The organism is Bacillus sp. CH140a_4T, from assembly GCF_008923725.1.
Taxonomy (GTDB): Bacteria; Bacillota; Bacilli; order Bacillales; family Bacillaceae_G; genus Bacillus_A.
In genome coordinates, this window is record NZ_WBPF01000013.1 from 230,687 (window position 1) to 346,029 (window position 115,343).

General features: G+C 35.2%; 131 protein-coding genes and 3 riboswitches (1 of these 134 cut by a window edge). Of the genes, 43 read left to right on the top strand and 88 right to left on the bottom strand.

The features are described 5' to 3' along the window. Nucleotides 1-3 precede the first annotated feature (3 nt). The 4 genes from ftsL to panE form a co-directional block, all read right to left on the bottom strand. Nucleotides 4-366 (bottom strand): cell division protein FtsL, encoded by a 363-nt coding sequence (ftsL, locus tag F8162_RS09720; RefSeq protein ID WP_000067081.1) that lies wholly within the window; start codon nt 364-366, stop codon nt 4-6. A 15-nt stretch (nt 367-381) separates the two neighbouring features. Next, nucleotides 382-1,314: a 16S rRNA (cytosine(1402)-N(4))-methyltransferase RsmH gene (gene rsmH / locus F8162_RS09725; RefSeq protein ID WP_151632735.1), complete on the bottom strand. Its 933-nt coding sequence runs from the start codon at nt 1,312-1,314 to the stop codon at nt 382-384. Nucleotides 1,315-1,682: 368 nt separating this feature from the next. Next, entirely contained in the window at nt 1,683-3,302 is a 1,620-nt protein-coding gene (bshC, locus tag F8162_RS09730; protein WP_151632737.1) for a bacillithiol biosynthesis cysteine-adding enzyme BshC, read from the bottom strand. 79 nt (nt 3,303-3,381) lie between these two features. Beyond that, nucleotides 3,382-4,272, bottom strand: coding sequence for a 2-dehydropantoate 2-reductase (gene panE / locus F8162_RS09735; RefSeq protein ID WP_151632739.1), 891 nt, complete (start codon nt 4,270-4,272; stop codon nt 3,382-3,384). A 375-nt stretch (nt 4,273-4,647) separates the two neighbouring features. Here panE and F8162_RS09740 point away from each other — a divergent pair, with 375 nt between their 5' ends. Then, nucleotides 4,648-5,121, top strand: a complete 474-nt coding sequence (locus F8162_RS09740; protein ID WP_151632741.1) for an N-acetyltransferase — start codon at nt 4,648-4,650, stop codon at nt 5,119-5,121. A 36-nt stretch (nt 5,122-5,157) separates the two neighbouring features. Here the strand turns inward: F8162_RS09740 and F8162_RS09745 are convergent, their stop codons facing one another. The 3 genes from F8162_RS09745 to F8162_RS09755 form a co-directional block, all read right to left on the bottom strand. Then, entirely contained in the window at nt 5,158-5,664 is a 507-nt protein-coding gene (locus F8162_RS09745; protein WP_151632743.1) for an RsfA family transcriptional regulator, read from the bottom strand. A gap of 128 nt (nt 5,665-5,792) precedes the next feature. Further along, a complete protein-coding gene (rpmF, locus tag F8162_RS09750) occupies nt 5,793-5,966 on the bottom strand; it encodes a 50S ribosomal protein L32 (protein ID WP_001984764.1) in 174 nt (57 codons plus the stop codon). Between the two features lie 61 nt (nt 5,967-6,027). Continuing rightward, entirely contained in the window at nt 6,028-6,528 is a 501-nt protein-coding gene (locus F8162_RS09755; RefSeq protein ID WP_000872144.1) for a YceD family protein, read from the bottom strand. A gap of 153 nt (nt 6,529-6,681) precedes the next feature. Between F8162_RS09755 and F8162_RS09760 the strand changes: the two genes are divergently transcribed. Beyond that, a complete protein-coding gene (locus tag F8162_RS09760; RefSeq protein WP_192797623.1) occupies nt 6,682-7,923 on the top strand; it encodes a nucleotidyltransferase in 1,242 nt (413 codons plus the stop codon). 25 nt (nt 7,924-7,948) lie between these two features. Here the strand turns inward: F8162_RS09760 and F8162_RS09765 are convergent, their stop codons facing one another. Together F8162_RS09765 and F8162_RS09770 are read right to left on the bottom strand one after the other, a co-directional pair. Continuing rightward, nucleotides 7,949-8,974, bottom strand: a complete 1,026-nt coding sequence (locus tag F8162_RS09765; protein ID WP_151632747.1) for a SepM family pheromone-processing serine protease — start codon at nt 8,972-8,974, stop codon at nt 7,949-7,951. Next, nucleotides 8,967-9,758: a patatin-like phospholipase family protein gene (locus tag F8162_RS09770; RefSeq protein WP_151632749.1), complete on the bottom strand. Its 792-nt coding sequence runs from the start codon at nt 9,756-9,758 to the stop codon at nt 8,967-8,969. The genes F8162_RS09765 and F8162_RS09770 overlap by 8 nt, the downstream gene beginning before the upstream one ends. A gap of 113 nt (nt 9,759-9,871) precedes the next feature. Here F8162_RS09770 and ylbJ point away from each other — a divergent pair, with 113 nt between their 5' ends. After that, nucleotides 9,872-11,101, top strand: a complete 1,230-nt coding sequence (gene ylbJ, locus F8162_RS09775; protein WP_151632751.1) for a sporulation integral membrane protein YlbJ — start codon at nt 9,872-9,874, stop codon at nt 11,099-11,101. Here ylbJ and coaD read toward each other — a convergent pair. After that, nucleotides 11,093-11,584, bottom strand: a complete 492-nt coding sequence (gene coaD, locus F8162_RS09780) for a pantetheine-phosphate adenylyltransferase (RefSeq protein WP_000200598.1) — start codon at nt 11,582-11,584, stop codon at nt 11,093-11,095. The genes ylbJ and coaD overlap by 9 nt on opposite strands. Further along, nucleotides 11,581-12,147, bottom strand: coding sequence for a 16S rRNA (guanine(966)-N(2))-methyltransferase RsmD (gene rsmD, locus F8162_RS09785; protein WP_151632753.1), 567 nt, complete (start codon nt 12,145-12,147; stop codon nt 11,581-11,583). The genes coaD and rsmD overlap by 4 nt, the downstream gene beginning before the upstream one ends. A 502-nt stretch (nt 12,148-12,649) precedes the next feature. Between rsmD and F8162_RS09790 the strand changes: the two genes are divergently transcribed. Continuing rightward, nucleotides 12,650-13,039, top strand: a complete 390-nt coding sequence (locus F8162_RS09790) for a hypothetical protein (protein ID WP_000616011.1) — start codon at nt 12,650-12,652, stop codon at nt 13,037-13,039. 54 nt (nt 13,040-13,093) lie between these two features. On the opposite strand, the gene F8162_RS09795 is transcribed toward F8162_RS09790, so the two are convergent. From F8162_RS09795 to F8162_RS09820, 6 genes are all read right to left on the bottom strand, one after another. Beyond that, on the bottom strand, nt 13,094-13,360 hold the full coding sequence (locus F8162_RS09795) for a YlbG family protein (RefSeq protein WP_002080814.1): 267 nt from the start codon (nt 13,358-13,360) through the stop codon (nt 13,094-13,096). Nucleotides 13,361-13,486: 126 nt separating this feature from the next. Further along, nucleotides 13,487-13,936 carry a YlbF family regulator gene (locus F8162_RS09800; RefSeq protein ID WP_000634355.1) on the bottom strand — a complete coding sequence of 150 codons (450 nt, stop codon included), beginning with the start codon at nt 13,934-13,936 and terminating at the stop codon, nt 13,487-13,489. Nucleotides 13,937-14,052: 116 nt separating this feature from the next. After that, the gene (locus F8162_RS09805) at nt 14,053-14,625 is read right to left on the bottom strand and encodes a histidine phosphatase family protein (RefSeq protein ID WP_120341634.1); all 573 of its coding nucleotides are present in this window, start codon (nt 14,623-14,625) and stop codon (nt 14,053-14,055) included. An 82-nt stretch (nt 14,626-14,707) separates the two neighbouring features. Continuing rightward, nucleotides 14,708-14,953, bottom strand: coding sequence for a YlbE-like family protein (locus tag F8162_RS09810; RefSeq protein WP_151632755.1), 246 nt, complete (start codon nt 14,951-14,953; stop codon nt 14,708-14,710). Between the two features lie 11 nt (nt 14,954-14,964). Further along, entirely contained in the window at nt 14,965-15,420 is a 456-nt protein-coding gene (locus F8162_RS09815) for a YlbD family protein (protein WP_001143338.1), read from the bottom strand. 174 nt (nt 15,421-15,594) lie between these two features. Next, nucleotides 15,595-16,629, bottom strand: a complete 1,035-nt coding sequence (locus F8162_RS09820) for a CAP domain-containing protein (RefSeq protein ID WP_151632757.1) — start codon at nt 16,627-16,629, stop codon at nt 15,595-15,597. A 207-nt stretch (nt 16,630-16,836) separates the two neighbouring features. On the opposite strand from F8162_RS09820, the gene F8162_RS09825 reads away from it, so the two are divergent. Next, nucleotides 16,837-17,202, top strand: coding sequence for a YugN family protein (locus F8162_RS09825; RefSeq protein WP_151632759.1), 366 nt, complete (start codon nt 16,837-16,839; stop codon nt 17,200-17,202). Nucleotides 17,203-17,239: 37 nt separating this feature from the next. Here the strand turns inward: F8162_RS09825 and ctaG are convergent, their stop codons facing one another. From ctaG to ctaB, 6 genes are all read right to left on the bottom strand, one after another. Continuing rightward, nucleotides 17,240-18,145, bottom strand: coding sequence for a cytochrome c oxidase assembly factor CtaG (gene ctaG / locus F8162_RS09830; RefSeq protein WP_151632761.1), 906 nt, complete (start codon nt 18,143-18,145; stop codon nt 17,240-17,242). An 85-nt stretch (nt 18,146-18,230) separates the two neighbouring features. Then, entirely contained in the window at nt 18,231-18,563 is a 333-nt protein-coding gene (gene ctaF / locus F8162_RS09835; protein ID WP_000985699.1) for a cytochrome c oxidase subunit IVB, read from the bottom strand. A 3-nt stretch (nt 18,564-18,566) separates the two neighbouring features. Then, entirely contained in the window at nt 18,567-19,190 is a 624-nt protein-coding gene (gene ctaE / locus F8162_RS09840; protein ID WP_000557861.1) for a cytochrome c oxidase subunit III, read from the bottom strand. Further along, entirely contained in the window at nt 19,190-21,025 is a 1,836-nt protein-coding gene (gene ctaD, locus F8162_RS09845) for a cytochrome c oxidase subunit I (protein ID WP_192797624.1), read from the bottom strand. The genes ctaE and ctaD overlap by 1 nt, the downstream gene beginning before the upstream one ends. A 60-nt stretch (nt 21,026-21,085) precedes the next feature. Then, on the bottom strand, nt 21,086-22,135 hold the full coding sequence (gene coxB / locus F8162_RS09850) for a cytochrome c oxidase subunit II (protein ID WP_098758205.1): 1,050 nt from the start codon (nt 22,133-22,135) through the stop codon (nt 21,086-21,088). Nucleotides 22,136-22,228: 93 nt separating this feature from the next. Further along, complete coding sequence (gene ctaB / locus F8162_RS09855) at nt 22,229-23,152, bottom strand: protoheme IX farnesyltransferase (protein WP_001015062.1); 924 nt, start codon at nt 23,150-23,152, stop codon at nt 22,229-22,231. 498 nt (nt 23,153-23,650) lie between these two features. Between ctaB and ctaA the strand changes: the two genes are divergently transcribed. Continuing rightward, nucleotides 23,651-24,586 (top strand): heme A synthase, encoded by a 936-nt coding sequence (gene ctaA, locus F8162_RS09860; RefSeq protein ID WP_001188735.1) that lies wholly within the window; start codon nt 23,651-23,653, stop codon nt 24,584-24,586. Nucleotides 24,587-24,822: 236 nt separating this feature from the next. On the opposite strand, the gene pyc is transcribed toward ctaA, so the two are convergent. The 3 genes from pyc to F8162_RS09880 all read right to left on the bottom strand — a co-directional run bounded on the left by pyc (nt 24,823) and on the right by F8162_RS09880 (nt 30,196). Further along, nucleotides 24,823-28,269 (bottom strand): pyruvate carboxylase, encoded by a 3,447-nt coding sequence (pyc, locus tag F8162_RS09865; RefSeq protein ID WP_151632765.1) that lies wholly within the window; start codon nt 28,267-28,269, stop codon nt 24,823-24,825. A gap of 332 nt (nt 28,270-28,601) precedes the next feature. After that, entirely contained in the window at nt 28,602-29,783 is a 1,182-nt protein-coding gene (locus tag F8162_RS09875; protein WP_151632767.1) for an FtsW/RodA/SpoVE family cell cycle protein, read from the bottom strand. Between the two features lie 125 nt (nt 29,784-29,908). Next, entirely contained in the window at nt 29,909-30,196 is a 288-nt protein-coding gene (locus tag F8162_RS09880) for a YlaN family protein (RefSeq protein WP_000135698.1), read from the bottom strand. A gap of 150 nt (nt 30,197-30,346) precedes the next feature. On the opposite strand from F8162_RS09880, the gene F8162_RS09885 reads away from it, so the two are divergent. Continuing rightward, nucleotides 30,347-30,844, top strand: coding sequence for a peptidyl-prolyl cis-trans isomerase (locus tag F8162_RS09885; RefSeq protein ID WP_151632769.1), 498 nt, complete (start codon nt 30,347-30,349; stop codon nt 30,842-30,844). A 45-nt stretch (nt 30,845-30,889) separates the two neighbouring features. On the opposite strand, the gene F8162_RS09890 is transcribed toward F8162_RS09885, so the two are convergent. Then, on the bottom strand, nt 30,890-32,218 hold the full coding sequence (locus F8162_RS09890) for a PhoH family protein (RefSeq protein ID WP_151632771.1): 1,329 nt from the start codon (nt 32,216-32,218) through the stop codon (nt 30,890-30,892). 246 nt (nt 32,219-32,464) lie between these two features. Continuing rightward, a complete protein-coding gene (locus F8162_RS09895) occupies nt 32,465-32,920 on the bottom strand; it encodes a pyridoxamine 5'-phosphate oxidase family protein (RefSeq protein WP_151632773.1) in 456 nt (151 codons plus the stop codon). A 145-nt stretch (nt 32,921-33,065) separates the two neighbouring features. Here F8162_RS09895 and F8162_RS09900 point away from each other — a divergent pair, with 145 nt between their 5' ends. Next, nucleotides 33,066-33,266, top strand: coding sequence for a YlaI family protein (locus tag F8162_RS09900; RefSeq protein ID WP_001995040.1), 201 nt, complete (start codon nt 33,066-33,068; stop codon nt 33,264-33,266). A gap of 35 nt (nt 33,267-33,301) precedes the next feature. Here F8162_RS09900 and F8162_RS09905 read toward each other — a convergent pair whose 3' ends face one another. The 3 genes from F8162_RS09905 to typA all read right to left on the bottom strand — a co-directional run bounded on the left by F8162_RS09905 (nt 33,302) and on the right by typA (nt 35,896). Beyond that, on the bottom strand, nt 33,302-33,577 hold the full coding sequence (locus tag F8162_RS09905; RefSeq protein ID WP_151632775.1) for a hypothetical protein: 276 nt from the start codon (nt 33,575-33,577) through the stop codon (nt 33,302-33,304). A 14-nt stretch (nt 33,578-33,591) separates the two neighbouring features. Beyond that, a complete protein-coding gene (locus tag F8162_RS09910) occupies nt 33,592-33,894 on the bottom strand; it encodes a YlaH-like family protein (RefSeq protein ID WP_000893656.1) in 303 nt (100 codons plus the stop codon). A gap of 157 nt (nt 33,895-34,051) precedes the next feature. Then, nucleotides 34,052-35,896, bottom strand: coding sequence for a translational GTPase TypA (gene typA / locus F8162_RS09915; RefSeq protein ID WP_000914755.1), 1,845 nt, complete (start codon nt 35,894-35,896; stop codon nt 34,052-34,054). A gap of 140 nt (nt 35,897-36,036) precedes the next feature. Between typA and F8162_RS09920 the strand changes: the two genes are divergently transcribed. After that, the gene (locus F8162_RS09920) at nt 36,037-36,216 is read left to right on the top strand and encodes a DUF5325 family protein (protein WP_000400130.1); all 180 of its coding nucleotides are present in this window, start codon (nt 36,037-36,039) and stop codon (nt 36,214-36,216) included. 44 nt (nt 36,217-36,260) lie between these two features. Here F8162_RS09920 and F8162_RS09925 read toward each other — a convergent pair whose 3' ends face one another. Together F8162_RS09925 and F8162_RS09930 are read right to left on the bottom strand one after the other, a co-directional pair. Beyond that, nucleotides 36,261-37,052, bottom strand: coding sequence for an inositol monophosphatase family protein (locus tag F8162_RS09925; RefSeq protein WP_151632777.1), 792 nt, complete (start codon nt 37,050-37,052; stop codon nt 36,261-36,263). Between the two features lie 88 nt (nt 37,053-37,140). After that, nucleotides 37,141-37,329: a hypothetical protein gene (locus F8162_RS09930; RefSeq protein ID WP_001250164.1), complete on the bottom strand. Its 189-nt coding sequence runs from the start codon at nt 37,327-37,329 to the stop codon at nt 37,141-37,143. A 206-nt stretch (nt 37,330-37,535) separates the two neighbouring features. On the opposite strand from F8162_RS09930, the gene F8162_RS09935 reads away from it, so the two are divergent. Beyond that, nucleotides 37,536-38,162, top strand: a complete 627-nt coding sequence (locus tag F8162_RS09935; RefSeq protein ID WP_151632779.1) for a YktB family protein — start codon at nt 37,536-37,538, stop codon at nt 38,160-38,162. Between the two features lie 80 nt (nt 38,163-38,242). On the opposite strand, the gene F8162_RS09940 is transcribed toward F8162_RS09935, so the two are convergent. Continuing rightward, nucleotides 38,243-38,512 carry a UPF0223 family protein gene (locus F8162_RS09940; protein WP_151632781.1) on the bottom strand — a complete coding sequence of 90 codons (270 nt, stop codon included), beginning with the start codon at nt 38,510-38,512 and terminating at the stop codon, nt 38,243-38,245. Between the two features lie 367 nt (nt 38,513-38,879). On the opposite strand from F8162_RS09940, the gene speA reads away from it, so the two are divergent. Together speA and F8162_RS09950 are read left to right on the top strand one after the other, a co-directional pair. Continuing rightward, nucleotides 38,880-40,352: an arginine decarboxylase gene (gene speA, locus F8162_RS09945; protein ID WP_151632783.1), complete on the top strand. Its 1,473-nt coding sequence runs from the start codon at nt 38,880-38,882 to the stop codon at nt 40,350-40,352. 75 nt (nt 40,353-40,427) lie between these two features. Then, the gene (locus tag F8162_RS09950) at nt 40,428-41,258 is read left to right on the top strand and encodes a protein-glutamine gamma-glutamyltransferase (protein ID WP_151632785.1); all 831 of its coding nucleotides are present in this window, start codon (nt 40,428-40,430) and stop codon (nt 41,256-41,258) included. A gap of 34 nt (nt 41,259-41,292) precedes the next feature. Here F8162_RS09950 and F8162_RS09955 read toward each other — a convergent pair whose 3' ends face one another. From F8162_RS09955 to F8162_RS09970, 4 genes are all read right to left on the bottom strand, one after another. Further along, nucleotides 41,293-41,421, bottom strand: coding sequence for a GapA-binding peptide SR1P (locus tag F8162_RS09955; RefSeq protein ID WP_151632787.1), 129 nt, complete (start codon nt 41,419-41,421; stop codon nt 41,293-41,295). 44 nt (nt 41,422-41,465) lie between these two features. Then, a complete protein-coding gene (locus tag F8162_RS09960; RefSeq protein ID WP_000536800.1) occupies nt 41,466-41,594 on the bottom strand; it encodes a GapA-binding peptide SR1P in 129 nt (42 codons plus the stop codon). Nucleotides 41,595-41,653: 59 nt separating this feature from the next. Next, complete coding sequence (locus F8162_RS09965; protein WP_000536778.1) at nt 41,654-41,782, bottom strand: GapA-binding peptide SR1P; 129 nt, start codon at nt 41,780-41,782, stop codon at nt 41,654-41,656. A gap of 194 nt (nt 41,783-41,976) precedes the next feature. Beyond that, entirely contained in the window at nt 41,977-42,273 is a 297-nt protein-coding gene (locus F8162_RS09970) for a DUF3055 domain-containing protein (protein ID WP_076541134.1), read from the bottom strand. A gap of 128 nt (nt 42,274-42,401) precedes the next feature. Here F8162_RS09970 and F8162_RS09975 point away from each other — a divergent pair, with 128 nt between their 5' ends. After that, nucleotides 42,402-42,794 (top strand): DUF1885 family protein, encoded by a 393-nt coding sequence (locus F8162_RS09975; RefSeq protein ID WP_151632789.1) that lies wholly within the window; start codon nt 42,402-42,404, stop codon nt 42,792-42,794. A 1-nt stretch (nt 42,795) separates the two neighbouring features. Here F8162_RS09975 and F8162_RS09980 read toward each other — a convergent pair whose 3' ends face one another. The 5 genes from F8162_RS09980 to pdhA form a co-directional block, all read right to left on the bottom strand. After that, entirely contained in the window at nt 42,796-43,023 is a 228-nt protein-coding gene (locus F8162_RS09980; protein WP_151632791.1) for a hypothetical protein, read from the bottom strand. A gap of 740 nt (nt 43,024-43,763) precedes the next feature. Continuing rightward, on the bottom strand, nt 43,764-45,176 hold the full coding sequence (gene lpdA / locus F8162_RS09995; RefSeq protein WP_151632793.1) for a dihydrolipoyl dehydrogenase: 1,413 nt from the start codon (nt 45,174-45,176) through the stop codon (nt 43,764-43,766). 5 nt (nt 45,177-45,181) lie between these two features. Next, the gene (gene pdhC, locus F8162_RS10000; protein ID WP_064474943.1) at nt 45,182-46,471 is read right to left on the bottom strand and encodes a pyruvate dehydrogenase complex dihydrolipoyllysine-residue acetyltransferase; all 1,290 of its coding nucleotides are present in this window, start codon (nt 46,469-46,471) and stop codon (nt 45,182-45,184) included. Between the two features lie 93 nt (nt 46,472-46,564). After that, on the bottom strand, nt 46,565-47,542 hold the full coding sequence (pdhB, locus tag F8162_RS10005) for a pyruvate dehydrogenase complex E1 component subunit beta (RefSeq protein WP_000068163.1): 978 nt from the start codon (nt 47,540-47,542) through the stop codon (nt 46,565-46,567). Between the two features lie 3 nt (nt 47,543-47,545). Further along, on the bottom strand, nt 47,546-48,661 hold the full coding sequence (gene pdhA, locus F8162_RS10010; protein WP_000536893.1) for a pyruvate dehydrogenase E1 component subunit alpha: 1,116 nt from the start codon (nt 48,659-48,661) through the stop codon (nt 47,546-47,548). Nucleotides 48,662-49,174: 513 nt separating this feature from the next. Here pdhA and F8162_RS10015 point away from each other — a divergent pair. Continuing rightward, nucleotides 49,175-49,321 carry a YjcZ family sporulation protein gene (locus tag F8162_RS10015; protein WP_000274561.1) on the top strand — a complete coding sequence of 49 codons (147 nt, stop codon included), beginning with the start codon at nt 49,175-49,177 and terminating at the stop codon, nt 49,319-49,321. A gap of 150 nt (nt 49,322-49,471) precedes the next feature. Then, the gene (gene def, locus F8162_RS10020; protein ID WP_151632795.1) at nt 49,472-50,026 is read left to right on the top strand and encodes a peptide deformylase; all 555 of its coding nucleotides are present in this window, start codon (nt 49,472-49,474) and stop codon (nt 50,024-50,026) included. Nucleotides 50,027-50,083: 57 nt separating this feature from the next. Here the strand turns inward: def and F8162_RS10025 are convergent, their stop codons facing one another. Beyond that, on the bottom strand, nt 50,084-50,857 hold the full coding sequence (locus F8162_RS10025) for a Cof-type HAD-IIB family hydrolase (RefSeq protein ID WP_151632797.1): 774 nt from the start codon (nt 50,855-50,857) through the stop codon (nt 50,084-50,086). Between the two features lie 547 nt (nt 50,858-51,404). On the opposite strand from F8162_RS10025, the gene F8162_RS10035 reads away from it, so the two are divergent. Together F8162_RS10035 and rnjA are read left to right on the top strand one after the other, a co-directional pair. Beyond that, on the top strand, nt 51,405-51,617 hold the full coding sequence (locus F8162_RS10035; RefSeq protein WP_000576434.1) for a DNA-dependent RNA polymerase subunit epsilon: 213 nt from the start codon (nt 51,405-51,407) through the stop codon (nt 51,615-51,617). 4 nt (nt 51,618-51,621) lie between these two features. Then, nucleotides 51,622-53,289: a ribonuclease J1 gene (gene rnjA / locus F8162_RS10040; protein ID WP_000670370.1), complete on the top strand. Its 1,668-nt coding sequence runs from the start codon at nt 51,622-51,624 to the stop codon at nt 53,287-53,289. 38 nt (nt 53,290-53,327) lie between these two features. Here the strand turns inward: rnjA and F8162_RS10045 are convergent, their stop codons facing one another. The 10 genes from F8162_RS10045 to F8162_RS10085 form a co-directional block, all read right to left on the bottom strand. Beyond that, on the bottom strand, nt 53,328-53,993 hold the full coding sequence (locus F8162_RS10045; RefSeq protein ID WP_000504032.1) for a potassium channel family protein: 666 nt from the start codon (nt 53,991-53,993) through the stop codon (nt 53,328-53,330). An 83-nt stretch (nt 53,994-54,076) separates the two neighbouring features. Beyond that, complete coding sequence (locus F8162_RS10050) at nt 54,077-54,943, bottom strand: cytochrome C oxidase assembly protein (protein ID WP_151632799.1); 867 nt, start codon at nt 54,941-54,943, stop codon at nt 54,077-54,079. Nucleotides 54,944-55,198: 255 nt separating this feature from the next. Continuing rightward, complete coding sequence (locus F8162_RS10055; protein ID WP_151632801.1) at nt 55,199-56,329, bottom strand: N-acetyldiaminopimelate deacetylase; 1,131 nt, start codon at nt 56,327-56,329, stop codon at nt 55,199-55,201. Between the two features lie 60 nt (nt 56,330-56,389). After that, the gene (gene dapD / locus F8162_RS10060; RefSeq protein WP_000783245.1) at nt 56,390-57,112 is read right to left on the bottom strand and encodes a 2,3,4,5-tetrahydropyridine-2,6-dicarboxylate N-acetyltransferase; all 723 of its coding nucleotides are present in this window, start codon (nt 57,110-57,112) and stop codon (nt 56,390-56,392) included. 71 nt (nt 57,113-57,183) lie between these two features. Further along, nucleotides 57,184-58,068 (bottom strand): LysR family transcriptional regulator, encoded by an 885-nt coding sequence (locus F8162_RS10065; protein WP_002008407.1) that lies wholly within the window; start codon nt 58,066-58,068, stop codon nt 57,184-57,186. Nucleotides 58,069-58,209: 141 nt separating this feature from the next. Then, complete coding sequence (gene cbpB, locus F8162_RS10070) at nt 58,210-58,653, bottom strand: cyclic-di-AMP-binding protein CbpB (RefSeq protein ID WP_000623572.1); 444 nt, start codon at nt 58,651-58,653, stop codon at nt 58,210-58,212. 171 nt (nt 58,654-58,824) lie between these two features. Continuing rightward, nucleotides 58,825-59,016, bottom strand: a complete 192-nt coding sequence (abbA, locus tag F8162_RS10075; protein WP_098758634.1) for an antirepressor AbbA — start codon at nt 59,014-59,016, stop codon at nt 58,825-58,827. Nucleotides 59,017-59,122: 106 nt separating this feature from the next. Next, complete coding sequence (locus F8162_RS10080; protein WP_151632803.1) at nt 59,123-59,641, bottom strand: ribonuclease H-like YkuK family protein; 519 nt, start codon at nt 59,639-59,641, stop codon at nt 59,123-59,125. 74 nt (nt 59,642-59,715) lie between these two features. Further along, nucleotides 59,716-59,865: a hypothetical protein gene (locus tag F8162_RS28700; RefSeq protein ID WP_192797612.1), complete on the bottom strand. Its 150-nt coding sequence runs from the start codon at nt 59,863-59,865 to the stop codon at nt 59,716-59,718. A 216-nt stretch (nt 59,866-60,081) separates the two neighbouring features. Next, nucleotides 60,082-60,318 (bottom strand): YkuJ family protein, encoded by a 237-nt coding sequence (locus tag F8162_RS10085; RefSeq protein WP_000055151.1) that lies wholly within the window; start codon nt 60,316-60,318, stop codon nt 60,082-60,084. A 233-nt stretch (nt 60,319-60,551) separates the two neighbouring features. Here F8162_RS10085 and F8162_RS10090 point away from each other — a divergent pair, with 233 nt between their 5' ends. Next, the gene (locus tag F8162_RS10090; protein WP_151632805.1) at nt 60,552-60,794 is read left to right on the top strand and encodes a glutaredoxin family protein; all 243 of its coding nucleotides are present in this window, start codon (nt 60,552-60,554) and stop codon (nt 60,792-60,794) included. Nucleotides 60,795-60,898: 104 nt separating this feature from the next. On the opposite strand, the gene F8162_RS10095 is transcribed toward F8162_RS10090, so the two are convergent. From F8162_RS10095 to fadH, 3 genes are all read right to left on the bottom strand, one after another. After that, nucleotides 60,899-61,387 carry a DUF3993 domain-containing protein gene (locus tag F8162_RS10095; protein WP_151632807.1) on the bottom strand — a complete coding sequence of 163 codons (489 nt, stop codon included), beginning with the start codon at nt 61,385-61,387 and terminating at the stop codon, nt 60,899-60,901. Between the two features lie 182 nt (nt 61,388-61,569). Beyond that, the gene (locus F8162_RS10100) at nt 61,570-62,787 is read right to left on the bottom strand and encodes an EAL-associated domain-containing protein (protein ID WP_000564300.1); all 1,218 of its coding nucleotides are present in this window, start codon (nt 62,785-62,787) and stop codon (nt 61,570-61,572) included. Nucleotides 62,788-63,041: 254 nt separating this feature from the next. Next, on the bottom strand, nt 63,042-63,806 hold the full coding sequence (fadH, locus tag F8162_RS10105) for a 2,4-dienoyl-CoA reductase (RefSeq protein WP_151632810.1): 765 nt from the start codon (nt 63,804-63,806) through the stop codon (nt 63,042-63,044). A gap of 242 nt (nt 63,807-64,048) precedes the next feature. On the opposite strand from fadH, the gene F8162_RS10110 reads away from it, so the two are divergent. After that, the gene (locus F8162_RS10110; protein WP_151632812.1) at nt 64,049-64,906 is read left to right on the top strand and encodes a metallophosphoesterase; all 858 of its coding nucleotides are present in this window, start codon (nt 64,049-64,051) and stop codon (nt 64,904-64,906) included. A gap of 97 nt (nt 64,907-65,003) precedes the next feature. Beyond that, a complete protein-coding gene (locus F8162_RS10115; protein ID WP_076539903.1) occupies nt 65,004-65,240 on the top strand; it encodes a hypothetical protein in 237 nt (78 codons plus the stop codon). A gap of 175 nt (nt 65,241-65,415) precedes the next feature. Here the strand turns inward: F8162_RS10115 and F8162_RS10125 are convergent, their stop codons facing one another. Further along, entirely contained in the window at nt 65,416-67,524 is a 2,109-nt protein-coding gene (locus F8162_RS10125) for a polyphosphate kinase (protein WP_151632814.1), read from the bottom strand. Nucleotides 67,525-67,631: 107 nt separating this feature from the next. Further along, the gene (gene ppx, locus F8162_RS10130; protein ID WP_151632815.1) at nt 67,632-69,170 is read right to left on the bottom strand and encodes an exopolyphosphatase; all 1,539 of its coding nucleotides are present in this window, start codon (nt 69,168-69,170) and stop codon (nt 67,632-67,634) included. 177 nt (nt 69,171-69,347) lie between these two features. Between ppx and F8162_RS10135 the strand changes: the two genes are divergently transcribed. Then, nucleotides 69,348-69,806 (top strand): YkyB family protein, encoded by a 459-nt coding sequence (locus F8162_RS10135; RefSeq protein WP_151632817.1) that lies wholly within the window; start codon nt 69,348-69,350, stop codon nt 69,804-69,806. 31 nt (nt 69,807-69,837) lie between these two features. Here F8162_RS10135 and F8162_RS10140 read toward each other — a convergent pair whose 3' ends face one another. After that, nucleotides 69,838-70,500, bottom strand: a complete 663-nt coding sequence (locus F8162_RS10140) for a YkyA family protein (protein WP_151632819.1) — start codon at nt 70,498-70,500, stop codon at nt 69,838-69,840. 653 nt (nt 70,501-71,153) lie between these two features. Continuing rightward, nucleotides 71,154-71,795, bottom strand: a complete 642-nt coding sequence (locus F8162_RS10145; RefSeq protein WP_151632822.1) for a diguanylate cyclase domain-containing protein — start codon at nt 71,793-71,795, stop codon at nt 71,154-71,156. 163 nt (nt 71,796-71,958) lie between these two features. On the opposite strand from F8162_RS10145, the gene F8162_RS10150 reads away from it, so the two are divergent. Next, the gene (locus F8162_RS10150; protein WP_000939452.1) at nt 71,959-72,192 is read left to right on the top strand and encodes an SPP1 phage holin family protein; all 234 of its coding nucleotides are present in this window, start codon (nt 71,959-71,961) and stop codon (nt 72,190-72,192) included. A 31-nt stretch (nt 72,193-72,223) separates the two neighbouring features. On the opposite strand, the gene F8162_RS10155 is transcribed toward F8162_RS10150, so the two are convergent. Then, nucleotides 72,224-72,724 (bottom strand): hypothetical protein, encoded by a 501-nt coding sequence (locus F8162_RS10155; protein WP_151632824.1) that lies wholly within the window; start codon nt 72,722-72,724, stop codon nt 72,224-72,226. Nucleotides 72,725-73,143: 419 nt separating this feature from the next. Between F8162_RS10155 and F8162_RS10160 the strand changes: the two genes are divergently transcribed. The 4 genes from F8162_RS10160 (at nt 73,144) to F8162_RS10180 (ending at nt 77,019) form a co-directional block, all read left to right on the top strand. Next, nucleotides 73,144-74,685 (top strand): MDR family MFS transporter, encoded by a 1,542-nt coding sequence (locus F8162_RS10160; protein WP_151632826.1) that lies wholly within the window; start codon nt 73,144-73,146, stop codon nt 74,683-74,685. Nucleotides 74,686-74,884: 199 nt separating this feature from the next. Then, complete coding sequence (locus F8162_RS10165) at nt 74,885-75,148, top strand: MerR family transcriptional regulator (protein ID WP_151632828.1); 264 nt, start codon at nt 74,885-74,887, stop codon at nt 75,146-75,148. Then, entirely contained in the window at nt 75,145-76,302 is a 1,158-nt protein-coding gene (locus tag F8162_RS10170) for an RNA-guided endonuclease InsQ/TnpB family protein (protein WP_151632830.1), read from the top strand. The genes F8162_RS10165 and F8162_RS10170 overlap by 4 nt, the downstream gene beginning before the upstream one ends. Before the next feature lie 159 nt (nt 76,303-76,461). Further along, a complete protein-coding gene (locus tag F8162_RS10180) occupies nt 76,462-77,019 on the top strand; it encodes a PadR family transcriptional regulator (RefSeq protein WP_151632832.1) in 558 nt (185 codons plus the stop codon). A gap of 181 nt (nt 77,020-77,200) precedes the next feature. Here F8162_RS10180 and F8162_RS10185 read toward each other — a convergent pair whose 3' ends face one another. Continuing rightward, nucleotides 77,201-77,632 carry an NUDIX hydrolase gene (locus F8162_RS10185; RefSeq protein WP_151632834.1) on the bottom strand — a complete coding sequence of 144 codons (432 nt, stop codon included), beginning with the start codon at nt 77,630-77,632 and terminating at the stop codon, nt 77,201-77,203. 330 nt (nt 77,633-77,962) lie between these two features. Next, nucleotides 77,963-78,151, top strand: a riboswitch (cobalamin riboswitch). A gap of 127 nt (nt 78,152-78,278) precedes the next feature. Between F8162_RS10185 and metE the strand changes: the two genes are divergently transcribed. Beyond that, complete coding sequence (gene metE, locus F8162_RS10190; RefSeq protein ID WP_151632836.1) at nt 78,279-80,567, top strand: 5-methyltetrahydropteroyltriglutamate--homocysteine S-methyltransferase; 2,289 nt, start codon at nt 78,279-78,281, stop codon at nt 80,565-80,567. A 37-nt stretch (nt 80,568-80,604) separates the two neighbouring features. Here metE and comJ read toward each other — a convergent pair whose 3' ends face one another. Together comJ and nucA are read right to left on the bottom strand one after the other, a co-directional pair. Further along, nucleotides 80,605-80,994 (bottom strand): competence protein ComJ, encoded by a 390-nt coding sequence (gene comJ / locus F8162_RS10195; RefSeq protein WP_151632838.1) that lies wholly within the window; start codon nt 80,992-80,994, stop codon nt 80,605-80,607. A 36-nt stretch (nt 80,995-81,030) separates the two neighbouring features. Next, nucleotides 81,031-81,465: a DNA-entry nuclease gene (nucA, locus tag F8162_RS10200; protein ID WP_151632840.1), complete on the bottom strand. Its 435-nt coding sequence runs from the start codon at nt 81,463-81,465 to the stop codon at nt 81,031-81,033. 236 nt (nt 81,466-81,701) lie between these two features. On the opposite strand from nucA, the gene F8162_RS10205 reads away from it, so the two are divergent. Further along, a complete protein-coding gene (locus F8162_RS10205) occupies nt 81,702-82,451 on the top strand; it encodes a DUF3967 domain-containing protein (RefSeq protein ID WP_151632842.1) in 750 nt (249 codons plus the stop codon). Nucleotides 82,452-82,489: 38 nt separating this feature from the next. Here the strand turns inward: F8162_RS10205 and kinB are convergent, their stop codons facing one another. Continuing rightward, nucleotides 82,490-83,764: a sporulation sensor histidine kinase KinB gene (gene kinB, locus F8162_RS10210; RefSeq protein WP_151632844.1), complete on the bottom strand. Its 1,275-nt coding sequence runs from the start codon at nt 83,762-83,764 to the stop codon at nt 82,490-82,492. 309 nt (nt 83,765-84,073) lie between these two features. On the opposite strand from kinB, the gene F8162_RS10215 reads away from it, so the two are divergent. Then, nucleotides 84,074-84,274, top strand: coding sequence for a hypothetical protein (locus F8162_RS10215; protein ID WP_000929281.1), 201 nt, complete (start codon nt 84,074-84,076; stop codon nt 84,272-84,274). A gap of 122 nt (nt 84,275-84,396) precedes the next feature. Further along, nucleotides 84,397-85,560, top strand: coding sequence for an aminotransferase A (locus F8162_RS10220; RefSeq protein WP_151632847.1), 1,164 nt, complete (start codon nt 84,397-84,399; stop codon nt 85,558-85,560). A gap of 15 nt (nt 85,561-85,575) precedes the next feature. On the opposite strand, the gene malR is transcribed toward F8162_RS10220, so the two are convergent. The 4 genes from malR to F8162_RS10240 all read right to left on the bottom strand — a co-directional run bounded on the left by malR (nt 85,576) and on the right by F8162_RS10240 (nt 90,349). After that, nucleotides 85,576-86,598 carry a maltose operon transcriptional repressor MalR gene (malR, locus tag F8162_RS10225; protein ID WP_151632849.1) on the bottom strand — a complete coding sequence of 341 codons (1,023 nt, stop codon included), beginning with the start codon at nt 86,596-86,598 and terminating at the stop codon, nt 85,576-85,578. 282 nt (nt 86,599-86,880) lie between these two features. Then, a complete protein-coding gene (malD, locus tag F8162_RS10230) occupies nt 86,881-87,723 on the bottom strand; it encodes a maltosaccharide ABC transporter permease MalD (protein ID WP_001022594.1) in 843 nt (280 codons plus the stop codon). Next, complete coding sequence (gene malC, locus F8162_RS10235; RefSeq protein ID WP_071713149.1) at nt 87,724-89,025, bottom strand: maltosaccharide ABC transporter permease MalC; 1,302 nt, start codon at nt 89,023-89,025, stop codon at nt 87,724-87,726. Between the two features lie 64 nt (nt 89,026-89,089). After that, nucleotides 89,090-90,349: an extracellular solute-binding protein gene (locus F8162_RS10240; RefSeq protein ID WP_151632851.1), complete on the bottom strand. Its 1,260-nt coding sequence runs from the start codon at nt 90,347-90,349 to the stop codon at nt 89,090-89,092. A gap of 324 nt (nt 90,350-90,673) precedes the next feature. Between F8162_RS10240 and F8162_RS10245 the strand changes: the two genes are divergently transcribed. Further along, nucleotides 90,674-92,434 carry an alpha-glycosidase gene (locus F8162_RS10245; RefSeq protein WP_151632853.1) on the top strand — a complete coding sequence of 587 codons (1,761 nt, stop codon included), beginning with the start codon at nt 90,674-90,676 and terminating at the stop codon, nt 92,432-92,434. Nucleotides 92,435-92,473: 39 nt separating this feature from the next. Here the strand turns inward: F8162_RS10245 and malL are convergent, their stop codons facing one another. Continuing rightward, nucleotides 92,474-94,150, bottom strand: a complete 1,677-nt coding sequence (malL, locus tag F8162_RS10250) for an oligo-1,6-glucosidase (RefSeq protein WP_151632855.1) — start codon at nt 94,148-94,150, stop codon at nt 92,474-92,476. A 260-nt stretch (nt 94,151-94,410) separates the two neighbouring features. Here malL and F8162_RS10255 point away from each other — a divergent pair, with 260 nt between their 5' ends. After that, nucleotides 94,411-95,511, top strand: a complete 1,101-nt coding sequence (locus F8162_RS10255) for an ABC transporter ATP-binding protein (RefSeq protein WP_151632857.1) — start codon at nt 94,411-94,413, stop codon at nt 95,509-95,511. Between the two features lie 65 nt (nt 95,512-95,576). Here F8162_RS10255 and F8162_RS10260 read toward each other — a convergent pair whose 3' ends face one another. From F8162_RS10260 to F8162_RS10270, 3 genes are all read right to left on the bottom strand, one after another. After that, a complete protein-coding gene (locus F8162_RS10260) occupies nt 95,577-96,086 on the bottom strand; it encodes an SDR family NAD(P)-dependent oxidoreductase (protein WP_000218416.1) in 510 nt (169 codons plus the stop codon). Nucleotides 96,087-96,150: 64 nt separating this feature from the next. After that, nucleotides 96,151-96,249 carry a hypothetical protein gene (locus tag F8162_RS10265; RefSeq protein ID WP_000145657.1) on the bottom strand — a complete coding sequence of 33 codons (99 nt, stop codon included), beginning with the start codon at nt 96,247-96,249 and terminating at the stop codon, nt 96,151-96,153. 162 nt (nt 96,250-96,411) lie between these two features. After that, nucleotides 96,412-96,867 carry an RDD family protein gene (locus F8162_RS10270; RefSeq protein ID WP_151632859.1) on the bottom strand — a complete coding sequence of 152 codons (456 nt, stop codon included), beginning with the start codon at nt 96,865-96,867 and terminating at the stop codon, nt 96,412-96,414. 132 nt (nt 96,868-96,999) lie between these two features. Here F8162_RS10270 and F8162_RS10275 point away from each other — a divergent pair, with 132 nt between their 5' ends. After that, entirely contained in the window at nt 97,000-97,431 is a 432-nt protein-coding gene (locus tag F8162_RS10275) for a DUF3997 domain-containing protein (protein WP_151632861.1), read from the top strand. Nucleotides 97,432-97,477: 46 nt separating this feature from the next. Here F8162_RS10275 and F8162_RS10280 read toward each other — a convergent pair whose 3' ends face one another. Next, nucleotides 97,478-98,242 carry a hypothetical protein gene (locus F8162_RS10280; RefSeq protein ID WP_151632863.1) on the bottom strand — a complete coding sequence of 255 codons (765 nt, stop codon included), beginning with the start codon at nt 98,240-98,242 and terminating at the stop codon, nt 97,478-97,480. Nucleotides 98,243-98,278: 36 nt separating this feature from the next. Beyond that, a complete protein-coding gene (locus F8162_RS10285) occupies nt 98,279-99,007 on the bottom strand; it encodes a DUF4184 family protein (RefSeq protein ID WP_151632865.1) in 729 nt (242 codons plus the stop codon). 148 nt (nt 99,008-99,155) lie between these two features. Here F8162_RS10285 and F8162_RS10290 point away from each other — a divergent pair, with 148 nt between their 5' ends. Together F8162_RS10290 and F8162_RS10295 are read left to right on the top strand one after the other, a co-directional pair. Next, entirely contained in the window at nt 99,156-99,425 is a 270-nt protein-coding gene (locus F8162_RS10290; protein WP_151632867.1) for a hypothetical protein, read from the top strand. Between the two features lie 10 nt (nt 99,426-99,435). After that, on the top strand, nt 99,436-100,161 hold the full coding sequence (locus F8162_RS10295) for an AAA family ATPase (RefSeq protein WP_000567982.1): 726 nt from the start codon (nt 99,436-99,438) through the stop codon (nt 100,159-100,161). Nucleotides 100,162-100,190: 29 nt separating this feature from the next. On the opposite strand, the gene F8162_RS10300 is transcribed toward F8162_RS10295, so the two are convergent. From F8162_RS10300 to F8162_RS10310, 3 genes are all read right to left on the bottom strand, one after another. Next, complete coding sequence (locus F8162_RS10300; RefSeq protein WP_097843846.1) at nt 100,191-101,366, bottom strand: acetyl-CoA C-acetyltransferase; 1,176 nt, start codon at nt 101,364-101,366, stop codon at nt 100,191-100,193. Nucleotides 101,367-101,505: 139 nt separating this feature from the next. Then, nucleotides 101,506-101,955 carry an NUDIX hydrolase gene (locus F8162_RS10305; protein ID WP_151632869.1) on the bottom strand — a complete coding sequence of 150 codons (450 nt, stop codon included), beginning with the start codon at nt 101,953-101,955 and terminating at the stop codon, nt 101,506-101,508. A gap of 109 nt (nt 101,956-102,064) precedes the next feature. After that, nucleotides 102,065-102,358: a DUF3928 family protein gene (locus F8162_RS10310; RefSeq protein ID WP_151632871.1), complete on the bottom strand. Its 294-nt coding sequence runs from the start codon at nt 102,356-102,358 to the stop codon at nt 102,065-102,067. Nucleotides 102,359-102,535: 177 nt separating this feature from the next. On the opposite strand from F8162_RS10310, the gene F8162_RS10315 reads away from it, so the two are divergent. Then, nucleotides 102,536-103,153: an ImmA/IrrE family metallo-endopeptidase gene (locus F8162_RS10315; protein WP_151632873.1), complete on the top strand. Its 618-nt coding sequence runs from the start codon at nt 102,536-102,538 to the stop codon at nt 103,151-103,153. A gap of 159 nt (nt 103,154-103,312) precedes the next feature. On the opposite strand, the gene F8162_RS10325 is transcribed toward F8162_RS10315, so the two are convergent. Genes F8162_RS10325 through F8162_RS10335 form a run of 3 tightly spaced genes read right to left on the bottom strand, consistent with a single transcriptional unit; the run spans nt 103,313 to nt 105,190 of the window. Further along, nucleotides 103,313-104,077 (bottom strand): DUF1129 domain-containing protein, encoded by a 765-nt coding sequence (locus tag F8162_RS10325; protein ID WP_151632875.1) that lies wholly within the window; start codon nt 104,075-104,077, stop codon nt 103,313-103,315. 13 nt (nt 104,078-104,090) lie between these two features. Continuing rightward, on the bottom strand, nt 104,091-104,858 hold the full coding sequence (locus tag F8162_RS10330) for a DUF1129 domain-containing protein (RefSeq protein WP_151632877.1): 768 nt from the start codon (nt 104,856-104,858) through the stop codon (nt 104,091-104,093). Continuing rightward, entirely contained in the window at nt 104,858-105,190 is a 333-nt protein-coding gene (locus tag F8162_RS10335; RefSeq protein ID WP_000107987.1) for a PadR family transcriptional regulator, read from the bottom strand. Before F8162_RS10335 ends, F8162_RS10330 begins: the two co-directional genes overlap by 1 nt. 195 nt (nt 105,191-105,385) lie before the next feature. Between F8162_RS10335 and F8162_RS10340 the strand changes: the two genes are divergently transcribed. Beyond that, the gene (locus F8162_RS10340; RefSeq protein ID WP_151632879.1) at nt 105,386-106,162 is read left to right on the top strand and encodes a 3-hydroxybutyrate dehydrogenase; all 777 of its coding nucleotides are present in this window, start codon (nt 105,386-105,388) and stop codon (nt 106,160-106,162) included. Nucleotides 106,163-106,256: 94 nt separating this feature from the next. On the opposite strand, the gene F8162_RS10345 is transcribed toward F8162_RS10340, so the two are convergent. The 4 genes from F8162_RS10345 to F8162_RS10360 form a co-directional block, all read right to left on the bottom strand. Then, entirely contained in the window at nt 106,257-106,394 is a 138-nt protein-coding gene (locus F8162_RS10345; protein WP_000393345.1) for a YvrJ family protein, read from the bottom strand. 63 nt (nt 106,395-106,457) lie between these two features. Then, nucleotides 106,458-107,522, bottom strand: coding sequence for an S-methyl-5-thioribose-1-phosphate isomerase (gene mtnA / locus F8162_RS10350; RefSeq protein WP_151632881.1), 1,065 nt, complete (start codon nt 107,520-107,522; stop codon nt 106,458-106,460). Next, nucleotides 107,519-108,700: an S-methyl-5-thioribose kinase gene (gene mtnK / locus F8162_RS10355; RefSeq protein WP_151632883.1), complete on the bottom strand. Its 1,182-nt coding sequence runs from the start codon at nt 108,698-108,700 to the stop codon at nt 107,519-107,521. The genes mtnA and mtnK overlap by 4 nt, the downstream gene beginning before the upstream one ends. A gap of 89 nt (nt 108,701-108,789) precedes the next feature. Beyond that, a riboswitch (SAM riboswitch) is annotated at nt 108,790-108,933 on the bottom strand. 72 nt (nt 108,934-109,005) lie between these two features. After that, nucleotides 109,006-109,785, bottom strand: coding sequence for a carbon-nitrogen family hydrolase (locus tag F8162_RS10360; RefSeq protein ID WP_151632885.1), 780 nt, complete (start codon nt 109,783-109,785; stop codon nt 109,006-109,008). Nucleotides 109,786-109,884: 99 nt separating this feature from the next. Here F8162_RS10360 and F8162_RS10365 point away from each other — a divergent pair, with 99 nt between their 5' ends. The 6 genes from F8162_RS10365 to F8162_RS10390 all read left to right on the top strand — a co-directional run bounded on the left by F8162_RS10365 (nt 109,885) and on the right by F8162_RS10390 (nt 114,881). Next, nucleotides 109,885-111,063, top strand: a complete 1,179-nt coding sequence (locus F8162_RS10365; protein WP_151632887.1) for a pyridoxal phosphate-dependent aminotransferase — start codon at nt 109,885-109,887, stop codon at nt 111,061-111,063. A gap of 64 nt (nt 111,064-111,127) precedes the next feature. Then, nucleotides 111,128-111,233, top strand: a riboswitch (SAM riboswitch). Nucleotides 111,234-111,297: 64 nt separating this feature from the next. Continuing rightward, complete coding sequence (gene mtnW, locus F8162_RS10370; protein ID WP_151632889.1) at nt 111,298-112,542, top strand: 2,3-diketo-5-methylthiopentyl-1-phosphate enolase; 1,245 nt, start codon at nt 111,298-111,300, stop codon at nt 112,540-112,542. Further along, nucleotides 112,539-113,198, top strand: a complete 660-nt coding sequence (gene mtnX / locus F8162_RS10375; protein ID WP_151632891.1) for a 2-hydroxy-3-keto-5-methylthiopentenyl-1-phosphate phosphatase — start codon at nt 112,539-112,541, stop codon at nt 113,196-113,198. Before mtnW ends, mtnX begins: the two co-directional genes overlap by 4 nt. Continuing rightward, entirely contained in the window at nt 113,195-113,833 is a 639-nt protein-coding gene (locus F8162_RS10380; protein ID WP_151632893.1) for a methylthioribulose 1-phosphate dehydratase, read from the top strand. Before mtnX ends, F8162_RS10380 begins: the two co-directional genes overlap by 4 nt. Next, nucleotides 113,811-114,323, top strand: a complete 513-nt coding sequence (locus tag F8162_RS10385) for a 1,2-dihydroxy-3-keto-5-methylthiopentene dioxygenase (RefSeq protein WP_151632895.1) — start codon at nt 113,811-113,813, stop codon at nt 114,321-114,323. Before F8162_RS10380 ends, F8162_RS10385 begins: the two co-directional genes overlap by 23 nt. Nucleotides 114,324-114,605: 282 nt before the next feature. Continuing rightward, nucleotides 114,606-114,881 (top strand): hypothetical protein, encoded by a 276-nt coding sequence (locus F8162_RS10390; RefSeq protein WP_151632897.1) that lies wholly within the window; start codon nt 114,606-114,608, stop codon nt 114,879-114,881. A gap of 110 nt (nt 114,882-114,991) precedes the next feature. On the opposite strand, the gene F8162_RS10395 is transcribed toward F8162_RS10390, so the two are convergent. Both F8162_RS10395 and F8162_RS10400 read right to left on the bottom strand, forming a co-directional pair. Beyond that, complete coding sequence (locus F8162_RS10395) at nt 114,992-115,324, bottom strand: DUF3909 family protein (protein WP_151632899.1); 333 nt, start codon at nt 115,322-115,324, stop codon at nt 114,992-114,994. Between the two features lie 5 nt (nt 115,325-115,329). Further along, nucleotides 115,330-115,343 carry the end of an NAD(P)-dependent oxidoreductase gene (locus F8162_RS10400; RefSeq protein ID WP_151632901.1) on the bottom strand. It continues 865 nt past the right edge of the window, so the window shows 14 of its 879 coding nt (coding positions 866-879); its start codon lies off the right edge, out of view — the gene reads right to left on this strand; the stop codon is at nt 115,330-115,332.

Here is a 115,343-nt window from a genome sequence, read left to right on the forward strand (position 1 = left end):
GCCTTATTTTAGGCCCTTCACATTATTCGCATTAATTTCTAGCCCGTGTTTTTTTGCAACTTCAGCAATTCGTTCATAACGACTCAACTTCTCTACTTCAGCCTGTAACTCTTGATTTTCTTTTTGCTGCTGTACAATTTTTTGTTCTATCGTCGCTGCTTCTACATTAACTTGATAAAGGCCTGCTTTATTTCCAATAAACGCTACACAGGCATACAATAAAAAGCCAATAAATGCTACATACAACAGTTTTTCGATTCTTGTAATCTTCGCTTTAGCTTTTGGTTGAACCATCTGCTGTGGGGGCGTTTGAATCTGTACCTCTTCTTGCGCTTGTTGTTTGTACTTTACAGCTAAGTTACTCATACCTCTCTCCCCTTTTTATCGTTTTTCAGCGATTCTCAATTTCGCAGAACGCGCTCGATTATTTTCTTCTAACTCTATATCAGAAGGTAAAATCGGTTTTCTTGTAATAAGCTTTAATTTCGGCTTAAATTCATCAGGAATAATTGGTAATCCTGGTGGCAATTGTGGCGTTGTACTATTTCGCTTAAACGTCGTTTTACAAATACGGTCTTCTAAAGAATGGAATGTTATAACACTAACTCTTCCGCCTGGTTTGACCATCTCAATTGCAGATTCCAACGCTTCTTCAAATACTTTCAATTCATCATTTACGGCAATACGGATTGCTTGGAACACTCGCTTTGCAGGATGTCCACCCGTTCTACGAGCAGGAGCTGGAATACCCTCTTTAATTAGTTCTACTAATTCTGCTGTCGTTTCAATAGCTTTATTCTCACGATACGCTTCAATTTTCCTAGCTATTTGTTTTGAAAATTTCTCTTCACCATACTGGAAGAAAATCCTTACAAGTTGTTCATATGACCAACTATTTACAACATCATATGCTGTTAATGGAGCATCTTGATCCATCCGCATATCTAACGGTGCATCATGATGATAACTAAAGCCACGCTCTGGTGTATCTAATTGTGGGGATGAAACACCTAAATCAAATAAAATACCGTCTACTTCTGTTATACCTAATTCCTGTAGTTTTTCAGATAAATAACGGAAATTACTCTTTACTGTTATGAACTGCTCACCGTATGAAGAGAATCTTTCTTTCGCATTTTGAATCGCTATCTCATCTTGATCAAAAGCGATTAATCTTCCGCCTTCAGTTAATTGGGATAATAAATAAGAACTATGTCCTCCTCCCCCCAGTGTACAATCTACATATGTACCACCTGGCTTTATATCTAAGCCGTCTACTGTTTCCTTCAAAAGCACTGTTACGTGTTTAAACATTGTTGCACCTACTCTTTTTCCAATTAATTATGTTGAATGCATCTCCCCCTCCAAACGCATATTTCACGATTAGAGAACGAAATACTATGAAAGAACGACTCATTTAACTTGCCTACAAAGGCAGCATACTATACAAATCGCTATTTTCTTTTATTATATACTAAATTTTATCATCTTTTGCGGGAATTTAAATAAAAAACTGTCGAAAAAGATGATAATACGTTTACATTTTGTGCTATTTTGTCATATATTTAAGTATCCTGCATAATTACGATATTCACTGTTTTTAAATTAATAATTCAGAAAAATTTCACTTCACAGTAAATTCAACAGGACAAAAATAAAATCCTGCTCCTAAGAGCAAGATTCTATAGTTTTATAACATGATGTTTTCCGTCCCAAGAAAACTTGTTTTCCATTACACGATCAACGAAATCCAAACCGAACTGATTTAAATAGTAACATACATTCCACACACGCTCTTGCGGCGCCCCTAATGGACGAAGTGCAAATTGTATGCGACGGAATTTATTTAACTGCACCTCATGCTTTTTCTCAACATTTCTTTTCAACATTCTTTCCAACAGTTCAATTTGTTCATTAATTTTGAATTCATTTTTCCCTGCAAACGCACTTAATCCAGGATCTATTTTCTTCACAAACTGTTGTAACGACGTATGAATATCAATTATTTCTTTTTTCGCCTCTACAAATCGATCATCTATCGGTTCCTCTATTTGATTAGATAACCAGTTTTCACGCAGCGTATCTACGTTATTTAAAAACGGATCACTGTCTTGCAATTGTAAATCGTGTAAATCTGTCGCTATATCCCTCTCTATATAAGTGATTGTAATACGCGGAACGACAGGTGGCATTCGGAAACCGATAGTATGAAAGACTTGTTGCAATTCACTCCAGTAAGCTAATTCCCCTGGACCTCCAATAAACGCTAGTGTAGGAAATACATACTCTTGCATAAGAGGGCGCGTTACAACATTATTACTAAAGCGCTCTGGGCTTCTTTCCATCTCTTCCATCAATTCCTCATATGAAAAGGAATACGTCCCATCCTTCCCAACAAACTTGCCTTGATTGTCTTCAAGCAACACTCGCTCATTATCAATTTCCATGAATATATGTACTGCATTAGACTTTGTTTCAATAATTGGTTTATATCCTAATTCTTTAATTACTTCCTGTTGGTTATGAAGCCCCTCTTGCACTTCTTTATACTTACTTACAATTTGTTTAAAAAACGGCACTTCTAATTTTCTTAATTCAGGATGATGCGAATCGACAAGAATTAAACCAGAATTCACGAACATTTTCATAATAAGATGACCAAAGAAATCTACATACGTATTTGATTTCTCCAGAGAATCATCAATAAACTGCAGTACATCCTTTGTAAAATTCGTTTCAGGGTATGTTTTAAAAATTTCTTCAATCCACTTTCTACAGTCTCCCAAAGAAAGTTCGGACTCTGAAGCACTCGCCTTTTTCGGATTACGATCATGAAAAATAGTCTTTTTTATTTTTTTATTCTTCGTTACAAAAGTATGATTAATTTCATCCATATCATGGTCTTCACCAGCAATCCAGAAAACAGGAACGACTTTAACACCTAAACTTTCTTCCTTTTCCCTCGCAAGCTGTAAAACTGAAATGATTTTATGAATTGTATAAAGTGGTCCCGTTAATAACCCAGCTTGTTGACCAGCTATCACAACATATGTATTTTCATCTCCAAGCGCTTTTACATTTTGAATCGTAGCTTCTCCCGCTTGTAATTTTGTATTATATTCTAATAAATGCGCTACTAAATCTTGGCGGAAAAACTCCCTCTCACGCAAATCTTGTACACGCTGTTTAAAAGCATCTTCTTCTGTTAACATATAGTCAAAACACGACTGTATCTCTTTTTTATCGTTCATATAGTCCGCTACAACGCCTTGTTGCGGAACAGAGATTTCTTTTATCTCCATATAATTCTTCCTTTCGTATCCTGTTCTCTCACCAATCCACATTGTAGTCAATGTTGCACGTAAAAGCAAAGAATTACACTTATACTTTTACTTCTAATCCTTTTATTGCATTGAACAAAAATTGAAGTGTCGGAACGGATCGTTGCTGTTTCTTAGCTTCTTCTAATACATATCCAACAATCGCACCAATTTCCGTTTGTCTATTCGCCCTTACATCTGCCAGCATAGATGATGTATTACGAGATGTTCTTTCACATACGTGACGTACCATTTCCCATACCATTTCTTTTTCTTCTTCAACAAGAAAAACGACTTCCTGAAATACTTGTTCCACCATCCGATAAAAAAACGGGTTCGTAATCAACTCTCCGTTCTGGACTTGTAATAATGCTGTCAATGGATTGATACATACATTAACTACTAACTTTTTGTGCATGACATCCTTCCAGTCATCTTCTATTTGAATCGGAAAATGAGGAAAAGGAAAGCAATTAAATATTTTTTCAAAATGCATAGGCTGGCCGTGCACAATTCCAAACTTTGTTACACCTATCCCTGTATGATAAACGATATGTTTTTCTTCTTTTTTTGCACCGTGCTCTACAATCCCAACCGCAATATTTTCATTCCCTATTCGCTGCATAGCATGAAGGTGCGACATTCCGTTTTGCAAAAAGATTAATGAGGATTCCGCTCGTACAAAAGGTAGTATATCAGTTATATGATATTGCTTAACAGCAATAAATATATAGTCTAGCTGCTGGCCTAGCATACTTTCTATTGGCAAAACAGGTGGGAATACCGTTTCGCTTTTTCCCTCCCTCATACAAGTTACACCCGTTATATTCAATTCCCTAGCCTGTTTAGCTGTTCTTGTAAACAACGTAACATCTTGCTTACTTTTTTGTAAATAAAATGCATACAATAGACCAATAGCTCCTGGTCCAACAACTCCAATTTTCATTTTCACACAAGGAACTCATATAATCACGATACATAAGTCCCTTTTTCCTCCCCCTTTTTCTCCCGCAAACGCCTGATTGTTGCGGAATCATAATTAACTAAAGGTGAACAAATCCCACCGATTACAGTTTCACTTTATCTTTCTCCATTCCATTAACACAGTTTACAGTTTCATTGCTCTTTAACAAACAAATGCAACCTCTTCTTTCAATATGTATATACTACCTATTAATATGCTTCTACTCTTAGTTTAGCAAATCCTAAAAAAAATAATAAAAGAAATATACTATCATCTTCATAAAAATAACAAAATGAGTTATAATATTATTATAAATATTTTAACTTTTCTGCATTCAAGAAGACAAGAAAAGGATGTGATGTTATGGGATTCCCAAAAGTTGAGCGCTTGCTCATCAATTATAAAACATTAGATGAATTTAAAAAATTTAAAGGTTGCGGAGCTCAAGAACTATCCATGTTAGAAGAATTACAGGCAAACATTATTGAAAACGATAGTGAATCTCCATTTTACGGTATTTATTATGGCGGATCACTAATTGCACGTATGAGTCTATATATGAAAAGAAACGGCGGAGAACCATTCGAAATTACAGGTACTTACCTAGAACTCTATAAACTTGAAGTGTTACCAAATTTCCAAAAACAAGGATTCGGAGAAATGCTTGTAAATTATGCGAAGGCGCTAAAGTTCCCAATTAAAACGATTGCACGTATCCATTCAGCTGGTTTTTGGGATAAATTAAATTTCCATCCTGTATCAGTACCTGATGGTGATTTTTATGTTTGGAACCCAAAAACAAATTTGAATGCGATTACAAATGAAGAATCTGCATAAGAAATAAAAAAAAACAGCTACATAGCAGCTGTTTTTTTATTTCTTTAATTTTTCTAATTTCCCATTCGAACGAGCGCTATTTCTTTCTGCTACCATTACACTTCTTTTTTGATCGATATAATCAAGCAATGTTCTATATTCTTCCTCATATACTGATAATCGCTCCAAAAGACTCTCTTTCTCTGTTTGTAACGATTCAATTTGCTGTTGCAACACCATTAAAGAGTTTTCATCTTTATAATTTTGCAAGAAATCAATAACATCATTCAATGTAATTGACGTAGGCTCTAATACCTTTGTCTCTTTTACTTCATAATTTTCTACTTTACGTAGTTGCTTCGCTTCTTCAATACGTTCTTTGTATTGCTTTCTAACGCAAGAATTCCATCTAAAGCCACATGCTGCTGGTGTACGAGATAAATGTCTTCCCACTTCTTTAAAGGCAGATAATTGCGTTCCACCTTCTCGAATATGCCGGAGTACTACTTCTGCCAGAAGCAAATCTTCATCATCAGTCCAAGCATCTTGTCTTGTTGTCGCCATCTCTCTAGTCCTCCCTATGCATTTTTTATTAAGCATATGCAGTTACTAGAAAAGATAGAATACAACAAATAAAGAATAAGACAAAAAAATAAACGTAGAAGATATCTTCTACGTTTATTTTCCCGCAATTACTTGCTGATTACTTCTTTACCTTTGTAAGTACCGCATGCTTTACATACACGGTGAGCTAATTTCGCTTCACCACAGCTTGGGCACTCTACCATACCAGGTACTGATAATTTGAAATGCGTACGACGCTTTCTTTTTACTGTTTTAGAAGTTCTTCTAAAAGGTACAGCCATTCTTCCCACCTCCTTAAAAGAAATAGTTATTTTCATATGAAGGCCTAAACCAGTCTTCCGATTATTTGTCAAAAAACTTTGCAAGTCCTGCTAATCGTGGATCAACAGTCTTTTCTTTGTTTTCTTCCGAAATCACTTGCCAGTCTTGACCTTGCATCGGTGCTCCACCAGAAACATCATCACTGAAAATTTGCATTGGAATCTCCAAAAGTATATTTTCCTTGATTACGGGCAGTAAGTCAAGTACTTCTCCTTCTAAACAATGAATTTCAGCTTCAGTTTCAAATTCTTCTTGTGAAGTTTGGAACACCTCAGTTGTTTTAATGTCAAATGGTAATGTCACATCTACTAAAGAGCGAGAACATGGTAAAACCATGCTTCCAGTTATATGTAGATGGAACGTAAACTTACCGGAGCCAAAATCAACTCTCCCTGTTACATGAACAGGATTAATTTCACGAATATCTTTCTCGACCTCTTTTAGTTCACTTACATCTACCATCTCATCCAATGTCAATCCTTTATTTCTCAATTTATTCAATTGATGGATGGACCATTTCATATCATATCACCTCAAGGCAACAAACAAAATTATAGCTAGCCATTTTATATTTGTCAATGTTTTTTCTTTACACTATAATGAAGTCATCATAGTAAATAATATATAGAGTATCACGTTTTTGAAAAAGATGCTACATCGAAAGGAGAGATTACCATAAAAGCCAGTGGTATTGTTGTTGAATATAACCCTTTTCATAACGGTCATGATTATCATGTGCAACAAACAAAAAAGTTAACACACTCGGATATTACAATCGCTGTTATGAGTGGCCCTTTTTTACAACGTGGTGAGCCGGCACTCGTATCCAAATGGTATCGCACAAAAATGGCCTTAGCATGCGGTGTAGACCTCGTTGTAGAGCTTCCATATGCCTTCTCAACACAAAAGGCTGAAACCTTTGCAAATGGCGCTATTTCTATTTTAAACGCCCTTCACGTTTCTGAAATTTGTTTCGGTAGTGAAGATGGACAAGTCGAAAATTTTTATAACACCATCTCTGTGCAAAAAAATGAAGAAGAGACTTATAATCGTCTTGTAAAGCAATTTATGAACGCAGGTAATAGTTACGCAAAAGCTACATCTGAAGCTTTCCTACACATTTTACCTTCTGAAAAAAACATAGACATGTCACAACCAAATAACATTTTAGGCTTCCAATACATGAAATCAATTTTGACACAAAATAGTTCTATGCAAGCACAAACGATAAAAAGATTTGCATCTCATTATCATGATGAAACTTTTAACGACCAACATATAGCAAGCGCAACAAGTATTCGCAAACAACTTTTTAGCGAAAATAGTTCCTTTACAGAAATTGAGCCTTTTATCCCAAAAGCGACTGCTTCTCTTTTAGCAAGTTACAAACAAAACTACGGGACATTACACAATTGGGAACAATACTTTTCATTTTTTAAATACAAACTTATGACTATGTCTCCAGACGACTTACGACATATATATGAAATTGAAGAAGGTTTAGAGCATCGTATTTTATCAAAAATACAAACCAGTACCTCCTTCTATTCATTCATGGAAGCATTAAAAACGAAGCGTTATACGTGGACTAGATTACAAAGAGCTTGTACACACATTTTAACGAATACAACAAAGAAAGAAATACATAACGCAAATATAGAGCAGCATGCACCGTACATCCGTCTACTAGGCATGTCACGAAAAGGACAAACTTACCTTTCAAAAAACAAGAAAAAAATAGAGCTTCCAATCCTTACCCATACAAAAACATTTGACCATCCTACTTTACACATAGAGCGAAAAGCTAATTCTGTATATTACTCCATCATGCAAGAAGCGTTACGAACACAACTACTAAAACAAGATGCAACACATCATCCAATTCGTTATGATGAAATAACTGCAAAATTCCTATAAAAAAACCTCTCTTTTTCAGAGAGGTTTATTTTTTCTCTCCCATTTTTTCCAAATACAGTAATGCATCTTCCAGCGTATCAACTGGTACAACTTTCATTTTTGTTTTAATATCTTTCGCAGCCTCAAGTGCATCTTTATAATTCGATTTCTCCGCACCTTTTTCATTTGGCGCAAAGAACACTTCAGCACCAGCATCACTTGCAGCGACCACTTTTTGCTGAATACCACCAATCGGGCCAATTTCTCCCTTTTCATTAATCGTCCCTGTTCCAGCTATTTCATGCCCTCTTGTTAAATCATCTTCCACAAGTTGATTATATATTTCTAATGTAAACATTAGTCCTGCCGATGGTCCGCCTATTTCATGGGAATCAATTTTCACTTTCGGATCTACCACTAATTCTCTTTCCGTAACGATAGAAACTCCTATACCAACACGCCCATTTCCATTCGGAATGGTCTTTACATTTAGATTTTCTTTTAACTGTTTCCCATTCCTCTTGTACTCAATATTTACTGCATCCCCTTCTTTTTTCCCTGTCATATATTCAATAAATTGCTCCGTCTTTTCAAATGTTTTTCCGTCGACAGCTATAATGACATCCCCAAGTTTAAGCTTTCCTTCTGACGGCATCCCTTTCGCTACACCAGCAACCAATACACCTTTATTTTCAAAAGAAACAGTACGATTTGCACGTTTATAAGCATTATAGATCGCTGCATTTTGCGAATCTTTCATCGCATAATTTTGGCGAAATTGATATTCTTCATCACTTTCACCTCTTTGCAATATTTCTTCCGCTTTTGAAATATGTGTATATTTATTAAACTGTGCCGCTATTAAATTGACCACATTTGCCGGTCCCATCGAAACCGTAACAAGCATAAAATCACCAGATTCTTTTGTTCCCCCTTCAACTTGAACGTAAGGCTCTAATTTGGCAGCCATTCCTGGTTTTGTTATATAATACGGTAAACGTACGTAAACAAGTAACATCGCCAATATAACCCCTATTAAAATTGCATATATAAACCGAAAACGCTTAAACATTATGTTTCTCCTTCCACTGCTCAATTAATAAATGAATATTTGCAACATGTTTTTCCGCTTCTACTTCTCCAACTCGAATAATGTCTTCAATATTTGTAAAAGCACGTGAACTAAATTGCTCTACAGCTGGTCGCATCATTAAATCAGATGCAATTTGTCGATTCATCACAAGCTCATGTTGCATAATTTCAATACTCTGCATAATTACATCATAAATAGACGTAACCTCTCCATTCACTTTAATCGGGGATACATCAACAGCAATAACAATATCAGCACCTAACTCTTTCACAACCGATACTGGAATACGATCAATCACTCCGCCATCCACCAATAATCGTCCATCTATTTTTTCTGGTACAAACACTCCAGGTACAGATATGCTAGCTCTCACCGCCTCTGCAACAGGACCACTTGTAAAAACTACTTTTTCCCCCTTCAAGATGTCAGTAGCCACAACAGCCGTCGGGATATCTAACTCTTCTAAATTTTTATTATATGTAAACATTTTAATCATATCTTTGACACGTTTTCCAGCAATAAATCCCATTTTCGGAACCGTAAAATCTAAATAATATTTTCTCTTAAAAACATTTGCCAGTTTATACAGCCTTTCAACGTTTGAGCTAGCTGCATAAAATGTACCTACTAAAGCCCCCATACTACTTCCTGCAATCATATGAATCGGAATACCATTTTCCCTTAAAACTTTTATAACACCAATATGAGCAAAACCTTTTGCGCCCCCAGATCCAAGAGCTAAACCAATTTTCGGTTCTTTCATTTTTCTCACCCTTTAATTTTTTTCATTCCTTTTTCATACTTATGGTCTAAATTCACCACGTATCCACGTATACTGAAATGAACGTTTTTTGGGACAAAGGGGGATTTACTTACATGTATGAAAAATGGAAAACGGCTTTCCTTACCATATCAACACTGTTTTTAACCTTTTCTCTTGTACTCCACCCCCAAGCTGCTTTGCAAGCTTCCATTCGAGGGTTAAATATATGGTGGGAAGTTGTATTCCCTTCACTTTTACCGTTTTTTATCATTGCGGAACTTCTAATTAGTATTGGTGTTGTAAAATTTATAGGCATTATATTAGAACCATTCATGCGACCACTTTTTCGCGTTCCAGGGATAGGCGGATTTGTTTGGGCAATGGGAATGGCTTCAGGATTCCCTGCTGGCGCCAAATTAAGCGCTAGACTGCGTAAAAGTAATCAGCTAACACAAATCGAAGCAGAGCGCCTCGTATCTTTTACAAACTCATCTAATCCACTTTTTATTTTTGGAGCTGTTTCTATCGGTTTTTTCAATAATCCGAAATTAGGAATCGTATTAGCTGCTGCACATTATTTAAGTAACTTTGCCGTCGGGTTATTGATGCGTTTTTACGGCAATAACAACCTTTCCACGAAGGATAAACATCCTACTAAAAAACGTCCTTTTCAAAACCCTTTTTCAATCCTACACGAGACACGCATGCAAGAAAAAAGACCAATAGGAAAATTACTTGGGGACGCTATCGTTTCTTCTATTCAAACGTTACTTATGATTGGTGGATTTATTATTTTATTCTCTGTTTTAAATAAAATGATTACTGTATTTCATATTACAGCAGCACTTTCTTTTATTATGCAACATATTTTATCATTCTTCCAACTAACTACGGAATTTAGTATTCCAATCTTATCAGGCATTTTTGAAATGACACTCGGTAGCCAAATGATTAGTCAAATAAATGAAACACCCCTCCTGCAGCAAGCTATGGTAACAAGCTTTATTTTAGCGTTTAGCGGCCTTTCTATTCAGGCACAAGTTGCTAGCATATTAGCTGAAACAGACATCCGATTTAAGCCCTATTTTTTCGCACGAATTATCCAAAGTATTCTTGCTCCTATTTTTACTTTTATATTTTGGAAACCATTTTATGAAAAAGTAAGCTCTTTTTCACCTATGCAAAAAGATATCCCTGTATTTTTATCGAATCATTCTTCTATACTGCATGAAATTTGGACATCTTTTGTACACTATGGACCGATATTTACTTTATTTTGTTTATATGTATATGTTATCTTATTATTTTTTCGTAGCAACAAAGAAAAACCCCGTTCACTTTAACGGGGTTTGAAACTTTTCTTTTAATGCACGTTCTACAACAGGAGGTACAAGATCTACTACGCTTCCTCCATATCTCGCAACTTCTTTTACAATGCTCGAGCTTAAAAATGAATATTGGTTGTTTGTCATAATAAAAAAGGTTTCAATATTTTCATCTAATTTTCGATTCATAGAAGTAATTTGCATCTCATATTCAAAATCAGAAACCGCTCGTAACCCACGCAAAATCGCGTTTGCATTACGCATTTTCGCATACTCCACTAATAGTCCACTATGTGAATCTACTTTTACATTCGGGATATCCTTTGTTGCTTCTCGAATTAAATCTAAGCGCTCTTCAACTGAAAAGAAAGGTTTTTTTGAAGAGTTGTTTAAAACTACTACATATACCTCATCAAATACTTTTGCTCCCCTTTTAATAATATCCAGATGCCCAAGGGTAATTGGATCAAAACTTCCCGAAGAAATAGCTATACTAGTCATTCCGTCCCCTCACCTTCATACTTATAGATCGATATTGCTGTAATGCCATAATTCTCAGCTCGCACTTTTACAAGTCTTCCTATAGACTCAGGTAAAACTACATCATTACCATGCTCTGACATAATTAATCCATCTCTATGTAGCAATTCATGTTGATCCATCACACTAATTAAAGATACAATTTTTTGATCTTTATATGGAGGATCAATTAATATAAGATCGAATGATATTTCACGTTTTATAAGAGCCTTTACCGCACGTTCTGCATCATTTCGATATACTTCAGCTTGTTCCTGTATTCTACAACTTTCTAAATTTTGATGGATTACCTTTATCGCTTTATTATCTCGATCAACAAAGATTGCTTTATCAATCCCTCTACTTATAGCCTCGATTCCAAGACCACCACTACCGCCAAATAAATCAAGCGCGATACCGCCATCAAAATAAGGGCCTATCATATTAAAAATCGATTCTTTTACTTTATCTGTCGTTGGACGTGTTGTATTACCTGGCACCGCTTTAAGTGGGTGTCCTTTACATTTTCCTGAAACTACTCTCATCTGTTGTCACTACCTTTATTTCAATCTATCGAGCAATTATAGAAACCCTTCTCCATTCAGTAACCGCTACCAAACCATACGATTCCATTCATCTTTCAACGAACACTAGAAGAACTTAGTTTAAAATAACCGCTCTGCATTTTTATGTATTCATCTCACCATTCGCTAACACGAACTATTCGTTTCACTTTATCTTTTTTATCCTATCATAAAATAAAAAAAAGAAAAATAAAAAGCCCAACATAAAATTTAATTTCATGATGTATATCTTCATTTAGATTGGACATAAATAATTATAACAACATCACCTTCGATGTTGTTGCCAACCGCGGAGAAGACTTACGTTTCCCCATAAGTTCTTCCTCCGGTTTCTCCTCTCCCTTTGCCTTCTTACTAGTACATGCTAGTATAAGAAGGGCCCTGCTTTGCAGGGTTTTTTTTCGTTGTCTACTTTTCATTTAAAAAGTGAGATGGTACAGTAAAAGAAAGAGGAGGAAAAAATATGATTCAACGCTTTATAGAACTCGGAGAAGGCTACTCTGATTTATATGAATTACTTGAAATTGCCAAAGCAAATCAAGAACGTATAACACATATGTTACAATTTGAAACGATTAAAAATGAAAAAAAAGTGTGCTCACTTGTTGTAATATTAAAACCAACTACTACTGGTGACTTCCAACCATTATACATATGTCGTGAAGGCATTCCTGTACTTGAAAATAAAAAAAGTAAACGTGTCATATTATTTGAAGAAACGGCAGAACAACTAGGGAAAAAAGTGACTACCTTTACAGTAAAACCATCCACAACTTTCCCAGAAAAAGAACTGTTTTTCAATCATTTAATTGGTATTTTACGAATGAATAATTTCATTCCTCCAATGAAATAAAATGTTATTTCAACTGAAAAATCCCCCGCTAAAATTAGCAGGGGATTTTTTCTATTAGCTATAATCGTATTCTTTTGCCCGATCAGGACGTGAATTTTCAAATTCCGTTTTTAAATACGGGCGGTACGACTGTTCTATCTTTTTCACAAAAGGAAGTTTGTTCAACTTTTGCATCATATGCTCAATTTGTTCCATATCACAATATACTACTGCGTATTTTAAGCGTTTTGATATGTAATGTATGTTACCATATTTCCTTAAAATCTTGGCATGTTTCAATGAATGTAAATAAACAATCATACTTTGTCGTTGCCCGAACATAATCTTCTCCATCTTCTCCTTTTAAAAACATATATTTTATATTTTATGAAAACCAATCAGAAATTTATGACATTACAGGACAAACTCTGTATACGTTTTCTTCTATCTTCTAAAAAACGGGGTAATTTACCCCGTTTTACAGCCACAACCTCCACCGGTACCACAACCTCCACCACAGCCACCAGCATCGAAAAATGGATTTCCTGTTGGAACTTTGATGGAAGAAGACACCTCAGAACCGATTGCTACACTAACTTCATCTAACAACTTTTGCAAAGCCGTTTCTACTCGTTTAAAAGCTGCAACCTTATCATGTAAGTCTACAGAACGCTTTAACTCCCTCATTTTCGTCGAGACGAAAGTATAATCAGGATGGTATTTACCGAAACGTTGCACTTCTTCATATCGTTCTTTCATCGCTGTAAATTGCTGAATTAACGTCTGAACTTCCATATCTTCATGCAATTCTTTATAACACTTACGATAGTCTTCTGCTATATCTGAACAGATAATCGCTTTTGCAAGCTGCTCTGCCTTATCTAATATCAATACGCTTTCCAGCGTCGCTACAATCATGAGAGACACCTCCGAATATTCATCATACCACATTTAGATTAGAACTACTAATTGAAGTGTCTCACTAAACAGAAAGATATTACCCTAACTATTTTCCATGTAATTCCAGTTCATACTTATACATTAATATGTTCCGCAATATTATATTTCAGAACATCCCATTTCCCACTATTTTCTTTCACATAACTAATACATGCATTTTTTAATGGCGTCTTAAACGAAATATCTTCCGGTGCAATTGCATGTAAAATTGCTTTTATCGCATGTGAATGCGCTACAATGATAATACGTTTGCCAGAATGAGTTTCTGCAACATCTTTTACAGCAGCAAAACAACGAGTTACAATCTCTTCATCTTGCTCCATACCTTCTACTTTACCTTCTGCAATTAACTCCCTAACAGTCGCAACTGGCTTCCCAGAAGCTTCACCAAAATTACGTTCAACAAATCGCTCATCTAATAAAATTGATTGTAATCCAGTAGCACCTGCAATTTCCTTAGCCGTTTCTTTCGCTCTAATTAACGGGCTACTTATTATTATATCCCATGCTTCTGCTTGCAAAGCTGCTGCACTTTGACTCGCTTGCTTCTTCCCCACTTCATTAAGTGGAATATCTTCACGTCCTTGAATAATCTCTTGAAAATTCCAATCAGTTTGTCCATGTCGTACTAAACAAATTTCCGTCATGCTCATGCTGCAACTCCTTTTTAAATAATCCGCTTCTATTGTATCAAAAGTTCTGCATGACGGACATAGTTTTCCTTTCCAATTATGTTGTATTTTGCTGCTTCATATACTGAAACATATCGATCATAATGGAAGCAACTGCCAATTGATTTTGGAATTTCTCAACTTTATCTGGTATCGTTTTTTTGAAATGCTGCATAGCCGCTAACTCAAAAGCCTCTTTTTCTTTAGGGTTTCGCGTTAGTTTTCTATACCAGTACGGTTGCTCCCTAATATAGCGAGATAAATCCTCATCAGCCTTTATAAACTCCATAATTTCTGCTCTCATCCGCTTTCCCCCTAATCCTTCTGAAAGAAAAATGGATTATTTTCGGAAGTACTCTCTTCTTGCCGCGCAGGCTTCCCTTGAAATTGTTGAAAAACTTGTTGTACACTACCAATGGCACTCGTCACATTGGCTAAATGGTGTTGCATTTGTTCCACATCTAGCTTTTTAAAGAAAGAAAGCATTTGTCCCATCACATCTGCTGTTTTTTCCTCTTCAGTTCGATTATCTTTTTCTTTTTCTTTTTCTTTTTCTTGTTTATTTTCTTTTACCGAAGAAAAAGCAGGCGCTCCATCAGGTCTAAAAGTTGCCCATATCGGATCTTCTTCACCAAGTAAATACCATTCTTCATAAAACTGTTGCCAAGTTTTGTGACCACTTCTAACCTCATGAACCATTTTAGGGTGATGGTTTACAAACTCTTTAAACTGTTGAACCGATGGATGTAACGGTCCTTTTGTGGTTGGCATAATCCTCACCTCTTCATATCTATCTACTATATAGTAAGAAAAAAAAGGCGCATGGTTCGCCTATTTTTAGACGATTCATGCACCTTTTTATCCTGCTATTTGCATACGGTAAGATTCCCACCTACAATTCAGTGAATACGAAGTAATTAACCGGGAGGTGTCCCCCACAAAACTTTATTTTCGAATAAAGTTTTGTGTATAAAACTTATCGTATACCCCAACACCTAATCCTGTAAATTGTTCATTTAATAAATTCTTTCTATGCCCTTCACTATTTAACCAACCTTGCACCGCCGCAATTCCATCACTATGTTGCGCCGCTATGTTCTCACCAGCAAGTTGAAATCCTACTTTCCCGCGCTGCAAACGATCTCCTAACGTACCTAATGTAGGTGAATCATGTGAAAAGTAATTATTATCCTTCATATCTTTACTATGACCTATAGCCACATCTGCTGTTTGTTGATCCCAAGCTAATAACGGTAACTTATGACGACTTCGAATAATATTTGTTAAATCAAAAATTTGTTGCATATTCCCATTCTCTATTTGTTTCATTTTATCTGGAGTCAATGGTTGTTCTGCTAGTAATTCACCTGAATAAACAAGCTGATATGGTCTTTGGCGTAATAACGTTTCGTCATCCATATAACGAACACCAACAAGCTCATGTGTAAAATGATCAAAATATAATTGTGCCCAGCCATCTTCTACAGGTATTAATGGTTGTTCCATCACTTCCGTGTCAGATAACTCAAATTGATAACTATTCTTCCCTCTTTTTAACGAAATCTCATGAGAGAGTGGATTCTTTTTATACACTTCTTCATACTTTTCATTTATATAATAAGGCGGCACCTTAACTTGCTCACCAGCAACATACGCCGTTACAACTTTACGTTCTGCAACCCCAAATTGAACATACTGCGCTAAATCTTGATTGTATACCCACCATTCATATCCGTAAGCAGATGGCTCTATTCGAGATGGTTCGCCCCATTTTGCTAATAAATTTTCAGAGTCCACACCAATCATATTTAAAACCGTATTTGAAGAGTCTTCATTTACTTGTTTTTTCTTTTTCACAATTTTATTTTCTTGCTTTGATTGAGATGGGGTTAATATATATTGTGAAACGAGTAATTTCCCGTATAAATCAACAGCTAAAATTAAAAATGTAATCATTACGATACGCAATAATTTCTTCAATCGATATACCTCCTGCACAAAACATAAAATTGAGATATACACAAATCCTTTTCTTTCCTTTTTTGTGTGTACCGTACTCTTTTCACTATATCATATTTTCGCAAAAAAAGTCTGGATTATCCCTTTTCTCTCAATATGAATTGCGCTTTCTTACTATTCATACTATTATAAAAATAATAACGTAACATTAAACAAGGAGGTATTATAATGCAATTTACAAATACGAAATTTAATGGGGCAGTTGTTGATTTAACACTACTAACAGAGATTATGGAGAAAAACCATTTTGTACTTGCTGGACAATGGGATTATGAACGAGTTACATACGATTATAAATTCGAAATATTAAACGATGTTTATTATTTACGCGTACAAGGTTTAGCTGTTGAAGGTGACGTTGGTAGTAGACACGCTGAAATAAAACTACTTCCTCCCTTATTAGGTAAACATTATTATCCTCACGGTGTTGAATATGGTGATGGTGAAACTTTCCCAACGAATGTACTTCAAAAAAGCGAACAACTCCTACAAAATGTCGAAAAAGAGTTAAAAGAATTCCATATCATTGAATAAAATAAAAACGAGTGCATCATACTTGATGCACTCGTTTTTATTTCGTCTGTAAATACGGCGGTAATTGTTGCAACTGTTCTTTATCCTTTTCACGCTCTCTACGTGCCCACCTAAAAAATACATAGCCAATAATCGTACCGTACACTATTTCCTGGACAATTTTCATAATGATGCCACCTGTTTGTTGATCTTGTACGACCGGCATCCAGTGTAAAAATTCTGGTCCAGTTATATTTAAATCGGATAAAGTTCCCGCCGGTACACAAAGTTCCATCGCCTTCATCCAAGCAGCCGGATCCGTATAGGTTGCAAATAACGGTGCAGTTGCAAAAATTATTAACGCGCAAGCTGGCGTTAATAATATACCGTTAGCAAACATATAACCAAGTTTCTTTATATCACTTAACGTTTGATATTCTGGTAATGGATTCAGCATCGGCCACCACATCATGATTGCTGTAAAGAACAATATAGCGAGACAAATAGGATGAGCAATTTGACTTTGTTTTACTGTATCAAAAACAACTGGTAAATGATAAAAAGAAAACAGGCCATTAAATACAAGCAATGCAATAAGTGGCTTAGCAAATACCTTTAATATAATTTGAACGAACTTAAAAGAAGTAATATAACGATATAACCAAACTGGTATACCAAGCAACAATAGCGGTGGAACAGCAATATACATGACTGCCATTTCAAACATATGTGCACTAAATATAATATGACCAATTAAATCAATAGGCCCTCCCTTTACAAAATACAAAAGAACAATCCCGGTCGTAAAATAAAAAACTTGCTTCTTACTTACCTTTGTCGCATGTTCAAATCGCATTCTATATGGCCCAATAATTAAAAAGTACCCGATAAGGATCGAAAGCATAAATAGTAAAAAGATTGGACTCCATAGAGCTTGAAAACCAAATATCCACAAGTTACTCATTGTTACACCTACCTTCTTAAGGTTACCCTTTCACATAACATGAAGAGGGAGCTGTGACGACACAAGCTCCCTTATTCTTCACTTTTCAAATCCACACAATTGTCATAAAAGCTAAAATTGTAATTAACCCGATTAACAGACCAGAATAAAGAAAGAAACTCGCTGCTTCATGTCCTTTATGACTCATATGCATAAAATAATACAATTGAAAAATTACTTGTACCACCGCTAATAGTAAAATAAATGGTACTGAGAAAGTCGGACTAAAAGTTTTCGGATATGCTACTGCTGCAAATGCAACTAATGTTAAAAAAATCATTAATGCAAATGTAATAACTTGATGCTTCATTTCCTCCGCACTTTTTCTCTTCCGATAAACAAGATCAACTTTAGGATTATTCGTTTGCTTTATCGCCATTGTTTATCCCACCATTCCCATCAAATATACTACAGTGAAAATAAACACCCAAACTACGTCAATAAAGTGCCAATAAATCGATGCAACATAAAACTTCGGTGCATTGTATAAATTTAGACCTCTCTTCGCATTTCTAAAAATTAATGTTAAAATCCAACATAATCCAAACAATACGTGAAGTCCATGTGTACCAACAAGAGCATAAAACGCGGAACCAAATGCACTACTTCTCATAGTATGCTTAAATTCATGCGTATAATGATAAAACTCATATATCTCAAATCCTAAAAAACCTAAACCTAACAGCACTGTTACGAGTAGCCAAAGTTGCATTTTTTTAAAGTTAAAGTTTTTCATATGATACATCGCATATACGCTCGTTAAACTACTCGTTAATAAAAGCATCGTCATAATGAAAACGAGTGGCATTTGGAACATCTCTTGAGATGTTGGTCCACCATTTGTAGAGTTCTTTAACGCCAAATATGTGCCAAATAAGGAAGCGAATAATACTGTTTCGCCTCCAAGAAATAACCAAAAACCGACAAACTTATTTTTTCCCTCAAGGGTTGCTTTTTCAGGCTCTGCTGGAAATGTTTCATTCGTTAATTTTTCATCTACATGCATTATGCCTTGCCCCCCTTATCTTCTAAATCTTCCTTATGAATATGATATCCATGATCATCGATTACTGAACGTAGGAACATTGCACCAAATGTAATGATTAAACCGATAATTGCTACTAATAACCAAAACTTATCTTTTCCACCCTGCATATACATTGCACCGAATGCCGCTATAAACAATCCTAAAGAAATGACAAATGGTGAAAATGATGGATTTGGCATATGAATATCACCAACTGGTTCCGCCGCTGTCATCTCTTTATTTCCTTCACGTTTTTCAATCCAAAACGGATCTAACCCGCGAACAAATGGCAATTGTTTAAAGTTATATTCCGGTGTAGGTGCTGGCATTGTCCATTCTAATGTACGTGCATCCCATGGATCACGACCAGCCTTTTCTTTTGATACTGTTGTTTTGATTACATTGAATAGAAGAACAATCGTTCCAAGAGCCATAAATACCGCTCCAATAGAACTAATCATATTCCCCATTTCCAACCCTTGACCTTCAAGATATGTGTAGTAACGACGCGGCATACCAATCAATCCAAGGAAATGCTGAATGAAGAACGTTAAATGGAAACCGATAAAGAATAACCAAAATGTTATCTTTCCTAACGTTTCATTCAATACTTTATTAAACATCAGCGGCCAATAATAATGAGCTCCTGCAAGTAAACCAAATACAACACCGCCGACGATTACATAATGAAAGTGCGCTACTACAAAATAGTTATCGTGAAATTGATAATCAGCTGGTGCAGATGCTAGCATAACACCTGTAACTCCTCCCATTACGAATGATGGAATGAAAGCTACTGCCCACATCATTGGTGTCGTAAAACGAATACTTCCGCCCCACATCGTAAAGAGCCAGTTGAATATTTTAATACCGGTCGGAACCGCAATTGCCATTGTTGCAACTGAGAAAATAGCATTTGCAACTGGACCAAGCCCAACAGTAAACATATGATGCGCCCATACCATAAATCCTAAGAATCCAATTAATACTGTCGCAAACACCATCGATGAATAACCAAATAATCTCTTTTTCGAAAATGTCGCGAAGATTTCTGAGAATATTCCGAAAGCTGGGAGTATAAGAATGTATACTTCTGGATGACCGAAAATCCAGAATAAATGCTCCCATATAATTGTATTCCCGCCCAATGCTGGATTAAAGAAACTTGTTCCAAATAAACGATCTAACATTAAAAGTCCTAATCCTACAGTTAACGGCGGAAAAGCGAATAATATTAGCGAAGATGTTACAAATGTCGTCCATGTAAACATCGGCATACGCATATACGTCATTCCTGGCGCACGCATATTAATAATGGTTACAAGGAAGTTAATACCTCCAATTAATGTACCAATACCGGAGATTTGCAAGCCGAGTACATAAAAATCAACACCATGGCCTTTAGAAACTAAAGCTAAAGATGCATAAGATGTCCATCCTGCATCAGGTGCTCCACCTAAAAACCAACTTAAATTTAAAAATACTCCACCAAAGAAAAATAACCAAAATCCAAGTGAATTCAAAAACGGGAACGCTACATCACGTGCACCAATTTGAAGTGGTACAGCGGCGTTCATAAATGCAAACACGAGTGGCATAGCTGCGAGGAAAATCATTGTTGTACCGTGCATCGTTAATACTTGATTATAAGCATCCCCAACAAGAAAAGCATTGTTAGGAATCGCTAATTGAAGGCGAATAAATAGAGCTTCTATTCCGCCTATTACAAAAAACAATCCACCTGCAATTAAATAGAGAATGGCAATCTTTTTATGGTCTACTGTCGTTAAATAATCCCATATGACAGCACCCATCCCCTGTTTTTTTGCTACAGAACTCACGTTTTCAACCTCCCCTTCGCGAATAATCCCTCTTTACTTTTCAACTTTTAACGTTTGTAAGTATGCGTTTAATGCATCAATTTGATCATCCGTTAAGTTGCCATATTTACCAGTCATTTTATTTCCTGGTTTCATATTTTCAGGATCTTTCAGCCATTTTTTTAAGTTTTCTTCATTATTTTCGGCAATACCGGCAACCATATCGCGATCCGCAAAGTTTGCTAAATTTGGTGCGATACGAGCGGAAGGTGGTCTACTATCATTAGATCCAACTGCGTGACAACCAATACAGCTTTTATTAAATATTTCTTGGCCCTCTTGCGCCTTCGTTGAAGCTACTTCTTTCTTCCCATCAATCTTCTTCATATCAGCAAGCCACTGTTTGTACTCGCTTTCATCTAAAGCTTTCACTTTGAATTGCATTAAAGAATGTGATGGGCCGCAAAATTCTGTACAAAAACCATTATAAGTGCCCGATTTATCTGCCTTTAACCACATTTTGTTCACATTATCTGTATTTGTATCCATTTTCCCAGCTAAAGATGGAACCCAAAACGAATGTTTAATATCGGCACCCTTCAAATTCAAATACACTTTCTTACCTGTGGGGATGACTAAATCTTGAGAAGTTACTATTTTTTCTGATTTATAAGAAAATTCCCACCAATAAAGATTCGCTGTTACATCAACAACGATAGTATCTTTATCAATATTCTTTTTCTCCATCGCACTTACATCAGCAAGTTTGAATGTATATGTAACCGTCGGAACAGCTAAGATTAACAAAAGAATAATCGGAATAACTGTCCATATAATTTCTAGTTTGTGATTCCCTTCAACTTGCTCCGGAATATAATCTTCCTGACCTTTCTTTTGTCGGAAACGCACAATTACATATAAGAAAATAATAGTAACTACTAGTACTACTCCTACCATGATCGCACTTGCTAGTAAGAGCAGATCATATTGCATTTTTGCTACTTCTCCTTGCGGAATTAAAGTAGATTGAAAGGCTTTACCGCATCCCCCTAACAGTAAAGCCAGCAGTGAAACGAACGAAAGCAGTCGCCACTGTTTCTTCATACAAACAACCCCCACTTTCCTTGTGAATTAGATTGTACTTTATAGTTAAGTAAAGTAAATCTCAACGTAAAGAAATCCAATTATGTCGTTGTCTTAGAAGAATGTAACTACAATCATTGAAACAAATAAGATTGTTAAATAGTTTAGGGAATAAACAAACATTTGTACGGACCATTTGATGTCATCTTGCTTACGGAAGCCATAAAATCCTAAAACGATCCATCCGATGTTAAGCAGTGTTGCAATTACCATAAATGTTATCCCTAGTCCACTCATATAAAATGGTAGTGGTAATAAACATACTGTCCAAATCATAATTTGGCGTTTCGTAATTTCAAATCCATGAACTACAGGAAGCATTGGAATTCCTGCATTTCGATATTCATCAACACGTTTCATCGCTAATGCGAGGAAATGTGGGATTTGCCAAATAAACATAATTAAAAATAACATCCAAGCAATTGGATGGCCTAAAGATGGATCAATTGCTGCCCATCCAATTAAAGGTGGAACTGCTCCAGATATACTACCTACAACAGTATTTAGTGTATACTTTCTCTTTGTCCATAACGTATATAAGACAACATATGTGAAAGCACCAATAAATCCCATTAATACTGCCATTGGTGTTGTTAATAATAAAAATACGAATCCAAGAAGTAATATAACTAGTCCAAATGTAAGTGCAAATCCCGGTTTATACTTTCCAGTAACTGTTGGACGGGTTTTTGTTCTTTCCATTAACGGGTCGATGTCTCGATCAATGTAGTTATTTAAACAACATACCCCTGCCATAATTAATCCAGAACCAACGATTGTAAAGAATAGCTTATCCAGATTGTCCATCACACTTAATCCATTAAAATGTAATGCCAACCAAAATCCTGTAAATACAGTAAGTGTATTTGAATTTACAATCCCCATTTTAACGAGCGCTGATAAATCTTGTAGCCGAGTTGTTTCCGGTACACTTGTAACAGCTGACTCATCATGCAGCTCACTTGTTGCATGGTTCATCACTTTAACCCCCTCTTAAAACTTTCATCTTTCTTTTTGCGCCTATTTCGAATGAAATATTTCGCTTCTATATAGCAATATTATTACAGTAGAAATATTGTTAATCCATTCTACTACTAATCTACGCCCATACTCCAATATATTAAATCATATTTCCCGAACATTTTGTGAAGAAAACATGAACTTTTTGTGTCGAATATAAAAAACTTAATTCTTACTTGTCCTTATCATAACATGATGTTACCTTCTATAATAAACTTTTTTTGTCATATTTAACACGTATTCTCCCCATTTCTTTTCAAAATAGCCTGTTTTTCACCTAAAAATTCCCTTATATATCCTTTTTCCACACCCATTTTCTCTCTCCTGTCTGCCCCCGCCATTTCTTTGCTATTTTATTATTTTTTATATATCATAGGAACTAGCGCTTTTTATTCTATACATAATGGAATGAAAATATTTCGCAATAACTTCATAGCAGAAAGATGGTGAAATAGATTGCAACGCTTTATTAAATGGTTAGCAGTCATTACGAGTCTTGATTTATTAATAGTTTTACTAGGAGGCGCCTTAGTTACAAAAACAGGTTCTGGCCAAGGGTGCGGTAAATCCTGGCCACTTTGTAACGGTGAATTTGTTCCATCTAATTTATCAATGGAAACTATTATCGAACTAAGTCACCGCCTTACATCAGGATCAGCAGGAATCCTTGTCACTCTCCTTTGTATTTTATCCTGGAAATATTATAAACATGTGCGCGAAACAAAAACGTTAGCAATTTTATCCTTCGTATTTTTAGTTGCACAAGCATTAATGGGAGCTGCAGCAGTTGTTTGGGGACAAATGCCAGCTGTACTTGCTATCCATTTCGGTATTTCCTTAATTTCATTTGCTTCTGTCATTTTACTAACGTGTCTTATCTTTGAAATCGACCAGAAATTTGATGCACGTTCACTTATTATGGACAAAAAAATGAAATTTCATATTTATGGTGTAACAATTTACAGTTATATTGTCGTCTACACAGGTGCTTTAGTACGTCACGAACGAGCTAGCTTAGCCTGCCCAGACTTTCCTTTATGTAGCAAAAATAGACCTATGCCAACTCAACTACATGAATGGGTTCAAATGGGACATAGAGTTGCAGCGATGTTAATTTTCGCTTGGATACTATACGCAATGATTCTCGCTATTCGCCATTACAAGCAGCAGCCTGTCGTATACTGGGGATGGATCATTTCCTTTATCCTTGTTACACTTCAAGCTATCGTGGGAATTTTAGTCGTATTTACAAATGCTAATTTAGTAATGGCATTATTACATTCACTATTCATTTCTTGCTTGTTTGCTGTACTATGCTATTTAGTTATGTTAGGTACAAGAAGTAAAGTGAATGCAAAAGAAGCTGAATCAACTTCTAAACAAACAAAATAAATTTAAATTAAAATACCTTGCCGAATTGGCAAGGTATTTTTTGCAATAAAGTGAAACTTTAATCAGTGGGTTTTTCTTCATCCCCCACTGATTATTAGCCCGCACCAATCAGGCTTTTATGGGCACCCCCCCCACCTAACTTCTTTGCTTTCGCTGAATTTTGAGGTGGAGGTCTTACTGCCCGGCGAATAGCGGGCTAAAGAAAAAGAGCTGCATTTACACAGCTCTTTTCTATTTTAGTGATCTAATTCAATGAGTAAGTCACCCGTTTGAATTGCATCTCCATCGTTAACGTATACTTTTTTCACTTTACCATTGAACGGCGCTTGAACTGTCGTTTCCATTTTCATCGCTTCTGTAATTGCCATAGAATCGCCTTTTTTCACTTCATCGCCTTCTTTTACAACTACTTTAATAACCGTTCCTGGCATTGTTGCACTAATGTGGTTTGGATTTTCACGGTTTCCTTTCACACGTTGTGCCACTGTTGCTTTCACACTTTCGTCTTTCACAACAATCTCACGTGGTTGTCCGTTAAACTCCAAGTAAAGAACACGATTTCCATCTGGCTGAGGCTCCCCTATTGATACTAGTTTAACCATCAATGTTTTACCTTGTTCGATTTCCACATTGATTTCTTCACCAAGTCTCATACCATAGAAGAATGTCGGTGTATCAAGCACAGATACACTTCCATAAAGCTCAGCAACTTTTTCGTAATCCATAAATACTTTTGGATATAATGCATATGCAACAACATCAAAAATCGTCACTTCACGTCCAAGTTTATGGAATAGCTCTTCTTTTAACGCGTCGAAATCTACTGGCTCTAATAATTCACCCGGTCTTACTGTTAATGGCTCTTTCCCTTTTAAAATAATTTCTTGTAATTGTTTCGGGAAACCACCATATGGTTGTCCTAAATCTCCTGAGAACATTTCAACAACAGATCCTGGGAAGTCCATAGAATGCCCACGCTCTAAAACATCTTGTTCTGTTAAGTGATTTTGAACCATAAATAATGCCATATCACCGACAACTTTAGATGATGGTGTTACTTTAACAATATCGCCAAACATGTCATTCACACGGCGGTACATTACTTTCACTTCATCGAAGCGATCTCCTAAACCAACCGCTTTCGCTTGTTGTTGTAGATTACTATACTGTCCGCCTGGCATTTCGTGCATATATACCTCTGTATGAGGTGCATTCATACCACTTTCAAACGGTGCGTAGTATTTACGTACATCTTCCCAATAATGAGATAGTTTTTCTAATGAATCTATATTAACGTCTGGCTGTCTTTCGTTTCCACCTAATGCATAGTATAGCGTGTTCGCACTTGGTTGTGACGTTTGACCCGCCATAGAACTTACTGCTACATCGACAATGTCAACACCTGCTTCAATTGCCTTCGTATACGTTAATATACCATTTCCACTCGTATCGTGTGTATGCAAGTGAATCGGAATCGATACCGTCTCTTTTAATGCTGAAACTAGATCATACGCTGCGTTTGGTTTTAATAAGCCTGCCATATCTTTAATTCCTAATATATGCGCTCCTGATGCTTCTAACTCTTTTGCTAAGTTTTTATAGTAATTTAAATCATATTTACTACGTAATGGATCATGAATATCTCCTGTGTAGCACATTGTTGCTTCTGCAATTTTACCAGTATCTCGTACAGCATCAATCGCAACTCTCATACCTTCTACCCAGTTTAAGCTATCAAAAATACGGAACACATCAATTCCAGCTTGAGCAGAACATTCCACAAACTTTTGAATTAGATTATCTGGATAGTTTTTGTAACCAACTGCGTTTGAAGAACGAAGTAACATTTGGAATAAAACGTTTGGCATTTTTTCACGAAGATCTAGTAATCGTTCCCATGGATCTTCTTTTAAGAAACGATATGCAACATCAAATGTTGCACCGCCCCACATTTCCGCTGAGAATAGGTTCGGTAACATTCTCGCTGTCGGCTCTGCAATTTGATGTAAATCTTTTGTACGAATACGTGTCGCAAGTAATGACTGATGCGCATCACGGAATGTTGTATCCGTTAAAAGTACACGCTTTTGATCTTGTACCCATTTTACTAATCCGTCCGCTCCACGCTCATCCAAAATTTGTTTCGTTCCATTTTGAACCGGTTCTGAGTGTAATACATTCGGTATACGAGCATCCGGGAAAATTGGTTTCTCTTTTTTCCCTACTCCTGGGAAGCCATTTACTGTTACTGTCCCAATGTAATTTAACATTTTTGTTCCGCGGTCTTTACGTTTCGGGAACAGGAATAGTTCAGGTGACGCATCAATAAATGAAGTGTCATATTCTCCTGATAAGAAGTTTCTATGTTTTACTACATTCTCTAGGAATGGAATATTTGTTTTAATACCACGAATACGGAATTCTTTTAAGTTACGTTCCATTTTCGCAGCAGCTTGTTCAAAAGTAAGTGCCCATGTTGTAACTTTTACAAGTAAAGAATCATAGTACGGTGTAATAACAGCACCTTGGAAACTATTACCTGTATCAAGACGAACACCGAAACCACCACCTGATCGGTATGCCATAATTTTCCCTGTATCTGGCATGAAATTATTTAGTGGGTCCTCAGTCGTTACACGAGATTGAATCGCAAATCCATGTACAACTACTTCCTCTTGCTTCGGAACACCTACCATTTTACTATGTAATGCATGTCCATCAGCTATTAATATTTGCGATTGAACGATATCTACCCCTGTGATCATTTCTGTAATCGTATGCTCAACTTGAACACGCGGATTTACTTCTATGAAGTAAAACTCATCACCTTTTACAAGAAATTCTACTGTTCCGGCGTTTAAATAATTTACATTTTTCGTTAATTTCACAGCAGCATCACAAATACGCTGACGCAAATCATCTGAAAGCGACACACTAGGTGCAATTTCTACCACTTTTTGGTGACGACGTTGTACAGAACAGTCACGCTCGTATAAATGAACAACATTGCCCTCTTCATCTGCTAAAATTTGAACTTCTATATGTTTAGGTTTTTCAACGAATTTTTCAACGTACACTTCATCATTACCAAAGGCTGCTTTCGCTTCTGACTTCGCTCGATTATACGATTCTCTTAATTCTTCACTAGTACGTACAATACGCATACCACGACCGCCACCGCCAAGGGAAGCTTTAATAATAATCGGGTAATCATACTTTTCAGCAAATTCTCCAACTTCTTCTATTGAATTTACTGGCCCATCACTACCAGGAATAACTGGAATTTGTGCTAGCTGCGCTTGTGTTCTTGCTTTCACTTTATCTCCAAACATATCTAAATGCTTACTCTTTGGACCGATAAATATAATCCCTTCTTCTTCACAACGTTTTGCAAATTGAATATTTTCTGACAAGAAACCATATCCAGGGTGGATTGCATCTACATGATTACTTTTCGCAATCTCAATAATGCCCTCAATATCTAGATAAGCATCAATTGGCTTTTTCCCTTCCCCAACTAAATAGGACTCATCGGCTTTATAACGATGATAAGAACCACTATCCTCTTTAGAATAGATTGCAACTGTTTTTAATCCAAGTTCCGAACAAGCTCGAAACACACGAATTGCAATCTCTCCACGGTTAGCTACCAATACTTTTTGAATACGTTGCAGCTTTGTCATGATTTTCCCCCTCTACTTTCCTACCACTCTAGAGATAAAATATATACACACCATAAAGAGCGTGAAGTTCTTCACTTTCTACATTATATTATACTTAGAAAGCTTCACTTTATTTTTATCCATCATACCTTATTTTTTAACAAATGATAAGTTTTCTGATCAATTTGTTTCACAAAAATAGTATAGCATACCTCTTCCTTTTCTAACAACTTAATTGTATATCACATTTAATTAAATGTGATATATCTTTTAGTTTATACAACAATTAATGTATCATATTTAATATTTCTAAAAAAAAAAAACACATCGCGCTCTAAAGCACAATGTGTTTTTTATTTCACAACTACAAGACGTGGTCCATCTTGCTCTCTTTCTTTCATTATCTCATTTTGTTGTTTCTCTTGTCGTTTTACATGACTAGCAATATTTAATAATATACCCATCGAAATTAGATTAGCCAATAAAGAACTACCACCATAACTAATAAACGGTAAAGGTACTCCTGTAAGTGGTATTAAGCCAGACATACCCCCAACATTAACAAAAGTTTGTATCCCAATTAAACTTGCAATTCCGATTGCAATTAAGCTTCCAAATGGATCTTTACATTTTTGTGCCACCCTAAACGAACGAATAATAATAAGTAGTAAACAGATTAAAATGATAGCTACACCTATAAAACCTAGTTCTTCAGATATAATCGCCATTATAAAATCCGTTTGCGGTTCTGGTAAGTAGCCATATTTTTGTATACTATTTCCTAATCCTCTACCATTTAACCCACCTGAGGCAATTCCAATAAAAGAATTAACTAATTGGAATCCATCATTTTGAGGATCGTTAAATGGATCAAGAAAAACTGAAAATCGAGCTTTTTGGTAGTTATTTAATTTATAATTTCCGATAAAATACAACGCCGGAATCCAGACGATAGATGTTAATAAAAATCTTTTTATCCACAGGTTAACATTAACTCCTGAACAGAAGAACATAATTAACACTGTTCCACCTATTAATATGTCAGTCCCTAAGTCATTTTGTAATAAAATTAATACCATCGATCCACCGACAATAAATATAGGAGGTATTATCCCTTGTAAAAAAGGGGTTTGCCTCTCTTGTTTCTTAGCAAAAAAACTTGCTAGCGTAATAATAACTACTATTTTTACAAACTCAGCTGGTTGTATACCTAGTATCCATCCTTTTGCACCATTGATTACCTTACCGAAAAGGAAAGCTGCTGTTAGTAACCCAATACTCCCTAACCCCATCGCTGTAAGAACTATTTTTTTTCTCCAAAATTTGTAAGGGATTATAACGACAATTACAAGCATTACCGTTCCAATTGCAAGAGCAACTAATTGTTTTTTAAAAAAGTAATTTGCTGGCCAGTTATATTTCGATGAAATCGCGACAATGGAACTAGAACTATATACCATTATAACTCCCAACACACATAAGATAACAAGAGGAAGTAACAATGAGTAATCCATTGATTTCCATACTCTTTTCATTTCATTTCCTCTCTCTGTTTCAATTTAATTACTGTTGTATTCCATATGTACATTGATTCTTCCTGCTTTATTATACAAATAAAAAGCCCAAACTTTTTCAGTTTGAGCCCCCCTATTTGAACCCGTTATTGTTGTTTGTTTGTAAATGCTTCATGAAGTGCAGATAACTCACGTTCAAGCTCTCCTAACATTGCTTTCCCTTGTTCTTCTGCAATAAGACCAAGGCGAACTGCAAAATCGACCTCGCGGGATAGTCCAAACATTTGTGTGTCTAACACTTCTTCATATAATGGACATTGCGGCATTGTAAGATTGTCCATTTGCACCTTAATAAGTCTTAAAATCTTCTCCGCATCCGCTTGTAGAAGGGCTAGTGCCTTTTCCTGATGATTTGATACTGTCTCAGACGCCAAATTGATTCCCTCCGTTTCCGTCCTACTCTCTCCTATCTATTAATATTAGCGATAGTTTTAGTAAATTGCAATAGAAACATTTTTTGTGACAACCGTGTCTAATGCTATTATACTGAAAAGTGGGAGTATAACACAAATGGGGGAACAACAATGAGCGAAATTTTATTTATTAATGGAAAAGTTCGTTTTCCAATCACTATCGATCCAACTGTTTGGATCTTTGATGATCGCAAAGTAGATTTGACAACTTACTTTGATGAAACAAGAGAAAACACATCAGAACTAGAAGCTTATTTGAAAAACACTTCAGAACATTGGGATCGCGAAATCCGTGATGGTGCTGCGTTTCCACCGATACAACAAAGTGTAAAGAAATATAAAAAAGAACAGCTAATTACTGGAACGTTCGGTATACCATTTCATCCATTTCTTGCTAACGCCGAAATTTCAGATGACGCTACGCAAGTCGAAATTGAAACAGTAAATCAAACAATAATACTTCCATTAGAAACTGTAGAAAATGCTATACTTGGTTTTTCAAAAGAAGGAAAGCCATTAAAAGAGGATGGACCTGTTCATCTATATTACAATGATGGATCTAATAGACAAAATCCAATCCGTAACATCCGTAAATTTACAATTATTTAAAATGTATACTTGGAAGAAAAAGGAGTGAGCCTCAGCTCACTCCTTTTATAATAAATCTGCTGCTAGTTGAGCTAAATTCGATCGCTCCCCTTTAACAAACTTTACATGACCACTAATACGTTGCTCTTTAAACTTCTCTACAACATATGTTAAGCCGTTATTATATTCATCCAAATACGGATGATCAATTTGCTGAGGGTCTCCCATTAATACGATTTTACTTTTTTCTCCTACTCTTGTTAGTATCGTTTTCACTTCATGTTTCGTTAAATTTTGTGCTTCGTCAATTATAATGAACTGATCCGGAATACTTCTCCCACGTATATAGGTAAGAGCTTCTACTTCAATCGAACCCATTCCAGCTAAAATAGCATCTAACTCTCCTGGCTTTTTCGTATTAAATAAATACTCTAGATTATCAAAAATCGGTTGCATCCACGGTCTTAACTTTTCTTCTTTTTCTCCTGGTAAATAACCGATATCTTTTCCGACTGGAACAATTGGCCTTGCAACGAGTAGTTTTTTATATAACCCTAAATCTTCAGTTTGCATAAGCCCCGAAGCTAAAGCTAGTAATGTTTTTCCTGTACCAGCTTTCCCTGTTAACGTTACTAGCGGAATATCTTCACGAAGCAACAATTCTAATCCCATAATTTGCTGTACATTTCGTGGTCGTATCCCCCATACTTGTTCATTGTGAAAAATAAGTTTCTTTACCTTCTTACCTAAGTGATCTACAATACCAAGTGCTGAACTTGATCCCCCTAATGCATCTTTCATTACTACAAATTGATTTGGATAAAAAGGATGATTTGCAATTTCGGATAAAGGCAATTCACCTTTTTCATAAAAATAATCCAATTGCTCTTTTGATATATACCCTTCTAAAAATCCTGAATATATATTATCTACTTCAATTACACGATCACTTAAATAATCTTCCGCCTTCAAACCAATTGCATCAGCCTTCACCCTTACGAGCACGTCTTTACTTACTAAAATAACAGACTTCCCGTCCTCTTTTTCTTGTTCTTCTAAAGATAGATTTTTTGCTACAGCTAAAATTCGATTATCATTTGTTTTTTCTACAAAAATATCTTGTAGTTGAACAAATGAACGATGATTTAATTCAATACGAAATGTACCGCCGTTTTCTAGCGAAATACTTTCATGCAGCTTTCCTATTTCACGAAATTTGTCTATTAACTTAGATACATAACGAGCGTTTCGTCCTACTTCATCCATATAACGTTTTTTCGAATCGACCTCTTCTAATACAACTGCTGGAATCACTACTTCATTGGTTTCAAATGAAAAAATAGATAAAGGATCCTGCAAAAGTACATTCGTATCTAACACATAAATTTTATCCAACCTGTTACCCCCTGACTCCACTTTTAAATTTGTAGAACAAGGGTTTCATCCATAAAATATGGACGAACCATTGTTATAATTATATGTACCGTATAAACGAGGTAGAATCGAAATTCATAGCCATTAAACCTTTTATTTATTTTTTATTCATTTCTATTCAATATATTACTTTAAATTATAATTATTAACATAAAATCACAATAACTGATTACAAAAGTTAATAACTGAATTTCTTATTTATCACATTTATAATTCTTTTATTCCTACTAACACTTGGTGATCAAGCTTATTCGCTGCGCGAATGTCATATGTTTTTTCATACGTTGGTTCAGTTGCAAGTTTCGCTCCATAAAACATAACATCACGTACTTCTTGTACATTTACTTCTATTACAGTTAATTTTAGAGGAATGCCTTCCATTCTATCAGTCAAAATTTCACCTGCACCACTTATGGAAAATACGGATTCATTCGCCATTATAGTCAATACCACCCCAGTACTATGCCGTATATTTTCCACAATACGTGAACGTTGATCTACTGCAAATCGAATACTAGTTTTACTAACTGCATACACCCAAGAAATAGCACTTACGTTAGGAACTTGTTTTTCGAAGTCTGTTGTTGCTACCATAACAATACATTCTTTACGTAACGTTTGTACTAAATCACCTGTTAATGTAGGCTCTACTACATTCGCCATATTTCCACCTCCATATATACTTACTATATCCTTATCATAACTTATTTTTCGAATTGCGAAAATATTTTTTTTTCCCGCTATTATTCAAAAATATTACACTTCCATGATATACTTATACTGATAGAATTCGTATTGAGGTGACGAAATGAGAGTCAAATGTATGATTTGTGATAAAAAAGATATGTTAGATGATGAAAATCCTATGGCAAAAAAACTGCGTAACCGCCCTATTCATACATATATGTGCATGGAATGTTCGGAACGAATTGCAGAACGTACGATGGAACGTCATGCAAGTGGTAATTTCCGATTATATCGTGATAAAAAAGTCGAAGACGATTGGTAAAATGTAAATAAGTCCTTAATCATACAGATAAGGACTTATTTATATTTTTCAGGTTCACGATTCATTTGATCCAAAAAACAATCAATAGCTTCTAATGGAAACCTTGCAGATTTTTTTTCTCCATTCATTTCATATGTAATCAAATACATTTCTTCATTCTTTTTAACTTCCACATTCTTTAATTTATGTTCTTCATATATCATATTTTGAAATAACAAATACGTTTCTGTTGCAGCACGATCATCTGGACGTGCTTCGGCAACTGTTTTAATTGTTAACCAATTATATAATGCATCTTGTACTGAACGCATAAAACTCCGCCCCCTCACCCTGCTTTTTGTTGTCTTGCTTGACGCAAACGCAACCTATAAATTCCAAGTACAATTGCCGCTACAACAAGCCCCTCTCCAACAGGTAAAAAAACTGCAAAGAAAGTTAAAACTGTACACCCAATCGCTAACGATATATATATCACTATATTTTTTATTATTGATAGTTTTCTTGCAAAACCTAAATTATACACAAGTGCACTTAATATAATAATGATGCCATACAGCAACCACATCCCTAGTTCTGGATTTTCATCAACTTTACATAATTTCGCAAAAAACGACATTCTTTCTAACATCACTCATCCCCCTTTCTCACAAGAAACAAATTTTATTTATGTACTTAATACAAGAGTAACTCGCAACAAAAATACTGTCCACAAAAAAAGAGTAAATATTCTAAAAAATAAACATAAAAAAACAGCTACCTTAATTAAAGGTAGCCATTCTAATATTTTACGCTTCTACAGATTTCTTCTTCTTAGCAGCTCTTTCGCGCTCGCTCTTATCAAGAATCTTTTTACGTAGACGAATTGATTCTGGAGTTACTTCACAGAACTCGTCATCATTTAAGTACTCTAATGACTCTTCTAAAGTCATTAAGCGTGGTTTTTTCATTGTTGAAGTTTGATCTTTCGTCGCAGAACGAATGTTAGTTTGTTGTTTCATTTTTACAACGTTAACTGTTAAGTCATTCTCACGAGTGTGTTCTCCGACAATCATACCAGCGTATACTTCTGTACCTGGTTCAACGAAGATTACACCACGGTCTTCAACTTGCATAATACCGTATTGTGATGCTTTTCCTGTTTCAAGTGAAACTAGAACACCTTGGCGACGTCCACCAACTTGTCCAGCGTGTACTGGTTGGTAGCAATCGAATGTATGGTTTAAAATACCATAACCACGAGTTAATGTTAAGAATTCTGTTGTGTAACCAATTAAACCACGTGCTGGAACCATGAAAGTAAGGCGAACTTGACCGTTTCCGTTATTCACCATATCTAACATTTCACCTTTACGTGCACCCATAGACTCCATAATAGAACCAGTGTATTCTTCAGGTACATCGATTTGCACGCGCTCTACAGGCTCACATCTTACGCCATCAACTTCTTTAATAATTACTTCAGGCTTAGATACTTGTAGTTCATAACCTTCACGACGCATGTTTTCAATTAGGATAGATAAATGTAATTCCCCGCGTCCAGATACGATCCACGCATCAGGAGAATCTGTATTATCTACACGTAAACTTACATCTGTTTCTAATTGTGAACGAAGGCGCTCTTCAATTTTACGAGATGTAATGAATTTACCTTCACGACCTGCAAATGGGCTGTTATTTACAAGGAATGTCATTTGTAGTGTTGGCTCATCAATACGTAATAATGGTAAAGCTTCTTCATGCTCAACCGGACATACCGTTTCACCTACGTTAATGTCTTCCATACCTGAAACAGCTACTAAATCTCCAGCTTTTGCTTCTTCAATTTCTTGACGTTTTAATCCAATGTAACCGAATAATTTCGTTACACGGAATTGTTTTACAGTTCCGTCAACTTTCATTAATGCAACTTGTTGTCCTACTTTCATTGTACCGCGGAATACGCGTCCAACCCCGATACGACCAACATAGTCATTGTAATCAAGAAGTGCTACTTGGAATTGAAGTGGCTCTTCGCTGTTATCAACTGGTGCTGGAATATGTTCAATAATTGTGTCAAACAATGATTTCATATTCTCTTCTTGATTTGCTGGATTTGAATCTAAGCTTGCTGTTCCGTTCATTGCTGATGCAAATACAACTGGGAACTCTAATTGATCTTCGTTTGCACCAAGTTCAATGAATAAGTCAACTACTTCATCAACTACTTCATCAGGGCGAGCGAAGTCACGGTCAATTTTGTTTACAACAACGATTGGAGTTAAGTTTTGCTCAAGAGCTTTCTTTAAAACAAATCGTGTTTGTGGCATACAACCTTCATATGCATCAACAACAAGTAGAACACCATCAACCATTTTCATGATACGTTCTACTTCTCCACCGAAGTCAGCGTGACCAGGTGTATCTAAAATGTTAATTCGTTTATCTTCATAGTGAATCGCAGTATTCTTCGCTAAAATTGTAATACCACGTTCTCTTTCTAGATCGTTTGAGTCCATTGCGCGTTCTTCAATATGTTCATTCGCACGGAACGTCCCCGCTTGACGTAATAACTGGTCAACAAGTGTTGTTTTACCATGGTCAACGTGGGCAATAATTGCTATATTTCGTAAATCTTGTCGTTTTTTCAACATGTCCAACTCCTAATGTCTTTTTAATCCTTCTCTATTATAAGAGCGAAGGGGATACAATGGCAATCAAAATAAAATCTAGAATGAAAATATAGTTGTATTCTTACTTTTGTGAAAGTAAAATGAGATTGGAGGGTGAAGAAATGGAACACATTCAATATCGCTTTTTATTAACAGCAATTATCGGCGTTATCTTCTTAATCGGTATCGGCATTATGGTTGCTGAAAATAGTCCCATCGGTGTTATTATTTGCATTATCGGCACATTTGTTACAGTTGGATACGGTTTTGTAACAAAAAGAAAAATGCGTAAATCGCAATAACGTCAAAAAGTAAGAAGCGCTTATACAGCCTCTTACTTTTTTTGTTACTCCGCTATAAATCGTAGCACCTCTTCATACACCCCTGGTTTTGCAACTAATACGCTGCTCTTCTCCACGATAGAAAGCGTGGCTCCAGAGAACGTTGTCACCTTACCTCCAACTTCCTCCACTATTATCTGTCCCCCGCCAAAATCCCATGGTGATAACCTCGGTGTTACATATGCATCTATTCTCCCTGTTGCAACGTATACCATCTCTAATGCGGCACAGCCATATGATCTTGTGCCCCTTGCTTTCTTAACAAGTGCCATCATACTTTCCATATTAAGCAATGGGTTGTCGGTAAGCCATATCGCATTTAAAGCTACAATACCTTGCTCTACAGTCCCTTTTTCTAATAAAGGTATTGGTACTTCATTGCAAAATGCTCCAGTTCCTTTTAGCGCATGATATAATTCATCATGAACTGGATCATAAATAAGTCCAATTTTTCCGATACCGTTCTCATAAATTCCAATTGAAATTGCAAAATTTCTCTTTTGATGAACAAAGTTCATCGTGCCATCAATTGGATCAATTAACCAAACAACCCCATCAGAAGAAGTTACCTCATCTCCATAACCTTCTTCTCCTAAAATATTATGATTCGGGAATGTCTCTTTAATTTTCCCAATTAAAAACTGTTCTATTTCTCGGTCCATATTTGTTACTAAATCAGCTGCATTGGATTTCGTTTCTATAATAAGTGCTTTTTTCATTGATGCCATTAAACGCTCTCCCGCATCTCGAATCCACTGTTTGGCGTGTGCATCGATGTCTTTCCATACTTCTTGCATGTTTAAACACTCCGATCTATACTGTTCACAGAAAAAACGAACCCTTTATAAGGTTCGCACCAACTAATTTTTTATACATATACTATTATTACGCTTCTAAACGAATCATTTCAAGTCTTAACACTTCTAACTTTTGTACACACTCTTCTTTTTTCTGTTTATCATCTTCCATCATCGCATCATATAAAGTTGCTAATTCATAATCTAGCTCCAAACGTAGCACCGGAATTCTCTTTTCAGCATCTGTTCTCTTTAACGCATTAATCACCTGTCTCATATTATTTGCCTCCTCCCAATATTCGTCTGCCCTCGGACTAGAATTGATTCAATTTTCTGATTTTTTGTTTTATACTATACTATGTTGGATAAATCATCTATGCAACAAAATTATATTTTTTTATTTAAATTTTTTTGTGCTGTTTTTTTTATGAATAGTACAAGCTATGCTAAAATAAAAGCAAAATAGGAGTTGGAGGAACAATCATGACACTACAAACATTCAAATCAACTGATTTTGAGGTCTTTACAGTTGATGGTCTTGAAGAACGAATGAGTGCAATTAAAACGAACATTCATCCTAAGCTAGAAGCTTTAGGGGAACAGTTTGCAGCATATTTATCAAAACAAACTGATGAGAACTTTTTTTATCATGTCGCAAAACATGCACGCCGTAAAGTCAATCCACCAAACGATACTTGGGTTGCTTTTTCAACAAATAAACGAGGATATAAAATGCTGCCACATTTCCAAATTGGATTATGGGGTACTCATGCCTTCATATACTTTGGTTTAATCTATGAGTGTCCACAAAAAGTGGAGACGGCTCACGCCTTCTTAGAACATTTAAATGATTTAAAAACAAATATTCCAAATGACTTCGTTTGGTCCATTGACCATACTAAACCAAGTGTAAAATTACATAAAACACTTGAAACAGAAGATTTACAACAGATGATTGAACGTCTAGCTACTGTGAAAAAAGCAGAATTATTAGTTGGTATCCATATATCACCAGAGGAGTTTTCAGCAATGACCAACGAACAATTCCTTGCTAAGATTGAATCTACGATGCAATCACTCCTTCCTTTATATGCACTTTGTAATCGATAGTAGAAAACGGACAATTTATATTGTCCGTTTTTAGTTGTTATCACATTATATCACTTCAGTTTTTATTTTTCAAAATATTTTTACATTTTTACAAACTTTTGTTCTTCAGTTTCTTTCGCCCTTTGAATCGCACGGTATATAGAATACCCACTCACTTCTTGAAACTCTTTATCAATTTTCTTTTCTTCTGCTTTCGATGGAACAATCTCTTTAAAACGACGATATAATCCCATTAATTCTTCTCTTATAATTCCTTTTTCGTATGCTTTCTCAATTGCTTCATAAAACTTCACAATTGCAACCATTTCCTCATTTGACCAATCATAATCTAACGGATATTGATATTCCATTTCGCACCTCATTTATCATTTCTTCATATTTGAATATGCTATCTTAAAGGGATTTTTTTCTTCTTCACTATAGCCACTATGCATTATACACTATTTATTCATTGTGATGGAATTGTCTTCCTCTATAAGTTAATTGGAAATAACTATTTAACATACTCACTGTAATAATATTTTTTTCTATACATCTATAATTATTGGTGATATAATGCTTTTGTTTTATAGAAAATAAAGTGAACCTACCATCTCAAAAACGCTTTTGTGATTGGCAGAAAAACAAGTCTCATTCTAAAAAGCACTTAACTTTTTTAGAACAAGATTATATAAAACAAACTCTAATAAATATTATGAAAAAGAAGGGGTGTATAGATTGTCCCAATACGAAACACCATTGTTTACCGCTTTAGTTGAGCACAGTAAGCGAAATCCAATTCAATTCCATATTCCTGGTCACAAAAAAGGACAGGGCATGGATCCTACATTTCGCGAATTTATTGGGCATAACGCATTAGCAATTGATTTAATTAATATTGCGCCGCTCGATGATTTACATCATCCAAAAGGTATGATTAAAGAAGCACAAGATTTAGCAGCCGCTGCATTTGGTGCAGATCATACTTTCTTTTCTATTCAAGGTACAAGTGGTGCAATAATGACAATGGTGATGAGCGTTTGCGGTCCTGGTGACAAAATCCTAGTGCCACGAAACGTGCATAAATCAGTAATGTCAGCTATTATTTTCTCAGGTGCAAAACCGATTTTCATGCATCCTGAAATCGATCCAAAACTTGGTATTTCACATGGAATCACAATTCAATCTGTCAAAAAGGCACTTGAAGAGCATTCAGATGCGAAAGGCTTACTTGTTATTAACCCAACATACTTTGGCTTTGCTGCGGACTTAGAACAGATTGTCCAATTAGCTCATTCTTACGATATCCCTGTACTAGTTGATGAGGCTCATGGTGTTCATATTCATTTTCACAATGAATTGCCGATGTCAGCGATGCAAGCCGGTGCAGATATGGCAGCAACAAGTGTCCACAAATTAGGAGGATCTTTAACGCAAAGTTCTATTCTTAACGTGAAGGAAGGCCTTGTGAACGTAAAACATGTTCAATCTATTATTAGCATGCTTACGACGACATCAACTTCTTACATCTTGTTAGCATCCCTAGATGTTGCTAGAAAACGTCTTGCTACAGAAGGAACAGCACTCATAGAACAAACAATACAATTAGCGGAACAAGTTCGTGATGCTATTAATGCTATTGAGGATCTTTACTGTCCTGGGAAAGAAATGCTAGGTACGGATGCTACTTTTAACTATGATCCTACAAAGATAATTGTATCTGTAAAAGATTTAGGTATTACAGGCCATCAGGCTGAAGTATGGCTTAGAGAGCAATATAACATTGAAGTAGAACTCTCAGATTTATACAACATATTATGTCTTGTCACTTTTGGGGATACAGAAAGTGAGACAAATACACTTATTTCAGCATTACAAGATTTAGCAGCAACATTTAGAAATCAAGCCGATAAAGGTGTACAAATACAAGTAGAAATTCCAGAAATACCAGTACTAGCACTTTCTCCTCGAGATGCTTTTTATTCGGAAACAGAAGTCATTCCGTTTGAAAATGCAGCAGGTCGTATTATAGCTGATTTCGTTATGGTTTATCCGCCAGGGATTCCAATCTTTACTCCGGGGGAAATTATTACACAAGATAACTTAGAGTATATTCGTAAAAACTTAGAAGCGGGTTTACCTGTACAAGGTCCTGAAGATATGACATTACAAACATTACGTGTGATTAAAGAGTACAAGCCTATCAGTTGATAGGCTTTTCTTTCACCCTTTTTCCCTTTTCTCATACGATATTAAGTAATGTAACGTATAGGTGGGGATACTATTATGATTGTAATAGGCCGTTCTATTGTACATCCTTATATCACAAATGAATATGAGCCATTTGCAGCTGAGAAACAACAAATTTTATCGATAATGGCAGGAAATCAAGAAATTTATTCCTTCCGAACCTCTGATGAACTCAGCTTTGATTTAAATTTGCGAGTGAATATTATTACTTCTGCATTAGAACTTTTTCAAAGTGGATTTCAGTTTCGCACATTTCAACAATCCTTTTGCAACCCCCAGTATTGGAAAAGAACGTCACTTGGGGGATTCGAGCTCCTTCCAAACATCCCCCCTTCCATTGCCATACAAGATATTTTCAAAAATGGAAAACTATATGGAACTGAATGTGCCACTGCTATGATTATTATTTTTTACAAAGCTTTACTATCCTTGTATGAGGAAGAAACTTTCAACCGTCTCTTTGCAAACCTTTTACTTTATACGTGGGACTACGATCAAGATTTAAAGCTCATAACCAAAACGGGTGGTGATCTTGTTCCAGGTGATCTCGTTTATTTTAAAAATCCACAAGTGAACCCAGCTACAATTGAGTGGCAAGGAGAAAATACAATCTATCTAGGAAATTTCTTTTTTTACGGACATGGCGTAGGTGTAAAAACAAAAGAGGAAATTATATACTCGTTAAATGAACGACGAGTCCCTTACGCTTTTATTTCAGCTTTTTTGACCGATACTATTACCCGTATTGATAGCCGTCTCATGAGCCACTACGCTTCTCCTAAAACTCCACAAACATCCATAGGATTTATTCCAATTAGAGATGATGCAATCGTTGCAACAGTTGGCAATACAACTACAATTTATTAAAAAAAGCGCCTACATATGTAGGCGCTTTTTTTATTTAAGCTTTTGCATGTTCTTTATGGTCACACTCGCAATGAGTTCCACATTTTCCGTAAAGTACTGTTGATTTTTCATCTTCAAAATGTCCGATTGTTCCTTCACATACTTGGCATACGATTGTTCCCATTTTTATTTCCCCCTGAGTTTTAATAATCATTTACTTATTTATAATTAAGCTTTCGCCTTATCTTTATTAGCACAGTCACAATTTGTACCACATTTCCCGTAAAGCACTGTCGTTTTTTCATCTTCAAAATGTCCGATTGTTCCTTCACATACTTGGCATACGATTGTTCCCATTTTTCATTTCCCCCTAAGTTTATGGTCCTAAAAACTTTTAGCTGGCCATTTCCTATCAATTATTGGGCTTTTGTATGCTCTGTGTGATCACATCCGCAAGATCCACATTTCCCGTAAAGTACCGTTACTTTTTCATCCTCGAAGTGTGCAATTGTACCTTCACAATCTTGACATACGATCGTTCCCATTTTTCATTTCCCCCTAAGTTTATAATCCCAAAAACTTTTGTAACCGCTTAACTTTCTGTCTTTATTTTAATATGTTATACTTTTTACGTCAATAGGTTTTTAGTATAACACATTAAATATTTTCAATTTAAATTAGTATGCGATATTCAAACAAAAAAACAGCCATATTTATACGTACGACTGTTTTACATTAATTATTCTTCATATTCGGCATGTAAAGAAGTAGATGGGACTAAAAATTTGAAGAACTGAGCTAACTCTGTCGCTTCCTCTTCAGATCCTAATTTGAAAATTTCCTGTATATGTTGAACATTCTCTACATCATCTCGCCCAAGCAAAGTAGACCTTCCTGTTTGCATGCAAACAATGAGTGGCTTTCCAAAAAACATATTTGTATAAATAACACCAAAATCATAACGAGTATCATGTGTCATAAACCCCAAAAATCGTACCTTCACACTTTCATGCTCATCATACAATTTTTCAAACATCGATTTCCACCTTTCTCCATCACCTTTCATTTAGTATATTAAACAAAAAAAGTAATACTCCTTTTAATTGTCAAAAAATTCAGTAGGATGTAGAATGATACTATTCTACTAAGTTAGGGGGAACTTATATGCAACATGCCTTTATTACGCTTGTACCTAAATCCAATCAACAATCTGTTTCAATAGATGATATAAAACAACTTTTTCTTTACTATCAAACAGTTACTTCCAAAACCGGTGTTCAAATTAATTACGCTTATACAAATACCGCTTTTCCTTATGAAATTTTAGATACATCAGCAACAACATTAAAACTACAATCTACTCACGATCGATATGACTCCATTTATGTTGGTGTCGGTATAGAAAAGGAACAATCTTTTATTCAGATTTCTTTACCACCTAATGCAACATTTGGTGATAAAGGAAAAGCAAATGAATTTTGCCGTTTTCTAGCAAAGAAATTAGAAGGAGAATTACAATTATTTAATGGAAGAACAATGTATTTCTATAAACGTTAATTTAAAAAATAGAAAATACGATTAAGAAAAGTATGCAATTTGAACACGTAAGGAATAATGACTGCTTTCTAGTTTGCAATACAAAATATGCAATCACATACGCTAAATAAAGAAATACAAAAAATAGAATGACTTTGTAATGCAACTTATCACCATTTGACAATGCTAATACAACAGAAAAACCACTCCATAATAATAAATGATAAAATATAACATGCAATATTCTCATGGAACCTTCTCCTTTGACATGCTCTATTTTATTAATATATGGGATCAAGTTTGAATCAATTACATATTATACGAAAGCATATATAGCTTTTGGATTAATATATGCTCTAACGATTCAATTAAAGTATTACATATTCATTCGACAATTACATGTCAACTATCCCACTGAGATAAAGCGTTTCAGTGGGGGCTTGAGTTCGAACGCTAGGTCTTTTCGTCTATCGCTAGACAGTTTGACACTCTAGCATTCATGCCACCTAATGGTAACACCCCAAGTATGTTTTTGGTTGGTACTAGAAACGAACAATCGTTTCCCCACTTGCACCACCCTTTCGAAAAAGAGCAATTCTTCCTTGTGGAAGAAGCCAACATTTCGCAACGCTTTTGACAAATCAATATTTGGAACTGAACGGAGCAAAATGTGAACATGGTCTCCATCGTAATTCCTTTTGGCCCAAGTAACCGAATGATTATTATTATCCAATTTCGTTGTCTTACAATATATTCCCTCCTTATCTAAGGGCAGATTATATCGTAAGACAAAAAGAAACAAATATTCGTCCCGGAAAAATTGTTATGAATGAAACAAAAGTGTTTGGTCTACCTTCTGGCGGCAATTCATCTCCACCTGAATTTATTGGACTTCACCCGTAACACAAATCAGATGGTGTCTTCTTGCCGAAAAGGATAAAAAATAGCCCATCTCTTTAAATAAGAGATGGGCTATTTTCATTACTTAAATTATTTTACAATGTGAATTGGCATTCCAAGAGCAACTTCAGCTGCTTCCATTGTGATTTCACCTAATGTTGGGTGAGCGTGGATTGTTTGAGCGATATCTTCCGCTGTCATTCCAGCTTCGATAGCTAAACCAATCTCAGAGATAATATCAGAAGCGCCTGCACCTGCAACTTGAGCACCTACAAGAAGACCGTCTTCTTTACGTGTTACAAGTTGTAGGAAACCGTCAGTGCTGTTTAATGATAACGCACGACCGTTTGCAGCGAATGGGAACTTAGATACAGCTACTGTCATTCCTGCTTCTTCTGCTTGTTTCTTCGTGTAACCAACAGATGCTAATTCTGGATCAGTGAAGCATACTGCAGGAATTCCGATGTAATCGATTGCTGATGCATGACCACTAATTGCTTCAACAGCTACTTTACCTTCGTAAGAAGCTTTGTGAGCTAATGGTGGTCCAGGAACGATATCACCGATTGCATAGATGTTTGGTACGTTTGTACGACATTGCTCATCGATTTCGATGATGCCGCGGTCAGTCATTTTAACTCCAACTTGCTCAAGACCGATTTCTTGAGTGTTTGGACGACGACCTACAGTTACTAATACGTAATCTGCTTCTACAGTTTGGATTTCACCGTTAACTTCAAAGCTAACTTTTACGCCAGTTTCTGTTTCTTCAACGCCTTTAGCCATAGCTTTTGTATGGATATTAACGTTACCTTTCTTTTGAAGAGCACGTTTAACAACAGAGCTCATAGCTTTTTCGAAACCAGCTAAGATTTCGTCGCCAGCTTCTACTACAGTAACTTCTGTACCGAAGTTAGCATATGCAGTACCTAATTCCATACCGATGTAACCGCCGCCGATTACAACAAGTTTTTTAGGAATTTCAGGTAAGCTTAAAGCACCTGTAGAGTTGATAACACGTTTAGAGTATTTGAATCCAGGAATTTCGATTGGTGTAGAACCAGTTGCAAGAACAGCATTTTTAAACGTATACGTTTGAGCTGCATCTTCAGTCATTACGCGTAATGTGTTAGCATCTACGAAGTAAGCTTCACCGCGAATGATTTCAACTTTGTTACCTTTAAGAAGGCCTTCAACACCGCCAGTTAATTTCTTAACTACGCCGTTTTTCCATTCTTGAACTTTTGAAAAGTCAACTTTTACGTTCTCTGCAGTGATACCCATGTCATCAGAATGCATTGCATTCTCATAACGATGACCTGCATTGATTAACGCTTTTGAAGGAATACATCCAACGTTTAAGCATACGCCACCAAGGTTAGCTTTTTCAATAATTGCTACCTTTTGACCTAATTGTGCTGCACGAATTGCCGCAACGTATCCACCAGGACCTGCACCAACAACGACTGTATCTAATTCAATTGGGAAATCTCCTACTACCATTGTTATTACGCCTCCATTACTAATAATTGTGGGTCATTCAATAGACGTTTAATTTGGTTTAATGCTTTTTGAGCAGTTGCGCCGTCAATTAAACGATGGTCAAAGCTTAGAGATAATGCTAATACTGGAGCTGCAACGATTTCACCGTTTTTCACAACTGGCTTCTCAGCGATACGGCCGATACCAAGAATTGCTACTTCTGGGTGGTTGATAACTGGAGTGAACCATTGTCCACCTGCAGAACCAATGTTTGTAATTGTGCAAGAAGCACCTTTCATTTCAGCCGGAGCTAAACGACCTTCACGTGCTTTACCAGCAAGATCATTGATCTCGTTAGAAATAGTGAAGATTGATTTACGATCTGTATCTTTAACCACTGGTACTAATAGACCTTTGTCTGTATCAGCTGCGATACCGATGTTGAAGTAATGTTTATGAACGATTTCTTGAGAAGCATCGTCTAAAGCAGTATTCAACATTGGGAATTCACGTAATGCAGATGTTAAAGCTTTAACAACGTATGGAAGGTAAGTTAATTTAATACCTTTGTCAGCTGCAACAGCTTTGAACTTCTTACGGTGAGCAACAAGTTCTGTTACATCTACTTCATCCATTAATGTTACGTGAGGAGCTGTATGCTTAGAGTTAACCATTGCTTTTGCAATCGCTTTACGGATACCACTCATTTTCTCACGAGTTTCTGGATATTCACCAGCTGGGATTGGTTGTGCTTTTGGTGCTTCTTCTTTCGCTGCTGCTGGAGTAGCTTCTACTGCTGCTGGAGCCTCAGTTGCTGCTACTGCTTGTCCACCATTTGCAAATGCATCGATGTCAGCTTTTACGATACGACCGTTCTTACCAGAACCAGCTACTTTATGAATGTCTACGCCGTTTTCACGAGCATATTTACGAACAGATGGCATAGCGATTACGCGCTCATTTACTACTTCTGCAGTTGCTGCTGGAGTAGCTTCCGCTGCTGGAGCTTCTACTGCTGCTTCTTCAGCTTTTGGAGCTTCATCATGATCGTCACCTTTAAATTTAAGGTTTTCGTATCCAGGAGCATCAAATTTAATTAATGTATCTCCTACAATTGCAACTGTTCCTTCTTCTACAAGTACTTCAAGTACTTTACCTTTAACAGGAGAAGGGATTTCTACTACTGCTTTATCATTTTGTACTTCAAGAAGTACATCGTCTTCGTTTACTTCATCGCCTGGTTTAATAAACCATTTTACGATTTCACCTTCGTGGATACCTTCACCGATATCTGGTAGTTTAAATTCAAATGCCACGGAATTCAGCCCCCTGATTCATTTCATTATTATGGAATATGTACAAAAGAAACCAGCATGTGCTGATTTCTTTTGCACATGAAAAGCTAAAAATTAGAAGTTCATTACTTTGTTAACAGCTTCAACAATATCTTTATGGTTTGGTAACCATACGCTCTCAGCTTGAGAGAATGGGAATACTGTATCAGCAGCTGCAACACGTACAACTGGAGCTTCTAAGTTTAAGATTGCACGGTCGTTAATTTCCGCTACAACGTTAGCTGCAATACCAGCTTGTTTTTGTGCTTCTTGAACTACAACTACGCGGCCTGTTTTTTCAACAGAAGCGATGATTGTTTCGATATCTAATGGTTGAACTGTACGTAAGTCAACAACCTCTAAAGAGATACCTTCTTTTTCAAGTTCTTCAGCAGCTTTTAATGCAGCGTGAACCATAGCACCGTAAGCGATAACAGATACATCTGTACCTTCACGTTTGATATCAGCTTTACCTAAATCAATTGTGTATTCGCCTTCTGGTACATCTTGACGGAATGAACGGTACAATTTCATATGCTCTAAGTAAATAACTGGATCGTTGTCACGAATCGCAGAGATTAAAAGACCTTTTGCATCGTATGGAGTAGATGGAATAACAACTTTTAGACCAGGTTGTTGAGCCACTAATCCTTCTAAGCTATCAGCATGTAGTTCAGGAGTATGAACACCGCCACCGAATGGAGAACGAACTGTTACTGGAGCAGTCCAACGTCCACCAGAACGGTAACGCATACGAGCTAATTGACCAGAAATTGAATCCATTACTTCAAAAACGAAACCGAAGAATTGGATTTCTGGAACTGGACGGAAACCTTCTAATGCAAGTCCAACTGCAAGTCCACCAATACCAGACTCTGCAAGTGGAGTATCCATTACACGATCTTCACCGAATTCAGCTTGTAAACCTTCAGTAGCACGGAATACACCGCCGTTTACACCAACGTCTTCACCAAACACAAGTACGTTAGGGTCATTTTTCATTTCAACGCGTAAAGCATCAGTGATTGCTTGAATCATTGTCATTTGAGCCATGGCTTACTTCGACTCCTTTTCTTTGTAAATTTCATATTGTTCAGCTAAGTTGTAAGGCATTTTTTCGTACATGATTTCCATTAAATCAGTAACTTTTTGTTTTGGAGCTTGGTCAGCCTTAGCAATTGCTTGTTTAATATCTTCTTTTGCTTCTTCGATTACTTTCTCTTCAACTTCTTGAGACCATAGGCCTTTGTTTTCTAAGAATGCACGGAAGCGTACGATTGGATCTTTTTGTTCCCATTCGTTCTCGATATCTTTTGTACGGTAACGAGTTGGGTCATCACCAGCCATTGTATGTGGACCGTAACGGAATGTTAGAGTCTCGATTAAAGTAGGGCCTTCGCCGTTTACTGCACGCTCACGAGCGAAAGCAGTTGCTGCGTATACAGCTAATGGATCCATACCGTCTACTTGAATTCCGTAAATACCTGCTGCTACTGCTTTTTGTGCTACAGTTTTAGCTGCAGATTGCTTTTCTACTGGAGTAGAGATTGCATAACGGTTGTTTTGTACAACGAAGATTGCTGGAGCTTTGAATGCACCCGCAAAGTTCATACCTTCGTAGAAGTCACCTTGTGAAGCACCACCGTCACCAGTGTAAGTAATTGCAACAGATTTTTTACCACGTAGTTTCATACCTAACGCAACACCAGCAGTTTGGATGATTTGCGCACCGATGATGATTTGTGGAGCAAGTGCATTTACATTCTCAGGCATTTGGTTACCCATGAAATGTCCACGAGAGAATAAGAATGCTTGGTATAATGGTAAACCGTGCCATACTAATTGTGGCACATCACGATATCCTGGTAAGATGAAATCTTCTGCTTCAAGTGCGAAATGACTTGCTAATTGAGAAGCCTCTTGTCCAGCTGTTGGTGCGTAGAAACCTAAACGTCCTTGACGGTTTAAAGAAATAGAACGTTGATCTAGTACGCGAGTATACACCATACGGCGCATTAATTCTTTTAATTGATCATCAGATAATTCAGGCATAGCTGCTTCATTCACAACTTCGCCTTTTTCATTTAAAATTTGTAATGTCTCAAATTGAGCTGCGATAGCTTTCATTTGCTCATCAACATTAAATAGGGTCTTTTTTGTTTTAGTACCCATTCCGTTCACCTCTTCCTCTCTTGAACCATATTCTGAAACGCTTTCACTATCTATTAGCTAGACTGAAAACGCAACAATGTAAACCAACAAATTTATTTGTCGGTTGAGAATAATTTTGTGTACCTAACAATCTGTACTAATGTTTTTTCAGAAACATATTAATACAATCTTGATCACGTTTTTTAGTTTACAACTATTCTAATTACGATGTCAATTACTTTGGATACGTTTTTTTATAAATAATCTGCAGGTTTCTTCTACACAAACGTGTTTTTATTTTTCACATCTGTATTAGTAAGCATTTACCTACTGTTATATTATTCCCTTTTCAACTTATTTTTTCTCTTAGAATAATATGTAAACGATTTAATTCTCTTTAGTTTTTCTCTCTTTTTAACAAAAATATACAAACTCTTCTTCCTTTTATAGGTAATTACCCATACATTTCTACTCTTCGCTCCATACATTATAGTAACCGCAGTATTAGCGGGAAATGATAAAGGAGGTCATCTCATGTACGGATACTCATATTGCTATCCAACTTGTTCAAATCCTTCCTACGGTTATGGCGGTTCTTGTGGCGGATCTGGACGCGGCTTTGCCTTAATCGTTGTGTTGTTTATTCTTTTAATTATCGTTGGTGCTGCTTGCATTCGCTAATGTAAAATGAAACAACTATGGAAAGAAACAGACGGCTTTGCCGTCTTTTCTTTTTATTACATACATATTCTATAGTAGAACGCTTGCCCTACTTGTCGATGACTTTTTTCATCTCCTTTGGTAGACTAAAGGGGAAAGGAGAGATTACATATGCTTACAATGAAAGATGTCATTCGCGAAGGAGATCCTATTTTGCGAAACGTTGCAGAAGAGGTAATAATACCAACGAGCGAAGAAGATACAACTACACTTAAAGAGATGATTGAATTTGTAATGAATAGCCAAGATCCTGAAATGGCTGAAAAATATAGTTTACGCCCTGGAATCGGATTAGCAGCTCCGCAAATCGGTATTTCAAAGAAAATGATTGCGGTTCATGTAACCGATACGGACGGCACGTTATATAGTCATGCATTATTCAACCCAAAAATCATTAGTCATTCTGTTGAACGTACATATTTACAAAGCGGGGAAGGCTGTCTATCAGTAGACCGCGAAGTACCTGGATATGTCCCTCGTTACACAAGAATTACAGTGAAAGCAACATCAATCAACGGCGAAGAAGTAAAATTACGTTTAAAAGGTTTACCAGCAATCGTATTTCAGCATGAAATTGACCATTTAAATGGTGTTATGTTCTATGACCACATTAATAAAGAAAATCCATTTGCTGCTCCTGACGACTCAAAACCTCTAGAGCGATAATAAAAAAGGCGGGAGTTATCTTCCGCCTTTTTTATATGAAATGGGTTCCATATTTACTTATAGCAATCCAGCCCATTTTAAGCCATGATATATGCCGTCTTCACTAACATCCTTTGTCACATGATTTGCAAGTTTTTTCAAATCTTCATGACCGTTCCCCATCACAATACCTGTCCCAACTGCTTCGATCATTTCTAAATCATTTAAGCCATCTCCAAATGCATACACTTGTTCACGGTTAAATCCTAATTTTCCAATGAATTTCTCAATTCCTTTTGCCTTCGAACCACCATTTGGAATAATATCCATTGAATATGCATGCCAGCGAATGAAATGAAAGTCTGGATACTGATTAATAAACTTTTCCTCTTCATTCACTTCACAGAAAAGAAGTGTTTGATAAATATTACGTTCCTCATAAAAATTAGGTTCATATGCCGGATGCTCAAAATTTAAGCTTCCAAAACCTTCTTTCACATAATCATGATATTCTACTGATGCCCTCATATCTTGATGATCAAGATATACAAGTGGATACCCTTCTTGATTTGCAAACTGAGTAAATTTATGCAAGGCAGCTGGATGTAATGGGTTATTAAATACTACCTCGTCTTCAAATACAACGTACTGTCCATTAAAGCTAACATAATTGTGTATATTAAGTTCCTTACGAATATCTTCAAACATAAATGGCGCACGCCCTGTCGCAATTGCTACATGCACACCTTTTTCTTGTAACTGTCTTACTGCATCTCTTGTAGATTGAGGTATCTTCTTATCATGATCTAATAATGTTCCATCAATATCAAAAAAGACAATTTTATCATTCATTTGTCAAAATCCTTTCTGTTACTCAATATTTCTATTTTGATTATCGCTTTTCAAATTCTAAAAAAAAGTATAACATATTAAACATCTGTGAAGAAAGCGTTCACTTTCTGACCTTATTTATGAAACCTGCATATATATATTAGTAAAAAATGTGGATACTTGTTCGTATGAATTTTCTTTTCTATTCTTTCTCATACTATAGCTATAACTAACGGCTACTAATCGTTACTATAGAATAACTTTCCCTGTATGAGAAAGGACAAGATTCAACATTCACTTTTGTCTTCTTTCTTATATCAGAGACGGAGTTTTCACTAGTAATATGCATGTTTAAAATAAGGAAAGGAAGGAGTAATCATGCTGAAGAAGCTGAAGAAAAAGCTCAAGCGTTATTTAAAAGATCTAGTCCGTAAAAAGACAATCGCTTAAATTGTGCCCATTTCGGGCTTTTTCTTCATTCTCATTCGAAAAAACATGAAAATCGTGACTGTTTGCTTTATAATAAGTAACAGATAATGCAAAACATAGACAAGGAGAGGTTTTCCAAATGATTTTTAAAGTATTTTATCAAGACAAAATGACTGAGGTTCCAGTACGTGAAAATACAAAAGTTTTATATTTAGAGGCTACGTCTGAAAAGGATGTTCGTAAGAAATTAAATAAGTTCGCATATAATATCGAGTTCGTTCAGTCTGTTACTGGTGCTCATCTTGAATATGAAAAAGAAAACGCTGATTTAACATTAGCGGAAATCGTATAGTCATATGAAATTTCTAAAGAATGATCAGGCTGCCGTTTTTGCTTTAGGGGGACTTGGTGAAATCGGTAAAAATACATATGCTGTTCAATTTCAAGATGAAATTATTATTATTGATGCTGGAATTAAATTCCCAGAAGACGAACTCCTCGGAATCGATTATGTAATACCAGATTACACTTATTTTGTGCGAAACGAAGATAAAATTAAAGGATTATTCATTACACATGGTCACGAAGATCATATCGGTGGAATTCCTTACTTATTACGTCAAGTAAACATCCCGATTTATGGCGGGAAATTAGCAATTGCACTAATCAAAAACAAATTAGAAGAGCACGGATTACTTCGTAAAGCAAAACTTTATGAAATTCAAGAAGATGATGTTATTAAATTTAAAAAGACATCGGTTTCCTTCTTCCGTACAACTCACAGTATCCCAGATTCATACGGAGTTGTTGTGAAAACACCTCAAGGACAAGTTGTTCATACTGGCGATTTCAAATTTGATTTCACACCAGTCGGTGAACCAGCGGACTTAACAAAAATGGCTGAAATCGGAAAAGACGGTGTACTTTGTCTCTTATCTGACAGTACAAACAGTGAAGTTCCAAACTTTACAATGTCTGAGCGCCGTGTTGGTGATAGTATTCAAGATATTTTCCGCAAAGTAGAAGGTCGTATTATATTTGCAACCTTTGCATCAAATATCCATCGTCTACAACAAGTTGTTGAAGCGGCTGTTGAAAACAATCGTAAAGTGGCTGTGTTTGGCCGAAGTATGGAAGCGGCGATTGAAATTGGACAAAACCTCGGTTATATTCGCTGTCCGAAGGATACATTCATAGATACAGCTCAACTAAACCGCCTACCGGCTAATAAAGTTGTTATTTTATGTACAGGTAGTCAAGGTGAGCCAATGGCAGCACTTTCACGTATTGCTAACGGTACTCATCGTCAAATTCAAATCATTCCTGGCGACACAGTTGTGTTCTCTTCTTCACCAATCCCTGGTAATACAATTAGTGTAAGCCGTACAATTAACATGTTGTATCGTGCTGGTGCTGATGTAATCCATGGAAAACTGTCAAACATTCATACGAGTGGACACGGTGGACAAGAAGAACAAAAACTAATGCTTCGTCTAATTAAACCGAAGTATTTCATGCCAATTCATGGTGAATACCGCATGCAACGTATGCATATGAAGTTAGCAAACGATTGTGGTATTCCAGAAGAAAACTGTTTCATCATGGATAATGGAGATGTTCTTGCTCTTCGCTCTGATGAAGCAAGCGTAGCTGGTAAAATCCCATCTGGATCTGTCTATATTGACGGAAATGGTATTGGAGATATCGGTAATATCGTATTACGCGATCGTCGTATTCTTTCTGAAGAAGGACTTGTTATTGTAGTTGTAAGCATTGATATGAAAGAGTTTAAAGTTGCAGCAGGACCTGATATTATCTCACGTGGTTTCGTGTATATGCGCGAAAGTAGTGATTTAATTAATGATGCTCAAACATTAATTACAACTCATTTAGAAAAAGTGATGGAGCGTAAAACAACACAATGGTCTGAAATTAAAAATGAAATTACAGACACATTAGCACCATTCCTATATGAGAAAACGAAACGTCGTCCAATGATTTTACCAATCATTATGGAAATATAAGAAAAAGGACAATACCTTCATGGTATTGTCCTTTTCTCTTATCTTAAAAAGTGTTTAAAACGATCTACTTCATCGTCATGACCAATTACAATTAATATATCTCCCGCTTGAATATTTTCCGTAGCTCGAGGAGATACAATCACTTCTTTACCACGTTTAATCGCTACAATATTCAATCCAAACTTCGCACGAATATCTAATTCGATTAAAGAATGACCATCAATTTTTTTATTTGCAATAATCTCTACAATACTATGCTCATCTGAAAGCTCAAGATAGTCTAATACATTACTTGATGCAATATTATTAGCAATCCTTTTTCCCATATCACGCTCTGGGTGCACAATGTGATCTGCCCCTATTTTACTTAACACTTTTTCATGGTAATCATTTTGAGCTTTTACAGTAATATTTTTTACACCTAACTCTTTCAGAATTAATGTTGTTAAAATACTTGAATTTAAATTATCTCCAATAGCAACGACTACATGATCAAAATTACGAATACCAAGACTTTTTAATACCATCTCATCTGTTGAATCTGCAATTACAGCATGTGAAGCTATATTTGCAAACTCATTAATTTTATCCTCATCCGAATCAATTGCCATTACTTCCATACCTAATTGAGCGAGTTCTCGGCAAATACTTCCACCAAAACGTCCAAGCCCGATGACAGCAAATTCTTTCTCTTTTTCACCCACAGGAATTCCTCCAATAACATCGAATACTATGTATTTTTATTGTAACACACTTTAGATTTGCTACAAAAACCTGTATATCATTCTTATTTTTGTTTTTGCATATAAAAATACTGTTGTAAATAAAATGCGATACTGAAAATTAACATGCCAAATACAAATATGTTTCCAAATGAACTAAATGTTTCAAAAACGAATAATAACGTTTCTTGTCCGAAGAAAGCAAATAATAGTTGTATAAATGCGAATAACAATGCGAATATGTAATGATGTTGATGGAATAAATAATGCGTTGCACCTAAAAAAGCGATAAACGAAATGATGAAAATCCACCAATTTTCTAAAAACGGTTGCCAACTAGTAAATTGATATCCATTTACTAATATCGCAATAATTCCTATAACCGCCATCGTTGGCACACTCCAAAATAGTGCCCGCCCTCTAAAGAAGCGAGTTCCTTTAACATCACCTTTTTCATGTGCAATGTATGTGAGTACTACCGTGCTTATGTATAAAACCGAAAGAATTGTTAAAACGATAATGAGCCAAAAATGTAATTGATAATATTCATGCTCTATATTTGTCACAATAGCCGCTAACATACACGGAATTAACATTCCAGTCCAACCATCTACTTTTCTTTCATTCCAAAACACCGTGTTACCAATCCGTATACCTAACAACATAAAAATAATGATACCTAGTACAAATAATGTTGTTTTATTCCCTACTAAACTCGTTGAGAAAGCAATTAACCCAATAAATAAAAAGAGCACAAATCCATTCATAATTTCTAATACAGGTGATAAATATCTCTTCACCCATTTATATGTTTCGTCATATTCATGATTATCTACTAAACGGTAGGCATAAAAACTTATCCCAAAATACACCGCCGCAATAATAACATACGCATATAAGACGAAACACAACATTGCACTGCTAATTTGCACGTAATTCCCCACCCTTTTTTTCTATGTTTCACCTTGATTTTACACATTTTCTACACGAAATGTAAACACATATAAGCTAGTTAACTAATCATCTTCTCAATAAGCGATAATGAATAATGAGCAGCGGCTCAAAACCACTGCTCATTATTTTATCCATTTGTATGCCGATGTGTATCTAAAACAAATGTGAACGTTGTTTTCCTCTTGGAATTAACGAGTACCCTCTTTAAATTGTTGCAAAGTTGGGAAGCAAGTTCACTTTCTAGTTCCCTTCCACTTCACATATTGATCTAAAAATACAATTGCTTTCTCAATAGCCTCTTCATCTGGTTTTAATTTTGCATGGTGTAAACCAAATTCTGAATTTACCCCAAGCCAAAACATAAATCCAGGAATCTCTTGAAGCATATAACCAAAATCTTCACCTGTCATTGCCTCAGTACATGTAATGACATTCATATCAGTTTGTTTACTTACGAACTGCATAAACTCTCTCGTTAATGCTTCATGGTTATATACTTGATGATACATCGCTCCGTAGTCAATCACGGCTTCACATTGGAAGGAAGCTTCTATACCTGCAATAATTGCCTCAATCCTACTTTTAACACGACTCATTGATTCTACTGATAACGTTCGAATCGTTCCTTCTAACCGAGACTTTTCTGCTATGATATTTTGAACTGTACCACCTGTTATTTTTCCGATTGTAATTACTGCACTATCAAGAGGATTCACATTACGACTAATAACGGATTGAAGTTGTGTAACAAGATGACTTGCTGCAACAATCATATCATTTGCAGTATGAGGATAGGCTGCATGTCCACCTTTCCCTTTTAAATCAACATATAACTCTGATGTATTCGCAAATAATAGCCCCTCTTTTGTGGCGATTGTTCCTACAGGGTATTCAGGTGCAATATGAAGGCCGAGAATTACATTTGGCTTCCATTCTTTTAACTCTTCGCTTTCTAACATAGGAAGAGCCCCTCCTGGCCCTTCTTCAGCTGGCTGGAATAGAAACACAAGGTCATCATCTATTCTTTCTATTACAGCTGCTGTTAGAAGGCCTAAACCAATTGTTGTATGTACATCGTGTCCACATGCATGCATCATTCCTTCATGAATAGAAGCAAATTCATATCCAGTTTCTTCTGTAATGGGTAAACCATCTATATCTGCGCGATAACCTATAATTTTTTCTGGGTTTTTTCCATTTACTTTAACAATGACACCCGTTTTCCATACTTTCACTTCCACATGTTCATTCGAAATCGTTCCTATGTAATCTAAAATATACTGTTGTGTTTTCCACTCTTGAAATCCAATTTCCGGTATTTTGTGTAAGTCTCTACGAATTTGAACGAATTTGCTTACTGCCATTTTTGCACCTCTATCTATAAAAAGCGTAAGAGCCCGTTTATGCTCTTACGCTTTTTTTGTTTATTTCTCTGGGTTTAATTGACGAAGCTCTTGTTTAATTTCAGTTTTTGCTTTTGTCTTCTCATCAATCTCTTTAATTACACGTGCTGGAGTACCGGCAACAACTGTATATGGAGGTACATCTTCTGTTACAACCGCTCCTGCTGCTACAACTGCACCTTTCCCTACTGTAACTCCCTCTAACACAACTACGTTTGCACCAATTACAACATCATCTTCAACGATAACTGGTTTTGCTGAAGGCGGCTCAATAACACCTGCAAGTACTGCACCTGCACCTACGTGACAGTTCTTACCAACAGTTGCACGTCCACCAAGTACCGCGTTCATGTCAATCATAGTACCTTCACCAATTACAGCACCGATATTAATTGTTGCATTCATCATAATAACAGCGTTGTCGCCGATTTCAACGTGATCACGAATAATCGCGCCTGGCTCAATACGAGCTTTAATACCTTTTAAATCAAGCATTGGAATTGCAGAATTACGACGGTCATTTTCAACAACGTAATCAACAATGTGCTTGCTATTTTCATCAAGAATTGTCTTAATTTCAGACCATTCTCCAAATAATACACCAGATTTTTTATTTACAAATGCTTGTACCGTTTCAGGGAATGTTACTTCTTTTAAATCCCCTTTTATGTATACCTTTACAGGAGTTTTCTTTTCACTTTTTTGAATAAACGAAATAATTTCGTTAGCGTCCATCATTTTCATTCTTGTTGCCTCCTAAATCCATTTATAATGTTACTCTACCAAACGATAGAGCGAGTAGCAAGATAATAATCCTATTTTTCCATTTGAATTTCTTCTATAATTTCTAAAAATGCCCTTACTTGCTTCAATTGTCTAGCCGATTCACTCGTCAATAACCATGTTTCTCTCGTTAATTGAACAGGTGTTTTATACATATTTTCCTGTACTTCTTTTAAAACAGTAGAAGGTAAAAGAGCATAACCTATGCCATTTAAAACGAGTTGTTTGCAAGTTTCAATTTGATCAACCACAATTGTTCTCTTAGGTGGATTAGAAAATAAACCATACCACCAATTTTGTATTTGTCCATAATAAGTCGAATCACTTTTAAATTGAATAAATGGTCTATTTGTTTCTTTTAACATCGTAATATCTTTTATTTCTTTATCCACTAAATAAAGTTCATCTTCAAATAATTGCTGCTTCTGACCTTTATATTCTTGTGTCCCTCTCAATATAGCAACATGAACGTCTCCTTCATAAAATTGCTTTTGCACTTCACTACTCCAGCCAGTAAACAGCGATATTTTCACAGAAGGGTATTTATGTACAAACTTCTTCAAAACAGGAGGAAGCCAATATTGACCAATAACTGATGCAACAGCTATTTTTAACGTTCCGTGAGTTTCTGTTCTAAAAACAGCTAGCTCACTTTTAATATCCTCTTCCTTTTGTAGCATTTCTTTTGCATAATTTGCGACTTTTTCCCCTTCAGGTGTAATTGTCAATCCTTTTTGTGAGCGAATAAAAAACTTCATTCCCCATTGTTTCTCCATAGATTGTAATCGTTGACTAAGCGCAGGTTGTGAAACAAATAAACGTTCCGCCGCTTTTCTCATATTTGATTCCTGAGCTAACACAACCATCATTTGAAAATCATCAATTTGCAACTTTCTCCCTCTTTCCTTAGCTTCCATACACCTTATCTCAATAAGCTTTTCATCCTTAATTTAACTATATACTCTTATATTTTTTATCTTTTTAAATATAATACATACACAACTGATATGCACGAAAAAAAGTGACTTCTCCGCTTCTATGAAGTCACTTTTCTCACATTATCGGTTATGTTGCCTTACTTTTTTATTCAACAATTTTAAAATAGCCCGACGTGTTAAAATCCCCTCAAAATACCCATCTTCATTGACAGCGCAAATAAAAGGATGATCAATTGTCATTTCTAAAGCTTTTGCAAACGAATCTTCTAACTTAAGAACTGGAATGTCTTCCTTCATCACCTGTTCTACTTTCATTTCGTCAAGTCTTTCAAACTCAATACGTTCTAGCCCTAACATACCGTCTAAAATCATAGCAGTACTAATTAACCCATGCAATTTATACATCGGGTCCAAAACAGGTATCGCCGAATATCCAGATTTCACAAGAACGAGTAAAGCATGCTCTAAACCATTCCCCATTTGGACATGTGCTACTTTTTCTGATGAAATCATTAAATCTTTCACAAAAATTTGTTGAAACTCGTCTTTCGGAATACTAATCATGTTACATCCCCCCATCTTCCCTTTTGCCTACTTTTATTCACCGACTCTATTCACATTTTATGACAGCGTTTTCATATTATTATTTTGTCCTTACATTATTTCAGTAAAAAACAAAATTACACAGCTATTTTAGCATACAACGCAAAAAAAAGACTACCATTCCGGTAGCGCTTAATACCCTTTATTTTTTAATCTGTAAAATAACCTTGTGATTTTTTTATATTGCATCACATCTGTCTTTTTTAAACCATTCTCAATATCTGTAAGTTCCACAGCTAAAATTTCACTCGCATAATTTTGCTGAAATAAAATATCTAACAACAAACTTTCCTCTTCTTCTGTTAAAACAAGTTCCCTTTTCATATACCCCTCTCCTTATACTCGCATCGTTACCCTTATTATATAAAATTTTCAGCCTATTTAATAGATGTAATATTCAGTTTTTGGTGAGAGTATATAAAAATTGTTTTTATTTCGTATATCGATTTGCATAACTAAAAGCTGCATAAGCATCTGGCTTAATTTTTGCAGTTAATCCCATCGCTTGAATTTTCGCTGTCATATCTAGAATAAATTCTTTTGTTAAACCATCATTTCCGATATCTAAGTGAATTTCCATTATAAATCCAGCCCCATCTTGAGCATATGGATGCAATAAATCCCATATTGTTTGTATATGATTTGGAGTAAATAAGCAGGCGATTTCTTGACTAAACTGCGTTTCTAAATATATCTTATCACGTAAAGTTGCTGGCTTATCTTTTACTGATTGATGGTGTAAACATCCCCAGGCTCCTTTTCCAACGCGATGAATATGAATTGCCGTAATAAATCTCATATCCTTTTGATGCGCTTGTGAGTCTGTCCCAATGGATAAGCGATATAAATTTCGTGGATCCTTTTCAATGAAATTACAAATACGGGTAAAGACCATATCAAAATTTAAATGCCTCTCTGAAACATTATAAAATGTATGTTCACCGGCCACATAGTCACGTCCTTTCAATTAGACAGACTTTTCGTATTCTCATTGTATGGGACAAAAATAAAAATTATAACTTCCTATCCTTTATTCGTTTCAATATTCCGTATTACATACTGGCAAACTTGGCACGTATAAATTACATTTTGATTTGATTGAGCCGTTAATACATGAATAATCTCAGCAGCATTGTGACAATTAGGACAAATGATAACCGGTAAACGTTCCATACAACACACCTCCTCATTATGTTTATCCCCCTATTTACTATCCGTAAACACCAAATTGGTGATAGCTACTAATCAGTATAGAAAGAAGGATCTCCACTGATTACAATTTCACTTTATTACCATTGTAGGAAAAATGAAAAATCCCTATACATATATGCTAAAAAGTAATAGAACTAAAAAAGGTGCTGCCGTATGGCAACACCTTTTTTATATGTATCAAGAAATGATATCGTAAATCTCAATTGCAACCATGTCGATATTATCGAATTGATACACTTGAGGTTTTTCACCTTGTTGATACACTTCTAACTCATACATTTCACTTTTATCGAAAAATTTCACGCTACATTTGCGTTCACCGTTCACTTCAAAATAGCGTTGTGCTACTTCACCGCTTTCAGCTTGTTCTTGTAGACTAACAAGTCGAGTTAAAATTCCTTGGAGTAGAGACATGAAATCTCTCCTTTCTCTGATCTTCCTACCAATAGGTTTTACAGCTATACTCATTCTATCCGTCATAACAGAAAAAATGTTCCACACTCTAGGATAAAGGTTATTGGCCAGAAACTCAACTAAAAATTTGTCGAAATACGAAGGAAAAAACAGAAAGAACATCTTTTCCCTTCTTTATTGCGATTTTTATACTGGAAGAATATAATAAAAAACAGTAAAAAGGAGGAATTACAATGAAAAAAATTGAGGTTTACACACAACCTGATTGTCCGCCATGTGTCATTGTGAAAGAATTTTTAAAACATAATAACGTCGTATATGAAGAATTTGACGTAAAAAAAGACGCCGCTGCACGCAATCGTCTTTTATATGACTATGATTCTTATTCAACTCCAACGGTTGTAATTGACGGAGAAGTTGTTGCTGGGTTTCAAATTGAAAAATTACAACAACTTCTCAATCTAGAAGAGGGATAGGTAAAGACCTATTCCTATTCTTATCCCGCTATTTTCTGGAAATAAACATCCGATTGTGGCGGGTTAATACTCAGCAGGATATGTCCCCTAATTAAAGTTTCACTTTATAATTGTTGTAACCTTTTTATTTCAGTTAAAAGTTCTTGGCTTTCATGATATCCGGCCAGTTTCCATTTCCCTTGATCTCTTTGCAATGTTACAATTTGATATTGTCCACTTTTCGCCCGTTCATATACATATAAAATTTTATGCTCTTCATCATATGACATTTTCGTTTCTGAATGAAAAGAAAATGGCGCTTCTTTTGCTGGAAGTAAATATTCACCACTTTGTTTATCACTTCTACTATTTTCATCTGTAAATACTTGAAGGAAATTCTCTGTAAAATACGGTGATAACGTTTCTATCATCTTATTCATCGGCAAATGCTTCCCACGAAGTGAAAATTGGGTTTCATAGCCCTTTTGTATCGTTGTAAACACTTCTTCCCGATCGACTTTCACTTCCTCTTTTCCTAAAACAGTTGTGACACTATAACCAACTAGAAAGGCAACGCATACAAATAGAACTAACCATATTCCATATTTCCTCATTTTTTCACCTTCCTTTTAAGAAAACTTGTCTTTGTAGTATTCATTGTAACAATGATTATGCAAAGACAGGGGTGGTTTCGTTCGTAAAATCTTTACAATGATAGACAGCATTTTCATCACCATTTTCACTATTACCAATTTATGATAAAAACAAACAAAAAATGCACGAATCTCTTCGTGCATTAAAATAAAACATCTTCTTCATATAAATATTCATACGATAAATCTATAAATAAAAAGTTTTCATCATCAATTGGGAAGGAAAATGTTCGTACCATCTCACCGGTTTCAATATCAGCATATAAATCTGAAAGTCTTGCCTTATTCTCAAAACGCATTTTCATAATATTTTCTAGAAAATACGGACGCCAACTCCAGTTCTTCATATAATACTCAGGCATCACAATCCATTCCCCATCTTTTTTCATAACGTTTCCTGATTGTTGGAAACCATCTTCGTTACAAATAAATATGCGAAAACTACACTGTGATACACTTTGGCTAAATTGTAATAACCAATCATTTATATCTTCATTCTTTTTCTGTTTGGCTAGAACATCACCAATTCGATCACGTAACATTTCTGTTAAATTATAAATTTTTTGTAATTTCTTCTTCTCATGTTGAATAAATTGATGACACTCATTACCAAGTCGTTCTTTCAAAACGTTCGTTTCAATAAAATCAGGTAAGCACTCTTTCAAATAATTACCTTGATAATATCTACCACCGTTTTTCCAAGCATATTGTAGTTGATAAAAAGCATCTATTTCTTCATATAACAATGTCGCACCAATTCTTCTAGCAAGTAATGATAAAGAATATAAAATATCTTGATAAGATTGTAAAAGTGCAGTTTGCCTTAAGTTTGTTAAATCTACTTTTAAAATATCCGGTGCTAACACGCTAATACGTTCTAAATTACTTGTACCCGTTCCGACTTTATTAATCGAAATTTGAATACCGTATGTACGATAATACATAAGCAAATGATTAAATTGCTCTATATCTTCTTTACATTCATGTTCTGTAATTTCTAAAACAATGTGTTTCAAATTTAAACCTTGTTCTTCATACATCAATAAAAGTTGAAGTAAACTTTCATCATCATCGTTCATTAATACGTTCGCATTCCGATGTATAAATAATAATAGTTTTTGATCACTTTCTAAATAGCGATTTAAAGCTTTTTCTACTATAATGTTATCCGCTTCCAGTTGAAACTCACTTGGAATAGAATCATCATGAAAGAAAGAAGCTAAACTTTGTATGCCCTCTTCTGTTTGAATACGTCCTACTACTTCATATCCAATTACAGTATGCTCATCAGCACTAAAAATAGCTTGATAATAAGGAAGGACTTTATCCAAGTTACTCATTACATCTAATGCATCTATCAACGTGCTTCCCTCCCTTTACTTTTCAAAATTATAACATGATATTTACGGAAAAATAATAAAAAATCCCTTCAGTTTTCCTGAAGGGATTAGAGGGGTAAAATGCTAAGGGGAATTAGCAATTCTACTATGAAGAAAAAAGAGGTCTTAAATATAACGTATATATGACCTCTTGTAAACACTTTTCTTTCATATGTCACAATTCCGTCACATTTAACCGTAAAAAAATGAATCAAACATTCATTTTCTCATTCCTTTTAAAATGGATATTGATGTAAATGTTGTCCTCCATCCATTGTCATGCAAGTTCCATTTATGTACGCAGCTTCATCTGAACATAAATAATAAGCTAGACCTGCAATTTCTTCTGGCGTACCCAGTCTTCCAAGCGGAACACTTTGTATCGTACGTTTAGCCATTTCTTCTGAAATCCATAATTTATCAGCACCGCCCGTACGTTCAATAGGTCCTGGCGCGATAGCGTTAACTCGTATTCCATATTTACGTCCCCACTCAACAGCGAGTGTCTTCGTCATTGCTAATACTCCAGCCTTCGCTGCAGCCGAATGAATAACGCCCGGACCTGCATCCCATGCATATGTTGCTACCATGTTAATGATGTTCCCCTTTATACCTTTTTCAATCCAATATTTCCCGACAGCATGGCTACAGTAAAATGTACCGTTTAACACTATATTAATGACTGAATTCCAGCCATTCACGGATAAATCTTCTGCTGGACAAATAAAGTTTCCAGCTGCATTGTTTATTAAAACATCAATTCGTCCAAAATTCTCATCAATCTGTTCAATCATTTTCTGAATGTCATCCGTATTTCTTACATCCATTTGCACAGGTAATATTTGCCCTGGAAATTGTTCAATTTCCAACTTTGTTTCCTCTAGCTTTGCCTTTGTACGTCCTGTAATAACAACTCGTGCCCCTTCTTTTGCAAAACGAGTTGCCATTCCTTTCCCCATTCCGCTCGATCCACCTGTTATAATAACTACCTTTTCTTTCACATACATCCCCTCCCAAAAATGAATACACATTCATTTTATCATTTTATTTAATAGAAATCTTTATATTTTTAAACTTTTCTGATATTTTAACGTAAAGAGGTTTCTTTTCATTCGTTTTTTTCGTAATCTATACTACTTTTGTATTATTTAAAATATATTTTAAATAAACTGGAAGGAGATTTGAGTAACCTGTATATAACGAACACATGTAATACAAGTCAAATAGGTATACTCATATTTTTATGCAGAAAATTACAAGAAGAGATTTTTTAAAAACTGGCATGCGCACTTGTCTATATTCATTTATAACCACTAGCATCGGATACTATTACGCTAAGTATATTGAGCCTCATCTACTTTCTTTTACAGAACGTACACTTACATCACAACTCATACCGAAAAGTTTCAATGGTATGAAGATTCTTCAATTTAGCGATTTACATCTCGGATACTATTTCTCTCTTCAACATTTATCTCAAATCGTTTCTAAAATTAATGCTGTAAAACCTGATATTGTTCTTTTTACTGGCGATCTCATTGATAATTATCAAACGTATACTGACACGCCTTTCGTTGCATCTATTTTAAAAAATATACAAGCACCCTTCGGCAAATTTTCTATTTATGGTAACCATGATCACGGCGGATATGGAACAGAGTACTACGAACACATCATGCGCGAATCGGGATTTGAACTGTTACTAAATAGTGAAAAGAAAATTCGTCTACTGGATAATAGTGAAATTTCAATTTTCGGTCTTGATGATATACTACTAGGCAAACCAAAAATAGAGGAGACATTACATCACGCGAAGCAAAACACTTATAACATTGTTCTTGTTCACGAGCCAGATATTGCACCCAAAATTGCTCAATATCCAGTTAACTTACAGCTTTCTGGTCATAGCCATGGTGGACAAGTACAAATTCCCTTTTTAGGCGCAATTATTACCCCATCACTCGCTAAAAACTATGTAGAAGGTTTCTATACGATTCAAGATTTAGCTCTCTATGTCAATCGAGGCCTTGGAAGAACACGTGTCCCATTCCGATTTATGTCAAAACCTGAAATTACGATTTTCACGCTCCAACATTCGTAATAATTCGCCTATTTTCTTACATAACCTTTCTTGTACGCGCTCATCCATGTTTCATTTACCATATGATAAAAGTGAGTCCAATAAAGGAGGTTTTTTCATGTATCCATATTATCAACCAATCCCAGTCCGTTCAGCACCTATTGGTCCAGTAGGCGACTCACGCTTTTTGCCGTTTTTTGGCGTCCCATTTCTAGCTGGTATTGCCGGTGGACTGCTCGGCGGAGCATTAGCTTTCGGTCCTAGACCGTATTACCCACCATATCCACCACCTTTCCCACCGCCAACACCTTATCCTTGTTATGGTGGACCTTGTCAACAACCATACTATTATTAATGTACCGCAACAATTCTACCAATGTTATTTCCTTTCTTAACCGATTCATGATCCATTAACATGCTTACAATAAAAACTATTCTCTCTACGCATCCTTCTATTTAGAGAACGTATAATAAGTAGAGAACAAAGTAAAAAAAACCTTTTTTAAGAGGTTTTTTTTACTTTGTTCTCATTATTCAGCATCCGTGTTTTGATACGCCATCTTAAACAACTTCACTTGGCTATCAATTTCTTCTGTACTACTATTAATAACATAGTAGTAGTCACCAGATTTATTTTGTTCACGTGTTTTCACATTATCAGCTAATGTAAGTTGTAAAATCGCCTTAATTCTCGCCTTCATTTCAATATCTAATATTGGGAAAGATATTTCTACTCGCTTCTCCATATTTCGTGTCATCCAGTCAGCTGAAGATAAGTATATTTTCTCTTCTCCATTATGATGGAAATAATAAATTCTACTATGTTCTAAATATCTCCCGACAACGCTAACTACACGAATATTTTCACTTACATTTGGAATACCAGGCCTTAAACAACATGTTCCTCGAACGATAAGCTCTACCTTTACTCCAGCTTGTGATGCTTCATACATTTTTTTTATTAATGGTTTGTCTGTTAATGAATTCATCTTGGCGATAATATATCCATTTCCATATTGCCTATGATAACGAATTTCTTCATCTATTAAATCGATAAATTGCTCTCTTATATCAAATGGCGCAACCGATAAGTGATGAAAATGTGGCTTTGTTGTATAACCACTCAAATAGTTAAAGAAATTTGTTGCATCAACCCCAAAGTCTTTTCGTGATGTAATATACCCGAAATCAGTATATAACTTTGCTGTTGCATCATTATAATTTCCAGTCCCTAGATGTACGAATCTTTCGATTTTTCCATTTTTTCTTCTTACAACTAGCGTAATTTTACTATGTGTTTTCAAATGACTTACACCGTAAATAACGTGACAGCCTGCCTGTTCCAATTCTTTAGCCCAATTCACATTATTTTCTTCGTCAAATCTTGCCTTTAATTCAACTAATACCGTCACTTGTTTTCCTTTTTCAGCGGCTACCTTTAATGCCTGAATAATCGGTGAATCTCCACTTACTCGGTATAACGTTTGTTTGATTGCAAGTACATTCGGATCGTCTGCCGCATCACGTACAAAATCAACTACTGGCTGAAACGATTCAAATGGATGGTGTAATAAAATATCATGCTCAATTACTTTTTCAAAAACATCTTCCGCATCCCCTAAGTCTTGAGGGCGTTGCGGAATAAGAGCCGGATATACTAGATGTTCATATAAAGGAGCTAGTTTTTTATATAAGGAAAATAGACATGTTAAATCTAACGGTCCATCCATTATATATACATCTTCATCTTTTACTTCCAACACCTCATATAATAATGCTAATACTCTTTCATCAATATGCTCTTTGCCAACTTCTAAACGTACAGCAGCTCCCCACTTACGCTTCTTTAATTCCTTTTCAATTACCTTTAATAAATCCCTCGCACCTTCTTCATGAATCGTTAAATCCGCATTACGTGTAATACGGAAACGAGTAACAGACGACACTTTATATCCTGTAAATAATTTATGAGTAAAACCACTAATTATATCTTCTAATAAAATAAATTTATGCTTTTGCCCTTCACTTGGCAAAAATATGAAACGTTCAAGTAATGAAGGAACTTGTACAATCCCTAACTTCGTACGGTTTTCTTCCTCCACTTGTTTCTCATCATATAAAAGAGTAGCTAAATTCAAACTTTTATTTAATAACATCGGAAATGGACGATATGCATCGATAGCTACAGGTGTTAAGACTGGGAAAATTTGCTCATCAAAGTACTCTTCTATGAATTCTCTCTGTTCTTTCGTCAAATCATGGAACGTTAAACGCTCAATCCCCTCTAGCTCCAGTACTGGCAATACATAATTTTTAAACGTATCATATTGTACAGTCATTAGTTCATGAGCCTTTATCGCAATTTTATTTAATTGCTTTTTTGGTGTTAATCCAGCCTTATTTTCTGGTTGGTTAAACCCCGCACTCACTTGATCCTTCAATCCTGCCACGCGTACCATAAAGAATTCATCCAAATTCGAGCTGAAAATGCTAATAAACTTTAATCTTTCCAAGAGCGGATTCGTTTCATCCTGTGCTTCTTGTAGTACACGTTCATTAAATGCTAACCAACTTAGTTCTCTATTGTTGTAATAAGCTGTATCATTTAAATTAACTATATTCCCCTTCAACATTTCCATCCCCTTCACACTTCCCTTGAAACTTTTTTACTATAATTTAGTTACTTTCATTTTAGCAAATTACAATATTCCAAAGTGTTAATTTTTCGTAAAGACATCCGTACAACTTAACATTTTGATTCAAAGGATAAATGAATAGGCGTTTTCAATACTCTTTCCAGCTGCTTTTTTTGTTTTTCAGCTTGCACTTTTTCCGCTAATGCCGATTGCTCACATACAATTTTACATGTTAATCCTTCTTTACTTTCTGTTATAGATATCGATTCAACAAGCGATCTTTGTCTTATATTTAGAGCTGCTGAAAATTGTAAAACAGCGCCTAATAGGCGAATTTTTTTTTGTTCGTTTTTATCAAACCATCCTTCAAATGGAGACAAATGTTGTTTGAATAACATTTTTGATTTATAAGACGCAATAAGCGCTAATCTAACTCGCTCTTTATGCATCATACCATCAATTGTTTTATTCGCTAATAAATAAAACGTATGTAGGCGGCTCGCTTCTTCGTCTATATATTTGCCTATATTAAATACTTTCGCTGCTTGATGGAATATTGCCCAGTCTTTTACTGACATAGTAATTAGCCCTGTTTCTTCAAGCTGTTGACAAATCAATCTTCCATGTTTAATAAGCTGCATTACAAATTCCATATCCATTTCATATTCATGTGATAATAAATACAAACTTTCTTCCACTACGTTCGGATAATATGAAATCCCCAAATCTTTTGTCAACTCTTCATAGAAAACGCCTTCTCGTAACCCTTTTCTACTTAATACAAATGATGATGCCTCTATAACATTAACAAGCGTATGAAAAACTTCGACAGCTGGAATAATTGTATCTGCTCGATCTTTTGCCAATCCTTCCAATTTTTGAAGTTCTATGAACGACAATGCTTCCAATTCTTCTTTCACATTTTTAATATCTTCTTCTTTCATCTTATATAAATGTACCCCTGCTATAGGATAACAAATTAAATTTTGATGGATTTTCACTAAGTTCCTCGCACTACCACCAATTGCAATAAGAGGCAATTTCTTATCAATTAACCATGGTAATGTTTGAAATTGATATTCTAAGTACGTTTGAATCTTTTCCAACTCGTCTTCAGTAGGTATATCCTCTTTAATAAATTGTTGCTTTAAAGAAAGTGCTCCAAAAGGAAAGCTATGGTACTCTAGAATCTCTCTATTTCGAAAGTATGTAACTTCTGTACTTCCTCCACCAATATCTACTGTAATTCCTTCAGAGAACGAAGTTGAATTCATAACTGCTAAATAGCCGTAACGTGCTTCCTCATATTCTGATAATACTCTAAGAGTAAAGTCTGTTTGTCCTTCAACCAGTTTTTTAATTGCCTCTTGATTCTCAGCCTGTCTAATTGTTGCTGTTGCAACACAAAGTACATGATGCAACTGGTGGAATCGCGTACTTTCTTGAAATTGAAATAATGTTTGTAACAATACCTCTATTCCTTCTTCAATCAACACACCATCAATTAAGTAATTCCTTAACCGAGCAACCACTTTCGTATTTTCAATCTCCTTATAAAAACCTCCATTTTGCTTTTCATAAATAACTAAACGCATTGTATTAGATCCAATATCTATAATGGCATATTGCTGTTTTAATATTTCTTTCAAACTTCTCACTCTTTCATTATCAAATTTCTAAAACACATTCTATTACTATTATACAAAATAGTTGTTTTTTGTAACAATATTGCTTTAATATTGAAAATATATACAATCACTTTTTGCATATAATAAAAACCTCTTTTATTTATGTTATAATAATGAAAAATTGAAAGGAGATTCAATATGAAACCTTCACAACCACAATCTCAATTACAAAACCAACATTCTATTAATCGACTAGCTCAATCTATTTTCGTTGTGAATCGTCATGCTAAAGCTGCAACTAATCCGAAGTATTTATACTGGTTAAAAAAGACGGCTTTAGAACGCTTAATTGCTGAAAAAAAAGCTATTAAAGAAGGATTACATTTTTCTAGAAATCCACGTTTTAGCCAACAACAATCTGATGTTCTTATACGTTTAGGTGATTATTTTTTCCATATTCCTCCTGCCAAAGAAGATTTTCGAATCCTACCACATCTTGGTCATCTTGAATCCTCCTATCGAAATCCGAAAACAACCTTATCTTTAACAGTAGCAAAAAAAACACTTCAAGATTATATTGGTCCTGAAGCACTGAAACAAGAAAAAAAATTAAGTGAACCTGTCCCATGGTATAGTCGTACTTATACAAAAAAATAAAACAGTTTGGCCAATTGTAGGCCAAACTGTTTTATTTTTTCTCTTCTTTAATTTTAATATTTGCTTGTTTATAAAAAGCTATTTTTTCTGTATTATAAGATTTTGTAAATTCATTAAACTTGTCTTTTTCTGATTCAATATCCTTATAAGATTGATTCACTACTTTTACTTTTTCACTAATATCTTTTAATTTTGTACCTTTATCTTGTAACATTGTATATAATTCTTTTTCTTGTTTTAACGATTTATTATAGCTATCATACATCTTGTTAAATGAATCTTGTCGTTTCTCATATGTGCTTTTCACTTTATCCGCTTGATCTTTCAATTTCTTATCTTCAATTTTCTTCACATATTTATCTGCTGATTTTACTTCTTCTTGTGCCTTACTTAAAGATTCTTTTTCTTTTTTAAGCACTTTGTCTCGTTCATCTGTATTTTTCACTGCTTGGTTCAATTTTTCCTTAACAACTTGATTATTATCTTTTCCTTCTTGAACAATCTGATTATATAATTCTTGTCCCTCTTTTTCTAAAGTTTCAAGTTTCTTTGCATCTTCAAACATTGTTTTTTCTTGCTTTGCAGCATTTTCAAATGCAACATATAATTCCTCTTCTGGTTTCGGTCCGAAACAACCGGCTAATAAAGTCATTGATAATGCAGTTACAATTGCTAATTTACTATATTTCAACATCTTCTTCCTCCTACTTATATACGATCATCGTGTAAAAAGCTATGAAAATTATATATCCTTCTATAAACTCCATACTCGCACCTTTTCTACGAAAATCATTGATATTGTTTATAATGCTTGTACAAATTGTATTACTTAAAATTACATTTTACTTTTTTGAACCAATTAGCAGTTTCATATCCATCTTTTACTTAGCACTTTCTAAAGCCTGTTCATACTATGTATTACATAAAAGTACAACGGAATTCATCACAGCCATAATAATTTGAAGAACAACAGTAATAATAATTCACCTGATAAAAGATGATCGTTGTTCTCTCACGTCTATCATTCTATCATTCCCTTTCCGGCTTTCTATCAAATAATCTATTTGTTCATTTTACACAGTATAAATGCTATCTTGCAACAACTTACAATTATTCTTGTCATTCCCTAAAAAGGAAAAGTGTAGAGCATGCTTTCCTCTACACTTTTAAAATGAAACACATTGTGCAAAATGCATTGACACATCCATCATAATTATATGCTTATTCCATATATTTTTAAAGACTTTTATTACAATAAAAGTTCTTTTTGTAATAAAAGTCAAAAAAATGTTACATTCAAAACTTCTTCATATCATATTTCTTCAAATCAAAGTTTCACTCATTTTCTTAGAAATCCCTATGCTGGTACAATTGATTTTGTGCCTTTCTTAACAATTCTTCAAAAGTTTTTCCTTCTATTGGATAACTAGCAGCTCCAAATAATAGCGTCATACTTAACAAACCATTTTCTATTTCACTTTCAATATTTTTCATTAATCGATTTGTTATTGTCGACTTTTCATGTCCCTTATCAATCGCCACAATAACATACTTATTTTCATCCCACCTAGTAACGACATCTCCTTTACGAATTGTCTTTACAATCGTACTCTCCAATTTTTGTACTAACACCTCCAATTTTTTTTCTTGCACTGTTTCTTTTAGTTCTTTCCATTCTTTCACAGAAAGAATGTACACTGTAATATTATGAGAATCCCGTTCTGATAAAGCAGCTACTTTCTCAAAGAAATCAACTACAAAATCATTACTTGCCATTCCCCCTACTTCCGTATCCATACGCCCACTCGCTCTTTTATCATACCAATGTCCAAAATAATAGCTGAGTATCATTTGCAATATATAAATAATAAAGACGGTATAAAATGATCGCGAATCCAGTTTTGTAATTACATCCTGAAGCGCAATCCATTCTGTAACTGCCACTGTATTCCCAAGTAATAACCCACTAATTTTCCCTTTATGTTTCATACTTCTCCTCCTTTCTATACCAATATATGTTTCTATAACAATTATGTTTTTCTACAAAATAAAAAATGTACATATTGAGTGTACATTTCCGCTTAAGCTTGTCTACCATTTCTATTCTATTTCATATATATACTATATATCGTTTTAGAAAGAGGTGACTTATATGCTACAAAAAGAGAATCTATCAGATATTATACGTTTACTAGCAGGTTTTCTATTATCATTAAAATTACTGTTTAATTCTTTCGGAGTGAACTTTATTACAAACGATCAAATTGATGCTATTGTAAATGTTGCTTCCTTTCTTTTCATTTTATATTTTGGTTATAAAAATAATTATGTAGGAAAAAAAGGAATCGAGCAAAAAAAAGTACTCAAAAAACACAACCTTCATTAAAAAAGGAACCTTTCATACAGGTTCCTTTTTATCATTGCCGCACAACAACTTCATTTGTTTGCAGTGGACCATATGATACTCCGTTATATTGGAATGTATATGTAGCCTGAAATAATGCGTTTTTAAGTGCTTTATCTTTATTTGCTTTTATTTTACAAATTAATTCTACCTTTTCATTCGGTAATAAATTATCGATTCGCCACCTTACAAGCTGGAATAGAAACTCACTTATCCCCTTATCTGCCTTTAATGAATTTGGGATGTATGCAAAATAATCTCGAATCATATGACTTACTACAACTCGTGAAATCATTTCTATTCCTTTATTTTCAACTTCAATTCGAATAATAAGTATGTCGTTTGCATCATAGGTCAGTTCATATGAAAATTTTTCTTTATACATACTACGGATTTGCAATGTAACTGCTACATTAGGACATTCGTTTTCCTTTTTTGAGCCATCAATCCATAATACCGGTTGTAGCGGTATTGAACGCCTTCCTTGATCCGAAATTCTTTTCCATATTTTCACAATAATATTCACCCCATTTCAGATGCATCATTCATACGACCTTATTCTGCCTCTCTACACAATATTAATAAAGCTTGCTACAAACGATATATAGTTATTACTCTTCCTTTTATCCTATTCGACAATATAAAGAAAAAACCATTTTTCCTCTGTTAACTGAAAGTATTCTTGCTGAAATATTTTTTTACAATTTCCTTCATTGACTTTATACCAACATTAAGTATTACTCACTCTTTCGCAGCCCATACAACAGAATATTTTGACGGATGAAAAAGTTTGCCTTTTAGTCAAATTTGACTATAATATTCTTTATGGCTTGTGCACTTGTGTAAATTGATTTGAAAGAACTATCCTTTACATTTTTATGCGCTGCACTCAAAACTTAATATAGTTTACTTATTTTTAAAGGAGGGTTATATTTGGAATCTCAATTATCAAAAAAAGACTCCAACAAGACAAAATTTGTTGTTGCTGGTTTACTACTTGGTATTTTAATGGCGGCAATGGATAATACAATCGTTGCAACAGCAATGGCAACGATCGTTGGAGACCTAGGAGGATTTGACAAGTTCGTTTGGGTCACGTCTGCATATATGGTAGCAACAATGGCAGGCATGCCTATCTTCGGAAAACTTTCCGATATGTACGGACGGAAACGTTTTTATATCGGTGGTCTCATTCTTTTCTTATTCGGTTCCGCACTTTGCGGAACAGCATCTAGTATTGAGCAGCTAAGTATTTATAGAGCAATTCAAGGAATCGGGGGCGGTGCTCTTATGCCTATTGCCTTCACAATTATGTACGATATATTCCCACCAGAAAAGCGCGGAAAAATGACAGGGCTATTCGGTGCGGTTTTCGGGACATCTAGTGTATTCGGTCCTTTATTAGGTGCTTATATTACAGACTATATAAGTTGGCATTGGGTCTTCTATATTAATATTCCATTAGGGCTTATCTCCTTCTTCTTCATTACTAAATACTACAGTGAATCTCTAGAATTTAGAAAACAAAAAATTGATTGGGCTGGCGCTATTACACTTGTTATTAGTATCATTTGCTTAATGTTCGCCTTAGAACTTGGTGGTAAAGAATATGCATGGAATTCCACTGTAATTATCGGTTTATTTACAACAGTTGTTATTATGCTCATTATTTTCTTCTTCGTAGAACGAAAAGCAACGGAGCCTATCATTTCTTTCCATCTCTTTAAAAAACCTTTATTCGCAGCTAGCCAAGGCGTTGCCTTTTTCTATGGTGCCGCTTTTATTATCTGTACAGTTTATATTCCAATCTTCGTTCAAGGTGTTCTCGGCGGTTCAGCCTCCAATGCTGGATTAATTTTAACACCTATGATGGTTGGCTCTGTAATTGGAAGTCAAACAGGTGGACAATTAGCTTCACGCACAAGTTATCGTAACATCATGATCGTATCTGGCGTTTTCTTTGTAATTGGTATTTATTTACTAAGCACTTTAACGATGGATACACCTCGTCTACTTGTAACACTATTTATGGTTCTCACTGGACTTGGAGTTGGTTTCTCGTTCTCAGTTTTAAGTATGTCTTCTATCCACAAGTTAGAAATGCGTGACCGTGGTTCTGCTACATCAACAAACTCATTCTTCCGTTCACTCGGTATGACTCTTGGTGTAACAATTTTCGGTACCATTCAAAATCATATTTTTACTAATAAATTAAGCACGGTGTTCCCTCCTGAACTAGCTAAATTAGCTCCACAGGGCGGAGACACAAGTTTCTTATTATCACAAGGTGCTACCGAGAAGATGCCACCTGAAATATTAACTGGTATTAAAGAGGCTCTCGCTACATCTATTGCCAGCACATTCTTCTGGGCACTTATCCCTGCTGTACTAAGTATTATTTGTATTTTACTTATGGGAAATGAACGACTATTTACAGGTCCAAAAACGAAACAAAAACAAAAGCAAGTAAGTTAGTATAGAAAAAAGAAACGGCATACCCTTTATGAAAAAGGGTATGCCGTTTATAATATATAAAGTAAATCTTTGATCAGTAAGGAACCATTCCCACTGGTTATTATCCCTCACCAATCGGGATAAAGTTTCTATATACAGGAGAAAGAAACAGTAAACAAAAACATAGACAAAAGTGTGCATATATAGCAAAAAAGTAATTATGAAACAATATAAACCAAAAGAATTTTCAGAAATGCTTAATGTCTCTGTTAAGACATTACAAAGGTGGGACAATCAAGGTGTTTTAACTGCTTACCGAAACCAAAAAGGAAGAAGATATTCTACAGAAGAACAGTATAAGGAATATATGGGTATTCAAGAAGAACTTGTTCAGGATTTAATATCTATCATTCATGTATTTAGCTGTAGAATATATGGGTTGAGAAAATACAAAAAGAAAATGTCGGAGGATGAAGACTTATGAAAAGAGCATATTTAATAGAAATCAAACCGACAACTGAACAAGTTAGTAAAATCCGTCAAACTATTGGGGTGTGTCGATATGTATATAACCTGTATATCTCTAAAAATAAAGAGGCATATGAGTCGGAGGGGAAATTTCTTAGTGGCTATGACTTTTCCAAATGGCTGAACAATATTCATACAAAAGAGTGTGACCAGTGGATTAAAGAAGTGTCGAGCAAAGCGGTAAAACAAGCGATTATGAATGGAGATAAAGCTTTTAAGCGATTTTTTAAAGGGTTATCCAAATTTCCACGATATAAGAAAAAGAAGAAGCAAGATGTGAAGTGTTATTTCCCTAAAAACAATAAAACAGATTGGACAGTAGAAAGACATAGAGTAAAAATCCCCACAATTGGTTGGACAAGGTTAAAAGAATATGGGTATATCCCTAAAAATGCAACTGTAAAAAGTGGCACAGTATATCAAAGAGCAGGAAGATATTTTGTATCTGTACTTTGCGAATTGGAAGAAATGGCAACAAAGTTAGCACTCAATAAAATAGGTCTAGGGATTGATTTAGGAGTGAAGGATTTTGCTACACGTAGCGATGGTATCGTTCATGAGAACATCAACAAAACAATAAAAGTAAAAAAGATAGAAAAACGGTTAAAACGTGAACAACGCTCTTTAGCACGTAAATTTGAAAATCTAAAAAAGAGAGGTGAAAAATCTGTTACTAATAAAAGAGTGAATATAGATAAAAATGTTCTTAGAGTGCAAAAGTTGCATGCTCGATTAGCGAATATTCGAATAGAGTATGTAAAGTCTATTGTAACGAATGTGGTGAAAACCAAGCCAACGTTTATTACAGTGGAAGATTTGAATGTGAAAGGTATGATGAAGAATAAACATTTATCTAAAACAATTGCCAAGCAGTCTTTTTTTGCTTTTAAAACATGGCTTTTGACGAAATGTGAGGAATATGGAATTGAATTACGTCAAGTAGACCGGTTTTATCCATCGTCAAAGTTATGCTCATGTTGCAGTCAAAAGAAAGCGGATTTAAAGCTATCTGACCGAGTATATACATGTGAATGTGGCAATGTAATGGATAGAGATTTGAACGCAGCAATCAACCTTTTACAAGCAAAAGAATATACAATACTAACGTAAATAGATTGTATATATGTACGGTGGGCTACATCGGAATTTACGCCTGTGGAGTGTCACAGCAAACTGTAGTAGCAAGTGATTAGCGAGGCAGGGCACGTAGAAGCAGGAATACTCTAAGAATATACATTTGTCTATATTTTTAGTAGCAGTTGAGACAGAATGAGCATGAAATTAGTCATTCTCGGTTTGCTACTCGAAGGGGATAAACATCCATATGAAGTGCAACACATCATGAAAGAAAGACAAATGGATTGTTATATTAAATATGCAAAAGGATCACTTTACTACGCCTTCGAGCAATTAGAAAAGCAAGGTGCAATTCGTATTACCACGATTGTTCGAGATACGAATAGACCAGATAAAACAATCTTTCATATAACAGAAGATGGTAAACAATTATTTCACAAGTTACTATTAAAACAATTCGAGGCAAAAAATCAAATCTATAAACCAATTTATTCGGCACTCTCTTTCGCTCAGTTTGGTGACGATCAAGAGTTAGTTCCTATTTTAGAAAAAAAGAAAAATGATACCGTTCAATATTTACATAAAATGCAAGCTATTTATGATTGTAGCAAAGGACAAATTCCACGTGCACAACTATATATTTTACAAAGTGTTATTGAACATATCTCAGTTGAATTACAATGGTTAAACACCCTCCTTACAGATGCAATTGCAGGGCGACTTTCAGAAATTGATATAGATGCCGAGTGAACTTATAAAGAAGAAACGGTAAAAAGACGATAAAGTTATTTCATTTTAAAACCTAAAACAAGCACCCCCATTCTAATTTAGGACGGGGTTATGCTTGTTTAAGTTTCGCTATAAGATACTGCACTCAAAAATTTAACAAATATCTATTCATCACCAGCATCCCATAACGGAAGATTATTTCTTAAAATTCTATATAAAAAGGTTGTTGATTTTCATCCAAACTGTATTCAATTCTTTGTCTGAAATTCATAAAACTCACCATTTCTAACGCCTGCTCAATAGGATAGAAACCCACTTCCAAACTTTCTGGTGTAGTCGTTAATTTACCTCCAACTGGCCTAGCTAAAAACAACGTATTACATATTGAATGGTTCACATTTTGAAATACTCCACAAAATTTTAAAACCTCAATATCAATACCCGTTTCCTCTTTCGTTTCCCTTATTGCAGCTTCTTTCAAAGACTCCCCTTCTTCAACTTGTCCACCTGGCATTTCCCATCCTCTTCTAGGTCCTTTAATTAATAGGATTTCATTTTGTTCATTCATTACAATTGTCGCTGCTGAAACTATATGTTTTGACGGTGAATATATAGTTTGTGTACTTTGTTCCAATTGAAATTCCCCATTTCTATAAACTTAGTTTATGTATCTTTATACAGAAACCTTGTTCTTTCTTGTAATAACTTACTATTTCAAAATGAACCATCCAATTCCCTTCCTTATTCCAAAATATGGACGGATTTTCAAATATCATAACTAGCATCTTATCTCTGTACAAGTACATTCTTCTTTGTATATTTAATTGCGATTCACCTCTAAAAAATCTGAAGAATATGAATAATTAAAATAAAAAAACTTTAGAATTTTCTTATTTTAAAACAGTAGACAAAATTCCGAAAATTGTGTTAGAATTTGTTTCAATATCATATCGCTTGTTAACTTCCTTTCAAAAGGAAAATAGGTACACGAAAATTTCGTTTCGTGTTTAAAAGGGAAGCTTGGTGAAACTCCAACACGGTCCCGCCACTGTAAATGCTGAGATTTCTTTGTAGTGCCACTGTGAAAACGGGAAGGTGAAAGAAATTATATGAAGCATAAGTCAGGAGACCTGCCTGTTTTAACAACACTGATAGATTCACGGATGATGATGAGGTGTTAAAACAAAAAGGAAGGCTTATTCTCTATGCCTTTATACTTTTTGTTATAGGTATTTCCTAGTAAACGGAAATGCTTACTTTCAATTAGGGAGGAATTTGAAATGGCAATTCAAACAAGTAATTTAGGTTATCCACGTATCGGGCTACAAAGAGAGTGGAAAAAAACATTGGAAGCTTTTTGGTCCAATAAAATTGATGAAGAACAATTTTTAACTACGATGAAAAAAATTCGCCTTCAACACGTTAAAGTACAGCAAGAAAAAGGGATTGAACTCATCCCCGTTGGCGACTTTACATATTATGATCACGTTTTGGATACTGCTTATATGCTAGGATTTATCCCATCACGTTTTTCTGAGTTTACATCTTACCTTGATGTATATTTTGCCATGGCGCGTGGCTCTAAAGATCACGTAGCTTCCGAAATGACAAAATGGTTTAACACAAACTATCATTATATCGTTCCTGAATATGAAGAGGGATTACAAATCTCATTAAAAGATAATCGTCCACTTCGCTTATATGAAGAGGCGAAACAAGAATTAAGAGTAGATGGAAAACCTGTTATTTTAGGACCATATACTTTCTTGAAATTAGCTAAAGGCTATACAAAAGAGCAATTTACTACTATTTTAAAACAGTTAGTTGCACCTTACGTACAACTGCTTTCAGAACTACATGCAGCTGGTGCACAAGTCATTCAAGTCGATGAACCGATTTTCGCTTCTCTAACAAACGAAGAAATTCAACAAGCAAAAGAAATTTATGAAGCTATTCGTAAAGAAGTTCCAAATGCGAATCTTCTTTTACAAACATATTTTGATAGTGTAGAAGAAAACTATGAAGAAATTATTACATTCCCTGTATCCGGTATTGGCTTAGATTTCGTTCATGGTAAAGAAGGTAATCTACATGCTATTTCAAAATATGGATTCCCAGCTGATAAAATTTTAGCTATCGGTTGTATAGATGGCCGTAACATTTGGAGAGCTGACCTTGATGAAGTTCTTACGTTATTTACAACGTTACAAAAACAAGTCCAAACGAAAGATTTCATCGTTCAGCCTTCTTGTAGCTTATTGCATACACCAATCGATAAAACAGAAGAAACTCACTTATCGACTGAGCTATTTGATGCGTTAGCATTTGCAAATCAAAAACTAGAAGAGTTAGTTCTTATTCATTCCGCTCTGACTCAAGGTACAGAAAGCATTAGTAATGAGCTGGAAACATACCGAAATGTACATCATACAATTCGTTCATCTGCTGCACGTAACCGAGAAGATGTTAAAGCAACACGAACAGCACTAAAAGAAGAAGATTTTTCACGCCCTCTTCCATTTGAAAAACGATACGAATTACAACAAGTTGCCCTGGAGTTACCATTATTACCAACAACAACAATCGGTAGCTTCCCGCAAACAACTGAAGTTCGTCAAACGCGAAAAGAATGGCGTAACGGTGTTATTTCAAATGAACAATATGAACAATTTATTGAAAAAGAGACAGAAAAATGGATTCGTTACCAAGAAGAAATTGGTCTTGATGTCCTTGTACATGGTGAATTTGAAAGAACTGACATGGTCGAATATTTTGGTGAGCGCCTTGCTGGTTTCTCATTCACTAAAAACGGTTGGGTTCAATCATACGGTTCCCGCTGCGTAAAACCACCTGTTATTTATGGAGATGTAGCCTTTATTAGCGGAATGACTATTAAGGAAACTGTTTATGCACAAAGTTTAACAGAGAAAGTTGTAAAAGGAATGTTAACTGGACCTGTTACGATTTTAAATTGGTCCTTCGTTCGAAATGACATTCCAAGAAAAGAAGTTTCATATCAAATTGCATTAGCTCTTCGTCACGAAATTGAACTACTTGAATCTTCCGGAATTCGAGTAATCCAAGTCGATGAGCCAGCACTTCGTGAAGGAATGCCACTAAAAGAAAAAGATTGGGATGCTTATATTACATGGGCAGTACAATCCTTCCTTTTAGCAACTTCTTCTGTAGCAAATGAAACACAAATTCATACGCATATGTGTTACAGTAACTTCGAAGATATTGTTGACGCGATTCGCGCATTAGATGCAGATGTGATTTCTATTGAAACATCAAGAAGTCACGGAGAATTTATTGACACATTAAAACATACAACATATGAAAAAGGCATCGGTCTAGGTGTATATGATATTCATAGCCCACGTGTACCGAGTAAAGATGAAATGTATAAAATCGTAGAACAATCTTTAGAAGTATGCGATCCTAAATATTTCTGGATTAATCCTGATTGTGGTTTAAAAACGAGAAGAACGGAAGAAGTTATCCCGGCTTTAGAACACATGGTGCAAGCAGCAAAGGATGCTCGTTCCCTGCTAAAAACAAACGCATAACAAAAATGGGTTATCCTTTTTGAGGATAACCCATTTTTTATTCTTTACTTTCAAAAAAGAATTCGTATTGTATTTTATATAATTCATCATCCGTTGGTTCTTCAAGAGGAGTTGCCTGTAATACAACTGTATACTCACCATTCGGAATAGAGATTTGAAATTTATTTGAAAGAATACTTGTTACAACGATACATTCATTTTCAACTGTAAAAGGAACTGTAACCGTTCTAATCACTTCTTCTTTCTCAATATGTTTCCCGCAAGTCACTTTTACTTCACAAGTATAATCAGAGAGTGCTTCAAAAATAACAGTTCCATCCGCCTTCGCATAACCTCTTTCAAAATCTTCATCCGTCCAGTCTACGTAAGGCTGCTCACCATCATAGTTCATCAACATTAATTGCGAATAAGAAATTGTTAACTCCATCGTTCCCCTTCTCCTTCATTATGAAATATGCAACTACTACTTCACGTCAAATTTCACACGCGTACCATCTGGGTATTTATCTAACTTATTTCCTACCCAAGATCCTGCTCCGCGGTTATCTGCTGGACTTATATATTCAATATGTGCTCCTTTTCCGCCTTCTTTACACATCGCCATTGGCCATTCATCACGATCATACCCTTTTTTTGATGGATATGGAGCTAACGATAATTTTCTTCTATCCGCAGCACCACCACGGTCGATTGTACAAACTTCTGAATGTCCTTCTTTTATAGCATCCGTAATATGTTTCCCTGTCTCCGGATATCGCTCTTTCGGAAATTCTAGAACTTGATCATACGCATTTGTTTTTTTGATACTTGTTTCCTCTGGAACAAGTACTTCATAAACCGCTACTACAATAGAAAGAATTGCAATAATTGAAATGATAACACCTTTTAATTGCTTCATGTATACCTCCATGATTCTACCAGTTTCTTTTCCTCAGTTATTATAACAAACTTCTCCTGTATATGTTTTCAGACATTATTTTAGCTCCTCTTCGCCATTCCGCCAAAAACTCTCATTTTTCTTCATCTTTTCACTAATGCTGTAGAAAACTAATAACCTTCCGACATTCTTTTTCAAAGGAAGTCCTTATAAAAGATTGAAATGATATATACGATACTTTTTGGGGAGGAAATAACATGGAAGCTATCTATAAAACGAAAGATGTCACGAATAAAACAGGCATCCCAAAACATATAGTCCGTAAATATAGTCAACTGTTAGAGGAACATGGTTATATGATTTCCAAAACAGCTGATGCTCGTATTTATAAACTGGATGATTTAAAACTATTGAAATCTATACATGAAAGAGCTGCTACATTACAAGAAGATATTTCAGAAACGATACCTATTATTTTAAAAGAAAAAGAGGCCCCACCTGTACCCGCTATACAAGATAAGCAAGAAATACAACCGAAAGAAAAAGAAGATGGACGTAACTTTGAGGAGTTCATGTTAAAACTTGAAATGCTCGCTCAATTAAATGAAGCAATCATTCATCAAAATTCGACCCTTATTACCCAAAATCGTTTAAAAGATGAAAAGCTAGATGAATTGATGCAACAAGTTTATGTAAAAGAAGGCTCTCAAGAAAAAATGCTACAAGAGTTAGTGGATCATGCCGCTCAAACAGATGCCCTGCAAAAAGAAAAGATGGACTTATTAATGAATCATATGTATAAACGAGAATCTAAGCAAGAAGAAAAAATGAATAAACTCGTAAATCAAATTTATAATAAAGACAGTAATCGTGATACACAACTTATGCAAGTAATTCGTGAAATTCAAGAAACAAAAAGAATGGTTGCTGCCTCAAAAGAGCAAGGATTCTTGCAATCATTTAAAAGTTTATTTAGCCGAACAAAACAAGAAAAAACAAATGAATAAACAATATAAAATAAAAAGTTACCTTCCATCGGTAACTTTTATTCCTTATTTCTTACAGCTGGCAATATAATAATCGCTTCAGTCCCTTTCCCACTTTCACTTTTATATTCCAGTGTACCATTATGCGCTTGTAAAATACTAAATGTTACCATAAGCCCTAATCCTGTCCCTTTTTCTTTTAAAGAATAATACGGTTGTCCTAGCCTTGCTAACTGTTCTTTCGTCATTCCAACACCACTATCTTTAACTCTTATTACAATCGTTTCATCTTTTTGCATAGCCGTTACTTTTAAATATCCTTTATTCCCTTGAATTGCTTCAATACCATTTTTAACAACATTCATAATCGCTTGCTTCAATTTCGTCTTATCACCGATCGTATAAAGACTTTCAGAAATCTCAACTTGCAAATATACACCTTGCATCGCTGCAAATGATGACATAAGAGTTGTCATTTCTATTAATTGAGCCGATAGGCAAATATGTTCTTTCTTCTCAATTTGTGGCCTTGCTAAATTCAAATAATCTGAAATAATTTGTTCTGCCCGGTCCAATTCGGCTAATACGAGACGCATATAATCCTTATTCTTCACATCTTCCGTACTTTCTAGCAATTGAATAAAGCCACGAACAACAGTGAGCGGATTTCGAACCTCATGTGCAACACTTGCTGCTAACTCACTTACAATATTAAGCTTTTCGGACTTTTGCATCTCTGTACGCAGTATTGCATTTTCATTTAAATATTCTGTTAAGTACACCTGAAATACCATTGTCATAACCATAATAAGCGAAGCAAATATATATCCGCTATATAGGTGGGAAACATACGGTGTAAACCCCGTTTCTAACAGAACGTTAATCATCCCGATCACTAAAGTAACAAGTACGTACAATGATGAAATCATAAATGCCAAAATTAGCTTCTTATCCCTTGAAAATAGAGACCATTTCTTTGATAAAAATAATGGAACTATTAATAGAAATATTACTTCTATGACTGGAAAGAGGTTTATTCCCTTTAGCGCCCATTCATATGCAACAAAAATAACGGCCGGGATTAAACCAACAATTCCACCATATAGGAAACCACTAACAATCGGGATTGGGTGAAAATTATACCCACAAACGTCACCAAAACAAATAGAGTATGTCATGGAGAGAATGAGTGTAATGCTAGATAAGAACATAATAAAGTAGCGGTTCGGCTTCGGAGGCATTTCTTGATAACGATTTAAACGAATCGCTTCATATAAAAATAGTGGCAAAATTATGATGGCAATTTGGATCATTAAATCACGGATAAGCTCCATAGCCTCTCATCCCCTATATGTATTTTGATATGATTATATCATTTTACAGACGTATTTGTTGCAAGATTTTGATTTTTCTTAACATATTTATTAATTCTTTGTTAACAACTCATAATAATTGTTACAGATTTTCGAAATGAATGTAAACCCTGTACCAAATTTCTGCCGGGCAGTATACAATGAATACGGATTACAAAGAAAATAAAAAATACTTCATGAGACGGACAACTATAGCAAAATACAGCATATAATCCATACTATCTATGTTTACAAATAAGTGATCATCATTTTAGTAGGAGGAAGATAAATATGGCGGGTACTACACTTGTTTTAAAAGAAGAAAATTTGGTCGTTCTAGAGAATGTTGAAAAATCAGTATATGAAGAGTTGCAGCATAAAACAGGAGATGAAAATTGCACATGTGCTGTGAATGAATCAGTTGTTCACCTTGGCAAAGTATCCTCTGTACTTTGGAATGAAGATGAAATAGATTGGGAATACGGATATTAAAAGTCGCATACAGCGGCTTTTTTTCTATTATCTCTCCCTTTCTACATAACATATACGCAAGCGAAATCATAGAAAATATGTTAAAATGAACTTAATTTTCAAACGGAAGAAAGGGAGATACAATGGAACAATTCATTAATCCTAGAGTAAAGGACATCCAAATTTCTGGAATCCGTCAATTCTCTAACATGATTCAAAACTATGATAATCTTATCTCTTTAACAATTGGACAACCTGATTTTCCTACACCTTCTCTCGTAAAAGAAGCGGCAAAACGGGCTATTACAGAAAATTATACAAGCTATACACATAACGCTGGTTTACTAGAATTACGCAAGGCAGCTTGTAACTTTGTAAAAGATAACTACGATTTACATTATTCACCTGAAAACGAAACCATCGTTACAATCGGTGCCAGTGAAGCAATTGATGTTGCATTCCGAACGATTTTAGAGCCAGGAACAGAAGTCATTTTACCTGCCCCTATTTATCCAGGATACGAGCCGATTATTCGATTATGCGGCGCAACACCTATTTTTATTGATGTTCGTGAAACTGGCTTCCGTTTAACAGCCGAAGCACTAGAAAATGCCATTACTGAAAAAACAAGATGCGTCGTACTGCCGTATCCTTCTAATCCAACTGGTGTAACTTTATCAAAAGAAGAACTACAGAATATTGTAGATGTTTTAAAAGATAAAAACATTTTCGTCCTTTCTGATGAAATTTATAGCGAACTTGTCTATGAGCAAACGCATACATCGATCGCTCATTTCCCAGAAATGCGTGAAAAGACAATCGTCATTAACGGTTTATCAAAATCTCATTCTATGACTGGCTGGCGTATCGGTCTATTGTTCGCACCGAGCTATTTAGCAGGACATATATTAAAAGTTCATCAATATAACGTAACTTGCGCTACTTCAATCGCTCAATACGCTGCAATTGAAGCATTAACAGCTGCTAAAGATGCACCAAAAATGATGCGTCATCAATACAAAAAACGCCGTGATTACGTATATAATAGGCTCATTCAAATGGGCTTAACAGTTGAGAAGCCCACAGGTGCATTTTACTTATTCCCATATGTTGGCCATTTAACATCGTCATCATTTGATTTTGCACTTAATCTTGTGAAAGAAGCTGGACTTGCCGTCGTTCCTGGAACAGCATTTTCTGAATATGGTGAAGGCTACCTTCGCTTATCCTATGCATATAGCATCGAAACTTTAAAAGAAGGCTGTGACCGTTTAGAAGCCTTTCTACAACAAAAAGCTAAGAGTTAAACTCTTAGCTTTTTGTTATGCATAATGGTCGCAAGTTTGACGCTTTAGTAATTTATGAGGAATAATGATACACTTTGCAGTAGATTCCGCATTCTCTACTTTATCAACTAAAGCTTTTGCAGCTTCATATCCTAGCTGATATATATTCACATCAACTGTTGAAAGTGGCGGACTCGCAATTTCTGATAATAAAGCATTATTAAAGCTTACAATAGAAACATCCTTCGGTACAACAAATCCTTTTTTAGAAAGAGCACTTAACACACCAAGTCCAATTAAATCATCCGTTGCCACAATTGCTGTCGGTGGTTGCTGTAGTCCCATTAACTCCTCAACGGCTTGTTGACCACTTTCCCTCGAAAAATCAAAATGTAAAATATACTCTTTCGGTAATACAATGTCTGCTAATTTTAAAGCATCACTCATACCAGCCAAACGATCTCTCGTTACAAGTAAATCTGATCCACCGCCGATAAACGCGATTTGTTTATGACCTAATGAAATTAAATATTCTGCTACTTCTCTTGCAGCTGTATAATTGTCATTATCTACATATGTAATTTCATCTTTTCGATCATATGGTTTCCCAATTAAAACAAACGGGAAATTTTGTTTATGCAAATATTGAATAATCCGATCATTCTCTCTTGAATATAAAAGAATAATGCCACCAATTTGGCGCCCCTGTACCATCTTTACAACACCATTAAAAATTTCATCTTCCGTCTCACCTGTCGACATATAAAGTGCATACCCTTCCACATGTGCAAATGAACTAATCCCTCTTATAACTTCTGGGAAAAACGGATTTTGAAAAGCTTTACTTGCAGAACTTGGCATAACAAGACCAAGTGTTTTGGTTGTTTGGTTAGCTAGGTTTCTTGCGTTTAAATTGGGATGATACCCTAGTTCACTCATTACTTTCCGAACACGGCGCTTTGTTTTTTCACTTATACTTGGATTATCAGCAATTACACGAGAAACGGTAGATGGTGCTACATTCGCCTTCTTCGCCACATCTTTAATTGTAACTGTCATAAAAATCCCCCTCCTCTCACTTCTCTGCCATTTTATATATATTTTTATCTTGCACCCGTTGCAAGTAATAGGAGAAGTTATAAACTTTCATTGATTCTGTCTTGTAAAACCTATCATATTCTCCCTCTCCATGTATTGTAAGGGATATAGCTCTTTTTTCCTATACTATAATATACTATTTATTTCACTTCTTTTCATATGTGATGTCAAATCTCTTTTCATCTCCCTATAAAGCTTTTTATAGGGAGATGAAAAGAAAAATGGGACGTAATGTCCCATTTTTCATCCTTTCGTACCTCCCGCAGTTAAACCAGAGATAAAGTATTTTTGTAGTGATAGGAATAAAATTGAAATTGGGATTGCAATCAATACTGAACCCGCTGCAAACGTTGTGAATTCATTACCAAATTTCTTCGCTACCATTTCATATAACCCAACTGCTAAAGTATAATTTTCTGGTGTGCGCAAAATAACACTCGCTAAAATGAAATCTGTAAATGGACCAATGAAAGTGAATAACGCCACAACCGCTACGATTGGCTTTGCAAGTGGCATAATGATTTGCCAAAAAATACGGAAATGTCCTGCCCCATCCATACGAGCTGACTCATCCAATTCTTTCGGAATCGTATCAAAATATCCTTTCATAAGCCATGTATTCATTGGAATTGCCCCGCCTACATAAATTAAAATTAATGCAAGGTGCGTATCGATTAACCCTGTTAACTGTGCTAATACGTATAGAGCGATTAGTGCTGCAAAGTTCGGAATCATTTGCAGAATTAAAAATGTTAATAAACCATTTTTTCTTCCAACAAAACGGTATCTTGAAAATGCATAAGCAGTAAAACTAATTGCTAACACTGAGAAAATCATCGTTATAACACTTACTTTTAACGTGTTTTTATACCATAGTAAATAATTACTATTCTCTAAATCTAATAACTTACGATAATGATCTAACGTTGCATTTTGTGGAATAATACTGGATCCAGATAAACTATCACCCGGATTAAACGATGAGCCAATAATCCATAATAATGGATAGAAAATGATGGCACACATTACGAAAATAACGAAATAACTTAATGAGAGACGTAACATCTTTTGTCTTTTAATATTCATTTACATCATATCCTCTTCTTGGAATGATTTTGTTCTCTTAAATTGCCATAACGCAACTGTAATAACGATTAACGATAATATCATTGTAAGAGCTGCTGCTTTCCCGTACTGCGCTGAAGTCATCGTTAACTTATAAATCCATGAAATTAAAATATCTGTTCCACCTGCGTCTTGTCCAGCTACAGCAGGACCTCCGCCGTTAAATAGATAGATGATACTAAAGTTATTAAAGTTAAACGTATATTGCGTAATTAATATTGGTGCTGTTGCATATAGAACAAGTGGCAATGTAATTTTACGAAACTGTTGCCAAGCTGTAGCTCCATCTACTGTAGCAGCTTCATATAACTCCCCTGGAATCGATTGCAGTATACCTGTTGTCATTGCAAAGACGAATGGGAATCCAAGCCACGTTTGAATCATAATTAAAGCGATTTTTGCCCAAAACGGATCTGTCATCCAAGCAATCTTTTCGATTCCGAATAAAGCCAACACTTGATTGTTAATTGCTCCAAATGTTTCATTAAACATACCTGAGAAAACAAGAATAGATACGAATGCTGGGACCGCCCACGGTAAAATGAAGATTGTTCGAATAATTGCCTTCCCTTTAATACCAGGCTGATTTACGATAATCGCTAAGAAAATACCAAGCGCAACTTGTAATGTCGTTGCAACGAATGTCCAAATGACAGTCCAAGAGAATACGCTTAAAAATGTTTCTCTCCACATCGGTAATGTAAAGATATCAATAAAGTTTTTGAAGCCCACCCAATCTACTAATTTAGCTGGAGGAGAGTGGTATAAATCATAATTCGTAAATCCAATTAAAATTACGAAGATGATTGGAAATACAACTACAAAGATAAGTAATAGAAAACCTGGTGAAACCATTAAATATGGAAAACCTTGATCTAGTAAATTACGGTATTGCTCTTTTACAGAGTTTAATGGGGTTCCTATATCACGTTTCTTCCCGTTTTGGTATGCATCATATAAATTAAATGCATATATTCCGAGTCCAAACACGATGACAATGAGTGCCAAGATTCCTTCTACTAATAGAAAGACAGAATGGTCACGTGGAACTTCTGTACCAAGCGTTACAATTCCCCATAATCCCATATTTAATAAATCAGCAAATGCTACAATAAATGAACCTGTTAATACTAGAAAAATAAGACCTTTTACAAATTGTTTATTATACATTTGGCCCATGCCTGGAATGATTGATAACATGGTTGCCATTTTCCTATGTTTTGAACCGTTTAAGCCGTTTGCTGGTTCCATAGATGTTTGCATGTTCCTTCCCCCTTTTTTCTGGGAGAGAATTCATGCCACTCATATGAGAGGCACGAATTTCACCTTATTTTTTCTTACTATGATTTGCCTCAATATTACCTTTAATTTGCTTCACTGCATTATCAAGTGCTGCCTTTGGTGCCTCTTTTTCCGTAACAACTAATTGAAGTGCATCTCCAGCTGGTTTCCATACTTCTTGCATTTCTGGAATGTTCGGCATTGGAATCCCATTTTCAGATTGTGTTGCAACTGCTTTTGCAGCTTCATTAGCTTTAATGATTGGATCTTCCATCACTGCTTTTACTGGAGGAATTTCTTTTGTTTTCTCAAATCGGATTTTTGCGTTCTCTTCATTTGTTACCCATTCAGTGAACTTTGTAGCTAAATCATTTTGTTTAGAGAAACTTGTTACATGCCATCCTTTAACCCCAACAAATGTTTTCATCGGTTGACCGTTTGGTAATTTTGGCATTGGAGCAACGCCATAATCAATTCCGTTCTTTTCCATTGCTTGGAACGCCCATGGACCATTCATGATAGATGCTGCTTTTCCTTCGTTAAATAGTCCATCAGCAGCAGGTCCACCAGATTCACCGATAATACCTTTCGGGAATAACTTTTCTTTGTACCATTTTTGAAGATATTCCGCACCTTGTACTGCTCCGCTATTATTTAATCCAACATCACTTGCATTTGGCTTTCCGTCTTTTTCACCAAACACATAACCACCCATACCTGCCATGAATGCATTAGCAAAGTAGAAGTTATCTCCTAATGTTAAAAATCCGTACTTGCCATCCTTCGTAAATTCTTTTGAGAAGTTAAACAGCTCGTCCATCGTTTCTGGTGCTTTTGGCATTAATTTTTTATTGTAAATAAAGATCGGTGTCTCAATTGCTTTTGGTAAACCATATAATTTTCCGTTATATGTCTGTGCCGCTATTGATGAGTCAGTAAATTTACTCTTTACAGCATCATCAGCTTTCACTTCAGAAAGTAAACCTTCTGTTACTGCGTTTCCGATTTGATCATGTGGCAATGTTACAACGTCTGGTCCAGTCCCCGCTGGTCCATCAAGGCGTAACTTCTTCACTTGATCTGTCATTTGCATTTCAACAACTTTTACTTTTACTTTATATTTTTCCTCAAAGCTTTTCACTGCTGGTTCTAAACCAACACCTTTTTTATCATCTTCCCAAACGAGAAGATCGTAATCTTTCTTTGCTTTACTTTCTTCTTTTTTCCCTGAATCTTTCGGTCCACATGCAGATAACATACCAATTGATAATGCTGAAACCGTTAATAATGATAATGCTTTCTTCATCCCAAAAACCTCCCTAAGTTGTATATGTACCTTACTATTTGAAAACGTTTGCATTAAATGGTTTAATAGAAGCGCAAACAATATCTCAATCTATGAAAACGTTTGCGCTATTTGTCTATCATTATACATTCTTTTATTCATTTTGCAAATATTAATTTTAAAATATTATTACTACACTCCTTATACATTGACTTTATATGAAATGAATACTACTCTTATAAGCAATATTAAAGATATGAAAAAAGCAATCGTTTGCAACATATACTTTATTATTATACTTAAGGGAACAATATGTATGGAGATATTAAAGGGGGGATTGTCTATATGCTTAAAGAAGCCATTTACCATAGGCCAAAAGATAATTATGCATACGCTTACGATGAAAAAACGATTCACATCCGAATACGTACGAAAAGAGACGATGTTCAAAGCGCCACTCTTATTTATGGTGATCCTTATGATTGGACAGACGGGAAATGGATTACATCAAGTACACCGATGATAAAAACTGGTTCTACTGCATTGTTTGATTTTTGGTCCATTTCCATTGAACCAAAATTTAAGCGCTTACGTTACGGATTTGAATTAAAAAATGATACAGAAACGCTTATTTATGCAGAGCGAGGATTTTTTTCCAGCATCCCAAATGATGACGTTGGTAACTTTTTCTGTTTCCCATTTATTCATGCACATGATGTATTCAAGGCACCTTCCTGGATTAAAGATACTGTCTGGTATCAAATTTTCCCGGAACGGTTCGCTAATGGAGATCGTGCACTAAATCCAGAAAACACCCTTCCTTGGGGCAGCGCTGAGCCAACTCCGACTAATTTTTTCGGGGGGGATTTTGCTGGTATTATTCAAAACCTCGATTACCTTGTGAAGCTTGGAATTTCGGGAATATATTTCACCCCTATTTTCAAAGCACATTCCAATCATAAATATGACACAATTGACTACATGGAAATCGATCCGCAATTTGGCACAAAAGAAACGTTCAAAGAACTCGTTCAGGCATGTCATACACACGGTATAAAAGTAATGCTCGATGCCGTATTTAATCATAGCGGATACTTTTTCGATAAATTTCAAGATGTACTAGAAAATGGTGAGCAGTCAGCATATAAAGAATGGTTCCATATTCATGAGTTCCCAATTCAAACTGAGCCATTTCCAAATTATGATACTTTCGCGTTTACGCCGTATATGCCTAAATTAAATACAGCACATCCTGATGTAAAAGAGTATTTACTTGAAGTAGGGCGTTATTGGGTAAGAGAATTCAACATAGACGGTTGGCGCCTTGATGTAGCAAATGAAGTCGATCATAGCTTTTGGAGAGAATTCCGAAGCGAGATAAAAGCATTAAATCCTGAAGTATATATTTTAGGAGAAATTTGGCACGATGCACTACCATGGTTACAAGGAGATCAATTTGATGCTGTAATGAGCTATCCTGTTACAAACGCTCTACTGTCTTACTTTGCTAACGATTCCATTAAGGCAAATGAATTTATGAAACAAATTACAGAATCTCTACATTCCTACTCTATGAATGTAAATGAAGCAGCATTTCATTTATTAGACAGCCATGATACACCAAGAATATTGACAACATGCAACGGGGATAAAAATAAATTAAAGTTACTTTATGTATTCCACCTTTCTTTCATCGGCTCCCCTTGTATTTATTACGGAGACGAAATTGGTATGGACGGTGGTATGGACCCAGCTTGCCGCAAATGTATGATTTGGGATACGAAAGAACAAGATCATACATTATTTACACATGTACAAACATTAATTTCATTACGAAAGCAGTATAAAGCATTTGGAGGACATGGTACTTTCCAATTCATTGAAGCAAATGATGAACATAATTATATTTCTTATACGAAAACGTATGAAGATGAAACGATCTTTTTCGTTTTAAATCCGACTAATAGTGACATTACAGCTTCACTCCCTCCCCATGTTACTGGAAAGAAAATCATTAATATTTATACAAACGAAGAATTTTCAGCGGAAGCAAGTGTATTACAAGTTACACTTCCTCCATATGGATTCTCCATATTAAAATGGTAATCAAAAAATCCTTATACCGAAGTGGTATAAGGATTTTTCTTATTTCAATTTTAATACCATCGCTTCATACGGACGCAATGTAATGTTATCTACCGATTCACTCTCTACGTCGTAATTGTGTATTAATAACTCTGATTCACTATAACTAATATCCTCAGGCATTTCAAATACACGATCATCCGCCGTAAAGTTTGCAATAATAAGAAGTTTTTCTTCTCCATATGTTCTTACGTATGCAAAAATAGAAGGATTATTCTCTAATATTAAATCATATGATCCATACACAATGATCTCATTATTTTTACGTAACTCAATTAATTTTTTATAGTAATAAAAAATTGAATCTTTATTTTGGATTGCTTGTTTCACATTAATTTCTTTATAGTTAGGGTTTACCGTAATCCAAGGCTCACCCGTTGTGAATCCAGCATGGTCTTCATCATCCCACTGCATCGGTGTTCTAGCATTATCTCGTCCTTTTATATAGATAGACTGCATCACTTTCTCTATATCTTCACCGCGATCTATAACTTTTTCCTTATACATATTTAATGTTTCAATATCTCGATATTCATCAATTGATTCGAATCGAACATTCGTCATTCCAATTTCTTCTCCTTGATAAATATACGGTGTTCCTTTCATCATATGAAGCACTGTTGCTAACATTTTCGCAGATTCAATGCGGTACGTTTCATCATTACCAAAACGAGATACAACGCGCGGCTGATCATGGTTATTCCAATACAGACTATTCCATCCCGTATGCTCCAATGCTTTTTGCCACTTCGTTAAATTCTCTTTTAAAGTAAGGAGTGAACATGGTTTTACATCCCATTTTCCACCTTCTCCTGAATCTAAATCCATATGTTCAAATTGGAATACCATCTGCAGTTCTTTTCGTTCTTCCCCAGTATACATTTTTGCTTCTTCTGTCGTTACACCAGGCATTTCACCGACCGTCATAATATCATAATGAGACAATACTTCTTCATTCATTTCATGTAAATATTTATGAATGTTTGGACCGTTCATAAAATGTTTATGACCTGAAACATACCCCTCTTCTTCTGTTTCAACAGCTGGTAATCCCTCTTCTTTAGAAATAAAATTAATAACATCCATACGGAAGCCATCAATTCCTTTTTCTAACCAAAACTTCATCATTTCATAAACATCTTGTCTTACCTTTTCATTATCCCAATTTAAATCTGGCTGTTTTTTAGAAAACAGATGTAAATAATATTCATCTGTCATTTCATCATACTGCCATGCTGATCCACTAAAAGCAGCTCCCCAGTTATTCGGCTCTTTGCCTTCTTTTCCAGGACGCCATATATAGTAATCTCTATATTTATTATCTTTTGATTTACGTGATTCAATAAACCAATTATGTTCATCAGAAGTATGGTTAACAACTAAGTCCATCATAAGTTTCATATTACGTTCATGCATTTCATGTAATAGCTCATCCCAATCTTCCATTGTTCCGAACTCATTCATTATTTTACAATAATCACTTATATCATAACCATTATCGTCATTTGGAGATTCATAGACTGGCGATAACCAAATGACATCAATCCCTAATTCTTTTAAGTAATCTAACTTAGAAATAATACCACGAAGATCCCCAATACCATCACCGTTACTATCCATAAAGCTACGAGGATAAATTTGATATACTACACTTTCTTTCCACCACTGTTTTTTCATTATGCTACCCCATTTCATTAATAATTCGATTTTCTTTTTTAAGGCGCAAACGTTTTCATTAATGAATGATAACAGATTCTATCTTAATTTAAAATAGCGCTTACAACTTTTATTCTTATTTTCCCAAGAAAACATACGAAAATTACTAATATTCCTCTCATGTATGAAAACGTTTTATTTTTTTGTTTATTTTTTGAATCTATTAGTTTATAATGAACTCAAAGAAAACGTTTGCATAATTATTTCTAGGAGGAAATACCATGGCAGAACTGAAATTAGAAAACATTTATAAAATATATGATAATAACGTAACAGCTGTAACAGACTTCAATTTACACATTCAAGATAAAGAGTTTATCGTATTTGTCGGTCCTTCTGGATGCGGAAAGTCTACAACATTACGAATGGTTGCTGGACTTGAAGATATTTCAAAAGGAGAGTTTTCAATTGATGGTAAGCTAATGAACGATGTCCCTCCAAAAGATCGCGATATCGCAATGGTCTTCCAAAACTATGCTCTATATCCACATATGAGTGTGTATGATAATATGGCATTTGGATTAAAACTTAGAAAAATACCAAAAGATGAAATCGATCGTCGTGTGAAAGATGCAGCAAAAATTTTAGGACTGGAACAATATTTAGATAGAAAGCCGAAAGCATTATCCGGTGGACAACGTCAACGTGTTGCGTTAGGTAGAGCAATCGTTCGAGACGCGAAAGTGTTCTTAATGGATGAGCCTTTATCTAACTTAGACGCTAAATTACGTGTTGCAATGCGCTCAGAAATTTCTAAATTACACCACCGTCTTGGAACAACAACAATTTACGTAACACATGATCAAACAGAAGCAATGACAATGGCTTCACGTCTCGTTGTTATGAAAGACGGAAAGATTCAACAAATCGGAACTCCAAAAGAAGTATATGAAACACCTGAAAACATTTTCGTTGGTGGATTTATTGGCTCTCCAGCGATGAATTTCTTCCGTGGTAAATTAACTGAAACCGATTTCGTTATAGACAATGCAATAAAAATTAAAGTAACTGAAGGAAAAATGAAGATGTTACGTGAACAAGGCTATGTAAATAAGGAAATTGTTTTAGGCATTCGCCCTGAGGACATGCATGATGAACTATTATTTTTAGAAGCTTCACAATCTACTGCCTTCACAACAAAAATCGAAGTTGCTGAATTACTAGGTGCTGAATCTATTTTATATATGAAACTTGGAGATCAAGATTTTGCAGCACGTGTTGATGCAAGACATACATTTTCACCTGGAGATCAAATTAAACTAGCATTTGATATGAATAAAGCGCATTTCTTTGATAGTCAAACTGAACAACGTATTCGTTAAAAAATAATTTTTCCTATATCACATACAAAAAAACCGTCCACATATTTTGAGGGCGGTTTTCATTATTATACGAGGGCTTCTACTGTATGAAATGATTGTCCTTTCGTGCCAATAATACCGAAAATCGGTAAGTCACTCAGCACCACTTCTTCTTGCTGTTTCATAAAAGATGACGTTAATTGTTTTATCTCTATCCAAACGTCATTAATACAAAGCACATTGGAATCGTTCTCTTGTTGGCGTGAAAAAATAGAATCTATTTTATATAAACCAGCATTTTGAAAAAGCATATCAATGCGACTGAATGCATTCAAAGTAATGCTGATTACGCGTTGCCAATCACCTTGCTTTTCCATATCATAGGATACAAAAAGTGCTTCTCCGCCTAGATTCGTAATTTCCTCCACTGTTGCTTGTCCACTTTCTTGATCAATGTCCGTCACAATTACTTTTGCGCCTTGTTTAGCCAACAAAAGAGCTGTATTACGTCCAATACCGATGCCACCGCCAGTTACGATAGCAACTTTTCCTGCAAGCTTCATTTTCATTACCCCTTCTATAAGTCTTACCGTCATTCAGTATACTCCTTTATGAGATTAGTCTGCAAGCAAGAAAAGTTGCTTATTCATTTGTAAACGGTTACTTTTTCACTCCTTCTTTTTTCTTACTATTACGCTGATCAAAAACTAAACCGATGAAAATTAAAATCCCCCAAAAGATTACACTACCTCCAGTCATTTCAATTTCCCCCTTATTATATAAAGATATTATTTTAATTATTATAACATTTTCTTAATTTTCAATCTATTAAAACCAAAAATGATATTATTATATAAATGTATTTGTATAACAAAAAAAGACCTTCTTATTTTATGTATAAAATAGGAAGGTCTTTTTTCATTATACAAGACTTATTACTTTCGTTTTTGTAATTAAATCCTGAAAACCACAATTATCTTTGCGGAATAACATCATATATACGTTACATAATATCGGAATTCCAAGTAGTAATATGTTCGGTAATAACAATACAAAAAATCGTATCGTTAATGTTTGTAATGTTAACTTTTCACTCTTCAATGAAATTAATTTTATTCTTGTTACCTTTTTACCAAGTGTTACACCGTTCCAAATAAAGGGTACCAAAATAAAATATATCGCCATTAATATAAAAACTACTGCGAGATCATATCTATAATCACCAAAACTAATATTAAAGCGATCAAAAATAGCACTATAATTTCCAGTCATAACAGCTACTACTGCACCATACATAACCGAGATTAAAAACATGTCAATTAGGGAAGCACCTATGCGATTCATTACAAGCGCTGGACGATGCATCTTTAACTTCATTTTTATGTCGACTCCTTCATATCCTTCTTTACCCGTCTCATCGTACCACTTCTAAAAAACATTGTAAACTAGCGTTTCTCTTACTTTTCTTGTACAATGTGTTACAACAGCATTGTAAAGGAGGTTCCCATATTGAAAAAATGGATAATCCTATTCGTCGCATTCCTATTAGCCGGTTGTGCTGGAAATACAAATCATATAACGTATACGATTAACGATGAATACGAACTCATACGTACTTCTGGAAATGCATTTGAGCTTTTTCCTTCGCAAGATGCTGTATATGCCACACAATACATCCCTGCAAAAATTACAGACATTGGTTGGGATGATAAATACATTATCGCAAAACAAACTGAGGAAAAGTCAGATCCGAATAACCCTGACGCAGCAATTGCAAATAAAAAAAGTGAGCATTATTGGATTATTGACGTAAAGCATAATAAACGTTTTGGCCCCTATAATGAAAAGCAATTTAATGAACAAAAAGATGCGTTTAAAATTAAGGTGCCTTTTCAAAGTGTAGATTCATACATAGAAGAACAGAAAAAACAGTCAGCATAGTATTTTAAGTGCTGACTGTTTTTTCTTGCATACATTTAAAAACAACTTACTCAGAAAGTGAGATATTAAAAGTTTGTGGCTCTTTTACAATATCTTGCGTTTCTGTATCTGCTGCGATTACATTATCTGTTGTAAACTTAATATTCTTTACTTTTTCTTTTCCATCATCAAGTATTAAGCCGATAATACCATCTCTTGTTTCACCTGGCTTGTAGTCTTCCCTTGATACATTTTTTGTACCAACAAGCGTATCTTCATCATATAAAAAGTTTTGAGTTGCTACTTTAAAATGTTGCTTATCATTAATCGCAACATCATTCATAGAGAAAAATTGCATATTTTTATTCCCGCTATTTTCCACCTTATATGTAATTTCAACGTAACGAATTGTATCACTAATCTCTGTTCCACTTAGCGATGCATATAACTCCGCATCTTCTTGACTTACTTTATCTCCTAATCTACGCTTTACTTCTTCAGTAGTTAATGCCGTATATACTTTTAATGTATTTTTTGCATCTTTACTCATCTGTGATAAAGAGATTACTTTCACATCTTGTACGTGAATTTTCATTGGTGCTGCTTCAAATGTTTGATTCACAGAATGAATCTGTTCTAATTTAAAAGTACCCCACCCTGTTTCTTTCACTTTTTGTCCTACTTTTTTCAGCTCACGCCCGCCATATTCTTTCGTTTCAGGAATAGATTCTTTCTTCTTTGGTTCAACTTTCTTTTCTTCTTGATGGAAGCAACCACTTAACATAAGAAGAAAACTACATAAAACAAAAATACTTTTCCATGCTTTCATCATTAAATTTCTCCTAACACTATCATTCATTAATATAAATTAGTCCCTTGCTTTGTAAACTATAGAAACAATGAGAAGTCCACAAAACGAACTTGTCAGTCCAGATACTATTATACCCCCTATTTGGAAAATATGAAAATAGGGATCTACGAACGCGTGAACGATAAATATAAGAGCTGCCACAATGATTGCCGAAATCCAATACTTCCTTTTTTCTGAAGCTATCATAATATCTTTTCCTGTTTCATCTTTACACTTCCATAGTACGTATAATAGTAATAAGAAACCAACACATGTACTCCCGTGTTGCATATATTTATACACTGGAATACTATATAATTCTCTTTGTAAAAATGGTATTTTCATAACGAAATAGCCTGTATGATGAGTAAACGCATCCCAAACGACATGCGTTAGCATACCAAATAAAGCAGAGTAGCAAAATACAAAGAAATCCTTCCATGTATGAAGCCCCCACCTCTCATCTACTGCATATGTATAGTAGCCTGCAAATGGTTTAGGTAAATTTGTTATAAACGGATTTTTTAAAATGTAATGATACATATATGCTAACAGAAATACAAGTGGTAAATTTAAATATAAGAACCCCAACCATGTATGCCCAATAACACCATACGGTCTAAAGTGTAAAAAATATTCTAAATCAGGCGCCATACTCCCTAATATAAGAGCCGTTACTGAATTATATTGAGAACGCTTCTTCACAAAAGGGAGAACTGCTGCTGGATGTGCAAATGTAAACGGCATATGTTAACTCCTTTTCATCTTTTCAATAGAATACCATCTATCATAACGAGAGAATTGATCTTGATGCAACATTTATTTTCACATTGGAATATGGTAGTTTACATGTTATAATCCACATGAAATATTCAGAAAATAAGGAGGGGTTCACGTGTCATTAACACTTGCCTTTTTTCACATTCTGCTTATCTTCTTTATACTTACATACATCGGCTTTTTTATGTGGAAGCTCTTAAAAATTATAAAATATATGCCTGCTATCGTTGGTTTCATAAGCGTTCTTTTTATTTTCATATGGAAGAGAATGGCTTTCGGCTGGAAAGGTCTTGACTTTGGCGCACTCCAATATACAATACTATTTGCAAGTTGGCTTACCCTTGTATTTGCTGCTTTTTTAGAATCAAAATCCGTTATGAATTGAGGTTTATATATTGATTGACGTACCCTTTTTAAAAAATGTCACATTAAAAAAAGAAAATATCCCTAGTTTTTCCGCATATCCTTACTGTCTACCCGCTATCCGAACATTACAATCACTAGCTTTTCATCCAAATGTAACATTCATTATTGGAGAAAACGGAACGGGAAAATCAACATTACTCGAAGGAATTGCAATCGCTTTAGGATTTAATGCAGAAGGTGGAACGAAGAATTTCCGCTTTAGCACAAACGATTCACATTCATCTTTACATGAATACCTTCGAATTTCTAAAAGTTTCAATACACCAAACGACGGTTTCTTTCTTCGCGCTGAATCATTTTATAACGTTGCTTCTTATATCGATGAAATAGATGCTATAAAATCTTATGGCGGTGTTTCACTTCACGAACAATCACACGGTGAATCATTCTTTTCCTTATTTATGAATCGTTTTTCAGGACAAGGTTTATACATTTTAGATGAGCCTGAGGCAGCTCTATCACCAATGAGGCAACTTTCCATGCTCATTCGAATGCACGAACTAGCGGAACAAGGTTCACAATTTGTTATCGCGACGCATTCCCCTATTTTAATGGCTTACCCTGAATCCACAATATACTCTTTAACACAAGAAGGGATTCACGAATCTACATTAGAAGAAACCGAGCATTACCAAACAACGAAACTTTTCTTTGAAAATCGTGATCGATTATTTCATCATTTATTTGATTCTTAAAAAAAGAAGCAGCGATTGCTGCTTCTTTTTTATAGTGCTTCTATAAATAATGCTACCCCAATACCGCCACCGACGCATAGAGAGGCAATTCCTTTTTCTAAACCGCGTCTCTTCAATTCGTGAATTAAACTTACCGTAATACGAGCTCCTGTACAACCTATTGGATGTCCAAGTCCTACACCACTACCGTTTACATTCACTTTTTCACGGTCTAAACCTAATTCTTTCTCTACAGCTAGGTATTGAGCCGCGAAAGCTTCATTAATTTCCAGTAAATCAGCATCTTCTAATGACCAATCTACTTTTTCTAACCCTTTACGAATTGCTGGTGCTGGTCCAATACCCATAATTTTCGGATCTACTCCAGCTACTGAATATCCAACAATTCTAGCTAACGGTTGTAAGCCTTTTTCTTTCGCTTTTTCTTCGCTCATTAATACTAGAACCGCACTTCCATCATTAAGGCCAGATGCATTCCCTGCCGTTACAGATCCATCTTTACGGAAAGCTGGTTTTAATCCTGCTAATTTTTCCGCTGTAATATCTGCACGTGGATGTTCATCCTTCGAAAATACTATTTCTTTTCTACGTTCTTTTATCTTAATAGGAACAATTTGCTCGTCAAAATATCCAGACTCGATTGCTTGCAGCGCCAATGTATGACTGCGAAGCGCAACTTCATCTTGTTCCTCTCTTGTAATTTCATATTGGTCAACTAGATTTTCAGCTGTTTCACCCATCATAATATGGTGGATTGGATCCTCTAGTACTTCCCACACCGTATCACGAATTTCTCCGTGCTGTAGACGTTGTCCCCAGCGGTGCTGTTTTAATGCATAAGGGCTTGAACTCATTGCTTCTACTCCACCTGCAATAACAACATCACTTACACCTAATTGAATTTGCATTGCAGCTGACATAATTGCTTGCATACCTGAAGAACATTGGCGTTGGATTGTATAACCCGTAACTGTGTCAGGGAATCCTGCCGCTAATGCAGCTGTTCTTGCCGTATTTGCTTCATCAGTTCTTTGAATACAATGACCTAAAATTACTTCATCTACTTCGTGTGGTTCTACCCCGCCTCGTTTTACAGCTTCCTGAAGTACAGGAACAGCTAATTCTACTGGCGTTACATTTTTTAGCGCTCCCCCAAAAGTTCCAATTGGTGAACGAACTGCAGCTGTAATAACAACATTATGCATTTTTTACTTGCCCCTCTCTTATGTACCCTAGTCAGTTTTTAGGTGAAATTCCATAAGATGTATGTCTACCTCTATCATACTATAAACATACTAAAAAATCAAAATATTTAATATAATAAAAATAGAAGGAATTAACCTTCTATTCTGTTAATGCATATAAAAATTTTTGTAAAATTTTCTCTGTCGTTTCATTCAATTTCGGTAATTTATCTACCGGAAAATATTGAAGCTGTAATCCTTCATGATCGAGTTTTAATTCTCCACTCACATGATGTCCCTGATACAGATGAATAACATTAAAAATTTCATCTCCATTTGGATAACGGAAATATACTTCCTTTCCTGAAAGAACACCAAGAAATTGCATGATTTTTGCACTTAACCCCGTTTCCTCGAACAATTCTCTACGAGCAGTTTCTTCTGTCGTTTCTCCTAGTTCCATCGCACCGCCAGGCACACCCCAATCATATGTATCTGAACGATACTGAAGCAATACTTCTTGATTTTCATTTAATATAATAATTGCTGATCCTACTAAAATAAGTGGTCTCGTACCAACGACTTTGCGTAACTCTTCAATATACCCCAATATGTAAACTCTCCTTTCCTCACCCTCCCTTATCATAACAAAATTTTTCTCCTTTTGTTGATGTAATTTCCAAGAAAAAAAGGAAGCTTTCGCTTCCTTTTTTTCATTTCTATTTCTTAAAACTTTCATATTTTACAGATTCAAAAGCTTCTTCAATTTCATCATTACGATAATGGACGTATGTAAAACGCCCTAATTCTACTAATCTTGCTATTTCTTGTAACGCTTTATGTTGCTCATATGTTTCTTGCAGCTTAATATGTACATAAAATTTCATTAATGGATGTTCGTATAAAGGTTCTCCCACCTCTACATATACATCTTCAACCCCTTGCACAACTCTTACATAACTTGCAAATTGATAAAGAGCTTCTCTGTCTGAAACGATTTTTAATGTATACATATATTCTCCCCCTTTTCTTTACTATATCAAAAAGATGACCACACCATGTTATCGAACTATGAAATTTTTTCGACTTGTCATCTATATATTCATGTAATAAAGAAGGCATTTATCCATACATAGCACCTTTTCCCAACATATATTATAGGAAGAATTTTTTCAGTTGAGGTGTTCCTTATGGATCCATACGTCAATATATGCATTTGCATTACTCCAGGCGCCGATATTTCTAATGACCGTATCGCAAAAGATATAGCAGTTGCAGAGTCAATTTGGCACCCGATTACATTTCAAATTAAAGAAGTAATTATTTTAAATGAACTTTTCCGTTTTTCTGACCGTGAAATTAGTTATAAAAACTCTATTCAAAGTCAGGAAAAATTATCATCCTTTTTCCAAACATGCGTAAATGAAGCTCCTGAATGCGACCTTTATATTTGTTATATTGGCAGTGATTATTTCAAAGAAACAGCCGTAATTGCCTGCGCTTACTCTTTAGCAAAACAACAGCAACTTACTGGTTATATCGTGTTAACAAATTCAGCTGCTCCTATGAAAAATATATATACGCTCGCTCACGAAATCGGTCATATTTTATTTACAAGACGTGTTCACGGAAAACTTACCCACGCAGATCCTCATTCCCCAACCGGCTCAGAGCACCATCCTTCTCCATCAAATCTTATGTATCCTATCGTACCTCGTCCTGAAAACGTCCATATTCATTCCTTATTAACAAACGAACAAAAAGAGCTCTCTTTACAAAGCTCTTTATTACAAAGAAAAAAACAGTAACTGTCATGTTACTGTTTAAAACAACTTATTTAATCAACAAACCAATTCCCGGCTGCAAAGGATACACTATACACCTAATCGTAATCTCTCTTAAAATCAAAATATAGTATTTCTTTGGAAATATTTTTTGGTATATCCAGAGCAGCCACTTTTCTTGAACTACTCGTTTACACTTTTTCTCTCTTCAATTTTTAAAGACCATCTCATTAATCCATATATACTTCCATACATAAGTAATATCTTTGCAATTCCCCAAAACACATTTTTTTCTTCTAATCCTTTAAATATAAACATAATCGCTAAAGGAACAATTAGCACCAAAACACCCATCCAACCAAGGACATACACTTCTCCAACGAAAAGTAATAAAAAGATACTTGCTGCTAATATATATGTTTGCATTGACGACAATTGCAAAATAGGTGTCCCGTACCATTTATCAACAAAAATCAATAATACTAATAATAAAATGGGAACCATTACTATTATGTAAATAATCCCGAACTCTACAAATTTATGTTTAAAAGAAGACATTCTAAACGCAACAATGGTTCCAATAATCGTAATGATTAAGACGATAGGATAGCCAATTAACTGTATATTCGTTAGTGTAAATTGCTGATTTGGATTATTAAATAAAATATGAGTTAATATCCAATACCCGCCAATACCAATTATCATCGCAAGAATACTCTTTATACTCCCACCTTTATCCTTCTCCATCTCTTTCGCTAATTCTTCCGCATATTCTTTTGGTGAATCACCGAATATATCGCTTACCGTCTTTCCCTCTTTCTCGCCTTCTATTAAATGAAGTTCTGCATCCTCTATAAAAGCGTCCGCATCTTCTTCTTTCATTCCTTTTGTTATTAAATACACTTTCGTATCAATTAAAAACTTTTCTCCTTCTTTAGAAATCTGCATGATAACCCCTCCCTTATTTAACCGTTTCTCTTCTATTCGTCTTCAGCATAATTTCAAGGAAAATTAAAATAAACAAACTTCCGTATAAACATATAATTTGAAATAACATTGGTACAAGATCTTCTGATGTAAATGTTTTAAACACTAACATAATAGAAAGCGGAATGATTAAATATAAGTTTTTAAACCATCCTTCAAAATACATATTTATCGCTACTGTGATAATAAAAATAGCTCCAGCTAATATATAACTTTGCGTTTGGGTGAATGTAAACATTTTTGTAGGATATATTACATCTAATATCGTAACAACTCCTATTAAAAACATTGGAGCAATCATAACTAAAAACCACATAGAAAACCACGTTTTTGTAAAGCTTGTTACGAAGGTCATTTTGCGAAGTAGAAAATTTGGACCCATAACAACTAAAATCAATGACAAACTATATCCAACACATTGAATAAGTGACATCTGTAATAATCCGTTATTTACTATTAGGATAGAAGCAATAATCCAAAACGATACGATATTCATTACTGTAAAACCAATTTGCTTCCACGTTTCCTGTCTATCTCTTTCCATTACTTTTACAAGTTCATTTGCATATTCTTTCGGTGAGCTTCCGAAAATATCTTCTACACTTTTCCCATCACTCTCACCCTCGATTAAATGGAGTTCTGCATCTTCTATAAAATTTTCAATATCTCTTTCTTTCACACCCTTTGCCGCTAAAAATAATCTCATTTCTAATAAAAACTTTCGTGCTTCACTTGATAGCATTATTTTTTTCTCCCCTTCCCCTCAAGTAGACGCTCTACACTACTTTGCATCGCTTCCCAGCGATCCATAAATTCATTAAGCGCTTCCTCGCCTTTTTCTGTTAATGTATAATATTTTCGCTTTGGGCCAGATGGAGATTCCTTCATTACACTTGTTATTAATCCTTCCTTTTGCATTCGTATTAATAACGGATAAATACTTCCCTCACTCGCCATTGTAAAGCCATACTTCGCTAGCTTTTCACTCATTTCATAACCGTATATTTCACCTTCAGAAATAATAGCAAGTAAGCATCCTTCTAAAATCCCTTTCAGCATTTGACTTGTCGACATAATTCAAATCCTCCCACTACCTTGTTTTACAAGATAGATAAGCGTAAGTATCTTGCTTTACAAAATAGTATAGCAGAGACTATTTTGTAAAACAAGATAGCTAACAATATTTTTCCAAATCTTTGCAGGATTTTTATTATCCCCCCTCTAAATAGAGCAATATGAGAATTTTATTACGAAAGGATGTTTTTCACCATGGTTACAAATCGAGTTGTCTTTTTAACAGGTGCTGCAAGTGGCATTGGTTATGAGATGGGAAACGCTTTTGCAAAAGAAGGTGCAAAAGTTGTTATTAGCGATCGTCTTGAAGAACGTGCAAAAGAAGCTGCTGAACAACTACAAAAAGAAGGCTATCAAGCTATCGGTTTAAAATGTGATGTTACATCTGAAGAAGAAATTACAGGAGCAATTTCTCAAACAGTTAATCATTTCGGTTCATTACATATATTAATTAACAACGCAGGAATGCAACATGTTTCACCAATTGAAGATTTTCCAACCGAAAAGTTCGAACTGCTTATTAAAATTATGCAAATCGCTCCTTTTATCGCAATTAAGCATGCTTTCCCAATCATGAAAAAACAAAAGTATGGCCGAATTATTAATGTCGCTTCCATTAATGGCCTCGTTGGATTTGCTGGAAAATCTGCCTATAATAGCGCCAAACATGGCGTAATTGGATTAACAAAAGTTGCCGCTTTAGAAGGCGCTACTCACGGAATTACCGTTAATGCGCTTTGTCCTGGTTATGTCGATACCCCTCTTGTACGTAATCAACTACAAGATTTAGCTACTACACGAAATGTACCACTTGAAAATGTTTTAGAGGATGTCATTTATCCACTTGTACCTCAAAAACGCTTATTACAAGTACAAGAAATCTCTGATTATGCTATGTTTTTAGGGAGCGAAAAAGCAAAAGGTATAACTGGTCAAGCAGTTGTTATCGATGGGGGTTATACTACTCAATAAAGTGAAGGCTTTTACTGTCCGTTAATGCGGAATAAAAAATAAAGTTTGCTCACGAAGAGCAAACTTTATTTTACTTTCTATCGCGAGGACCTTCCTACTTTAGTAATTGTTTAGGGAGTTTCTCGATCGCAACAATTACCCCATCTAATTTACTTTCAATACGATGGAGTAAATATAATGTTACAACAATCGGAAACCCTACATTACCTACCATTCTGATCCACTCTTCCATCTTTTTTGCCCCCTTTCATTCTATAAATAAGAGAAAAGAAAACATTTAGGCATAAAAGACAAGCTATTTTATATTAGCTTGTCTTTCAAATAATGATGCAATTTCCAATTTATAATCCCCGCGTATAATCCCTTTTTCAGTAATAATACCTGTAATTAATTCATTCGGTGTTACGTCAAATGCAGGATTATAAACAGTAGTTCCAATTGGCGCCACTTGTTTTCCAAAAATTTTCGTAACTTCTGTTTCATCTCTTTCTTCAATAACAATTTCTGCACCTGTTTGTTTCGTAATATCAAACGTAGATAACGGAGCTGCAACATAGAACGGGATATCGAAATACTTTGCTAATATAGCTAAATTCATTGTTCCGATTTTATTTGCAGTATCTCCATTTGCGACAATTCGGTCCGCTCCTACAATAATCGCGTTTATTTCTTTCGTTTGAATAGCATGAGCTGCCGTATTATCTGTAATAAGTGTTACATTAATATTTGCCTGTTTTAATTCCCAGGTCGTTAAACGCCCGCCTTGTAAAACCGGTCTCGTTTCACACGCATACGCATGTAAACGTACACCTTTTTCTTTCCCCATATAAAACGGTGCTAATGCAGTACCATATCTAGCAGTTGCAATACTTCCAGCGTTACAAATTGTTAAAATATTATCACCGTCTTTAAAACATGATAATGCATGTTCTCCAATACTTCGGCATACCGTTTCATCTTCTTGTTGAATGCGAAGCGCTTCTTCTTCTAATATTTTGTGTGCTTCTTTTATTGTAGTGATTTCTCGAATCGATTCTCTCATACGATCAATTGCCCAAAATAAATTAACTGCTGTCGGGCGTGACGTTCCTAAATAATTGCAATCTCTATTAAATTTCTTTTGAAATTCTTCAATATGTGCTGTGTTATATTTTTTTGATGCAAGCGCCAAACCAAATGCAGCTACAATTCCAATTGCAGGTGCTCCTCGTACTTCTAGCATGACAATACTTTTCCATACCTCTTCAATCGTCGTTAACGTTTTGTATTCTGTGCTATGCGGCAACTTTGTTTGATTTAATACTGCAATGGCATCACCTTTCCAACTGACAGACCTCGGGACAGTAACAATTGTACTCATGCTTTTACCCCTCCAGAAACTGTCTGTTGAAATAACGTTCGGAACAGTTGAATATCAGCGCTCTTAGATTCATATTTTATTAGTTCTTTACCTAAGGATAGCGCTTGTTTCTTAGCTTGAATTCTCGTTTCTTTATTTGCTATTTCATCTAAATCAGCTACATTCGCTAAGCCAATTGTTCTTCGGATAAGCTCACATCCGACGAATCCAACGGCATCCGTAAAAATATTTTGCAAAATAATTGGCAACCATTGTTTCTCTTTCGTATATGCTTCTACACCTTCTCCAATCCATAACTTCGTAAAAGCTTCTACAAAATAACTCCACGTCTTCTCAATATGGAAAAATAGCACACTTCTCTGTTCTTCTTCCCTAGATAGAGCATTTAATAATAGATTTGCAATAAATTGACCCAGGTCAAATCCAAATGGGCCATATGTTGCAAATTCCGGATCAATCACTTTCGTTTCAGAAGGCGATGAAAAAATACTACCAGTATGTAAATCACCGTGAATAAGCGCTTCTTTTCTCGTTAAAAATTTATATTTATATTGTGCGACTTTTAACTTTAAATTTTTGTCACTCCACAATTCATCAACCGCTAGTTGTAACTCTGGCTCATAATCATTCGTATCGTAATGACCAAATGGATCTGTAAACACTAAATCTTCTGTAATCTTACAAAGGTCTGGGTTTACAAATGCACCTTCTAGTACCCTTTTCTCTTCTGATTCTAACCCGAAATCTGAAGTATAAAACAAAACATGCGCTAGAAAACGACCAATATGTTGGGATAAAAGTGGGTACTCCTCTCCATCTATTAATCCTTTTCTTGTAATTGTTAGCCTTGATAAGTCCTCGATGACTGTTACTGCTAACTCTTCATCATGACTGTACACTAACGGCACATATTCCGGTACATACTTCGCAAAAATTTGTAATGCTTTACTTTCAATCGTCGCTCTTTTTATAGACAATGGCCAGCTCTCACCAACTACTTTCGCATACGGCAGTGCTTGTTTTATTATAATAGACTTCTCTCCATCATCTAATTTGAATACGTAATTTAAATTTCCATCTCCAATTTCATGACAAACTACATTTGCTTTCTTTTCAAAATAACCATGTTCTTTCGCATATTGTATAGCTGTCGTTTCAGTTAATGAATAATATCCCATCGTCTTCTCCCCCTTTTAAATTCAGAGGTTTTTCTAACACAGAAAAACCTCTTTCCACTAAGAAAGAGGTTTGAAGTTTACCTTCTCCCCTCTTATCTGCCAGAAAGTTTTACTTTCTGCTGGAATTAGCACCGTGCCTTTTGGCGTCTCATAAACGCCCCATTTCACAATGGTATTACGGTCGGTTGCTGGGCTTCATCGGGCCAAATCCCTCCACCTGCTCTTGATAAGAGTTGTATAATTTTTTAGAATTTTTAACTTTATGTTGAAGACTATACCAAGAATAAAAATCGCTTGTCAACATTTTATTTGTATAATTCTGGACGACGATCTGCAAAAACTGGAATTCCTTTGCGTACTTCTTTAATTTTCTCAAAAGTAAGCTCTCCAAATAAAATGGATTCTTCTTTATTCGCTTCTACAATAACTTCGCCCCAAGGATCGACAATTAAAGAATGACCGGCAAACTCATTATTCGGATCCTTTCCTGCCCTATTACATGCAACAACATAACATTGATTTTCAACTGCTCTTGCTTGCAATAGCAAACGCCAATGTGCTAACCGAACTAATGGCCATTCTGCTACAACAAATAAAACTTTTGCACCTTTAGCGGTATGGACGCGCATCCACTCCGGAAAACGAATGTCATAACAAATTGTGCCGGCGCACTCTACATTATCTAGCTTAAATTCACCTGTACTATTTCCAGCGATTAAATATTTATGTTCATCCATAAGCTGAAATAAGTGCACTTTACTATATTCATTAATTAGTTCTCCTTTATTAGTTACAACATACATTGTATTTGTAACACCTTGCTCTGTTTGCTTCGCTATAGACCCACCGACAATATGTACACCATATTGCTTCGACCATTCTTTCAGCTTTTCTTTCGTTTGCAATCCATCCCTATCTGCAATTTCAGTAAGCCTCGTTAAATCATATCCCGTTGTCCATAGTTCTGGTAAGACAATAACATCTGGTCTTTCCTTCATCGCTTCGCTTATTTTATTTTTAGCATTCTCAATATTTTTTTCTACATCTCCAAAGACAATATCCATTTGAATACATGCGACTTTCATTTTGTCAGCCCCATTCTTAATTTTTTTCTTTACAAAATACTGGAAAGATTATATCATTTGTCACTAGAATTGTAACAACTTTCAAAAGAGGTGGAAAGTATGAAATTATTTCAACCTTCTGAGATAGTAACATCATTGCCTACACAATTTTTCGCTTCACTTGTTGCAAAAGTTAACAAAGTCGTTGCAGCTGGTCACGATGTTATTAATCTAGGTCAAGGTAATCCAGATCAACCAACACCGCAGCATATCGTAAAAGCTTTACAAGATGCTGCAGAAAAGACCATTCATCATAAATATCCGCCATTTCGCGGACATGAAAGTTTAAAAGAAGCCGTTGCAACATTCTATCAACGTGAATATGATGTAGTAGTAAATCCCAAAACAGAAGTTGCTATTTTGTTTGGTGGAAAAGCTGGATTAGTAGAATTACCACTTTGTTTTACAAACCCTGGTGATACGATTCTCGTTCCAGATCCAGGCTATCCAGATTATTTATCAGGAGTTGCTTTAGCAAAAGCACAATTTGAAACAATGCCGCTACTTGCAGAAAATAATTTTTTACCAGATTATACGAAAATTGATGACTCTATTGCCGATCGTGCAAAGTTGATGTTTTTAAACTATCCAAATAATCCTACTGGTGCTACTGCATCAAAAGATTTCTTTGATGAAACCATTCATTTTGCTAATGAACATAATATATTAGTCGTTCATGATTTTGCTTACGGTGCTATTGGATTTGATGGTCAAAAACCTGTTAGTTTCTTGCAAGCAGACGGTGCTAAAGATACAGGTATTGAAATTTACACTCTATCGAAAACTTTCAATATGGCTGGATGGCGCATCGCTTTTGCTGTGGGAAATGAAAGTGTGATTGAAACAATTAACTTATTACAAGATCATATGTATGTTAGTATTTTTGGTGCAGTTCAAGATGCTGCCCGCGAAGCACTATTAAGTTCACAGTCTTGCGTAATAGACCTTGTAAATAGTTACGAATCTCGCAGAAATGCTCTTGTTTCAGCTTGTCACTCAATTGGTTGGAATGTAGACATTCCAACAGGCTCATTCTTTGCATGGCTTCCTGTTCCGAAAGGATATACATCTGAGCAATTTTCTAATATTTTACTAGAAAAAGCACACGTTGCAGTTGCTCCTGGTGTTGGATTTGGTGAACATGGCGAAGGATATGTCCGTGTTGGTCTCTTACATACAGAAGATAGATTACGAGAAGCCATTAATCGAATTGATAAATTAAATTTTTTCAAAAAGTAATTGACAACATGAAAAATATCTGACAAAATTCAGTTATCTTAAAAATTTAAACATTTCTAAATACTTCTTATCAAGAGCAGGTGGAGGGACGAGCCCGACGAAACCCGGCAACCGATCTACAATTGTAGACACGGTGCTAATTCTCGCAGCATTACGCTGACAGATAAGGAGCTGGTTGTAAAAAAACCTCTCCTTAGCTGAGAGGTTTTTTTATTTAACTAGGAGGTTATAACAATGAGCGGAATTATAGCGACATATTTAATCCATGATGATTCACATAACTTAGAAAAAAAAGCTGAGCAAATTGCACTCGGTTTAACAATTGGCTCTTGGACTCATTTGCCACACTTATTGCAAGAACAATTAAAACAGCATAAAGGCAACGTCATTCATGTTGAGGAATTAGCTGAACAAGAACATACCAATTCGTATTTACGTAAAAAAGTTAAACGTGGGATTATTAAAATCGAATATCCGTTATTAAACTTCAGTCCAGACTTACCAGCAATTTTAACAACTACATTCGGAAAGCTATCACTTGATGGCGAAGTGAAATTAATCGACTTAACTTTTTCAGACGAGTTAAAAGAGTATTTTCCTGGTCCAAAGTTCGGGATAGATGGTATTCGAAACCTTTTACAAGTGCATGAGCGTCCCCTTTTAATGAGCATTTTCAAAGGAATGATTGGACGAAATATTGGATATTTAAAAACGCAATTACGCGATCAAGCGATTGGTGGTGTAGATATAGTAAAAGATGATGAAATATTATTTGAGAATGCATTAACACCGCTTACGAAACGCATTGTATCTGGAAAAGAAGTTTTAGAATCCGTATATGAAACATACGGACATAAAACGTTATATGCCGTAAATTTAACAGGACGGACTTTTGATTTAAAAGAAAATGCGAAACGTGCAGTACAAGCTGGGGCAGATATTCTATTATTTAACGTATTTGCTTACGGACTAGATGTACTACAATCACTTGCAGAAGATGATGAAATCCCAGTTCCTATTATGGCACACCCTGCTGTAAGTGGTGCTTACTCAGCATCCAAGTTATATGGAGTTTCCTCTCCATTATTACTCGGAAAGCTACTACGTTATGCTGGCGCGGACTTTTCATTATTCCCATCTCCATACGGAAGTGTTGCACTAGAAAAAGAGGAGGCTCTTGCTATCTCAAAATATTTAACTGAAGACGATGCATTTTTCAAGAAGAGTTTTTCTGTTCCGTCTGCTGGTATTCACCCTGGTTTCGTTCCCTTTATTGTACGAGATTTTGGTAAAGATGTTGTTATTAATGCTGGCGGCGGGATACACGGACATCCGAACGGGGCGCAGGGCGGCGGTAAAGCTTTCCGTACTGCAATTGATGCTACGTTGCAAAATAAACCTCTCCATGAAGTAGATGACATAAATTTACATAGCGCACTACAAATATGGGGAAATCCCTCTCATGAGGTGAAATTATGAGTATTCAAGTATTTTGTGATTTCGATGGCACGATTACAAATAATGATAACATTATGTCCATTATGGAAAAATTCGCACCACCAGAAGCTGAAGAAGTAAAGAATAGAATATTATCACAAGAGCTATCTATTCAAGAAGGTGTTTCTCAATTATTTCAATTAATACCTACTAATCTACATGATGATATGATTCAATTTTTAATAGAGACTGCTGAAATCCGTAGTGGTTTTCATGAATTTATACAATTTGTAAATGAAAATAATATTTCATTTTACGTTATATCAGGTGGAATGGACTTCTTCGTCTATCCACTCTTACAAGGACTCATTCCAAAAGAGCAAATTTACTGTAATGAAACAGATTTTTCAAGTGAATACATTACCGTTAAGTGGCCTCATCCTTGTGATCATCATTGTCAAAATCATTGCGGATTATGCAAATCATCACTAATCCGTAAATTAAGTGATACGAATGACTTCCATATTGTGATTGGAGATTCCATTACTGATTTACAAGCTGCGAAACAAGCGGATAAAGTATTTGCACGCGACTACCTTATTACAAAGTGTGAAGAGAATCATATTGCTTATACACCCTTTGAGACATTTCACGATGTTCAAGCTGCATTAAAACATTTGTTGGAGGTAAAATTATGAAACAACTTTTTCGTCAATGGTATGACTTAAGCGAGATAAAAAAAGAATTAACAATACGAAATTGGTTTCCTGCAACGAGTGGTAATATTTCTATAAAGGTTAGTCATGAGCCACTTACTTTTCTTATTACAGCAAGTGGTAAAGATAAAACAAAAACTACTCCAGATGACTTTCTATTAGTAGATCATCTAGGTGTTCCCGTATTAGAGAGTGAATTACGCCCTTCAGCAGAAACAATATTACATACACATATTTATAACAATACGAATGCCGGGTGCGTACTTCACGTTCATACAACTGATAACAATGTCATCACAAATTTATATAGTGATGCAGTCACCCTTCAAAATCAAGAAATTATTAAAGCTCTCGATATTTGGGAAGAAGGTGCAACAATTCACATTCCTATTATCGAAAACCACGGCCATATCCCAACGCTTGGTGAAAACTTCCGAAAGCATATACAAGGCGATTCGGGAGCAGTATTAATCCGTAATCACGGTATTACCGTATGGGGCCGAGATAGCTTTGATGCAAAGAAAAGATTAGAAGCTTATGAGTTTTTATTCCAATTTCATATAAAACTATTATCAATTCAAGGAGGCGTTTCTAATGGCGCAAATTCGTATTCATGAAGTAAATACTCGCATTGAAAATGAGGTGGAAGTATCTAAATTTCTACAAGAGGAAGGCGTTTTATATGAGAAATGGAACATCTCTAAGCTTCCTACTCATTTAAATGAAAATTATTCGTTAACAGATGAAAACAAGACTGAAATATTAGCTGTGTTTTCAAAAGAAATCGCTGATGTTTCAGCGCGCCGAGGTTATAAAGCACATGATGTCATTTCACTTTCTGATAGCATACCTAACCTCGAGGAATTGTTAATTAATTTCCAAAAAGAACACCATCATACTGATGATGAAGTTCGCTTTATTGTTAGTGGGCATGGCATCTTTGCCATTGAAGGAAAAGATGGAAAATTCTTTGACGTTGAACTTGAGCCAGGCGATCTTATATCTGTACCTGAAAATGCAAGACATTATTTTACCTTACAAGATGATCGTCAAGTTGTAGCTATTCGTATTTTTGTTACAACTGAAGGCTGGGTTCCAATCTATTAAGGTAGTTAGTTGAATAAAAGGACTTGGATCCCCTTTTCCAACCTTTTATTCACTCTACATATATACATCCTCCTATAGAACAGGCTTATTTCAAAAATGAAATAAGCCTGATTTTTTATTTTTTCAAATGTATGATCCCTTCCGTTTTTCAAGTGTATTTATTAACACTTCTTGAACATTTCTTGAACTTTTTTTGAATTTTTTCTGAAAATTCTGTTTTATATATGATATACTACAATTAACTAAGAAGGAAACGAATATCGCAAACAGAGGGGGATAATCATGAGTTTACTTATCGCACTTATACTAGGGGTTACATGTGGAGCATTTCCTGTTATTTTAGGAGCTATTATGGAAGAGTTAGAAGTTGGTGTTTTAGGATTTGTTGCATCTTGTGTAAGCGCTTTATTTTTTGGTTTATTCGGTGCTATTCCTGTTTCAATTCTGTGTGCCTTTTATATAATTCGCCATGCACGTACAAAACAATTTGGTCATAATCACATCGCTCAAGTTATTCCATTCCCAATTGAACGATGTCGCCGAGCTTCTAGCTTATAATTATAAAATTGAATATACCTTAATAAATAAAAGTCCTCAAATGAGGACTTTTATTTATTTATTTATTTATTTATTTATTTATTTATTTATTTATTTATTTATTTATTTATTTATTTATTTTCTTCTAGAAATTGAAACAATTCTTGTAGATGTAAGACGTCTTCACTATAGCTAACAGATACGTGACATATACCGTCAATCTCTGCTTGCATATAAAGGTCAACTCCATCTCGATCATATTTCAATGCTAAATAAAACTCCATTTCTTCTAGCATCTTTTTTGAAGTTCGAATAACGTAATGCCCTTGCTCATCTCTTCCATATTCGAATTCCGGTTCAAAATCATATTTTTGTTTAAAAGCTTCTCTTTGTTTGTCATTAATTTGTATACAAGTTGCTCGTTGCACAGCATCAACCATCTCATCAAATTTTTGAAGATCCATTTTATTTACCCCCTTATGT

Bases quoted from the DNA above. Each gene is read 5' to 3' on its own strand.
- F8162_RS09940 (WP_151632781.1), bottom strand. From the start codon at position 38,512: ATGGAATATCAATATCCGTTAGATTATGATTGGTCAAATGAGGAAATG.
- F8162_RS10360 (WP_151632885.1), bottom strand. From the start codon at position 109,785: ATGAAAGTCGCATGTATTCAAATGGATATTGTCTTTGGAGATGTAGAA.
- F8162_RS09740 (WP_151632741.1), top strand. From the start codon at position 4,648: ATGGGATTCCCAAAAGTTGAGCGCTTGCTCATCAATTATAAAACATTA.
- F8162_RS10180 (WP_151632832.1), top strand. From the start codon at position 76,462: ATGAGCATGAAATTAGTCATTCTCGGTTTGCTACTCGAAGGGGATAAA.
- F8162_RS10055 (WP_151632801.1), bottom strand. From the start codon at position 56,329: ATGGCAGTAAGCAAATTCGTTCAAATTCGTAGAGACTTACACAAAATA.
- F8162_RS09925 (WP_151632777.1), bottom strand. From the start codon at position 37,052: ATGCAAGAAGTATGGAAAGACATCGATGCACACGCCAAACAGTGGATT.
- F8162_RS09975 (WP_151632789.1), top strand. From the start codon at position 42,402: ATGCAACATGCCTTTATTACGCTTGTACCTAAATCCAATCAACAATCT.
- F8162_RS10315 (WP_151632873.1), top strand. From the start codon at position 102,536: ATGGATCCATACGTCAATATATGCATTTGCATTACTCCAGGCGCCGAT.
- mtnX (WP_151632891.1), top strand. From the start codon at position 112,539: ATGAGTATTCAAGTATTTTGTGATTTCGATGGCACGATTACAAATAAT.
- typA (WP_000914755.1), bottom strand. From the start codon at position 35,896: ATGTTGAAAAAACGACAAGATTTACGAAATATAGCAATTATTGCCCAC.
- ctaF (WP_000985699.1), bottom strand. From the start codon at position 18,563: ATGGCGATAAAGCAAACGAATAATCCTAAAGTTGATCTTGTTTATCGG.
- F8162_RS09825 (WP_151632759.1), top strand. From the start codon at position 16,837: ATGCAATTTACAAATACGAAATTTAATGGGGCAGTTGTTGATTTAACA.
- F8162_RS10220 (WP_151632847.1), top strand. From the start codon at position 84,397: ATGGAACAATTCATTAATCCTAGAGTAAAGGACATCCAAATTTCTGGA.
- F8162_RS09950 (WP_151632785.1), top strand. From the start codon at position 40,428: ATGATTGTAATAGGCCGTTCTATTGTACATCCTTATATCACAAATGAA.
- F8162_RS09800 (WP_000634355.1), bottom strand. From the start codon at position 13,936: ATGATTGTAGCGACGCTGGAAAGCGTATTGATATTAGATAAGGCAGAG.
- F8162_RS10245 (WP_151632853.1), top strand. From the start codon at position 90,674: ATGCTTAAAGAAGCCATTTACCATAGGCCAAAAGATAATTATGCATAC.
- F8162_RS10170 (WP_151632830.1), top strand. From the start codon at position 75,145: ATGAAAAGAGCATATTTAATAGAAATCAAACCGACAACTGAACAAGTT.
- F8162_RS09960 (WP_000536800.1), bottom strand. From the start codon at position 41,594: ATGGGAACAATCGTATGCCAAGTATGTGAAGGAACAATCGGACATTTT.
- F8162_RS10385 (WP_151632895.1), top strand. From the start codon at position 113,811: ATGGCGCAAATTCGTATTCATGAAGTAAATACTCGCATTGAAAATGAG.
- F8162_RS10090 (WP_151632805.1), top strand. From the start codon at position 60,552: ATGAAAAAAATTGAGGTTTACACACAACCTGATTGTCCGCCATGTGTC.
- F8162_RS10125 (WP_151632814.1), bottom strand. From the start codon at position 67,524: ATGGAAATGTTGAAGGGGAATATAGTTAATTTAAATGATACAGCTTAT.
- F8162_RS10335 (WP_000107987.1), bottom strand. From the start codon at position 105,190: ATGTCGACAAGTCAAATGCTGAAAGGGATTTTAGAAGGATGCTTACTT.
- comJ (WP_151632838.1), bottom strand. From the start codon at position 80,994: ATGGAGTTAACAATTTCTTATTCGCAATTAATGTTGATGAACTATGAT.
- F8162_RS10380 (WP_151632893.1), top strand. From the start codon at position 113,195: ATGAAACAACTTTTTCGTCAATGGTATGACTTAAGCGAGATAAAAAAA.
- F8162_RS10285 (WP_151632865.1), bottom strand. From the start codon at position 99,007: ATGCCGTTTACATTTGCACATCCAGCAGCAGTTCTCCCTTTTGTGAAG.
- F8162_RS10270 (WP_151632859.1), bottom strand. From the start codon at position 96,867: ATGAAGTTAAAGATGCATCGTCCAGCGCTTGTAATGAATCGCATAGGT.
- mtnW (WP_151632889.1), top strand. From the start codon at position 111,298: ATGAGCGGAATTATAGCGACATATTTAATCCATGATGATTCACATAAC.
- malL (WP_151632855.1), bottom strand. From the start codon at position 94,150: ATGAAAAAACAGTGGTGGAAAGAAAGTGTAGTATATCAAATTTATCCT.
- F8162_RS10395 (WP_151632899.1), bottom strand. From the start codon at position 115,324: ATGGATCTTCAAAAATTTGATGAGATGGTTGATGCTGTGCAACGAGCA.
- F8162_RS10345 (WP_000393345.1), bottom strand. From the start codon at position 106,394: ATGGAAGAGTGGATCAGAATGGTAGGTAATGTAGGGTTTCCGATTGTT.
- F8162_RS10085 (WP_000055151.1), bottom strand. From the start codon at position 60,318: ATGTCTCTACTCCAAGGAATTTTAACTCGACTTGTTAGTCTACAAGAA.
- F8162_RS09770 (WP_151632749.1), bottom strand. From the start codon at position 9,758: ATGAAAGAACCGAAAATTGGTTTAGCTCTTGGATCTGGGGGCGCAAAA.
- F8162_RS09980 (WP_151632791.1), bottom strand. From the start codon at position 43,023: ATGAGAATATTGCATGTTATATTTTATCATTTATTATTATGGAGTGGT.
- F8162_RS10240 (WP_151632851.1), bottom strand. From the start codon at position 90,349: ATGAAGAAAGCATTATCATTATTAACGGTTTCAGCATTATCAATTGGT.
- pyc (WP_151632765.1), bottom strand. From the start codon at position 28,269: ATGACAAAGCTGCAACGTATTCAAAAAGTATTGGTAGCTAACCGTGGA.
- F8162_RS10115 (WP_076539903.1), top strand. From the start codon at position 65,004: ATGTATCCATATTATCAACCAATCCCAGTCCGTTCAGCACCTATTGGT.
- F8162_RS10330 (WP_151632877.1), bottom strand. From the start codon at position 104,858: ATGCTATCAAGTGAAGCACGAAAGTTTTTATTAGAAATGAGATTATTT.
- dapD (WP_000783245.1), bottom strand. From the start codon at position 57,112: ATGAAAATGATGGACGCTAACGAAATTATTTCGTTTATTCAAAAAAGT.
- ctaG (WP_151632761.1), bottom strand. From the start codon at position 18,145: ATGAGTAACTTGTGGATATTTGGTTTTCAAGCTCTATGGAGTCCAATC.
- F8162_RS10365 (WP_151632887.1), top strand. From the start codon at position 109,885: ATGAAATTATTTCAACCTTCTGAGATAGTAACATCATTGCCTACACAA.
- F8162_RS10035 (WP_000576434.1), top strand. From the start codon at position 51,405: ATGATTTTTAAAGTATTTTATCAAGACAAAATGACTGAGGTTCCAGTA.
- F8162_RS09935 (WP_151632779.1), top strand. From the start codon at position 37,536: ATGACACTACAAACATTCAAATCAACTGATTTTGAGGTCTTTACAGTT.
- F8162_RS09955 (WP_151632787.1), bottom strand. From the start codon at position 41,421: ATGGGAACAATCGTATGCCAAGTATGTGAAGGAACAATCGGACATTTT.
- def (WP_151632795.1), top strand. From the start codon at position 49,472: ATGCTTACAATGAAAGATGTCATTCGCGAAGGAGATCCTATTTTGCGA.
- F8162_RS10310 (WP_151632871.1), bottom strand. From the start codon at position 102,358: ATGTATACATTAAAAATCGTTTCAGACAGAGAAGCTCTTTATCAATTT.
- F8162_RS09745 (WP_151632743.1), bottom strand. From the start codon at position 5,664: ATGGCGACAACAAGACAAGATGCTTGGACTGATGATGAAGATTTGCTT.
- F8162_RS10095 (WP_151632807.1), bottom strand. From the start codon at position 61,387: ATGAGGAAATATGGAATATGGTTAGTTCTATTTGTATGCGTTGCCTTT.
- F8162_RS10215 (WP_000929281.1), top strand. From the start codon at position 84,074: ATGGCGGGTACTACACTTGTTTTAAAAGAAGAAAATTTGGTCGTTCTA.
- cbpB (WP_000623572.1), bottom strand. From the start codon at position 58,653: ATGATTAGTATTCCGAAAGACGAGTTTCAACAAATTTTTGTGAAAGAT.
- F8162_RS28700 (WP_192797612.1), bottom strand. From the start codon at position 59,865: ATGGAACGTTTACCGGTTATCATTTGTCCTAATTGTCACAATGCTGCT.
- lpdA (WP_151632793.1), bottom strand. From the start codon at position 45,176: ATGGTAGTAGGAGATTTCCCAATTGAATTAGATACAGTCGTTGTTGGT.
- F8162_RS10150 (WP_000939452.1), top strand. From the start codon at position 71,959: ATGCTACAAAAAGAGAATCTATCAGATATTATACGTTTACTAGCAGGT.
- malD (WP_001022594.1), bottom strand. From the start codon at position 87,723: ATGAATATTAAAAGACAAAAGATGTTACGTCTCTCATTAAGTTATTTC.
- F8162_RS09965 (WP_000536778.1), bottom strand. From the start codon at position 41,782: ATGGGAACGATCGTATGTCAAGATTGTGAAGGTACAATTGCACACTTC.
- F8162_RS10025 (WP_151632797.1), bottom strand. From the start codon at position 50,857: ATGAATGATAAAATTGTCTTTTTTGATATTGATGGAACATTATTAGAT.
- F8162_RS09970 (WP_076541134.1), bottom strand. From the start codon at position 42,273: ATGTTTGAAAAATTGTATGATGAGCATGAAAGTGTGAAGGTACGATTT.
- bshC (WP_151632737.1), bottom strand. From the start codon at position 3,302: ATGGAGATAAAAGAAATCTCTGTTCCGCAACAAGGCGTTGTAGCGGAC.
- F8162_RS10135 (WP_151632817.1), top strand. From the start codon at position 69,348: ATGAAACCTTCACAACCACAATCTCAATTACAAAACCAACATTCTATT.
- F8162_RS09790 (WP_000616011.1), top strand. From the start codon at position 12,650: ATGATTCAACGCTTTATAGAACTCGGAGAAGGCTACTCTGATTTATAT.
- F8162_RS10390 (WP_151632897.1), top strand. From the start codon at position 114,606: ATGAGTTTACTTATCGCACTTATACTAGGGGTTACATGTGGAGCATTT.
- F8162_RS10260 (WP_000218416.1), bottom strand. From the start codon at position 96,086: ATGACGGTAAGACTTATAGAAGGGGTAATGAAAATGAAGCTTGCAGGA.
- F8162_RS10140 (WP_151632819.1), bottom strand. From the start codon at position 70,500: ATGTTGAAATATAGTAAATTAGCAATTGTAACTGCATTATCAATGACT.
- F8162_RS10325 (WP_151632875.1), bottom strand. From the start codon at position 104,077: ATGCAGATTTCTAAAGAAGGAGAAAAGTTTTTAATTGATACGAAAGTG.
- ylbJ (WP_151632751.1), top strand. From the start codon at position 9,872: ATGTATGAAAAATGGAAAACGGCTTTCCTTACCATATCAACACTGTTT.
- metE (WP_151632836.1), top strand. From the start codon at position 78,279: ATGGCAATTCAAACAAGTAATTTAGGTTATCCACGTATCGGGCTACAA.
- F8162_RS09910 (WP_000893656.1), bottom strand. From the start codon at position 33,894: ATGTTAGAAAGAATGTCGTTTTTTGCGAAATTATGTAAAGTTGATGAA.
- F8162_RS10145 (WP_151632822.1), bottom strand. From the start codon at position 71,795: ATGAAACATAAAGGGAAAATTAGTGGGTTATTACTTGGGAATACAGTG.
- kinB (WP_151632844.1), bottom strand. From the start codon at position 83,764: ATGGAGCTTATCCGTGATTTAATGATCCAAATTGCCATCATAATTTTG.
- mtnK (WP_151632883.1), bottom strand. From the start codon at position 108,700: ATGGGATATTATTCATTAACTGAAACGACAGCTATACAATATGCGAAA.
- coxB (WP_098758205.1), bottom strand. From the start codon at position 22,135: ATGAAGAAACAGTGGCGACTGCTTTCGTTCGTTTCACTGCTGGCTTTA.
- F8162_RS10255 (WP_151632857.1), top strand. From the start codon at position 94,411: ATGGCAGAACTGAAATTAGAAAACATTTATAAAATATATGATAATAAC.
- mtnA (WP_151632881.1), bottom strand. From the start codon at position 107,522: ATGAGTACAATTGTTACTGTCCCGAGGTCTGTCAGTTGGAAAGGTGAT.
- ctaB (WP_001015062.1), bottom strand. From the start codon at position 23,152: ATGAACCATGCAACAAGTGAGCTGCATGATGAGTCAGCTGTTACAAGT.
- F8162_RS10165 (WP_151632828.1), top strand. From the start codon at position 74,885: ATGAAACAATATAAACCAAAAGAATTTTCAGAAATGCTTAATGTCTCT.
- rsmH (WP_151632735.1), bottom strand. From the start codon at position 1,314: ATGTTTAAACACGTAACAGTGCTTTTGAAGGAAACAGTAGACGGCTTA.
- F8162_RS09905 (WP_151632775.1), bottom strand. From the start codon at position 33,577: ATGCGTTCAGTACAAGATGCATTATATAATTGGTTAACAATTAAAACA.
- F8162_RS09875 (WP_151632767.1), bottom strand. From the start codon at position 29,783: ATGAAAAGAGTATGGAAATCAATGGATTACTCATTGTTACTTCCTCTT.
- abbA (WP_098758634.1), bottom strand. From the start codon at position 59,016: ATGAAAAGGGAACTTGTTTTAACAGAAGAAGAGGAAAGTTTGTTGTTA.
- F8162_RS09930 (WP_001250164.1), bottom strand. From the start codon at position 37,329: ATGAGACAGGTGATTAATGCGTTAAAGAGAACAGATGCTGAAAAGAGA.
- pdhB (WP_000068163.1), bottom strand. From the start codon at position 47,542: ATGGCTCAAATGACAATGATTCAAGCAATCACTGATGCTTTACGCGTT.
- F8162_RS09805 (WP_120341634.1), bottom strand. From the start codon at position 14,625: ATGACGGAAATTTGTTTAGTACGACATGGACAAACTGATTGGAATTTT.
- F8162_RS10065 (WP_002008407.1), bottom strand. From the start codon at position 58,068: ATGGAAGCTAAGGAAAGAGGGAGAAAGTTGCAAATTGATGATTTTCAA.
- ftsL (WP_000067081.1), bottom strand. From the start codon at position 366: ATGAGTAACTTAGCTGTAAAGTACAAACAACAAGCGCAAGAAGAGGTA.
- F8162_RS09895 (WP_151632773.1), bottom strand. From the start codon at position 32,920: ATGGCGAATGTAGTAGAGCCTACATTAACAGGTGATTTAGTACAAACG.
- rpmF (WP_001984764.1), bottom strand. From the start codon at position 5,966: ATGGCTGTACCTTTTAGAAGAACTTCTAAAACAGTAAAAAGAAAGCGT.
- F8162_RS10340 (WP_151632879.1), top strand. From the start codon at position 105,386: ATGGTTACAAATCGAGTTGTCTTTTTAACAGGTGCTGCAAGTGGCATT.
- F8162_RS09920 (WP_000400130.1), top strand. From the start codon at position 36,037: ATGGAACACATTCAATATCGCTTTTTATTAACAGCAATTATCGGCGTT.
- ctaE (WP_000557861.1), bottom strand. From the start codon at position 19,190: ATGCATGTAGATGAAAAATTAACGAATGAAACATTTCCAGCAGAGCCT.
- F8162_RS09900 (WP_001995040.1), top strand. From the start codon at position 33,066: ATGAGAGTCAAATGTATGATTTGTGATAAAAAAGATATGTTAGATGAT.
- F8162_RS10280 (WP_151632863.1), bottom strand. From the start codon at position 98,242: ATGATGAAAGCATGGAAAAGTATTTTTGTTTTATGTAGTTTTCTTCTT.
- pdhA (WP_000536893.1), bottom strand. From the start codon at position 48,661: ATGGGTACTAAAACAAAAAAGACCCTATTTAATGTTGATGAGCAAATG.
- F8162_RS10110 (WP_151632812.1), top strand. From the start codon at position 64,049: ATGCAGAAAATTACAAGAAGAGATTTTTTAAAAACTGGCATGCGCACT.
- coaD (WP_000200598.1), bottom strand. From the start codon at position 11,584: ATGACTAGTATAGCTATTTCTTCGGGAAGTTTTGATCCAATTACCCTT.
- F8162_RS09810 (WP_151632755.1), bottom strand. From the start codon at position 14,953: ATGAGAGCAGAAATTATGGAGTTTATAAAGGCTGATGAGGATTTATCT.
- malC (WP_071713149.1), bottom strand. From the start codon at position 89,025: ATGCAAACATCTATGGAACCAGCAAACGGCTTAAACGGTTCAAAACAT.
- rnjA (WP_000670370.1), top strand. From the start codon at position 51,622: ATGAAATTTCTAAAGAATGATCAGGCTGCCGTTTTTGCTTTAGGGGGA.
- F8162_RS10265 (WP_000145657.1), bottom strand. From the start codon at position 96,249: ATGACTGGAGGTAGTGTAATCTTTTGGGGGATTTTAATTTTCATCGGT.
- F8162_RS10205 (WP_151632842.1), top strand. From the start codon at position 81,702: ATGGAAGCTATCTATAAAACGAAAGATGTCACGAATAAAACAGGCATC.
- F8162_RS09755 (WP_000872144.1), bottom strand. From the start codon at position 6,528: ATGAAATGGTCCATCCATCAATTGAATAAATTGAGAAATAAAGGATTG.
- malR (WP_151632849.1), bottom strand. From the start codon at position 86,598: ATGACAGTTACAATTAAAGATGTGGCGAAGAAGGCGAATGTAGCACCA.
- F8162_RS09815 (WP_001143338.1), bottom strand. From the start codon at position 15,420: ATGCCAACCACAAAAGGACCGTTACATCCATCGGTTCAACAGTTTAAA.
- F8162_RS10015 (WP_000274561.1), top strand. From the start codon at position 49,175: ATGTACGGATACTCATATTGCTATCCAACTTGTTCAAATCCTTCCTAC.
- F8162_RS09885 (WP_151632769.1), top strand. From the start codon at position 30,347: ATGAGCGAAATTTTATTTATTAATGGAAAAGTTCGTTTTCCAATCACT.
- ctaD (WP_192797624.1), bottom strand. From the start codon at position 21,025: ATGGGTGCTGTCATATGGGATTATTTAACGACAGTAGACCATAAAAAG.
- nucA (WP_151632840.1), bottom strand. From the start codon at position 81,465: ATGAAGCAATTAAAAGGTGTTATCATTTCAATTATTGCAATTCTTTCT.
- F8162_RS10300 (WP_097843846.1), bottom strand. From the start codon at position 101,366: ATGCATAATGTTGTTATTACAGCTGCAGTTCGTTCACCAATTGGAACT.
- F8162_RS09795 (WP_002080814.1), bottom strand. From the start codon at position 13,360: ATGTTCGGGCAACGACAAAGTATGATTGTTTATTTACATTCATTGAAA.
- rsmD (WP_151632753.1), bottom strand. From the start codon at position 12,147: ATGAGAGTAGTTTCAGGAAAATGTAAAGGACACCCACTTAAAGCGGTG.
- F8162_RS09765 (WP_151632747.1), bottom strand. From the start codon at position 8,974: ATGTTTAAGCGTTTTCGGTTTATATATGCAATTTTAATAGGGGTTATA.